Origin of the sequence: Cohnella sp. SGD-V74, from assembly GCF_003001675.1 — a bacterium.
Classification (GTDB): domain Bacteria; phylum Bacillota; class Bacilli; order Paenibacillales; family Paenibacillaceae; genus Cohnella.
In genome coordinates this window covers 1-115,343 of sequence record NZ_PVYW01000006.1, presented here as the reverse complement: position 1 = coordinate 115,343, position 115,343 = coordinate 1, and the positions used below count along the sequence as shown (strand labels likewise).

Annotated in this window: 98 protein-coding genes and 1 pseudogene (1 of these 99 running past the window's edge); 67 read left to right on the top strand and 32 right to left on the bottom strand. The window is 58.3% G+C overall.

Features of this window, described 5'->3' with window-relative positions:
- The 5 genes from B0G52_RS11410 to B0G52_RS11390 all read right to left on the bottom strand — a co-directional run.
- Positions 1-110, bottom strand: partial view of an AraC family transcriptional regulator gene (locus B0G52_RS11410; RefSeq protein WP_158223665.1) — the beginning only. The gene continues 769 nt to the left of window position 1, outside the view; the window shows 110 of its 879 coding nt (coding positions 1-110); it begins with the start codon at positions 108-110; its stop codon lies off the left edge, out of view.
- A gap of 111 nt (positions 111-221) precedes the next feature.
- Positions 222-1,595 carry an alpha-L-fucosidase gene (locus B0G52_RS11405; protein WP_094044262.1) on the bottom strand — a complete coding sequence of 458 codons (1,374 nt, stop codon included), beginning with the start codon at positions 1,593-1,595 and terminating at the stop codon, positions 222-224.
- 140 nt (positions 1,596-1,735) lie between these two features.
- Positions 1,736-2,467, bottom strand: coding sequence for a metal-dependent hydrolase (locus tag B0G52_RS11400; protein ID WP_198960631.1), 732 nt, complete (start codon positions 2,465-2,467; stop codon positions 1,736-1,738).
- A gap of 157 nt (positions 2,468-2,624) precedes the next feature.
- The gene (locus B0G52_RS11395; protein ID WP_094044258.1) at positions 2,625-2,981 is read right to left on the bottom strand and encodes a hypothetical protein; all 357 of its coding nucleotides are present in this window, start codon (positions 2,979-2,981) and stop codon (positions 2,625-2,627) included.
- A gap of 153 nt (positions 2,982-3,134) precedes the next feature.
- A complete protein-coding gene (locus B0G52_RS11390; RefSeq protein WP_094044256.1) occupies positions 3,135-3,755 on the bottom strand; it encodes a rhomboid family intramembrane serine protease in 621 nt (206 codons plus the stop codon).
- 269 nt (positions 3,756-4,024) lie between these two features.
- Here B0G52_RS11390 and cls point away from each other — a divergent pair, with 269 nt between their 5' ends.
- On the top strand, positions 4,025-5,473 hold the full coding sequence (gene cls / locus B0G52_RS11385) for a cardiolipin synthase (RefSeq protein WP_094044254.1): 1,449 nt from the start codon (positions 4,025-4,027) through the stop codon (positions 5,471-5,473).
- Between the two features lie 84 nt (positions 5,474-5,557).
- Here the strand turns inward: cls and B0G52_RS11380 are convergent, their stop codons facing one another.
- From B0G52_RS11380 to B0G52_RS11365, 4 genes are read right to left on the bottom strand one after another with little or no spacing between them, the layout of a single operon-like run.
- The gene (locus tag B0G52_RS11380) at positions 5,558-6,142 is read right to left on the bottom strand and encodes a Uma2 family endonuclease (RefSeq protein ID WP_094044252.1); all 585 of its coding nucleotides are present in this window, start codon (positions 6,140-6,142) and stop codon (positions 5,558-5,560) included.
- 48 nt (positions 6,143-6,190) lie between these two features.
- The gene (locus B0G52_RS11375) at positions 6,191-6,787 is read right to left on the bottom strand and encodes a Uma2 family endonuclease (protein WP_094044250.1); all 597 of its coding nucleotides are present in this window, start codon (positions 6,785-6,787) and stop codon (positions 6,191-6,193) included.
- Between the two features lie 54 nt (positions 6,788-6,841).
- Entirely contained in the window at positions 6,842-7,426 is a 585-nt protein-coding gene (locus B0G52_RS11370) for a Uma2 family endonuclease (protein ID WP_233162596.1), read from the bottom strand.
- A 48-nt stretch (positions 7,427-7,474) separates the two neighbouring features.
- On the bottom strand, positions 7,475-8,071 hold the full coding sequence (locus tag B0G52_RS11365) for a Uma2 family endonuclease (RefSeq protein ID WP_094044248.1): 597 nt from the start codon (positions 8,069-8,071) through the stop codon (positions 7,475-7,477).
- Between the two features lie 218 nt (positions 8,072-8,289).
- Between B0G52_RS11365 and B0G52_RS11360 the strand changes: the two genes are divergently transcribed.
- The 15 genes from B0G52_RS11360 to B0G52_RS11290 all read left to right on the top strand — a co-directional run bounded on the left by B0G52_RS11360 (position 8,290) and on the right by B0G52_RS11290 (position 27,222).
- A complete protein-coding gene (locus tag B0G52_RS11360; RefSeq protein WP_094044246.1) occupies positions 8,290-8,799 on the top strand; it encodes a GNAT family N-acetyltransferase in 510 nt (169 codons plus the stop codon).
- Between the two features lie 139 nt (positions 8,800-8,938).
- Positions 8,939-9,784 (top strand): class I fructose-bisphosphate aldolase, encoded by an 846-nt coding sequence (locus tag B0G52_RS11355; RefSeq protein ID WP_094044244.1) that lies wholly within the window; start codon positions 8,939-8,941, stop codon positions 9,782-9,784.
- Positions 9,784-10,950 carry a Gfo/Idh/MocA family protein gene (locus B0G52_RS11350; protein WP_094044242.1) on the top strand — a complete coding sequence of 389 codons (1,167 nt, stop codon included), beginning with the start codon at positions 9,784-9,786 and terminating at the stop codon, positions 10,948-10,950. The genes B0G52_RS11355 and B0G52_RS11350 overlap by 1 nt, the downstream gene beginning before the upstream one ends.
- Positions 10,947-12,173: a carbohydrate kinase family protein gene (locus B0G52_RS11345; protein ID WP_233162594.1), complete on the top strand. Its 1,227-nt coding sequence runs from the start codon at positions 10,947-10,949 to the stop codon at positions 12,171-12,173. Before B0G52_RS11350 ends, B0G52_RS11345 begins: the two co-directional genes overlap by 4 nt.
- 14 nt (positions 12,174-12,187) lie before the next feature.
- Positions 12,188-12,739 (top strand): D-lyxose/D-mannose family sugar isomerase, encoded by a 552-nt coding sequence (locus tag B0G52_RS11340; protein ID WP_094044238.1) that lies wholly within the window; start codon positions 12,188-12,190, stop codon positions 12,737-12,739.
- 21 nt (positions 12,740-12,760) lie between these two features.
- Positions 12,761-13,810 carry an aldose 1-epimerase family protein gene (locus tag B0G52_RS11335; protein ID WP_094044236.1) on the top strand — a complete coding sequence of 350 codons (1,050 nt, stop codon included), beginning with the start codon at positions 12,761-12,763 and terminating at the stop codon, positions 13,808-13,810.
- 54 nt (positions 13,811-13,864) lie between these two features.
- Complete coding sequence (locus B0G52_RS11330) at positions 13,865-14,632, top strand: DeoR/GlpR family DNA-binding transcription regulator (protein WP_094044234.1); 768 nt, start codon at positions 13,865-13,867, stop codon at positions 14,630-14,632.
- A 518-nt stretch (positions 14,633-15,150) separates the two neighbouring features.
- Positions 15,151-17,436, top strand: coding sequence for an AraC family transcriptional regulator (locus tag B0G52_RS11325; protein ID WP_094044232.1), 2,286 nt, complete (start codon positions 15,151-15,153; stop codon positions 17,434-17,436).
- Positions 17,437-17,792: 356 nt separating this feature from the next.
- A complete protein-coding gene (locus tag B0G52_RS11320) occupies positions 17,793-18,716 on the top strand; it encodes an ABC transporter permease (RefSeq protein WP_094044230.1) in 924 nt (307 codons plus the stop codon).
- Between the two features lie 19 nt (positions 18,717-18,735).
- Positions 18,736-19,644, top strand: a complete 909-nt coding sequence (locus B0G52_RS11315) for a carbohydrate ABC transporter permease (RefSeq protein WP_094044228.1) — start codon at positions 18,736-18,738, stop codon at positions 19,642-19,644.
- Between the two features lie 108 nt (positions 19,645-19,752).
- A complete protein-coding gene (locus B0G52_RS11310) occupies positions 19,753-21,429 on the top strand; it encodes an extracellular solute-binding protein (RefSeq protein WP_094044226.1) in 1,677 nt (558 codons plus the stop codon).
- A gap of 109 nt (positions 21,430-21,538) precedes the next feature.
- Complete coding sequence (locus B0G52_RS11305; protein WP_158223664.1) at positions 21,539-23,944, top strand: glycosyl hydrolase family 95 catalytic domain-containing protein; 2,406 nt, start codon at positions 21,539-21,541, stop codon at positions 23,942-23,944.
- Entirely contained in the window at positions 23,941-25,080 is a 1,140-nt protein-coding gene (locus B0G52_RS11300) for an SGNH/GDSL hydrolase family protein (RefSeq protein WP_094044222.1), read from the top strand. The genes B0G52_RS11305 and B0G52_RS11300 overlap by 4 nt, the downstream gene beginning before the upstream one ends.
- A gap of 280 nt (positions 25,081-25,360) precedes the next feature.
- The gene (locus B0G52_RS11295) at positions 25,361-26,356 is read left to right on the top strand and encodes a Gfo/Idh/MocA family protein (RefSeq protein ID WP_094044220.1); all 996 of its coding nucleotides are present in this window, start codon (positions 25,361-25,363) and stop codon (positions 26,354-26,356) included.
- Positions 26,353-27,222, top strand: a complete 870-nt coding sequence (locus B0G52_RS11290) for a sugar phosphate isomerase/epimerase family protein (RefSeq protein WP_094044218.1) — start codon at positions 26,353-26,355, stop codon at positions 27,220-27,222. Before B0G52_RS11295 ends, B0G52_RS11290 begins: the two co-directional genes overlap by 4 nt.
- A 230-nt stretch (positions 27,223-27,452) precedes the next feature.
- On the opposite strand, the gene B0G52_RS11285 is transcribed toward B0G52_RS11290, so the two are convergent.
- The 3 genes from B0G52_RS11285 to B0G52_RS11275 all read right to left on the bottom strand — a co-directional run bounded on the left by B0G52_RS11285 (position 27,453) and on the right by B0G52_RS11275 (position 29,798).
- Positions 27,453-28,454 carry a formylglycine-generating enzyme family protein gene (locus B0G52_RS11285; protein WP_094044539.1) on the bottom strand — a complete coding sequence of 334 codons (1,002 nt, stop codon included), beginning with the start codon at positions 28,452-28,454 and terminating at the stop codon, positions 27,453-27,455.
- Between the two features lie 171 nt (positions 28,455-28,625).
- Positions 28,626-29,165, bottom strand: a complete 540-nt coding sequence (locus tag B0G52_RS11280; protein ID WP_094044216.1) for a chromate transporter — start codon at positions 29,163-29,165, stop codon at positions 28,626-28,628.
- A gap of 24 nt (positions 29,166-29,189) precedes the next feature.
- Entirely contained in the window at positions 29,190-29,798 is a 609-nt protein-coding gene (locus B0G52_RS11275) for a chromate transporter (RefSeq protein ID WP_094044214.1), read from the bottom strand.
- Between the two features lie 234 nt (positions 29,799-30,032).
- Between B0G52_RS11275 and B0G52_RS11270 the strand changes: the two genes are divergently transcribed.
- Both B0G52_RS11270 and B0G52_RS11265 read left to right on the top strand, forming a co-directional pair.
- Positions 30,033-31,235, top strand: a complete 1,203-nt coding sequence (locus B0G52_RS11270; protein WP_094044212.1) for an ROK family transcriptional regulator — start codon at positions 30,033-30,035, stop codon at positions 31,233-31,235.
- A gap of 155 nt (positions 31,236-31,390) precedes the next feature.
- On the top strand, positions 31,391-32,359 hold the full coding sequence (locus B0G52_RS11265) for an alpha/beta fold hydrolase (protein WP_094044210.1): 969 nt from the start codon (positions 31,391-31,393) through the stop codon (positions 32,357-32,359).
- Between the two features lie 86 nt (positions 32,360-32,445).
- Here the strand turns inward: B0G52_RS11265 and bglX are convergent, their stop codons facing one another.
- Complete coding sequence (gene bglX, locus B0G52_RS11260) at positions 32,446-34,686, bottom strand: beta-glucosidase BglX (protein WP_198960630.1); 2,241 nt, start codon at positions 34,684-34,686, stop codon at positions 32,446-32,448.
- Between the two features lie 17 nt (positions 34,687-34,703).
- Entirely contained in the window at positions 34,704-36,056 is a 1,353-nt protein-coding gene (locus tag B0G52_RS11255) for a glycoside hydrolase family 30 protein (RefSeq protein WP_094044208.1), read from the bottom strand.
- 130 nt (positions 36,057-36,186) lie between these two features.
- Between B0G52_RS11255 and B0G52_RS11250 the strand changes: the two genes are divergently transcribed.
- The 12 genes from B0G52_RS11250 (at position 36,187) to B0G52_RS11195 (ending at position 49,212) form a co-directional block, all read left to right on the top strand.
- Positions 36,187-36,993, top strand: a complete 807-nt coding sequence (locus tag B0G52_RS11250; RefSeq protein WP_094044206.1) for an AraC family transcriptional regulator — start codon at positions 36,187-36,189, stop codon at positions 36,991-36,993.
- A 93-nt stretch (positions 36,994-37,086) separates the two neighbouring features.
- On the top strand, positions 37,087-38,901 hold the full coding sequence (locus tag B0G52_RS11245; protein ID WP_094044204.1) for a cache domain-containing sensor histidine kinase: 1,815 nt from the start codon (positions 37,087-37,089) through the stop codon (positions 38,899-38,901).
- Positions 38,873-39,643, top strand: coding sequence for a response regulator transcription factor (locus B0G52_RS11240; RefSeq protein WP_094044203.1), 771 nt, complete (start codon positions 38,873-38,875; stop codon positions 39,641-39,643). The genes B0G52_RS11245 and B0G52_RS11240 overlap by 29 nt, the downstream gene beginning before the upstream one ends.
- A 90-nt stretch (positions 39,644-39,733) precedes the next feature.
- Positions 39,734-41,071: an ABC transporter substrate-binding protein gene (locus tag B0G52_RS11235; protein WP_233162591.1), complete on the top strand. Its 1,338-nt coding sequence runs from the start codon at positions 39,734-39,736 to the stop codon at positions 41,069-41,071.
- A gap of 89 nt (positions 41,072-41,160) precedes the next feature.
- Entirely contained in the window at positions 41,161-42,045 is an 885-nt protein-coding gene (locus B0G52_RS11230; RefSeq protein ID WP_094044201.1) for a carbohydrate ABC transporter permease, read from the top strand.
- Between the two features lie 15 nt (positions 42,046-42,060).
- Positions 42,061-42,888 (top strand): carbohydrate ABC transporter permease, encoded by an 828-nt coding sequence (locus B0G52_RS11225; protein ID WP_198960629.1) that lies wholly within the window; start codon positions 42,061-42,063, stop codon positions 42,886-42,888.
- Positions 42,889-43,049: 161 nt separating this feature from the next.
- The gene (locus B0G52_RS11220; RefSeq protein WP_094044199.1) at positions 43,050-45,296 is read left to right on the top strand and encodes an FAD-dependent oxidoreductase; all 2,247 of its coding nucleotides are present in this window, start codon (positions 43,050-43,052) and stop codon (positions 45,294-45,296) included.
- A gap of 336 nt (positions 45,297-45,632) precedes the next feature.
- Positions 45,633-46,226 (top strand): Uma2 family endonuclease, encoded by a 594-nt coding sequence (locus tag B0G52_RS11215; RefSeq protein ID WP_094044197.1) that lies wholly within the window; start codon positions 45,633-45,635, stop codon positions 46,224-46,226.
- Positions 46,227-46,250: 24 nt separating this feature from the next.
- On the top strand, positions 46,251-46,847 hold the full coding sequence (locus B0G52_RS11210) for a Uma2 family endonuclease (protein WP_094044195.1): 597 nt from the start codon (positions 46,251-46,253) through the stop codon (positions 46,845-46,847).
- Positions 46,848-46,864: 17 nt separating this feature from the next.
- Complete coding sequence (locus tag B0G52_RS11205; protein ID WP_094044193.1) at positions 46,865-47,452, top strand: Uma2 family endonuclease; 588 nt, start codon at positions 46,865-46,867, stop codon at positions 47,450-47,452.
- An 83-nt stretch (positions 47,453-47,535) separates the two neighbouring features.
- Positions 47,536-48,336 (top strand): hypothetical protein, encoded by an 801-nt coding sequence (locus tag B0G52_RS11200; protein ID WP_094044191.1) that lies wholly within the window; start codon positions 47,536-47,538, stop codon positions 48,334-48,336.
- Positions 48,337-48,582: 246 nt separating this feature from the next.
- Entirely contained in the window at positions 48,583-49,212 is a 630-nt protein-coding gene (locus tag B0G52_RS11195) for an SGNH/GDSL hydrolase family protein (protein WP_094044189.1), read from the top strand.
- Here the strand turns inward: B0G52_RS11195 and B0G52_RS11190 are convergent.
- Positions 49,209-50,243 carry a LacI family DNA-binding transcriptional regulator gene (locus B0G52_RS11190; RefSeq protein WP_094044187.1) on the bottom strand — a complete coding sequence of 345 codons (1,035 nt, stop codon included), beginning with the start codon at positions 50,241-50,243 and terminating at the stop codon, positions 49,209-49,211. The genes B0G52_RS11195 and B0G52_RS11190 overlap by 4 nt on opposite strands.
- A gap of 140 nt (positions 50,244-50,383) precedes the next feature.
- Here B0G52_RS11190 and B0G52_RS11185 point away from each other — a divergent pair, with 140 nt between their 5' ends.
- From B0G52_RS11185 to B0G52_RS11175, 3 genes are all read left to right on the top strand, one after another.
- Positions 50,384-51,724, top strand: coding sequence for an FAD-dependent oxidoreductase (locus tag B0G52_RS11185; RefSeq protein ID WP_094044185.1), 1,341 nt, complete (start codon positions 50,384-50,386; stop codon positions 51,722-51,724).
- Positions 51,725-51,958: 234 nt separating this feature from the next.
- Positions 51,959-53,182 carry an MDR family MFS transporter gene (locus B0G52_RS11180; RefSeq protein ID WP_094044183.1) on the top strand — a complete coding sequence of 408 codons (1,224 nt, stop codon included), beginning with the start codon at positions 51,959-51,961 and terminating at the stop codon, positions 53,180-53,182.
- A 95-nt stretch (positions 53,183-53,277) separates the two neighbouring features.
- Complete coding sequence (locus tag B0G52_RS11175; RefSeq protein WP_094044181.1) at positions 53,278-53,934, top strand: hypothetical protein; 657 nt, start codon at positions 53,278-53,280, stop codon at positions 53,932-53,934.
- A 48-nt stretch (positions 53,935-53,982) separates the two neighbouring features.
- Here the strand turns inward: B0G52_RS11175 and B0G52_RS11170 are convergent, their stop codons facing one another.
- Positions 53,983-54,810: a sugar phosphate isomerase/epimerase family protein gene (locus B0G52_RS11170; RefSeq protein WP_094044179.1), complete on the bottom strand. Its 828-nt coding sequence runs from the start codon at positions 54,808-54,810 to the stop codon at positions 53,983-53,985.
- A gap of 168 nt (positions 54,811-54,978) precedes the next feature.
- On the opposite strand from B0G52_RS11170, the gene B0G52_RS11165 reads away from it, so the two are divergent.
- The 6 genes from B0G52_RS11165 to B0G52_RS11140 all read left to right on the top strand — a co-directional run bounded on the left by B0G52_RS11165 (position 54,979) and on the right by B0G52_RS11140 (position 61,899).
- Complete coding sequence (locus B0G52_RS11165) at positions 54,979-55,926, top strand: TRM11 family SAM-dependent methyltransferase (RefSeq protein WP_233162588.1); 948 nt, start codon at positions 54,979-54,981, stop codon at positions 55,924-55,926.
- 96 nt (positions 55,927-56,022) lie between these two features.
- A complete protein-coding gene (gene thrC, locus B0G52_RS11160; protein WP_094044178.1) occupies positions 56,023-57,426 on the top strand; it encodes a threonine synthase in 1,404 nt (467 codons plus the stop codon).
- Between the two features lie 30 nt (positions 57,427-57,456).
- On the top strand, positions 57,457-58,344 hold the full coding sequence (locus tag B0G52_RS11155; protein ID WP_094044176.1) for an ROK family protein: 888 nt from the start codon (positions 57,457-57,459) through the stop codon (positions 58,342-58,344).
- 274 nt (positions 58,345-58,618) lie between these two features.
- The gene (locus B0G52_RS11150) at positions 58,619-59,800 is read left to right on the top strand and encodes an asparaginase (RefSeq protein WP_094044174.1); all 1,182 of its coding nucleotides are present in this window, start codon (positions 58,619-58,621) and stop codon (positions 59,798-59,800) included.
- A 176-nt stretch (positions 59,801-59,976) separates the two neighbouring features.
- Positions 59,977-61,068 (top strand): cation diffusion facilitator family transporter, encoded by a 1,092-nt coding sequence (locus B0G52_RS11145; protein WP_094044172.1) that lies wholly within the window; start codon positions 59,977-59,979, stop codon positions 61,066-61,068.
- 354 nt (positions 61,069-61,422) lie between these two features.
- On the top strand, positions 61,423-61,899 hold the full coding sequence (locus tag B0G52_RS11140; RefSeq protein ID WP_094044170.1) for a C40 family peptidase: 477 nt from the start codon (positions 61,423-61,425) through the stop codon (positions 61,897-61,899).
- A gap of 190 nt (positions 61,900-62,089) precedes the next feature.
- Here the strand turns inward: B0G52_RS11140 and B0G52_RS11135 are convergent, their stop codons facing one another.
- The 4 genes from B0G52_RS11135 to B0G52_RS11120 all read right to left on the bottom strand — a co-directional run bounded on the left by B0G52_RS11135 (position 62,090) and on the right by B0G52_RS11120 (position 66,351).
- Positions 62,090-62,914, bottom strand: a complete 825-nt coding sequence (locus B0G52_RS11135; RefSeq protein WP_158223663.1) for a DUF4358 domain-containing protein — start codon at positions 62,912-62,914, stop codon at positions 62,090-62,092.
- A 148-nt stretch (positions 62,915-63,062) separates the two neighbouring features.
- On the bottom strand, positions 63,063-64,202 hold the full coding sequence (locus tag B0G52_RS11130; protein ID WP_094044165.1) for a DHHW family protein: 1,140 nt from the start codon (positions 64,200-64,202) through the stop codon (positions 63,063-63,065).
- A gap of 250 nt (positions 64,203-64,452) precedes the next feature.
- Positions 64,453-65,856, bottom strand: a complete 1,404-nt coding sequence (locus tag B0G52_RS11125; protein WP_094044163.1) for an MBOAT family O-acyltransferase — start codon at positions 65,854-65,856, stop codon at positions 64,453-64,455.
- 6 nt (positions 65,857-65,862) lie between these two features.
- The gene (locus tag B0G52_RS11120; RefSeq protein ID WP_094044161.1) at positions 65,863-66,351 is read right to left on the bottom strand and encodes a DUF4358 domain-containing protein; all 489 of its coding nucleotides are present in this window, start codon (positions 66,349-66,351) and stop codon (positions 65,863-65,865) included.
- 277 nt (positions 66,352-66,628) lie between these two features.
- On the opposite strand from B0G52_RS11120, the gene B0G52_RS11115 reads away from it, so the two are divergent.
- The 13 genes from B0G52_RS11115 to B0G52_RS11055 all read left to right on the top strand — a co-directional run bounded on the left by B0G52_RS11115 (position 66,629) and on the right by B0G52_RS11055 (position 78,950).
- On the top strand, positions 66,629-67,213 hold the full coding sequence (locus tag B0G52_RS11115) for a TerD family protein (RefSeq protein ID WP_094044160.1): 585 nt from the start codon (positions 66,629-66,631) through the stop codon (positions 67,211-67,213).
- Between the two features lie 33 nt (positions 67,214-67,246).
- Positions 67,247-67,822 (top strand): TerD family protein, encoded by a 576-nt coding sequence (locus tag B0G52_RS11110; protein ID WP_094044159.1) that lies wholly within the window; start codon positions 67,247-67,249, stop codon positions 67,820-67,822.
- Between the two features lie 80 nt (positions 67,823-67,902).
- Complete coding sequence (locus B0G52_RS11105) at positions 67,903-68,481, top strand: TerD family protein (RefSeq protein WP_094044157.1); 579 nt, start codon at positions 67,903-67,905, stop codon at positions 68,479-68,481.
- A 15-nt stretch (positions 68,482-68,496) separates the two neighbouring features.
- On the top strand, positions 68,497-69,078 hold the full coding sequence (locus B0G52_RS11100) for a TerD family protein (RefSeq protein WP_094044155.1): 582 nt from the start codon (positions 68,497-68,499) through the stop codon (positions 69,076-69,078).
- A 21-nt stretch (positions 69,079-69,099) separates the two neighbouring features.
- Entirely contained in the window at positions 69,100-70,401 is a 1,302-nt protein-coding gene (locus B0G52_RS11095; protein ID WP_094044153.1) for a TerD family protein, read from the top strand.
- Between the two features lie 46 nt (positions 70,402-70,447).
- Positions 70,448-71,245, top strand: a complete 798-nt coding sequence (locus B0G52_RS11090; protein WP_094044151.1) for a TerC family protein — start codon at positions 70,448-70,450, stop codon at positions 71,243-71,245.
- A 125-nt stretch (positions 71,246-71,370) separates the two neighbouring features.
- Entirely contained in the window at positions 71,371-72,579 is a 1,209-nt protein-coding gene (locus B0G52_RS11085) for an HpcH/HpaI aldolase/citrate lyase family protein (protein WP_094044149.1), read from the top strand.
- The gene (locus B0G52_RS11080; RefSeq protein WP_233162586.1) at positions 72,572-73,936 is read left to right on the top strand and encodes a phosphoribosyltransferase family protein; all 1,365 of its coding nucleotides are present in this window, start codon (positions 72,572-72,574) and stop codon (positions 73,934-73,936) included. Before B0G52_RS11085 ends, B0G52_RS11080 begins: the two co-directional genes overlap by 8 nt.
- Entirely contained in the window at positions 73,933-75,078 is a 1,146-nt protein-coding gene (locus B0G52_RS11075; protein WP_094044147.1) for a cysteine protease StiP family protein, read from the top strand. The genes B0G52_RS11080 and B0G52_RS11075 overlap by 4 nt, the downstream gene beginning before the upstream one ends.
- Positions 75,075-75,890: an HAD family hydrolase gene (locus B0G52_RS11070; RefSeq protein WP_094044145.1), complete on the top strand. Its 816-nt coding sequence runs from the start codon at positions 75,075-75,077 to the stop codon at positions 75,888-75,890. The genes B0G52_RS11075 and B0G52_RS11070 overlap by 4 nt, the downstream gene beginning before the upstream one ends.
- Complete coding sequence (locus tag B0G52_RS11065) at positions 75,887-76,909, top strand: ATP-grasp domain-containing protein (RefSeq protein WP_094044143.1); 1,023 nt, start codon at positions 75,887-75,889, stop codon at positions 76,907-76,909. Before B0G52_RS11070 ends, B0G52_RS11065 begins: the two co-directional genes overlap by 4 nt.
- 118 nt (positions 76,910-77,027) lie before the next feature.
- Positions 77,028-77,780 (top strand): hypothetical protein, encoded by a 753-nt coding sequence (locus B0G52_RS11060; RefSeq protein WP_094044141.1) that lies wholly within the window; start codon positions 77,028-77,030, stop codon positions 77,778-77,780.
- 72 nt (positions 77,781-77,852) lie between these two features.
- Positions 77,853-78,950 (top strand): toxic anion resistance protein, encoded by a 1,098-nt coding sequence (locus tag B0G52_RS11055; protein WP_094044139.1) that lies wholly within the window; start codon positions 77,853-77,855, stop codon positions 78,948-78,950.
- A gap of 218 nt (positions 78,951-79,168) precedes the next feature.
- Here the strand turns inward: B0G52_RS11055 and B0G52_RS11050 are convergent, their stop codons facing one another.
- The 4 genes from B0G52_RS11050 to B0G52_RS11035 all read right to left on the bottom strand — a co-directional run bounded on the left by B0G52_RS11050 (position 79,169) and on the right by B0G52_RS11035 (position 83,985).
- Positions 79,169-79,861, bottom strand: a complete 693-nt coding sequence (locus tag B0G52_RS11050; RefSeq protein WP_233162584.1) for a class I SAM-dependent methyltransferase — start codon at positions 79,859-79,861, stop codon at positions 79,169-79,171.
- A 449-nt stretch (positions 79,862-80,310) separates the two neighbouring features.
- On the bottom strand, positions 80,311-81,900 hold the full coding sequence (locus B0G52_RS11045; RefSeq protein ID WP_094044135.1) for an ABC transporter substrate-binding protein: 1,590 nt from the start codon (positions 81,898-81,900) through the stop codon (positions 80,311-80,313).
- A gap of 213 nt (positions 81,901-82,113) precedes the next feature.
- A complete protein-coding gene (locus tag B0G52_RS11040; RefSeq protein WP_094044133.1) occupies positions 82,114-83,049 on the bottom strand; it encodes a carbohydrate ABC transporter permease in 936 nt (311 codons plus the stop codon).
- A 15-nt stretch (positions 83,050-83,064) separates the two neighbouring features.
- Positions 83,065-83,985: an ABC transporter permease gene (locus B0G52_RS11035; RefSeq protein WP_094044131.1), complete on the bottom strand. Its 921-nt coding sequence runs from the start codon at positions 83,983-83,985 to the stop codon at positions 83,065-83,067.
- Positions 83,986-84,192: 207 nt separating this feature from the next.
- Here B0G52_RS11035 and B0G52_RS11030 point away from each other — a divergent pair, with 207 nt between their 5' ends.
- From B0G52_RS11030 to B0G52_RS11000, 7 genes are all read left to right on the top strand, one after another.
- On the top strand, positions 84,193-85,929 hold the full coding sequence (locus tag B0G52_RS11030) for a sensor histidine kinase (protein ID WP_094044129.1): 1,737 nt from the start codon (positions 84,193-84,195) through the stop codon (positions 85,927-85,929).
- A 110-nt stretch (positions 85,930-86,039) separates the two neighbouring features.
- The gene (locus tag B0G52_RS11025) at positions 86,040-87,599 is read left to right on the top strand and encodes a response regulator (protein WP_094044127.1); all 1,560 of its coding nucleotides are present in this window, start codon (positions 86,040-86,042) and stop codon (positions 87,597-87,599) included.
- Positions 87,600-87,641: 42 nt separating this feature from the next.
- Entirely contained in the window at positions 87,642-89,237 is a 1,596-nt protein-coding gene (locus B0G52_RS11020) for an ABC transporter substrate-binding protein (protein ID WP_233162582.1), read from the top strand.
- Between the two features lie 79 nt (positions 89,238-89,316).
- Positions 89,317-91,422, top strand: a complete 2,106-nt coding sequence (locus tag B0G52_RS11015) for a beta-galactosidase (protein WP_094044123.1) — start codon at positions 89,317-89,319, stop codon at positions 91,420-91,422.
- 471 nt (positions 91,423-91,893) lie between these two features.
- Positions 91,894-92,490 (top strand): hypothetical protein, encoded by a 597-nt coding sequence (locus B0G52_RS11010; RefSeq protein ID WP_094044121.1) that lies wholly within the window; start codon positions 91,894-91,896, stop codon positions 92,488-92,490.
- A gap of 18 nt (positions 92,491-92,508) precedes the next feature.
- Positions 92,509-93,186, top strand: a complete 678-nt coding sequence (locus B0G52_RS11005) for a TIGR00266 family protein (RefSeq protein WP_094044119.1) — start codon at positions 92,509-92,511, stop codon at positions 93,184-93,186.
- Positions 93,187-93,289: 103 nt separating this feature from the next.
- On the top strand, positions 93,290-93,832 hold the full coding sequence (locus B0G52_RS11000; protein ID WP_094044117.1) for an RNA polymerase sigma factor: 543 nt from the start codon (positions 93,290-93,292) through the stop codon (positions 93,830-93,832).
- 64 nt (positions 93,833-93,896) lie between these two features.
- On the opposite strand, the gene B0G52_RS10995 is transcribed toward B0G52_RS11000, so the two are convergent.
- Positions 93,897-95,510, bottom strand: coding sequence for a copper amine oxidase N-terminal domain-containing protein (locus B0G52_RS10995; protein WP_094044115.1), 1,614 nt, complete (start codon positions 95,508-95,510; stop codon positions 93,897-93,899).
- A 156-nt stretch (positions 95,511-95,666) separates the two neighbouring features.
- On the opposite strand from B0G52_RS10995, the gene B0G52_RS10990 reads away from it, so the two are divergent.
- From B0G52_RS10990 to B0G52_RS10970, 5 genes are read left to right on the top strand one after another with little or no spacing between them, the layout of a single operon-like run.
- The gene (locus tag B0G52_RS10990) at positions 95,667-97,475 is read left to right on the top strand and encodes an ATP-binding protein (protein ID WP_094044113.1); all 1,809 of its coding nucleotides are present in this window, start codon (positions 95,667-95,669) and stop codon (positions 97,473-97,475) included.
- Positions 97,465-98,913 (top strand): PP2C family protein-serine/threonine phosphatase, encoded by a 1,449-nt coding sequence (locus B0G52_RS10985; RefSeq protein ID WP_094044111.1) that lies wholly within the window; start codon positions 97,465-97,467, stop codon positions 98,911-98,913. The genes B0G52_RS10990 and B0G52_RS10985 overlap by 11 nt, the downstream gene beginning before the upstream one ends.
- Positions 98,910-100,580, top strand: coding sequence for a PP2C family protein-serine/threonine phosphatase (locus tag B0G52_RS10980; RefSeq protein ID WP_158223662.1), 1,671 nt, complete (start codon positions 98,910-98,912; stop codon positions 100,578-100,580). Before B0G52_RS10985 ends, B0G52_RS10980 begins: the two co-directional genes overlap by 4 nt.
- Positions 100,561-100,998: an ATP-binding protein gene (locus tag B0G52_RS10975; protein ID WP_158223661.1), complete on the top strand. Its 438-nt coding sequence runs from the start codon at positions 100,561-100,563 to the stop codon at positions 100,996-100,998. The genes B0G52_RS10980 and B0G52_RS10975 overlap by 20 nt, the downstream gene beginning before the upstream one ends.
- Positions 100,995-101,360, top strand: coding sequence for an STAS domain-containing protein (locus B0G52_RS10970; protein WP_158223660.1), 366 nt, complete (start codon positions 100,995-100,997; stop codon positions 101,358-101,360). The genes B0G52_RS10975 and B0G52_RS10970 overlap by 4 nt, the downstream gene beginning before the upstream one ends.
- Positions 101,361-101,379: 19 nt before the next feature.
- Here B0G52_RS10970 and chrA read toward each other — a convergent pair whose 3' ends face one another.
- Genes chrA through chrS form a run of 3 tightly spaced genes read right to left on the bottom strand, consistent with a single transcriptional unit; the run spans position 101,380 to position 102,965 of the window.
- Positions 101,380-101,925, bottom strand: coding sequence for a chromate efflux transporter ChrA (gene chrA, locus B0G52_RS10965; protein ID WP_094044104.1), 546 nt, complete (start codon positions 101,923-101,925; stop codon positions 101,380-101,382).
- Entirely contained in the window at positions 101,922-102,512 is a 591-nt protein-coding gene (gene chrB / locus B0G52_RS10960; RefSeq protein ID WP_094044102.1) for a chromate efflux transporter ChrB, read from the bottom strand. Before chrB ends, chrA begins: the two co-directional genes overlap by 4 nt.
- A 3-nt stretch (positions 102,513-102,515) precedes the next feature.
- Positions 102,516-102,965 carry a chromate efflux transcriptional regulator ChrS gene (gene chrS / locus B0G52_RS10955; RefSeq protein ID WP_094044100.1) on the bottom strand — a complete coding sequence of 150 codons (450 nt, stop codon included), beginning with the start codon at positions 102,963-102,965 and terminating at the stop codon, positions 102,516-102,518.
- Between the two features lie 143 nt (positions 102,966-103,108).
- On the opposite strand from chrS, the gene B0G52_RS10950 reads away from it, so the two are divergent.
- The 3 genes from B0G52_RS10950 (at position 103,109) to B0G52_RS10940 (ending at position 110,182) form a co-directional block, all read left to right on the top strand.
- Positions 103,109-103,333, top strand: coding sequence for a histidine kinase dimerization/phospho-acceptor domain-containing protein (locus tag B0G52_RS10950; RefSeq protein ID WP_158223659.1), 225 nt, complete (start codon positions 103,109-103,111; stop codon positions 103,331-103,333).
- A 455-nt stretch (positions 103,334-103,788) separates the two neighbouring features.
- Positions 103,789-109,806, top strand: coding sequence for a cadherin-like beta sandwich domain-containing protein (locus B0G52_RS10945; protein WP_094044097.1), 6,018 nt, complete (start codon positions 103,789-103,791; stop codon positions 109,804-109,806).
- Between the two features lie 163 nt (positions 109,807-109,969).
- Positions 109,970-110,182: a hypothetical protein gene (locus B0G52_RS10940; protein WP_094044095.1), complete on the top strand. Its 213-nt coding sequence runs from the start codon at positions 109,970-109,972 to the stop codon at positions 110,180-110,182.
- 139 nt (positions 110,183-110,321) lie between these two features.
- Here B0G52_RS10940 and B0G52_RS10935 read toward each other — a convergent pair whose 3' ends face one another.
- The 4 genes and pseudogenes from B0G52_RS10935 to B0G52_RS10920 form a co-directional block, all read right to left on the bottom strand.
- Entirely contained in the window at positions 110,322-113,648 is a 3,327-nt protein-coding gene (locus B0G52_RS10935) for a DEAD/DEAH box helicase (protein WP_094044093.1), read from the bottom strand.
- Between the two features lie 171 nt (positions 113,649-113,819).
- Positions 113,820-114,395: a YjgB family protein gene (locus B0G52_RS10930; RefSeq protein ID WP_094044092.1), complete on the bottom strand. Its 576-nt coding sequence runs from the start codon at positions 114,393-114,395 to the stop codon at positions 113,820-113,822.
- 264 nt (positions 114,396-114,659) lie between these two features.
- On the bottom strand, positions 114,660-114,980 hold the full coding sequence (locus tag B0G52_RS10925; protein WP_094044090.1) for an ArsR/SmtB family transcription factor: 321 nt from the start codon (positions 114,978-114,980) through the stop codon (positions 114,660-114,662).
- 104 nt (positions 114,981-115,084) lie between these two features.
- Positions 115,085-115,343: pseudogene (locus tag B0G52_RS10920) on the bottom strand (RNA-guided endonuclease InsQ/TnpB family protein); the annotation flags it as partial.

The window sequence follows — 115,343 nt, the reverse complement described above, 5'->3', positions numbered from 1 at the left end:
TCGTATACGTCGATGCTGCGTGCGAAATGCCGGGTCCCGGCCGGCCATACGGTGAATCCGGCCATGACGAATTGCGGCAGCGGAGGGATGGATAACTCCAAGCATTTCATGGGTGCAGCCTCGCTTTCCGACGAATAGGGCGCGGCACCCGTAAGCCGGGAGAGGCCGCGCCCTGTCATTTTACATCGCTTGCAGGCCCTCGTCCACTATCGGAGTGAGGCTCAACGAGACATTCCGTCCCGATACGGCGACGTTCCCCGGGTTCTCGCCCAGTCGGCGACGCGTCCCGGATCTCCTCCCCATAACCGTTCCCGGCCCCACTGGTTGGCGGTCGGCTTATGCTCGCACTCTATCCGGATGACCGGAAACAGCTTCGTCGGACGCTCAAGGGGCAAGCCCTTGATGACAAGCTCTTCCCCGCGTTGAACGAAGTCGAGCTCCTGGCCGGTCGTCAGCAGTGTCACTCGCTTGACCGGCGTAACCAGATCGGGCAGCCTCATTTCGGGACGGCCGTCCCAAAACCGGACGATCAAGTACAGATTGTTCCCTTTCGTCGTTTGTCTTCCTCTGGTCACGAATTCCGTCACGTTGCCGCCGTCCGAGCCGTAGATCGCTTCTCCGTGAACGTCGAGCCATTTCCCGATCGCCAGCGCCCGCTCCACGTACTCCGGGGGAAGTTGTCCGTCGGGCTGCGGGCCGACGTTCAGCAGAAGGTTCCCGCCTTTGTTGCCGCCTTTCTCGGCGCATTCGCACAGCATGTCGAGCAAATAATCCGCAGGCCGCCAACGTTCCCCGACGGAGTATCCCCATAATCTCCATGTCGTGACCTGGTTGGATTCCCAGAGGCGATTAGGGTCCGGGACGATGACATGCTCGGGCGTGCCGAAATCCCCCAATTCGTCCGATTCCCCGGCGCCCATTCCGCCGTCCGCGGATATTTTATTCGGGTTTGCATTGGCTCCGAGCCGGTTGTTGATCAGAATATGGGGCTGCAGCTGCCGCATTTTGGCTACGAGTTCCGAGCTGCCCAGCTCGTCCGCGTTCCGGGGCCAGGAGCCGTCGAAGAAGAAGTGGTCGATGCGGCCATAGCCGGTCAGCAGCTCGATCACTTGGTTGTGCATGTATTCTTTCATCGTTTTCCAGCCTTCGGGATCTTTGTCCGGTCCGTCAAAGAAGGCGGGAATCCGCCAATCCAGCCAGGAGTAGTAGAGGCCGACTCGCAAGCCCTCGGCTCTGAACGCGTCCGCGAATTCCTTCACGAAATCTCTGCCGGGCGCTTGCCGGACGCTCGTATAGTCGGTATACCGGGAATCCCAGAGGCAGTAGCCGTCATGGTGGCGCGTCGTCAAACAGGCGTATTTCATGCCCGCTTCTTTGGCCGTTCTTGCCCAGAGGCGCGCGTCGAAGCGCTCCGGGTTCCAGGCGCAGGCCGTTCGGGCGTATTCCTCGTGATCCATGTGTTCCCGGAACAGCACCTGTTCCCCTCTCCCGTAAGCCGAATAGGGGCCCCAGTGGATGAACATGCCGAACCGGGCTTCCGTAAACCATTTCCAATGATCGGGGACCGATCCTTTGCCGCTTGCCGAATCGCTCATCGCTAATCTTCTCCTTCTCCGATTGCGGGTCTAGAAGTAGATTAATGGCTAACGGGACGTTCGGTCACTGTCCGATTGCGACCTGTAATCGTATTATTCGGACTTTACGCCTCGCTTGCGACGATTCAGCTTCGTATCCGTTATTTGCCGTCCCGAGCGGTCAGCCGTTGCAGCGACGAAGCCGTAACTTCCAGCTTTTCTCCCGGAGCGAGCACGTAGCCGCGTTGCCCTTGGGCGTCCAGACACCGTGCGAAGGCTTCGGCGTCTTGGCGGATAGGCGGGAACGAGTTGTAGTGTACCGGAATGACGAGCTTGGCGCCAAACCATTCGGCCGCCTGCAGCGCATCGTCCGGTCCCATCGTGTAGTGGTCGCCGATCGGCAGGAAAGCGATATCGATCGGATGGCGGTCGCCGATCATCTTCATGTCCGAGAACAGCGCCGTATCTCCGGCATGGAGCAGCGTCAAGCCTTCGGTCTGCACGATGTAGCCGGCCGGCATGCCGCCGTAAATGATCTGATCGTCTTCCAGGAAGATGCCGGAGCTGTGGAACGCCTGAATCATCTTCGCCTTGGCGAAGCCCAGATCGACCGTTCCTCCGATGTTCATATCGATCGTCTTCAGCTTCTTGCGGGCGGACATGTACATGGCCAGCTCGAAGGTGGCGACAATGGTGGCGTCGCTTGCGCGAGCGATCGGCTCCGCGTCGAGAATATGATCCGTATGCGCGTGAGTGAGCAAGATGTAGTCGGCGCGGATGTCTTCCGCCTTCGTTACCGCCAGAGGATTGCCTCTCAGGAACGGGTCGAACAGCAGCGACTTGCCTTCCGTGACGATCTGGATGCAAGAGTGTCCATGGTAAATGATTTCCACTGTACATTCCTCCAATGCTCTCATTAATTAAGTTGAAACCGCTATTTCCAGTGTAACGCATTCGCGGCAGAAATGCTTGTCCGCGGCCGCGCGAACCAAGCAAAAACGCCTTCTGCGTCCTTGGGACGAAGAAAGCGTTTTGTCGGAGTTGTGAATGTTAGAGGTTGGACGTATAGCGGTTCAGCGCCGTCAGGTTCAGCTGGAGATCCTCCATGTACGTCTTAATGCTCGTCTGCAATTGCTTGAGAATGGTCCGCTGAAGCTCCTCGATGCGGTCTTCCGTGCAGAAGGCCGAGCAGCACAGCGTGCCGTTGGCGTATTGTTTTGTTTCGACAACCGTCGTATTGAGCTTTTCTTTGTAGATTCTTTTGACCGCGCCATTCTCCGGTTTAATCTCGTAGTACCGTTGAGTTTCCAGAAGCAGCTTCCATGGAGCGATCTTGAATTCGCATTTATCCTTGCGCAGCTCCCCCGTAACCTTGAAGAATCGTAACGCGTTATTGATACGGTTCATGATGCGTTTCCTCTCAATTCGTCGTAATCCGATCCGGCATCCCCCAGAAAGTACCAATGAACATTTTAGCATAATTTGCCTTGAGGTCAAACGCATTCGTGCAGGGAACGGCATTCGAATCGAGATCTGCTACCGAATCGTCACAACTTTGTTTCATCCGCGGCCGTATTTTTTGGTTTTGCTTGCGACGAACAATCCCATCAAGCCGAATCCGGCCAAAGCGCCGCCAAGATGGGCCCAAATGTTGATATTCGGTACGATAAGCGAGTAGATGATTCCGAATGCAATGGAAATAAAGATCGTTTTCCGGGTGGCCTCATCCAAGGCGAACTTGCGGAAGACGGCCAGAAACAAGTAAGCTCCGAACAAGCCGTAGATTGCCCCTGAAGCTCCGAGAGAGAAATGCAGCGAGCCGGCGTAAACGATCGCGCTCAGCAGATTGCCTGCGATGCCCGCCAGGACATAGTACACGAAGTATCGAAAATGTCCGAGCAGCCGTTCGAGCGGGGGCGCGAAAATAAGCGTCGAGAAGCAGTTGAACAGCAGGTGATCCCACCCGCCGTGCAGCGCGATGGAAGTGACGTACCTCCATGGCTCGCTTAAACCGTAAGGATCGTAATCCGGGTCCAAATAGAAGATGCCTCTGAGCGTCAGCTCTCTGTCGAGGATCAGATAATCGAGCACGAATACGATCAAATTAACCGCCAGAAAGATCGACGTAACCGGATAGGCGCGCAAGTATCCGCGAAACGTTTCGTTGCGTTGGAAGATCATGGTCATCCCGTTCCTTTGTTCGTTATGCTTATTACTATACCATCGGGAAGCTTGATCTCCAAAGCGACGCAGCTGAAATAGAGTTGTGTGTAAATCAGGAGTAAACTGTGTGTAAACTGTTGATAAAGTTGTGGATATGTGGATTAAGTTGTTGATAACCGGTGCGTAACTCAAAATCTTATAGAATCCACGCCAAGTCCCTGTTAATATCGAAACAGACTGCTTAGGCGGCGGAACGGACGAACGAACGGATGCCGGAGGTTATCGACATGAATGTTCTTTCCTTGTTACTAAGTTTGGTTCTTGTGCTGAATATGACGCTCGCATCGGTGATCATCTTCCGGGAGAGAAGGGATATCGGCTCGACTTGGGCGTGGCTGCTCGTGCTGTACTTCATCCCGCTGCTCGGTTTCGCGCTCTATTTGTTTTTCGCGCAAAACTACAGGAGGAGCCGGCTTTTCGAATGGAAGGAGATCGACCGCACCGGAACGGAGGAAGCGGCCAGAGAGCAGCTTGCCCTCATAAGCGCGGACGGACACGCGATGGGCAATCCGGCGGCGGGCGATTATCACGATCTGATCGCGATGCACCTTAAAGCGAATAAAGCCTTGTATACCGAAGACAACGAGGTGGAGCTGCTGCTGGACGGCAAGCAGAAGTTCGACCGGCTGTTCCGGGATATCGCGGAGGCCCAAGATCACATCCACGTTCAGTACTACATCATTCAGAAGGATGATTTGGGAACGAAGCTGATCCGGGCGCTGGCGGCAAAGGCGCGAAGCGGCGTGAGTGTCCGGCTGCTGTACGACGAGTTGGGTTCGCGAAGGCTGAACAGGCGCATCCTTCAGGAGCTTCGAGATGCGGGCGGAATCGCGGAGGCTTTCTTCCCGTCCAAGTTCCGTTTGATCAACGTTCGGCTCAACTACCGGAATCATCGCAAGCTCGTCATCATCGACGGCAAAGTCGGGTACGTGGGCGGTTTTAACGTAGGGGACGAATACTTGGGGTTGGATCCGAAATTCGGCTATTGGCGGGATACGCATCTGAGAGTTCGCGGCGGAGCGGTTCATGCCATGCAGACGCGATTTATCCTCGATTGGAATTATGCTTCCCGAGCGGACATTCATTATCGTCCCGAGCTGTTCCCCGAACCGGAAGCGGCATTCGGCGCAGCCGGGGTGCAGATCGTAGCCAGCGGGCCGGAATCGAAGCTGGAGTATATCAAGAACGGGTACGTGAAAATGATCTCCTCCGCCAAACGGTCCATCTTGATCCAGACTCCCTACTTCGTGCCGGACGCAGGCTACTTGGACGCGCTGCGAATCGCCGCCCTGTCGGGCGTGCAAGTGAGCATTATGATTCCGGACAAGCCGGATCATCCGTTCATCTACTGGGCTACTCTGTCCTATATCGGGGTGATGCTCAGAACGGGCGTATCCGTCTACTTGTACCGCAACGGATTTATTCATGCCAAGACGATCGTCGTGGACGAGGAGATCGCCTCCGTCGGCACGGCGAATATGGACGTGCGAAGCTTTAAGCTCAATTTCGAGGTGAACGCCTTCCTGTACGACCGGGAAGTTTCCGCCAAGCTGGCGGAGGCGTTCCGGGAGGACATCAAGGTGTCCGAGGCGTTGACGCTGGAGCGGTACGGACAGAGGTCGCGGCGGATTCGGATCAAGGAGTCGGTGTCCCGGCTGCTGTCTCCGATCCTGTAAGGGATCAACGATGATCGCTCTCGCATCGCCAGCCTAAACCGGGCAATCGAGAAGCCTTTGCTGCCAAGCCGAGGCTTCTTTCGGTTACTGCAGCACGTCCGCAAAAAGGCCGCTGACCGCGAAAGAGACGCAAGAAAGCTTGCTTGACACGACCTGCTCGTCATTTTCGTATAGCTGGATCAGCTCATATTTCCCACTTTCGTCCAAGTGAAACTGCTCCAATGTCCGCGCCTCGGGGTCGACGATCCAATATTCCGGGACGCCGTGTTTCTCGTACACCGCCCTCTTTTTCAACCTGTCCCGTTTTCGCGAGCTTGGGGAGAGGACCTCCACGGCCAGATCCGGCGGGCCTTCTACTCCCCGGGAAGTGACAATGTGCTTTCGGCTGCGATGGATCATGATCGCGTCGGGCTGCACGACGTTCGTATCGCTCAGGATGACGTCTAGGGGAGCGAAGTAGATCAGGTAATCCGATTTGCAGCTTTGACGCAGCACATCGATCAATTCCACTAATATGGATTGATGAGAGGTCGTAGGACTAGGAGACATCAGCTCCAGCACCCCGTCGATGACCTCGTAACGGTTCCCGTCGTCGGGCAATGCCGCATAAGTCTCGTAAGTTGCTGGCTGCTCCTTCACTTTGTCCGCGGCTTTTTTGCTTTTCTCCATTCGAAATCTTCCTTTCTTGGGAAACTTGGAGTTGGCGCTTCTAGTCGGCTATGTCAACTGATCCGGCGGAACGGGGAGGCTGCGTACGAGCTCGTCCATGCTAAAAGAAATGCAGGGAGCAGTACGGGAATGAATCGGTTCCTCACCGGAATAGACATCGATCAGCTCATAATGGTCTTCGCGTAATTCATACTGCTCCAAAGTAAAGTTGGATGGGTCGACGATCCAATACTCGCGCACCCCGTACTTGGCGTATACGTTGCGCTTCGTCAGCTTGTCCCGCTTAAGAGAGTGCTTGGACGTAATCTCGACGACGAGGTCGGGAGCGCCGTTAATACCTCTTTTGCTGATAATGTGTGTGCGGCTCAGATGGATCATGACGAGATCGGGCTGCCGAACCTCGGTGTCCGATAGAATTACGTCGAGCGGAGCGGCCAGAATGATAAACTCGTTTTGGCAGCTACCGTCAAGTATGACTTGCATCTTATGGCAGATGAATTGATGAATAAATAGAGGAGAAGGACTCATCAATTCCAGCACCCCGTCCGAAATCTCGTAACGGTTGCCGTCGTCTACCATATTCGCGTACATCTCGTAGGTCACGGGCGACTCCTTCACCAATTCCTCGTACGTTTTCTTCTTCATTTTCTTTGCCTCCGGTTCTTCTTCGCTTTCGGGAACTTCACCGCGACTTTCCCGCTATTGCAGCACATCCCCGAATAGCTGGCTGACCGCAAAGGAGACGCAGGGGAGTTTGCTTGACACGACCTGCTCGTCATTTTCGTATAGCTGGATCAGCTCATATTTCCCGTTCTCGTCCAAGTGAAACTGCTCCAATGTCCGCGCCTCGGGGTCGACGATCCAATATTCCGGGACGCCGTGTTTCTCGTACACCGCCCTCTTTTTCAACCTGTCCCGTTTCCGCGAGCTTGGGGAGAGAACCTCTACGGCCAGATCCGGCGGACCTTCTATTCCTCTGGAAGTGACAATATGCTTTCGGTTGCGATGGATCATAATCGCGTCGGGCTGCACGACATTCGTGTCGCTCAAGATAACATCCAGCGGCGCGACGTAGATCAAGTAATCCGATCTGCAGCTTTGTTTCAGTTCAAAGCAAAGATCCACTGCAATAGATTGATGAGAAGCCGTAGGACTAGGAGACATCAGTTCCAGCACCCCGTCGATCACCTCGTAACGATTGCCGTCATCGGGCATTTCCGCATAAATCTCGTAGGTTACCGGCTGTTCTTTCACTTTGTCGGCGGCTCTTTTGTCTTTCTCCACTCGAATCATTCCTTTCTTGTGAAAGTTGGAAGCCATGCTGCCAGCGTGCTAGTTCAACTGTTCTGGCGGAATGGGAAGACTGCGAATAAGCTCGTCCATGCTGAAAGAAACGCAAGGGGCAGTGCGAGAGCGAATCGGTTCCTCACCGGAATAGACATCGATCAGCTCATAATCGTCGTCTTGTAATTCATACTGCTCCAAGGTAAAGTTGGACGGATCGATAATCCAATACTCGCGCACGCCATACTTGGCGTAGACGTTGCGCTTTGTCAGCTTGTCTCGCTTGAGAGAATGTTTGGACGTAATCTCGGCGACGAGGTCGGGAGCGCCGTTAATGCCACGGTTGCTGATGATATGCGTTCGGCTTATGTGAACCATGACGAGATCGGGCTGTCGAAGCTCGGTATCAGAGAGGATCACGTCTACCGGGGCAACTGCAATAATAAACTCATTTCGGCAGCTTGCATTCAGCCTGAATAAGATTTCTCCGAGCAACAACTGATGAATAAATGCCGGAGAAGGACTCATCAGTTCCAGAACCCCGTCCGAAATCTCGTAGCGATTGCCGTCATCCTCCATATTCGCGTACATCTCGTAGGTAACGGGCGATTCCTTCACCAATTCCTCATACGTCTTCTTTTTCATTTTCCCCGCCTCCGGTACATAATCAAAAAGCACCCCGCAAAGAAACACGTGAACGTGTCCGACTTTGAGAGGTGCTTCCTCGACTTGATTTCCTTTATTATGCCGAATTCATCAGGGGTTGTCAATATTGGGCGTTGAGGTCGTCGGTTCTGGCGATTTGCGACAGAGCGGACGAGAGGGTAGGATGAAGAGAGAGTGAAGAGGAAGGATGAGACGCTATGAGGCTTTCTTTTCGGCAAGTAGAAACAAGGGAAGACGTAGAGGCTGCGGCCCGATTGGCCTCGGAAATTTGGAACGAGTATTTCGTCAGCATCATTTCGACCGGGCAGATCGACTACATGCTGGACAAGTTTCAATCCGCCCATGCCATGACGGACCAAATCGAGCGCCAAGGCTACGAGTACTACTTCATGCAGGCGGACGGAGAGAACGTCGGCTATATGGGGATCAAGCCGGAGGAGACGAAGCTGCTGCTGAGCAAATTCTACATTCTCAAGGCTTGTAGAGGTCAAGGATACGCCAGCGAAGCGATGAGCTTCTTGGAGGAACTGTGCAGGGAACGCAGGCTGGGCGCGATCTGGCTCACCGTGAATCGGCATAATGCGTCCACGATCGCGATTTACGAGAAAAAGGGCTTCCGGACCGTTCGCGAGCAAGCGGCGGATATCGGAGGGGGCTTTGTTATGGACGACTATGTTATGGAAAAGGAAATTTCTCTCGATCAATAAGAGGGGGCGGAACCGGGCGCGGATCGTAGATTCGCGTCTTTTGTTTTTCGCAAAACGATCAAATACTGCTCGACATTATTGTTTGTTTAAATTAATATAATGTTATAAACGAACATAAAACAACAAAGGAGCAAACATGATGTCCTCATTCAAACCGCGGCTTAACCGGATGTTCAGCGAGCAAGGCAAATGCTTCGACGTTGCGATCGACCATGGCTTTTTCAACGAGTATTCCTTTCTTGCCGGCATTGAAAATATGAAAAGCGCTATCGAAACGGTCGTTCAGGCTGGACCGGACTGTATTCAGCTCAGCACCGGGCAAGCGAGATTGCTGCAGGAGATCCCGGGCAAGAAGAAGCCCGGCCTCGTGCTGCGCACGGACGCCGCCAATATCTATGGAAACGTGCTGCCGCGCCATCTGTTCAGCGAGCTGATCGACCGTGCGATCGAGCAGGCGGTGCGATTGGATGCCGTAGCGGTATGCGTCAACCTGTTGCTGCTGCCGAACCAGCCGGAGCTGCATCATCAATGCGTGCGCAACGTCTCGCTGCTGAAGACGGAAAGCGATAAATACGGCATGCCGCTGATGGTCGAACCGCTGGTCATGCTGCCTAACGAAGAGAAGGGCGGTTATATGGTCGACGGCGACATTCGCAAAATCATGCCTCTCGTCCGGCAAGCGGTCGAGCTGGGAGCGGACGTGATCAAAGCCGATCCTTGCGACGACGTGACCGAGTATCACCGCGTCATCGAGGTCGCGTCCGGCATTCCGGTGCTCGTTCGCGGAGGAGGACGCGCAAGCGACGAGGAAATTGTGAGCCGGACGGTCGAGCTGATGAACCAGGGAGCGGCGGGTATCGTCTACGGCCGTAACGTCGTGCAGCATCCGACGCCGGGCGCGATGACTTCGGCTTTGATGAGCATCGTTCATGAGGGAGCGGGGGCCGAGCAGGCTTTGGCGATCCTGAGGGAGGCGCAGCGATAATGGCGAAAACGATCGTATCGTTCGGCGTCATCGGCTGCGGGCTGATGGGCAAGGAGTTCGCCAGCGCGGCCGCGCGCTGGTGCCATCTGACCGGCGTCGACTTCGAGCCGCGCATCGTGGCGGTGTGCGACGCGAATCCGGCGGCGACGCAGTGGTTCGAGGAAAATGTGCCGAGCGTGGAGCGCGCGTATACGGATTACAAGGAACTGCTCGCCGATCCGGCGGTGGAAGCGATCTACTGCGCGGTTCCGCATAATCTGCACGAGCGGATCTATATCGATATTATCCAAGCGGGCAAGCATTTGCTGGGAGAGAAGCCGTTCGGCATCGACCTGGAAGCGAACGAGGCGATTATGGCGGCCATCCGGGAAAACCCGCAAGTGGTCGTGCGCAGCTCGTCGGAATTTCCGTTCTTCCCGGGCGCGCAGCAGATCGTTCAGTGGGTGAACGAGGGCAAATTCGGACGGATCATCGAGGTCGAGGCCGGCTTCTGGCATTCCAGCGACCTTGATCCGACGAAGCCGATCAATTGGAAGCGGCGGATCGCGACGAACGGGGAGTATGGCTGTATGGGCGACCTCGGCCTTCACGTGCTGCATCTGCCGCTGCGCTTCGGCTGGAAGCCCGCAAGCGTGCGGGCGCTGCTCTCCAAGATCGTCGAAGAGCGTCCGGACGGCAAGGGGGGCATGGCGCCGTGCGAGACCTGGGACAACGCGATTCTCGCTTGCGACGTGAAGACGGCCGGCCAGCAGTTCCCGATGGTGCTGTCGACGAAACGGATCGCGCCGGGACATGCGAATACATGGTTTATCCGCATCCAGGGTACGGAGATGTCCGCGGAATTCACGACCAAAAATCCGAAGCAGGTGGCGTCCCTTCCCTACACGCCGGGAGGCCAGCAGGCTTGGCATGTCGTGGACGCGCCGTACAAGTCGGCTTACGGCACGATTACCGGCGGCATCTTCGAATTCGGGTTCTCCGATTCGATCCTGCAGATGTGGGCGGCGTTCTGCGACGAGATCGTTCATGGCAAGGATGGCATGCAGCAGTCGTTCACATGCGCATTGCCGGAGGAAGCGGCAGACAGCCATCGCCTGTTCACCGCGGCTCTGGAATCCGACAAGACGGGCGGAACCGCGGTCGTGGACTGGGGGAACGGGGCGTGAACAAAAGCGATTCCTCCGCATCCGCTGCCGAGGTCGTCGTTGCCGGACATATTTGCCTTGACGTCATTCCGGCGATGCATGGCGGCAAGCCGGGCCAAGCGATCGGGGAATTGCTCGTCCCGGGCAAGCTGGTCGACATCGGGGCCGCGCAGCTTTCGACGGGCGGCGCGGTGCCCAATACCGGTATCGCCCTGCATCGTCTCGGGTTCCCGGTAAAGCTGATGGGCAAGGTCGGAGACGACCTGTTCGGCGAGGCGATTCTGTCTATCCTTAAAGGATACGGGGAGGGGCTGACCGATGGAATGATCGTAGGGGCGGGCGAATCCAGCTCCTATACGATCGTCATCAATCCTCCGGGCGTCGATCGGATTTTCCTGCATTGCACGGGCGCCAACGATACGTTCTCTGCGGACGACGTACCCCAAGCCGCGTTGGCGGGAGCTAGGCTGTTTCACTTCGGTTACCCTCCGCTGATGCGGCGGATGTACGAGGACGGCGGCGCGGAGCTGGAGAGAACGCTGTCTGCGGCCAAGTCGTGCGGGCTGACCGTATCGCTCGATCTGGCCCGTCCGGACCCGGAGTCGCTTGCGGGCCAAGCCGACTGGCAAGCGATTCTGAAGCGTTCGCTGCCGCATGTCGACGTCTTCCTGCCCAGTTTCGAAGAAATTTTATATATGCTCAGACCGTCCCGGTACCGCGAGTTTTCCGAGCGCCACGGCACGACCGAGCTGCTTGCGTATGCGGACGGACCGCTGCTGTCCTCGCTTGCCGAAGAATTGCTCGGCATGGGGGCTGCGGTAGTCGCGTTAAAGCTGGGCGAGCACGGGCTGTACGTTCGAACGACAGGCAGTCCGGAACGCCTGCGCAAGATGGGGCTTTGCGCGCCCGCTGCCGGAAAGCTGGAATCTTGGCAAGGCAAGGAAATGCTTGCCCCGTGCTACCGGGTCGAAGTCGCCGGAACGACGGGGGCCGGGGACTGTACGATCGCCGGTTTCCTGGCCGGAATGCTCAAGGGGCTGTCGGCGGAGGAGACGCTGCTGGCGGCAGTAGGCACAGGCGCGTTTAACGTGGAACGGGCCGATGCGGTGAGCGGCATCCCAGGATGGGACGGCTTGCAGAGCCGAATCGCGGCCGGCTGGCCGCAGCGGGAAACGGAGCTGTCTTTGCCCGGCTGGTCGCGCGAATCCGCGGACGGAATCTGGTCCCCGGATGTCGGCAAATAAGAGGAGGCTGAACTATGTCCATACGGAGAAGCGAAGTGACGAGAGCCCAGAAGCGTGCGGCCGAGCTGCTGGCGAGCGCAGGCATCGTGCTGACCGACGCGGAGCGCGAGAACATCGAAGTCGCCGGTTTCGGGCTTGGCGACTTGGCGGCTCAGGGGCTTGAGCTGGTTACGTACGTGAACACGGATCGGTATTGCGCGAAGGATCTGGTTCTTTTCCCGAGACAGACTTGTCCCGAGCATATTCATCCCCCGGTCAACGGCGAACCGGGCAAGATGGAAACCTTCCGCTGCCGCTGGGGGCTTGTCTATTTATATGTGGAGGGAGAAGCGGCTGCCGTTCCTCAGGCTGTCGTTCCCGCGGGAAGCGAGTCGTATTACACCGTATTTCATGAAATCGCGCTTAGACCGGGTGAGCAATATACGATTCCGCCGAACACGAAGCATTGGTTTCAAGGCGGCCCCGAGGGTGCGATCGTCTCCGAATTTTCCAGTACGAGCCGGGACGAATTCGATATTTTCACCGATCCGAGAATTGAAAGAATGCCCCGAGTGATCGAGGACTGACGGGAGAAAGGGGGAACCGGCATGCGCTTGTACGGCAAGCATTGGACGAGAAGGGAAGTCGAGGCGCGCGTCGGAGGCGTCGGTCAGATTGGCGGAGTCAGGCGAATGACGTTGACGGAGGGCAAGGAAGCGGGGACGGAGCTGATCGAAGTGCGGACCGGCGCCGGCCTTGCGTTCGAGATCGTTCCCTCCAAAGGAATGGACATCTCTCTGGCGCAGCTGTGGGGAACGCCGATTTCCTGGCAATCCCCGAACGGCAACGTTCACCCGGCCTTCTATGAATCGGAAGGCATGGGCTGGCTGCGTACGGCTTCGGGCGGACTGCTGATGACTTGCGGACTGGCGCATGTCGGTTCTCCTTCCGCGGACGATTCCGGCAGCTACGGTCTGCACGGCAGAGTGCATCACACTCCGGCCCGCAGCGTCTGTATTCGCGAAGAGTGGGTCGGAGACGAGCTGGAATGGAGCGTAACCGGCGTCCTGGAGGAAACGGCGATCTTCGGAAGCAAGCTAAGATTGACGCGGGAACTGTCCGGCAGGCTTGGGGACAATCGCGTCGCGATCCGGGACAGAGTGGAGAACTTCGGCTTCCGGCCCGCGGAGCATATGATGCTCTACCACTTCAACTTCGGATTCCCCTTGCTGGACGAGCGGACGGAAATCCGGTTTCCCGAAGCCGACTGCGAAGTCCGCCCGGGCGGAGGCGGAGCGGCGCCGGAAAGCTGTGCTTCCTGGGAGGCGCCGGATCCGGCTGTCGAGGAAACGGTGTTCTATCATACCTTGAGGCAAGAGGCGGCCGATGGGGAAGGCATGGCCGAGACGAGAATCGTTCAACCGAAATTTCCGGCTGCCGGAGGAGCGAGGGCGACGGAGGTTGCTCTCCGCTGGTCGGCCGACACGCTTCCGCTGCTCGTCCAGTGGCGGATGCCCGGAGCGGGCGAGCACGTCCTTGGCCTGGAGCCGTCCAACTGCTTCGTCGAAGGACGCGAGGCGGAACGCCGCCGCGGAGGACCGCTCGTCCTGGCGCCCGGTCAATCGATCGAGTATCGATTGGAGTTGAACGTCGTGTGACGGAAAGCGATAATAGAGGCATAGCGAATGGGACGATCGGGAGGCCGCGGGGCAATGAAAGGGACTTACTACAGCTTAAACGCAAGGCAGCAGCAGATGCTCGACCAGATTTCGCGGGAAGGCGAGGTTCGGGTGTCGACGTTGAAGGAAACGTACGGCGTGACCGAGATGACGATTCGCCGCGATCTGGAGAAGCTCGAGGAGACGGGAGAAGTCAAGCGCACGTTCGGCGGGGTCATCTTCGTCGGCAGGGACGTCGCGCTGCAGGAGCGTGTCTCCTTGCTGACCGACGAGAAGGCCCGAATCGGCCGGCATGCCGCCGCGCTGATCAAGCCCGGGGAGTCGGTCTTTATCGACGGCGGGACGACGACCTCGCAGATCGCCCGCTATTTGCCGCACGGAATGAACGTTACGGTCGTCACGAACGCGCTTAACGTCGTAACCGAGTTGGCCGGCAAGCAGATCTCCGTCATGATGACGGGAGGCACCTACATCGAGGCGACGCATTCCCTTTCCGGACCGCTGGCGGTGCAGAGCCTGTCCGGGATGGCGTTCCATCGCGCCTTCCTCGGCACGACCGGCATTACCGCGGAACACGGCTTCAGCAATTCCAACATCTACGAGGCGGAGATCAAGCAGATCGCGATCCGGCAAGCGACGGAGACGACGATTGTCGCCGACCGCTCCAAGTTCGGAACGAAGATGCTGATCTCGTTCTCGCCCCTGTCAGGCGTGCAGCGAATCGTCACCGATCGGCAGCCCGACGAAGCGCTTGCGCTGGCTTGCCGGGAATCGGGCGTTCTGTTGGATGTCGCGGAGTAAGCTGAGCCAAGCAATTCGAAGACGTCCCAGTGCCGCTCGCGAGGCGGAAGGGACGTCTTCTTGACGATTCAGCAAGTATAAAAATCCGCTATCCTTATCTGAATCGTCTCCGACAAAACGCATTCATCGTCCAGAGGACGCCGAAGGCGTTTTTGCTTGCGTGAAACGCGACAATCCGGGCAGCCGAGCCCGACACGATAAGGAATTTCAGGCCTTCCGAGAGGAGAATCGTACGTCCGCGACCGCAATTGTACCTTTACGGACCCGGGCCGTTCGGCTAATATTTTCGATACGGAAAACGCTAACATCCGGTGCGGGGAGCGCTTTGCGAGTCCGACTGGAAGCAGATCACGTATACCGTTTGTCCGTCGGTTTGTGTATCATCTAGAGAGATAAATTCCGTCAATCAGGCAACGCCGGAGATCGAGCGGCTCAGGCGTTGCCTCGCCGTTTCCGCCGACGAATCGCCAATCGGCGTCGGTTCGTTGTGGCAGCGCTCTCATCGCGGGGGGGTCTTCATGATTCGTTATTCGAAAGTGTTCAGAAGGTTCTTGTTTTCGTATCTGTTGATATTAATTATTCCCAGTCTGGCCGGGTTCATGTCCTACCGCACGTCCATCTCCGTCACGGAGTCGATTTCCATAGAGAACAGCGTGACGCAGCTGCAGAAGAGCAAGGAGCTGCTTGAACGCAGAATCGCCGAGGTGGAGGGCTTCACCAGACAGATCGCCATCCAGGCCGATCTGAACGTGCTGATGACCGATCCTTTGTCGGAGGAGAAACAGAACGTATACGGCATCTGGAAAATGACCCGGGATTTGACGACGTACGGCCAGACGAACGATTTTTTGCGTCATTTTTTCATCTATCTCCGCAATTACGATGTCGTGCTGACGCCGGGATCGGCCTTTTTCCGACCCGAGCATTATTATGAGAGCTACAGCTACGAGGATATGTCCGTCTCCGAATGGGAAAGCGACGTATTGAACAAGACGCACTTCAGGGAGATGATGCCGCTTCGTCCGTTCGTCACCCCGGTTTCCCGGACGTCGGTCGTTACCTATATGCAGTCGCTGCCGCTGGACAGCTTCGGAGAATCCTCTCCGGCCGTCGTAGTCGTCATCATCGACGAGAAGGTGATCGCCGAGATGCTGTCGGGAATCACGAATCAGAACGGCAGCTGGGTTCATATCCTCGACGCGAACGGCAATACGATCAGCCGCCAAGGGAACAGCGATTCGATGGCGGAGGCGCTCGCCTCCGATCCGCGGTTCGACGGAAGCCGGACGAGCCAGTTTTACGAGGACGATCTGGTCGTGACGATCCGTTCGTCCACGAACGGATGGGTGTATCACGCCGGCATACCGAAGGAAGCGCTGATGGAGAACGCCAACAAGATCAAGCGCATTTCCTTGTCCGTCACCGGGGGAGCCGTGCTCGTCGGTCTGCTCGTGGGACTGGCGCTCGCCTACCGGAACAGCGCTCCGATTCATCGTCTGCTGACGGCGCTGGGCCAGGAGACGACCGCCGACAGCAACGTCTACGACTTCTTGCACGGCAACATCTCCGAGATGATTCTGAGCAACAAGCAGCTTGAATCGGAGCTGAAGCGGCAGCAGCCGATCGTCCGGGACGCGTTCTACAAGCGCCTGATCGCCGGAGAGTTCCAATCCCGCGAGGAGATTATCGCCGCGGCCGTTCAATCCAACGCCGGCCTGAGCGGCAACGCCGGCTTCGCCGCGATCGTGCAGATCAACGGCTACTCCGGTATGGACAACGTCGAGGTGCTGAACGAGCTGCAAGCCGCGCGCCTCGTGCTGAAGCAATCGCTGCAAGAGCTGGCCGGCACCGTCCCGACGACGGACCTGGGCGCCGACAAGCTGGTCGTGCTGTTCGTCAACGAGGAGACGGACAGCGGTTCCTACGTCCAGGAGCAGGTTGACGCGATGCTGAATCAATTGGCCGAATCGCTGTTCAAGGAATACAAGATTTCGGCGAAGGCGGCCGTCAGCGCCCGGTTCGGATCGGTGTCGGACATCAGCCACGCTTACGAGCAGGCGAAGCAGACGCTGGAGAACGCCGCCCCGTTCGGGGCGAAGCCCGTATACTGGTACGGCGAGACGGCGCTGAGCAGCGAGACGTACTATTATCCGCTCGACGTGGAGATGCGCCTGATCGGCACGATCCGGGCCGGCGAAGGCCGGGAAGCGCGGCGTCTGATCGACAGAATCGTCGAGCAGAACACCGAAGCCCGCGAGCTCTCGGCGGAGATGCGGCAGCAGCTCTCCCTGGAGATGAAGGGGACGCTGCTCAAGCTGCTGGACCAGAAGACGTTCGCCGAATCGGAAGCGATCGAGCCGGTGAGAAACCGCATCGTCGCGATTCAGCCGACGGAAGCCGTCGATCAGCTGCGCGACGAGTTCGTGGAAGTGATGGAGGCGCTGTGCGGCATGGTCGCCAGCAAGAAGAACGATCAGCACGTCCGCATCGTCGAGCAGCTCAAGCAACTGATCGAGCAGCATTACGGCCAATCGGAAATGAGCCTGTACAGTCTCGCCGAACAGGTCGGAAGACCGGAGAAATACATTTCTCAAGTGTTCAAAGAAGTGGTGGGGGACAATCTGTCCGATTACATCGAACGGGTGCGGATGGATCGCGCCGAGCGGCTGCTGAAGGAGCCCGGGCATACGATCGACGAAATCGCCGCGCTGGTCGGCTACAACAGCTCCCATTCGTTCCGCAGGGCGTTCAAGCGTGTAACCGGGGTGTCCCCGAGCGCGTATCGCAGCGCCCAGGACGATTGACGGAAATTTGTCCCCTCAGATCGAGTATCGTACTCGCATAGAGCCGTTTCGCCAGAGCCGAGGGCATCCGCCCGGGCTTTGCGGGACGGCTCTTTTCCGCATGTGCGGAGGAAGTGCGCCGGCCACCCGACCGTACCGTGAATACGCTTGCGAAAATCGGCCCAGGTACGGAAAAGTGGCCCCCTCAAATCGGGAGAACGGGACGCAAAACGACCGAATTGTACCTACACAACCGGCGCCGGAATGCACTATGATCAAGCCACGAAAGCGCTCGCAACATCAACGGCGTCACACAAGGAGGGATCGTTCTGCAATCGACCACGGTTTCGGAAGCAACGACATTAAAGCGCATTCATATGGAGCGGAGAGGATTCCGGGAACGAGCGCTCAAGAGCTTCAAAGCCCACTGGCAGCTGTACTTGCTCGTATTGCCGCCGCTGCTGTTCTTTTTGATTTTCAAGTATTACCCGATGGCGAACGCGGTGCTCGCCTTCAAAGACTTTAACGTCATCAAAGGAATCTGGGGCAGCCCCTGGGTCGGACTGAAGCATTTCAACGCGTTTTTCGAAAATCCGATTTTTTGGACGCTGCTCCAAAATACGCTGCTGCTCAGCTTGTTTTTACTGCTGGCGGGATTCCCGATTCCGATTCTGCTCGCGCTGATGCTGAACGAAGTGCGCAGCGCCCGGTTCAAGAAGTTCGTGCAGCTCGTTACGTTTGCGCCTTATTTCATTTCGACGGTCGTCATGGTTTCCATCATCATGCTGTTTCTGGCGCCGAGACTCGGCTTCGCGAACGTCGCGCTCCAATACTTCGGCTTTGACCCGATCAACTTCCTGGGCGAGCCGGGCATGTTCCGTACGATCTACGTCACCTCGGATATTTGGCAGACGGCCGGCTATGCCGCGGTCATCTACTTGGCGGCGCTGGCGGGCATCGATCCGACGCTGTACGAAGCGGCCAAAGTGGACGGAGCCTCGCGGCTGCAGAAGATCATTCACGTAGACTTGCCGGGCATTCTGCCGACGATTACGATCATTCTCATTCTGAACGTCGGCAACGTCATGTCTCTGGGCTTCGAGAAAATCTATTTGCTGCAAAATTCGCTGAACCTGCCGTCTTCGGAAGTTATCGCCACCTACGTCTACAGCATCGGACTGCTGAACGCGAATTACAGCTTCGCGACTGCGGTCGGGCTGTTCAACTCGGTGATCAACCTGGTTTTGCTGGTCACGGTCAACACTTTGGCCAAACGCCTGTCGAACACGAGCATCTGGTGAGAAAAGGAGAGAGATTCATATGGCCATTTCTACGGCGGCGCCCCGGCGCCGAATCCGGGAGTCGGCCGGCGACCGGCTGTTTATGTTCGCGATTTACGCGATTTTAAGCCTCGTGCTTATCGCCGTCTTGTACCCGCTTATCTATATTGTCAGCAGCTCGATCAGCAGTCCGTCCGCGGTTACGTCGGGCAAGGTGTGGCTGTGGCCGGTCGACGTGTCGTTCAGAGGGTTCGAGACGATCTTCAAAACCCCGCAAATCATGACGGGTTACGGCAACTCGCTGTTCTACATGTCCGCGGGAACGGTGATCAGCGTTACGCTGACGATTATGCTGGCCTATCCGCTGTCGCGCAAAACGTTTTTCGGGCGCAGCGCGATTCTGATGCTCGTCACGTTCACGATGCTGTTCAGCGGCGGGCTGATTCCGACCTACCTGGTCGTCAAGGAGATGGGGCTGATCGACTCTCGCTGGGCGCTGCTCATTCCGAACGCGATCTGGGTGTGGCAGGTCATCATCGCACGCTCGTTCTTCCAGTCGACGATCCCGGAAGAGCTCGTCGAAGCGAGCGAGATCGACGGCTGCAGCGACTGGCGGTTTCTGTGGAGCGTCGTGCTTCCGCTGTCCAAGCCGATCGTCGCCGTGCTCGTGCTGATGTACGCCGTCGGCCAGTGGAACGCGTATTTCGACGCGCTGATCTACTTGAAGTCCGACAAGCTGTATCCGCTGCAGCTCGTGCTTCGCAGCATCATCATCCAGAACAACAGCGCGGGGGTCATGGATCCAAGCATTCAAGTGCAGCGGGCGGAGATGGCGGAGCTGCTCAAATATTCCCTGATCGTTGTCGCGACGCTGCCGGTCTTGATTATTTATCCGTTCGTTCAGAGGTACTTCGTGCAAGGGATGCTCGTCGGTTCCGTCAAAGGCTGATTCGCGATTCGGAAATCCGTAAAGGCGGTGAGGACGATGTAGGCGGTGAAACGGAAGGTCCAGCTTGGTATACTAATAACTCGAACATGCAAAGGGGAGCTACATCGAATGAAAAAAGCGACTTGGAGTTTACTGTCCGTCCTGCTCGTTCTGAGCCTTGCGCTCGCGGCTTGCTCAAGCAACAATTCCGGCTCGAACGCGTCGCCTTCCCAAGGGGCATCCGCTTCCGGTTCGCCGGCGGAAAGCCCGTCCAAGCCGGTGGAAATCCGGGTGTTCGCCGTCCAGGAGCAGGGCATCGACCTGGCGACCAACAAATACACGCAGCACGTCGAGGAGAAGTTCAACATCAAGTTCAAATTCGAGACGATTCCTTCCGACGGAGCCAAGGAGAAGCGCCAAATCTCGCTGGCGAGCGGGGATTACCCGGATGCCTACATTTTGACCCACTATATCGACCAGTTCTCGCAATCCGATCTGCTGAAGTTCGGTCAGCAAGGCGTCATCGTGCCGCTGAACGACTTGATCGACCAGTACGCGCCTAACGTCAAGGCGGCGTTCGAGAGCAACGCCGATTTGAAGCTGCTCAACACCGCGCCGGACGGCAACATTTACGGCCTGGGGGCCTATACGCAATGCTTCCACTGCTCTTATCCGAACAAAATGTGGATCAACACCAAATGGCTCGAAGCGCTGAGTCTGCAAATGCCGACGACGCCGGAGGAATTCAAGAACGTGCTGAAGGCGTTCAAGACGCAGGACCCGAATCAAAACGGCAAAGCCGACGAAGTCGCCCTTAGCGGCTCCACGGAAGAGTTCGGCGTACGCGTGCTGCCGTTCCTGATGAACCCGTTCGTCTACAACGACGACCGCAACTATTTGAACTTCTCGAACGGCAAGGTCGAATCCGCCGCGGTCAAGCCGGAATGGAAGGAAGGGCTGGCTTACGTCAAGTCGCTGTACGACGAAGGGCTGATCGATCCGGGCGCGTTCACGCAGAACGCCGAAGCGTTCAAGAAGATCGGGGAGAACGCGGACGCGGAAATTCTCGGCGCGGGAGCGGGCATGCACCCGGCGATCTTCCTCAACCTGGACGGAGCGCGTGCGGCCGACTACAATCCGGTACCTCCGCTGCAAGGGCCGAACGCCTCGTTCGCAACGCACGACAACGGCGGCGTCTCGCCGGGCGCCAAGTTCGTCATCACGAACAAGGCGAGCGAAGAAGCGAAAATCGCGCTGATCAAGCTGGTCGACTACATGTACACGCCGGAAGGACAGACGAACGGCGCCAACGGCATGAAGGGCATCGATTGGGAAGATCCGGCGCCGGGCGACAAGGCGCTCGGGGAGAACGTGGAGCCTAAAGTCAAGCCGATTCCCGGCAAGCAAGGGGAGCCGCCGCGCAACGCGGGCTGGAGCGGCATGGGCCACTTCTATATGCCGAAAGACTATCGCGACAGTTGGGTTCAAGGCACGGACATCTACGATCCGGCCAACTACGAACGCCGCCTGTACGAGGCGACGCTGAAATACGAAGGCCGCGAGCCTCAGGAGCTGTTCCCGATCTGGTCGCTGTGGGTCGATCCGGCCACCTTGGACGAGTCGAGCATTCTGCAGACGAACATCCGCAACTACATCGAGCAGAACGCGCTGCAATTCGTGACCGGCAACAAGGATTTGGACAAGGATTGGGACAGCTACGTCAAAGGGCTTGAGAACCTGAAGCTGGGCCGTTATCTGGAGATTCTTCAATCGGCGTACGACGCGTCGGCGAAAGCGGGTTCCTAAGAAAATAAAGGGGCCGTTCCAATAAGCAGAGAGGTCGCGGATGACCGGTTATTGTTCAGGCGTCCGATCGTCTGCTTATCGGGGCGGCTTTTCGTATGGAGGACAAGGCATGAACGCATTGGAACGGGCGAGCGCTCACGCGCTTCGCAGAGATAAACCGGCGGCGACGTTCTTCGAAGGAGCGCTGCTGGGCAACGGAGGCATGGGCGCGGTCGTGACGACCCGCCCCGACGCCGTCGTCATTCACTTCGGCCATAACAACGTATGGGACATCCGTATCGCGGAAAACAATCGGGAGCGAATCGGAACGTTCGAGGACTTGTTCGCCCGGTTGAAAGAAATACCGTCCCATTACGAGTCGCTGAGCGACGAGCCGTGGTACAAGGAATATGTCGCCATGGCCGGCGAAAACTACGATTTTCCCTATCCGCGTCCGATGCCTTGCGGCTCGCTGCTGCTCGGGTTCGACCGCAGGACGACGGAGGTGCTCGGACATACGCTGCGGCTCGAGAACGGGCGCTGCGAAATCCGGTTCCTCATCGGCGGACGCGAAGCGACGCTCGACGTATTCGCGGACCAGCGCGCGGATCGGCTGTGGATCGCCTTGCGCGATACGGAATCGGGAGAGCCGGACATTTCTCCTTTTAACCGCATCCGTCTGCTTCCCGATCCGCATACGCCGAAGGAGCTTCCCGCTTGCGAGAGGCTCGTGGACGAAGCGGCCGGACAGATCTCGTTCAGGCAGCAACTGCCTTCGGACATTGAGGGAAGAGGCGGCTCCATCAAGGACAAAGCTTTTCGCTTGTCGGTTCGACTTCCGTCAGGCGCGAATTTCCGGGCAAGCGGAAGCGAGCTGGAGGCGGCGCTCGGGCGGGAGTCGGGCTTCGTCGCTTGCGTTCAGTTGGACGAAGGAGCCGATTCGGCGGTAGCCGGGACGGCGGAGACGATCGCTGCTCCTTCCCCGGACGCTTTCGAAGCGGCGTTCGAGGCCGCGCGGGAAGACTGGGCGAGCTTCTGGTCCCGGTCGGGTGTTGCGCTTGAAGATGAATTTCTGGAACGGGTCTGGTATCGCAACCTGTATTTCTTCCACTGCTCGGTCAAGCCGGAGGCGGCGTGCCCGGGGCTGTTCGCGAATTGGAGCTATGGCCGAATCGGTTCGGAATGGCACGGCGACTACCATATGAACTACAACACGCAGCAGCCGTTCTGGGTCGCGTTCTCCAGCAATCACGTCGACAAGCACCTCGCCTACGTCAGTATGGTCGACCATGTGCTGCCCGTCAGCCGCAGATGGGCCCGCGAGTATTACGGCTTACGCGGGGCTTATTTTCCCCATTCCGCCTATCCGGTGGAAATGACGATGATGCCGTATCCCGTGCCGCACTGGGGCTGGGAAATCTGCGAAACGCCGTGGACGGTCCAGAGCCTGTGGTGGCATTATCTGTACACGATGGACAAGGACTTTTTGGCCGCGCGCGCGTTCGGGCCGATTAAGGACGCCGTACTGTTCATGGTCGACTACATGAAGCGGCCCGATGCCCGGGGACCGGAGTGGGGGGACGACAATTATCATATTTATCCGACCGTCGTTCCCGAGCTGTACGAGCTGACTCCCGGCTTTCGCCGCAACCGCGACTGCATCGTCGATCTGACGCTGACGAAATTTCTGTTCCGCGCGTTCGAGGGAGCTTGCGAGGCGCTCGGGCTGGAGAAGGAAGAAGCGGAGCTTCTGGGCGAGGTTCGGGAGATTGCCGGCCGTTATCCCGAATACCCGACCGCCGAATCGGAGCGGGGGACCGTGTTCGTCTCCGTGCCGGGAGAGGACCCCGAAGTCGTGTACAACGTGCCCAACGGAATCGCGACCGTGTTTCCCGGGGAAGACCACGGCTTGCATTCGCCGCCGGAGCAGTACCGGATCGCCGTCAACTCCTATCTTAACCATCGCAACGAGGGCGGGAACGAGCTGGTGTTTCTGAATTTGGCCGGAGCCCGCCTGGGCCGGCTCGACCTGGAGCGGTTCAAGCGGCAGATCGAATACTGCATGCTGCCGAACGGAACGTGCACCGACATGCTGCTGGAAGCGGGCGGCCGGTATTCGGATACGACGCCGTTCGATTACATGGCGCCGATGGGCGTATGGTTCGAGAACTTCGCGCTGCCCGCGGTCGTCAACGAATGTCTGATGCAGAGCTACAACGGCATCGTTCGCCTGTTCCCGAACTGGCCGGTGGACAAGCGCGCGGAATTCCGCACGCTGCGTGCGGTCGGCGGCTTTCTCGTCAGCTCGGTATGGGAGGGCGGGCAGGTGAGGGAGATGGAGATCGTCAGCGAAGCGGGCTCGAAGCTGGAAGTGTACAATCCTTGGAACGGAGCCGCGGCATTGTGCATGCGGGATGGCTGCGCCCCGTTTGAACTGGAGGGCGACGTTCTGCGAACGGAAACGAAAGCGGGAGAGAAGCTTCGTCTCGTACCGGCAGCGAACGCGGAACCGGGAGAGGAGCGGACAGGGACATGACCGGCCCGCGGGAATTGCTTCTGCGAAGCGGGCTCCCGAATGTGCGAGACAAGGCGCGCCGAGGCGAGCCGATCGCCGCGGCCTTCCTCGGGGGTTCGATAACCGAGGGGGCCGGCGCTTCGGACGCCGAAGCGACGAGCTGGCGGGCTCGGACGGCCGAATACTTGGCGGAGCGATTCGGAGAAGGGACGAAGAGCGTTAACGCTGGCGTCGGAGGGACGACGTCGGCGTTCGGGGCGCATCGGCTGGCGCTCCATGCGTTCGGAGAAGATGAGATCGATCTGCTGTTCGTCGAGTTCGCGGTCAACGACTGGGATTACGGAGCGAATGTCCGGGAGGCGGCGCTTCGCGGCATGGAGGGCATCGTACGCCAATGCCGCCGTCTGATGCCGCGCGCGGACATCGTATTCGTCTACGCCGCCTCGGATCGGAATATCTCTGAGGAGCTGCCGCTCACGATCGCCGCTCACGAGGAGGTCGCATCTCGATACGGCATTCCGTCGGTCAATCTGGCCTTCCGGGTTCGCACGCTGGCGGAAGCGGGAGCGATCCGCTGGGAGGAGCTGGCGCCGGACCGGATTCATCCGAACGACCAAGGGTACGCGCTCTATGCGTCGACGGTGCGGGAATGCCTGAATTTCGCTCTGTCCGCCGGCGAAGAGGCCGACGATGCGGCCGAGGGCGAAGAACCGACCGGGCTGCTGCCAGAGCCTCTCGTCCACGGTCACTACGGGGAGGCGAAGCTGCTGGATATCGGCATCGCCGAATCGGCCGACGGGTTCGCCACCTCGGACCGGGAGCCGGGAGCGTTGATGAACTGGCGCTATCCGATCCGCCATCTTCATGCCGACCGGGAGGATGCATCCCTGACGTTCCGGACGATCGGCAGGGGGGCCGGAGTCGTGCTGCTGTGCGGCCCGGATACAGGCATCTTCGAATATTCGGTCAACGGTGGCGAATTCAGGGAAGCGAATCCGTTCGACGACTGGTGCACGGTCGCTTACCGCCCCGTCATTCTGCTGTTTCCGGCGGAGAGGGAGCGGGGGGAGCTGCGCGTCGAGCTGAGGAATACGGCGAACAAAGACGGGAGAAGCGCCGGAACCGGCTTGCGTGTGCTCGGATTTCTAAGCCATTAAGCCGGAACGGGGCGCGCTCGCCATTCGGGCCAACGTCTCGTCCGGGCGGGAGGTAGATGTTGAACGAGATGCGCCCGATCGATCGGAAGATCCGCGGAGGCGGAAGAGATCGCGGGAGTGGCCGGCGGGGTTCCGCTCGATCGTCTTTAGGAGACGGACTATCGCTTGTAGGTTCGGCGTGCAAACGTATACAGATGTCGCGTTTTTGGATACACATGGGCGGTGCGATCTGATACCCTGATCTTGTCTTATCCGAATCCAGATGGATGGAGGGCCAACCATGGACAGATTGCGTATCGGCATGATCGGCACGGGAGGAATCGCGGAATGGCACGGACGGCAGCTGTTGGAGCTGCCGGAGGCGGAGATTGTTGCGATCGCGGACACGAGCGAGCGGAGCAGGGACAGGTTTGTCGGAAAATTCGAGTTGCGCGAAGCGGCGCAGTTCGAGGATTATCGCGAGATGCTGGAGAAGATCGAACTGGACGCCGTCGTCATCTGCTCGCCGCATACGCTGCACTATGAGCAGGCGACGGATGCGCTGAACAAAGGATTGCACACGCTGATCGAGAAGCCGATGACCTGCAGCTCCGCCGAAGCGGAGCAATTGATCGAGACGGCGAAGCGGTCGGGGAAAATTTTGCAGGTGTCGTATCAGCGGCATTTTCAACCGGAGTTTCTATATATTAAAGAGGCGATCGCGCGGGGCGAGATCGGCAAGCTGACGTCGGTGACGGCTTCGCTGTACCAGGAGTGGAGGCAGGGAACCCCCGGCAGTTGGAGGCAGGACCCGGCGCTGTCGGGCGGCGGCTTCCTGATGGATTCGGGCAGCCATATTATCGACGTGATGCTGTGGACGACCGGGCTGACGCCGATCGAGGTCAAGACGCAGCTGCACAAGCAGGGCTCCCCGGTCGAGATCGACACGTTTACCTCGATTCGTTTCGCGGAAGGCGCGGTAGGCGGGCTGAATCTGGTCGGCTATGCGCCGTGCTGGCATGAGACGTACGCCTTCTGCGGCGACGAGGGCGGCATTTTCTACGACAACGGCCGCATTACGCTGCGCCGTCTGCGCCAGGAACCGATTGTTCCCGAGCTTCCCGAGCAGACGACGAACCAGGACAAGAGCTTCGTCGACGCGATCCTCGGAAGGCGAGAAGTGGCGGTTAGCGGCGAATTCGCCTACCGGGTCGTGAAGTTTTCGGAGATGGTGTACGAAGCGGCGGGTTATTCCCCAATCGAAGACGCGCGCGCGGAAGGAGGAGTTCGGGCATGAAGCTTCCTATCGGAATGAGAATCCCTCCCCGAATCGGGAAGGAGGGCATCGAAGCGGTTGCCGCTTGGGCGGCTGAAGCCGGACTCGACGCGCTTGACGTGCCTGAGCTGACGACGGACGTCAAGTCGGCATGCGACAAGGCCGGCCTCGCAATCGGTTCGGTGGACGCCCACGGTGTCGCGCAATTGCTGAGCCGGGACGAAGCGAGACGGGCGGACGCCATCGTGTCGGTGAAGAAACAGATGGACGGAATGGCGGCTCTCGGGGGCAAGGTCATGTTCATGTGTCTCGTGCCCGAGGACGCGACACTGCCTCGTGCCGACGGATTCGCGATCTGGCGGGAGACGTTCCCGGAGGTGGTCGCCCATGCCGAGCGTACGGGCGTCTACATCGCAATCGAGGGTTGGCCGGGACCGGCTCCGCATTATCCGACGCTCGGCTGTACGCCGGAGATGTGGCGGGCGATGTTCGAGGCGATTCCGTCGAAGCACTTCGGCTTGAATTACGATCCGTCCCATCTCGTTCGTCTGGGCATCGACTATTTGCGGGCACTGTCTGAATTCGGGGAACGGATCAACCACTGCCACGGCAAAGATACGGAAATTTTGCACGACGAGCTGTACGAATGCGGAACGCTCACCGCGACGTTCGGAGCGAAGTACGGCTTCTCGGAAGGCTCTTGGCGCTATACGATTCCCGGACACGGAGAAGTCGACTGGGGCAAGGTCGCCGTCCGTCTCGACCGGCTGGGCTACGAGGGCGCGATCGGCATCGAGCTGGAGGATCACCGCTACTGGGGAACGATCGAAGCCGAGCGCCAAGGAATCGTGAAGTCGGCGGAGCATCTGGCTCAATACTTTAGATAGATCAACGAAGGGGCTGTCCCATAAGTAAGGGCGTACAAGATTATCAATGAACAAAAGGATGGGCATCTATCTCCCGGAGACTGCCTCATACGATCCTGAAATCACCTCTTAACGGGTTTACCGTTCCCATTTCAGGATCGTATAGCAGCGGAGGGAGATAGGTGCCCATTACCCTGCATCCATCGATAATCGTTCGGTACGACTCTTTTACTTACGGGGCAACCCCTTCTCTATTCCGAATAAGCGACCCGGAAGCCGGAGTTGCCTGTGGAGCTGTCCGGCGTATTGGAGCTTCTGGCGGCGACGCGGTACCGGTTGCAGTAGGAGCGGTGGCACAAGTACGAGCCTCCGCGCATCGAACGTTTGCCGGTAGGCTGGTCGAACCGTGGATTGACGTTCGGAGTCGCCCGGTGGTAGGCCGGAGTGAACCAGTCCGCGCACCATTCCCACACATTGCCCGCCATGTTGTACAGCCCGTAACCGTTGGGCTTGTACGCATCGACGGGAGCCGTCCCCTCGTAGCCGTCGCTTGCGTTGTTTTTGACCGGGAATTTGCCCTGCCAGATGTTGCAGCGGTGTTCCCCGTCCGGCTTGAGCAGATCGCCCCACGGATACGTCTTCCGCTCGAGGCCGCCTCTGGCCGCATACTCCCACTCCGCTTCGGTCGGCAGGCGCTGGCCGGACCAGCTGCAGTAAGCTTCCGCATCGTGCCAGGATACGTGAACGACCGGGTGATCCATGCGGTCCCGAATGTCCGAGTCCTGTCCCTCCGGCTTCGCCCAATAGGCTCCGTTCACGATGTACCACCAGGGCGTCGCCTGCGGCACGCTGACGACCTCCCGCTTCGTTTCTTCCGATACGAACAGATGGAAGACGTACGACCAGCCGAATCGCTCGGCTTCCGTAACGTAACCGGTCTCTTCCACGAACCGTCCGAATTGCGCGTTCGTAACGGCATGCGGCGAGATATAGAAGGGATCGACGCGCACGAGGCGCTCCGGTCCCTCGCCGTCCGACGCGAATCCATCCCGGGAATCGGTTCCCATGACGAATTCGCCGCCGGACAGCTTCACCAGTCCTTCGATCGGACTGCTGGAGCATTGCTTCGCGGACGGCGGCGCGGAAGGGGATGGCTCGGAATGCGTCCCTGCTAGGCCATCGTTCCGGCTCGCCGCGCAGCAGGCTTTTACCACGGGGTGTTCCAAAGGTTTTGCTCCTCTCGTGCGATCCAGGGCGTGTATGCAAACCCGCTCAGGGGCATCTATCACCCCCTGCTGCGTCGCTTTTGCTTGACGTACCCCCGGTACGCCTTCACAAAAGTTCCTTGCATGGAACGAAAATTCGGGCCATATCTGCTGTCCTCGGAGGTTGCATACACGCCCTAGCGCGAATGCCGCCGCCGCTTATCCGTATACCGCGATACCGACGAGCCCGGACAGCAAGACGACGGAAAAGGGATGCTTGTGCAAATAGATCAGGGCGAACAAGGACCCGGAGAAAATCGCGATCTGGCTCCACGTCTGCCAGCCGAAGTCCATCGTGATGCCGGAATTTTGCGCGAATACGATCGCCGCATAGACGATCATACCCGCGACGGTCGGGCGAAGTCCGAAGAAGGACGACTTGACCAGTTGGTTGTCGCGATAGCGCATAATGAGCTTGCCCGCAGCCAAAATTAAAGCGAGCGAGGGGAGGATCATCGCCGTCGAAGCGACGACCGCTCCAATCGGACCGGCTTGATGGTAGCCGACGGCCACCGCGATATTGGTCGCGATCGGGCCCGGCGACATGCCGGCGACGGCGACGATGTCCGCGAGCTGGACCGCGTCCATCCACTGGTGACGGTTCAGCACTTCCTCCTGAATAAGCGGGATCATCGCATAGCCGCCCCCGAAGGACACAAGCCCGACCATAAAAAAAGTAAGAAACAGATCGATAAGCATAACCATTCCCCATTGTCGTCGAGTTTAGATCATGTAGTCGTAGACGGGTTCTTTTTCCTCCAGCTTCGTTTTTCTGCCGAGCAGAGCTCTGATCTTCACGACGGCGATGCCCGCCAGCGCGCCGAACACGATGACCCAGACGGGGTGGACGAAGCTTCCGCCGAAGAGCAGCAGGCAGACGGCAACCGCCGCGAGCGCGCCCGTGGCGAAATCGACGACGGCGGTTTTGCCGATCTTGATGGCGGCATAGACGATCATGGCGACGACGGTCGCGCGTATGGAAAGGAAGGCGGCTTCGATCTTCGGGTTGTCCTTCATCTGAACATACACCAAAGACAGGCCGATCATCAAGACGAACGTAGGGAGGAAAATGCCGAGCAGCGCCGACAGCGCCCCGCCGAGGCCGGCGATTCGATAGCCGATCAGCGTGGCCGAATTGACCGCGACCGCTCCCGGAACGGAACCGGACACCGCGACGATGTCGGCGACTTCTTCGCTTTGCAGCCACTTGCGTTTCTCCACGATTTCTTTTTCGATCACCGGGATGAGAGCATACCCCCCGCCGAACGTTAACGGTCCCATTCTCAGAAAGGTCGCAAACAGCGAGCCGATCAACTTCCAGTTGGCTTTCACATGCGTTTCCTCCTCTCTGTGATTTCTAGTATACCATCTTTATTTCATTTTGGAATTAAGTTTTATTTAAAATGGACTATTAGTTCTTTTGATGAGCGGTATAGATTTAACTTAATTTCATTTTGGATTTTTGTGCAAAGAGAGATCCGGTTATCTAGTAGTCCCGGAGCCGGAAATCGGCTATAATGTTTAGTAGATTTCCAATGTGGTTACTTGGATAAGTGAGGAATACCGATGAGTCTGCAACGAAACAACGGCATGCCGTCGTCAAAACGCCTGATCTACTCTTATATCGCGGAGCATGGCACGGTGTCCAAGGCGGAATTGCTGGATCGTTCTTCGATGACCAGCAGCACCTTGACCCGCATGTTGGAAGAGATGGTATCCGAGAAACTGATTCTGGCTTCGGGGTTCGGACCATCGAGCGGGGGCAGGCGGCCGATTCTGTACGAGACGAATCCGGAGTACGGCTATTTCTTCGGGCTGGAGATTTCCCGGTTCTCCTCGACGCTCGGCTTCTATGACGTGCGCATGAACCCGATGTCGCTCACGCGCTGGCGCATGGACGAAGCGATGACGCCCGAACGCGTCGTCGAGCATGCCGCCGCCAATATGAAAACCATTCTTAACGACCATAAAGTCGATCCCGGCAAAGTCGTCGGAATAGGCATAGGCGCTGTAGGTCCGCTCGACAGGGAACGTGGCGTCATCATGAAGCCGCGGTATTTCTCGTCGCCGGGCTGGGTGGACGTGCCGATCTGCCGAATGATCGAGGAGAAGACCGGATTCCCGGCAGAGCTGGAAAACGGCGCCAACGCGGCGCTCATGGGCGAGCAGCGGGCGATGCGAGGTTCCAAGCCGCAGCATATGCTGTACGTGCATGCCGGGGTCGGATTGCGTTCCGCGATGATGTCCTACGGCCAGATCATACACGGATCGCTGGATATGGAAGGCGCGATCGGCCAGATGATCATTCAGACGGACGGACCGAGGCTGAACGAGGACGGCAACTTCGGCGCGCTCGAAGCGTACGCGTCCGTGCAGGCGCTGGAGCGGTTGGCGCAGTCCCGGGCGAAAATCAGCGGCGGAGGATGGCCGGAGCGGCTGCAGGCGTCCCCGGAACGGATCCGCTACGAGCTTCTATTGCAGGAGCTTCGGCAGAACAATCCGCACGTCGAGGAGCTGTTCAGGCAGGCCGCTTCCTACTTGGGCATCGGGCTGGCCAACATGATCAACATGCTGCATCCGGAGACGATCGTGCTCGGGGGGACGCTGATCAACTCGTACGACCGATTTTACGAGACCGCGATAGGCATTGCGCGCAAGAACGTATACTATTATCCGGAATACGAGCCGGTGTTCACCAAGGGCGAGCTTCGGGAGGACGCCGTCGCGACCGGAGCCGCTCTGATGGTGTGGAAGAAGATGCCGATCTGATCGGTCCAATCGGGCTGCGGGCTGGCGTGAATTTGTAGTCCGATGGCCTGTTTTCGCTATTTTTTAAAGTTGAACTCCAGTGACGTTGTGGTAACATGTGGAGGAACGGAAGCGCTTCATCATCTTCATTTTCCTCCGAAAGGGATGTTCCAATCATGCCGTTAATCGACATGCCGCTTGAGCAGTTGAAGCAGTATCAGGGAGTCAATCCGCGTCCGGCCGATTTCGATGCGTACTGGGAGAGGGCGCTTGCGGAGATGCGGGCGGTGGACCCTCAGGTCGAGCTTGTGCCGAGCGCCTTCCAGACGCCGTCCGCCGAATGCTTCGATCTTTATTTCACCGGCGTCCGCGGCGCGCGCATCCATGCGAAATACGTTCGTCCGCGCAACATCGCCGAGCCGCATCCAGCGGTCGTGTTGTTCCACGGGTATACCGGCAACGCCGGGGACTGGTCGGACAAGCTGGCGTATGCTTCGCTCGGGTTTTCCGTGTTGGCGATGGACTGCCGCGGTCAAGGCGGCTCTTCGGAAGACGCCGGCGGGGTAAAAGGGACGACGCATCACGGGCATATTATTCGCGGGCTCGACGATCATGAGGATAACTTGCTGTTCCGGCATATTTTCCTCGACACGGCGCAGCTTGCGGGTATCGCAATCGGCTTGCCGGAAGTCGATCCCGAGCGCGTGTACGCGGCCGGCGGCTCGCAGGGCGGCGCGCTGACGATCGCTTGCGCGGCGCTGGAGCCGAGAGTGAAGAAGCTGGCTCCGGTATTCCCGTTTCTGTGCGATTACAAGCGGACCTGGGAGATGGACTTGGCGAAGGACGCGTATCAGGAGCTGCGGACTTTCTTCCGTCACTTCGATCCGCTGCACGAGCGCGAGGACGAGATTTTCACGAGGTTGGGTTATATCGACTTGCAGTATTTGGCGAATCGGATTCGCGGAGAGGTGCTCATGTTCGTCGGACTGATGGACACGATCTGCCCGCCGTCCACGCAATTCGCGGCCTACAACAAAATGACCGCGCCCAAGCGGCTCGTGATCTATCCGGACTTCGGCCACGAGCATCTGCCGGGTTCGACGGACAAGACGATTCAGTTTTTCCTGGCCGGTCGGCAAGCTTAAGCTTGCACGCCGACGGCAGCGCAAAGAAGGGCATGTCGCGTTCCCTCGCAGCTTCGAGCTGCTGGGGAGAACGACATGCCCTTGTGTTATTGCGCGGGAGCTTCGACCGTCAGACGGACGGATTCGCCTTCGGCCGAGCTCGGTCCGATCCAGACGGTGAAGTCGCCGGACTCGACGGTTGCGTTCATGTCGGCGTCAATGATCGCAAGCGACTCCTCGCCGAGAACAAACGTTACGACTTCCGACTCGCCTGCCTTCAGCCGGATCTTGCGGAAGCCGACCAGCTTCTTCAGCGGCTGCGTGACGCTGGCCGCTTCGTCCCGGACGTAGCATTGGACGACTTCTTCGCCTTCGCGGTCTCCGGTATTCGTCACCTGGGCAGACAGCTCGAACGCCTCTCCGAGCGCGACCCGCGGTTTCGCGCAGAGGATTTCCCCGTAACGGAACGAAGTGTAGCTCAGTCCGAAGCCGAACGGGTACAGCGGATCGGTAGAAGAGTCGAGATAATACGACGTATACACGCCGCCGGGAGGGCGTCCCGTTTTCTTGCGGTAATAATAGATCGGCACCTGCCCGACGTTCAGCGGGAACGTAGCGGTCAGCCGTCCTCCCGGATTATAGTCGCCGAACAGCACGTCGGCGATGCCGTGGCCGCTCTGCACGCCGAGATGCCAGGCTTGCACGATGGCGTCCGCGTACTCTTGAAGCCACGGGATCGCCAGCGGGCGTCCGGTCAGCAGCACGGCGACGATCGGCTTGCCGAGCTTGGAGACGGCTTCGACGAGCCGTCTCTGTCCGCCCGGCAAGTCGAGGTTCGTCCGGCAGCGGGCTTCGCCGCTCATCTCGAACGTCTCGCCCAGCGCCAGCACGACAACGTCCGCTTTACCCGCCGCCTCCAGCGCCTCGGCCAAGTCGCTCTCCCCGGAAGCCGAATCGCTGTCCACCTCGCAGCCCTTCGCATACGACACGACGGCTTCCTGATCCGCCGCCTGCCGGACGCCTTCCAGCACGGACACGACGTCGTCCGGCCTGCCGTCGAACGCCCAGCAGCCGAGCGGGTCCTTGCGGCTGTCCGCGAGCGGCCCGATGACGGCGATCGCCCGCGCGCTCTTGCTCAGCGGCAGGACGCCGCCTTCGTTGCGCAGCAGGACGATCGATTCGCGTGCCGCCTGCCTGGCGAGGGCGATATGCTCCGCAGGCAGGCGCTCATCCGTCGCATAGTCGCTCGGCGCGACGAACGGGCGCTCCAGCAGTCCAAGCTTCAGCTTGACGGCCAGTATTCGCAGCACCGCTTCATCCACGAGGCTCTCCGGTACCTTGCCTTCGCGCACGAGTCTCGGCAGGTGGCGAATGTAGATTCCCGACGCCATATCGACGTCGGTGCCGGCGCGAAGAGCGAGCAGACAGGCTTCTTCCTCGTCAGCCGCGACGCCGTGCGTGATCAGCTCCTGCAAAGCGTTGTAGTCGCTGGCAACCACGCCCTCGAAGCCCCATTCCTCGCGCAAAATCGTCGTCAGCAAATACCGGTTCGCGCAGGCCGGAACGCCGTTCACCTCGTTAAACGACGCCATGATCGTCAGCGCTCCGGCTTCGACCGCCTGCCGGAACGGAGGCAGGATGACTTCGCGCAGCACGCGGTCCGACAAGTCGACGGTGTTGTAGTCGCGTCCGGCTTCGGCCAGGCCGTATCCGGCGTAATGCTTCGGACAGCTTGCGACCGCCGTGTCCGCCCCGACGCCATCACCGCTACCATCGCCGCCATCGCCATCGTCGTTGCCTTTGCCGTCTCCGTCGATCTGCGAGCCGCGAACCCAAGCTTCCGCGTAGGCGGAAGCCAAATACGGGTCTTCGCCGATGCTCTCGGCGATTCTGCCCCAGCGGGGATCGCGGCTGACGTCGATCATCGGCGCGAACACCCAGGCGACGCCGTCGGCCAGCGCTTCCCGCGAAGCCGCCGCCGCGGTCGCTCCGGCGAGCGCCGGATTCCAGGCGGAAGCCTGAGCGAGCGGGATCGGGAACACTGTCCGGTAGCCGTGAATGACGTCGCGGCCGATCAGCAGCGGCACGCCTTCGCCGTCTTCGCCGAGGGCGAGCTTCTGCAGCCGGTTCGCTTCCTCGGCTCCGGCCAGGTTAAACACCGATCCGACGTGACCCTGCGCGATCTGCTCGGAGATGACGTCCCGCTGGGACAGGCCGGTATCGGGATTGATCGGGTTAAAGCCCCAGTCGTACTGGGTCATCTGGCCGGCTTTCTGTTCGAGGGACAGCCGGGCCAACAGTTGTTGCGCCTTCGTGCGAATGTCGGGCGTTATCCAAGCTTTCTTCACGATCGTACCGGCTCCTCTCAAGGGTTATCGAACAGCAGAGTCTGAATGGCGTGAGCCGGAATCGACGTCTCCGCCAGCTCGTCGTTATTGCGCAGCGTGAACGGAACGGCTTCGTCGGTCCGGTTCAGCACGACGACGGCGATCGTGCCGTCGGTATTGCGGAAGGCGGTCGTCTCCAGCTTGTCGGTATATTTCGTGCTGCCGATCCGTACGGCTCCCGGGCGGATGTATTTGCTGAAATGCCCGATGTAGTAGTAGGAGCTCTGGTACGTCAGCGAGTCGGACTGGGTGTCGGCGATGATCGGGGCGTCGCAATAGTTGCCCACATGGTTCGGGCCGCCCTGCTCGTCGAGCACGATGTTCCAGTCCGTCCAGGCGGACATCCAGTTGTTCAGATTGCCGATGATGTCGTGCGCGTAGCGTTCGCCGCTTTTCCAGGAGCCGATCTGCACGCCGCCTTCGTGGCAGCCTTCGGTGAAGACGAGCTGCTTGTCCGGAAACCGGTCGTGCACGGCGGACAGCGACTCGAAGTGATCGCCCGAATACCAGTGGAAGCCCGCGCCCCAGATGTATTTCGAAGCTTCCGGATCTTCGAAGGCGACTTTGGCCCGGTCGTAGAGGCGCTCCTTGTTATGATCCCAGATCATCAGCTTGACGCGGGACAGGCCGGCCGCTTCGAGCGTCGGTCCGAGATGGTTTTTGACGAAGTCCCGTTCCTCTTCGCCCGTATAGATGCACGAGTCCCAGCGCTGAACCGCTTTCGGCTCGTTCTGCACCGTCAGTCCCCATACCGGCAAGCCTTCCGCTTCGTAGGCCTCGATGAATTTCGCGTAATAGAGCGCCCAAGCGTCGCGGTATTCCGGCTTCAGCTTGCCTCCGTTGTTCATTTCCCCGGTCGTCTTCATCCATTTCGGCGGACTCCAGGGGGAGGCGTACAGCAGGAAGCCGTCTCCGGCCGTATTCGCGGCTTGCTTGATGTACGGGATCAGCGTTTCCTTGTCGCGGCTGATATCGAAGTTGGCCAGCGTCGGATCTTCCTCTTCGACGTAAGCGTAGTTGCCGAGGGAGAAGTCGCAGCTGTTGATGTGCGTGCGGCAGATCGTATAGCCGATGCCGTCTTTCGCGTCATAATAGGATCGGATGATTTCGTCGCGATTGCTCTCGCCAAGCTTGGCCGCGGTCACGGCGGAAGCTTCCGTAATGGCGCCGCCGAAGCCGACGATCTCCTGGTAAGTCAAGTCTTCGTAAATATTGATTAACGGCATTTCGACGCCATGCTCGTCCGGACGGAAGGTCAGCGAGGCTTTCTCCGTCAGCCGGTCTTCGGATTGCTGGTGGGTTTGAATGACTCTGATCTTTCTTTGGCTCATGATCATTAACCTCCATAAGTGTATTCGTACTTTATTATAGGAGGAAGAAGCTCGGCATTTGTAGAAACAATATGATTGTAAACCTATACGATATGGTCGTTCTAGACGATCCGAACCGAGGCGGGAGAACATGGCGATCAGCGCGATTAGCGTTCAGTTATGCGGTCATTCCAGACATCAGGAGCCTTTTAAGCAGGAATACCGGAATGGTCTTGATACCTATATCATCCGATTGCAGCTCGAAGGGACTTGCCAGGCGCTCGTCGACGGGAAGATGACCGATCTGATGCCCGGAGATTTGCTGTTGTTCCAGCCGGGAGATCTGTACGAGCTGAGAATCGGAACGTCCGACGGAAAAATGAAGCCCAGCGGAGACTACTTTATTATGTGCACGGGGGAAGGCATGGACGAGTGGTGGGCGGAAAAAAGGCGGCCAAAGCTGCGCAAAATCGCCGAGGACGAGCGCATCAAGGCGACGTGGCATCAGCTGTTTCTGGAAAAAAGGAGGTTGGACGGCGGACACCCCGACTTGATCTCCCTGATCGTCCGCACGCTTCTGCTGCTCCTGGACCGCGCGCTGGAGGAGGCTCCGACGGCGCAGTCCGCCGCGGCTTTTCACGCGATCCGGATGCGGAACTTCATCGAGGAGAACGCGCCGAGACCGCTGAGACTGGAGGAGATCGCCGGCCATGCCGGGCTGAGCGTATCGCGCGCCGTTCATCTGTTCAAGGAGCATTTCGGCATGTCCGCGATGCAGTACGTTCAGCAGCTTCGGCTGGCGCATGCGGTCGACCTGCTGGAGCACAGCGTTCTGTCGCTGGAGCAGATCGCCTACGAGACCGGACTGAGCAGCTATACCTACTTTCACCGGGTGTTCCGCGCGGCGTACGGAATTTCTCCCGGCGCCTATCGCAAACGGCAGTCCAAAGGCGGCTGAGACGACTCGGCGGTTGAAGAAGCTGGACCGGAGCTCCATTTTCCATTAACATAACGATCAATACGATCCGAGCGCTTACGGGAGGCACCGAAGATGACGCGATGGTTGCGAAGATTAACGCCGGGCACGTTCAAAAACCGGATACTGCTGGCCGTGCTCCTGTTCGTGCTGGCGCCGATCGCCCTGCTGGTCGCCTCCAACTTCAAGGACACGGAGCGGCTGCTGCAGGAGAACGCGTCGGCCAAAAACATGGAACAGCTCCAAGGCATTCAGACCGGCCTCGTCGATCTGATGAGCCTCGTCATGAAGACGGGGATGATGCTGGAGCAGGACACGTATTTGCGATCGGTGATGAAAAATCCGGAGCAGTTGGACAAGATTAACCGAAAAAAAGCGGTCGAGAACAAGTTCGCCGCAATCGAAAACAGCTTTTTCCTGACGGGGGCGACCGTGTACTATACGCTGGTTGATTTTCATGGAAACGTTTACACCTCGTTCCTGCCCAAAGACGCGCTGAACTACGAGGCAATCCGGTCCGAGCCCTGGGTCGAGGAGCTGCAGCGAAAAGGCGGGGACAGATACGTCTGGAATCCCGGCGATACGAACTATGTCATCCGCGAGTGGTCGACGAGCCGCCGGATGCTGAGCCTGTACCAGGTGCTGCGGGACGACAATCTGAAGACTTACGCCTACGGGCGCTTCAGCATCGATTACGAGGGATGGTTCGGCCGCGCGACCAAGGGCCGCCAGGAGGAAGGCGCCTATTTCCTGCTCGATTCCTCCGGCAAGACGATGGTGCGGTCGCTGAAGGACGAAGAGATCAACGGTGCGATTCTCTCGCGCATTTTGGCCTCCCCGGAAGAGCTGTCTTCCTCCTCCCTGACCGACGACAAGACGAAGACGCTCTATACGTACAGCAGAATCCAGGAGATCGACGGTTACCTGGTGAAGAAGGTGCCGCTATCCCAATTGTTCAGGGAAGTGGACAAGCAGAGGCAGCGCTTCTTCGCCGGCTTCGGCGCGATTCTGCTCTTGCTCGTGCTGCTGACCTACTTGATTTCGTCTACGATCACCGTTCCCTTGAAGCTGTTCCAGCGGAAAATGGAAGGCGTCGTCAAGTCCAACCTGAAGGTGAAGCTGCCGGAAAACGGAAGGGGAGAAATTTTGGCGCTGACCCGCAGCTTCAATTCGATGATCGACAACATCAACGAGCTGCTGGAGCGGCTTAAGCTGGAGGAGAGGCAGAAGCAGCTCGTGAAGTTCCAGGTGCTGCTGGCACAGATGAATCCCCATTTTCTGCTCAATACGCTGAACACGATCAAGAGCATCGCCTTGGACAAGGACGATGACGACATTTACGACATTTGCGTATCTTTGGGGAAAATATTGGAGACGACGCTGAACACGGAGGTCGATCTCATTCTGCTCAAGGACGAGATCGTGCTGATCGATTCATATATGAGCATCCAGCGGGCGCGGTTCGGCCATGGCATAACGGTGAGCTACGAGGTGGACGATGAGCTGCGCTATGCGCTTATCCCTAAGTTTTGCCTGCAGCCGCTCGTGGAAAATTCATTGCTGCACGGATTCGGACAGTCGCCGGAAAGCGGCCGCATTACGGTGAAGGCTTCGACCCGCCATTCGCAGCTGGTCCTGGAAGTTGTCGACGACGGGATCGGACTGGAGGCCGCGGCCAAGAAGAGAGCGGAACGCAAGCGCAAGAGCGTCGGCGTGCGCAACATTCGGGAAACGCTTGAGCTGATGTTCAAAAACCAGAGCGCGGGGTTGACGCTGGAGCCGCTGGAAAAAGGGACGCGGGCCGTCATGAACATGCCCCTGCTCCTGGCGAAACCGTACGAGAAGGAGGAGGAAATCGGCCATGTGGAGGACGTTGATCGTCGAGGATGAGCAGCCCGCGCGGGCCAGCATACGCAAGCTGTTCGCGAAAGCCGGTCTGCCGATGGAGATCGTCGGGGAGGCCGGCGACGGCAAGGAAGCGCTGGAGCTGATCCGCGAGCTGCGTCCGGACGTCGTGATGACCGACATCATCATGCCGGTCATGGACGGGGTGAAGCTGCTTAAGGCGGCCCGGGAGGAAGGCTTCGACTGCCGCTTCGTCATGCTGACCGCGATGAGCGAGTTCGAATACGCCAGGCAGGCGCTCGAGCACGGAGCCTCGGGGTACTTGCTTAAGCTGTCTCTGGACGTGCGGGAGCTGAAGCAGGCGATGGACAAAGTCGTGCGGGAGCTGGAGCAGCGCGAGAAGCTGCGCAAAGTCGACAAGTGGTTTCCGGGGACCGGTCAGACCGGGCCGACGGATCATCCCGAGCTGAACCGGATTATCGCCTACATCGAGGAACGCTACGCGGAGGAGATCACGCTGAAGGGGCTGGCGGAGTTCATTCGGATGGACGCCAGCTACGTCAGCGACCTGTTCAAGAAGAAGACCGGCTCGACGCTGACCCACTACGTCCAGAACCGGCGCATTCAAGCTGCGAAAATGCTGCTCGCGGAGACGGACCGCACGGTCAGCGAGATCGGCCGACAGGTCGGCTTCGAGAACGACAACTATTTTATCAAGATTTTCAAGCGCTGGTGCGGGACGACGCCGAGCGAATTCCGCAAGCAACATCCAAAATCCGTTCTATGAATGCCCAAAGCCCGTTCATCCCCCAACGCGCCGAGCGATGATAAAGTGAAAGACGTAGAGCAAGACAACCTGCATAAGGGGGAAATACGAATGAGGAAAAGCAAATGGTGGATGGCGTCGATGAGCGTCGTCTTGACGGCGGGGCTGCTGGCTGGCTGCGGAAGCAACGGGGACGCGAAGGAGGGCGGTGCTTCCTCGCCTTCCGGCAGCTCGGAAAGCTCGGGCAATTCGGGAAGCTCGGGAAGCAAGACGAAGCTGACGCTGTGGGGCGCCGTTCCGGCGGAAGCCGGACCGCAAGCGGTCATCGACGCGTGGAACTCGGAAAACCCGGACATCGAGGTGGAGTACCTGCGCTACGTCAACGACGACGGCGGCAACCTGAAGCTGGATACGGCGCTGATGACCGGACAGGACGCCGACTTGTTCATCAGCTACTCGCTGACGCGGCTGCAGAAGCGCGTGGACGCCGGAGTCGCTCTCGATCTGAGCGCGAAGGCGGACTACGACATCGACGCGCAGATGGGCCCCGACGCCGCGCTGTGGAAGATCGACGGCAAGTACTACGGCATGCCGACGAAGAAGAACATGTCGTTCATTTGGCTGAACAAGCAGATGCTGGACGATGCCGGTCTGCCGGTTCCTCCGCTGGACTGGACATGGGACGACCTCAAGGCGTACGCCGTCAAGCTGAAGAAGGACAACGTCTACGGCCTGCTCCAGCACGATTCCAGCTATACGGCGACGCTCGACGGCACGATCGCCGGCCTGGGTGACACGAACGCCGAAGGCAAGTCCAATTTCAACAACGAGCTGTGGAAAAGTCATCTTCAGACGCTGCACGACATGATGTTCGTCGATAAGTCGACGCCCGAATACGGCGAACAGCTGACGAGCAAAATGCCGGTCGACACGATGTTCCTGAAGGGCGAAGCGGCGATGCTGAGCGCAGGGGAGTTTATTTTCCGCAACGCCAACAACCTGGCCGAATTCCCGCACGACTTCCAGATCGCGTTCGCTACCGTGCCGCGCGTAACCGCCGATCAGAAGGACTTCAAATATCCGGGCGGACTCGGCGACGCGCTCTCGGTCAACGCCAAGTCGAAAAACCAGGACGCGGCATGGAAATTCGCCAAGTGGTACGCCGACGGAGGCATGCTGCCGATGGCGAGCGGAGGACGCCTGCCTTCCTCCAAGAGCGTATCCAGCGACGAGGCGATCAAGCTGCTGCTCCAAGGCGTGGAGAACATGTACGACGTCGACTCCTTGAACAAGGTCGTGTTCGGCAGCTTCGAATCGTTCCAGCTGAGCATCCCGCAGCAGGTGATCGACGCCCGCAAGGAAGAGTACGAGAAGTACTTCCTGAACAAGCAGGATCTCGATACGACGCTCGCCAACATGGCGAAGCGGCACGAGGAATTCATCAAGTAAATAGCTTGACCCGCGAAGAGAAGAAGGGACGACGGCTTCCTTCTTCTCTTCGTCGTATCTATAAAGCAATCTAGAAAGGCGGCGATTCCGTGAAACGGCATAGCTGGATGCGCAAGCAGCAATGGGCGGGGTACGCTTTCATTCTGCCGAACATGGTCGGCATTCTGCTCTTCTTCATCATCCCTGCGCTGTTCTCGTTCGGACTGATGTTCACCAACTACCAATTTGCCAACCCGAACGTCTCGTTCACGGGTCTCGACAACCTGAAGCGGATGTTCCAGGACGATCAGTTCTATCGGGCGATCAAGCATACCGGAATTTTTCTGCTCTCCGTCCCGGTCTCTCTCGTCCTTGCGTTCCTGGTCGCGCTGGTGCTGAATCGCAGCGTGTACTTGAAGGGGCTGCTGCGGGGGATGTTTTTCCTCCCGTACATCTCGAGCGGCGTCGCCGTCGCGTTCGTCTGGATGCTGCTGTTCCAGCCTTCGCACGGACCGATCAACGAGGCGCTCAGATGGATCGGCATCGCTTCGCCTCCCGGCTGGTTCGCCGATTCGGATACGGCGATGTATGCCATCGATATCGTTCAAGTGTGGTTCATGCTCGGCTACAACATGATTATCTACTTGGCCGCGCTTCAGGAGGTGTCGGCGGAGCAGATGGAAGCGGCGACGATCGACGGCGCGGGCAAGGGCACGATTACGTGGAAAATCGTCTGGCCGCTCGTCAGTCCGACGACGTTCCTGCTGCTCGTGACCGGGCTGATCATGACGATGAAGTCGTTCGCGATCATTCAAGCGATTACGCAGGGAGGCCCGAGCGGAAGCACGACGATTCTGTCGCTCTACGTCTACAAGACGGCGTTCAGCTATTACGAGATGGGCTACGCGTCGACGGTGTCCTGGTTTTTGTTCGCCGTCATCCTGGTCATCACGATCGTGCAATGGATCGGTCAGAAGCGCTGGGTCCACTATTAGAAAGGAGAATTGCGGATGAACCCAACGGCCGGCTTGTCGAAAAGCCGCTTGCTCGTCACCGTCCTGATGCTCGTCGCCGGCGCGTTCATGATCGTTCCTTTCTTGTGGATGATCAGCACGTCGTTCCAGAGCGCGAGCGAGGTGTTCTCCCGCTGGCTTCCCTCGAAGCTGGATTGGAGCAATCACAAGCGAATCTGGACGGGCAACTATAACTTTGTTCCCTATTATATGAATTCGCTGAAAGTATCGCTGATCAGTACGGCAGGCGCCGTGTTCCTGTCCGCCTTCGCGGCTTACGGGTTTGCCAGAGTCGAGTTCAAGGGCCGCAACACGCTGTTCCTTGTGTACCTGTCGATGATGATGATACCGCCGCAGGTCATATTCGTGCCGAAATTCATCATGTTCAACTGGATGAACATCTACAACACGCACTGGGCGCTCATTTTGCCGGGCATGTTCTCGATCTTCGGAGTGTTTATGCTTCGGCAGTTTTTCATGGGCGTGCCGCGGGAGATTACGGAGTCGGCGTTCCTGGACGGCGCAGGGCATTTCAAGATTTTCTTCCGGTTGATTCTGCCTTTGGCCAAGCCGGCGCTGGCCACGTTCGCGATCATCGATTTCTCGTGGCACTGGAACGATTACGAGAATGCGCTCGTGTTCCTGACGAGTCCGAAGCTGTACACGATTCCGCTTGGCCTGCAAAATTTCATTCTCGAAAACAACGTCGACTACAACGGGATGATGGCGGCTTCGTCCGCGGCGATCGTGCCGATGATCGCGATCTTCCTGCTCGGCCAGAAATATATTATCCAGGGCATTGCGAGCTCGGCCGTTAAGGGCTGACGGTACGGGAATTGGCGAAACGGAGAAACGGTGCGAGGTTGGAGAAACGGAACTGACGATACGTGGAAGGACGATAGGGGACTGACGATACGAGAACTGACGGTGCGGAATTAACAGTGCGAGGTTAGAGAAACGGGGTTTTACGAAACGGAGGCATTCGAATGAAACGCGAAACGGTGAAAACGGACATTACGGTCGTCGGCGGCGGGTTGGCCGGAATCAGCGCGGCCATAGCGGCGGCCAGGCAAGGCATGACGGTATCGCTCGTCCACAATCGCCCCGTGCTCGGGGGCAACTCCAGCTCGGAGGTGCGCGTCTGGGTATGCGGGGCGACCAGCCACGGCGTGAACCGGTACGCTCGCGAGACGGGCATTATGGGCGAGTTGTTCGTGGAAAACCAGTACCGGAATCCGGAGGGCAATCCGTACCTGTGGGATCTGACGCTGCTTGAGGCGGTACGGGCCGAGCCGAACGTGACGCTGTACATGAACACGGACGTGCGCGAGGTCGAAGCGGACGGAGATAGGGACAACCGCGTCATTCGCAGCGCGACCGGGTGGATGATGGGCTCGGAGCGGCTGATCCGCTTCGAAAGCGAGGCGTTCCTCGATTGCACGGGCGACGGCTTGGTCGGCTTCCTGGCGGGCGCGGCCTACCGGCTCGGACGGGAGGCGCGTCACGAATATGACGAAGATTGGGCGCCGAAGGTTGCGGACGACATTACGCTCGGCAGCACGCTGCTGTTCTATACGAAGGATACGGGCAAGCCGATTCGCTTCGTCCCCCCGTCGTTCGCCAAGGACATTACGACGACGTCGATTCCGATCAAGCGAGTCATTCGCAGCGGCGATTCGGGCTGCCATTACTGGTGGATCGAGTGGGGCGGCGAGCTGGACACGGTGCATGAGAACGAGCGCATTCGCGACGAGCTGTGGTCCGTCATCTATGGCATTTGGGATTATATCAAAAATTCCGGGAATTTCGACGCGGAGACGATGACGCTGGAGTGGGTCGGCTCGCTTCCGGGCAAGCGCGAGTACCGCCGGTTTATCGGCGATACGGTGCTGACGCAGAACGACGTGCTGGCGCAGCGTCCGTTCGACGACCGCGTCGCCTTCGGCGGCTGGTCGATCGACTTGCATCCGCCGCAAGGGATGTACGCTTCGGAGAGCGGTTCGAAGCATCTCCACCCGGACGGCATCTACCATATTCCGTTCGGCAGCCTGTATTCCAAGAACGTGAGCAACCTGCTGTTCGCCGGGAGAAATATTAGCGCGACCCACGTCGCCTTCGGCACGACCCGAGTAATGGCGACGTGCGCGGTCATGGGGGAAGCGGCAGGAGTTGGCGCGGCGCTGTCCGTGCGGAAGGGGATTACGCCGCGGGAGCTGAGGGAGCGGCATCTGGCCGAGCTTCAGCAGACGATGCTCAGGAGCGACAGCTCCATCATCGGGCTCAAGAACGAGGAAGCCGGCGATGCGGCGCTCGGAGGAAGGGCGAGAGCTTCGAGCGTCCTGAAGCGGATTCGGCTGGACCGGCCTTCGGAGGCGTACCCGCTGGGCATCGACGTCGGACTGCTGTTCCCGGTCGACGGACCGACGGGCCGGATCGAGCTGCTGCTGTCGGCCGCGGACGACACGGAGCTGACGGTCGAGCTGTGGGGGACGGGACGTCCGGAAAACTACGTGCCGGCCGCTCTGCTGGAGCGGGTAGTCGTGTCGGTTCGCGCCGGCGAGCGGCAATGGATCGATATCCCTTTCGCTCAGACGGGCTTGGATGAAGCCGCGAACGTCTTCGTCATCGTGCGGGCGAACGAGGTTGTCAGCCTGTTCAAGTCGGCTGTTCCGCTGACGGGCGTGCTGGCGTTCGAACGCAAGACGCTGCCGGACGTGTCCCCGGATCTCGAAGACCATCGGCCGGACCAACCGGTCGTCGAATGGAACATGCGGCGCCTTGTTCGTCAGCCGTTCTGCTTCTCTGTCGATACGGGAGCGTATTCGGCAGACAAGGCGATAGATGGCTACGCTCGTCCCTACGGCGGCCCGCACATGTGGGTGTCGGAGCGAATGGAGGCGGGCCGGGAAGAGTGGCTCGAAGTCGAGTTGTCGAAGCGGACGCGGGTGTCGGAGATTCACCTGACGTTTAACGACGACGTGAACGAGGACCTGATCAACTTGCACCACCATGAGACGCCTTTCCCCGTCATTCCGGAGCTGGTCAAAGATTACGAGCTGGAGGCGTGGGTCGACGGCCGCTGGCAGACGGTTGCCGTTGGCCGGGACAACCGCAAGCGCAAGCGGGTCCACCGCTTGGACGCAGCGGCCGAGACAGACCGCGTTCGCCTCGTCGTGCGCTCCACCAACGGCGGCGAGCGGGCGGAGCTGGCGGAGATTCGGGTGTACGGGTAGCGGAGGCTGCGTGCTGGAGGTCTGAGGGCCGCATGCGGAGGCCAAAAAAGTGCCTCGGCGGAACTGACGGTCGCGTGCCGAGGCCAAAAAAGTGCCTCGGCGGATTGAGGGCCGCGAGCTGGAGGCCTGAGGGCCGCGTGTGAAGGCCAAAAAGGTGCCTCGCGGTGCTAAGATCGGATATGTCGCCGAGGCACTCATGACCGAGCGTCAAGTTTGACAGATTCCTGCATTTTTAACATAATAAAAGGAACAGTAGTCGAGGAAGCACCTCACAAAGTCCAACACAATACGTGTGGCTTTGTTAGGTGCTTTTGTCGTAGCGAGGGAGGAAGCGGGATGAAGAAGAAGCGGGAAGACGAGCCGATTGTTCGCGAGGGGCCGGTTACGTACGACGACTATGCGTCGATGCCGGACGACGGCAATCGGTACGAGATCATCGACGGTGTGCTGGAAATGATGTCTCCGGGGCCGATGACGGTTCATCAGGGGGTGAGCGGAGAGCTATTTCTGTTTTTACAGAGCTGCCGCTCGGAGTATGTCATGTTTTTGGCTCCTTTTGATGTCATCCTAAGCAGAACTACCGTGCTTCAGCCGGACATCTTAATGATTCACCGCAGCCGGATCGAGATTGTGAAGCCGCACGGAGTCGAAGGTGCGCCCGATCTGGTCGTGGAGATTCTTTCCCCAAGCACGCGCAAACGGGACAAAGTCGTGAAGGCGGCGGCTTACGCCAAGCATCGAGTGCCGGAATACTGGCTTGTCGATCCCGAAGCGCGGACGTTGGAGCAATATCGGCTGGACGGCGAGCGTTACGAATTGGCGCAGACATACGAAGAAGAAGACCGGGTTTCCTCGGACAAGCTGCCGTGCGTCTCCTTTATGCTGGGAGAGATTTTTAACGAAGTTGATCGGTTGGGGTTGCCGACTTAAAGGATGGGAAGGAGTGCAATCGCGATGAAGAAGAAGCGGGAAGAAGAGCCAATCGTTCGCGAGCAGCCGGTGACGTACGACGACTATGCGGCGATGCCGGACGACGGCAATCGGTACGAGATCATCGACGGTGTGCTGGAAATGATGTCTCCTGGGCCGATGACGATCCATCAGGCGGTGAGCGGAGAACTGGAATTTCTGCTTATGCAGAGCTGTCGCTCGGAATATGTCATTTTTGATGCCCCTCTTGATGTCATCTTAAGCAGAACTACCGTGCTTCAGCCGGACATTATCATGATTCATCGCAGCCGATTGGAGATCGTCAAGCCGCACGGAATCGAAGGTGCGCCCGATCTGGTCGTGGAAATTCTTTCCCCAAGCACGCGCAAGCGGGACAAGGTCGTGAAGGCGGCTGTTTACGCCAAACACCAGGTACCTGAATACTGGCTAGTCGATCCCGAGGCGCGGACGTTGGAGCAATATCGGCTGGCCGGCGAGTATTACGAATTGGCGCAGACATACGAAGAGGACGATCGGGTTTCTTCGGACAAGCTGCCTTGCGTTTCTTTTGTGCTGGGAGAGATTTTTAACGAAGCTGATCGGCTGCGGTTGCCGACTTAATGGATTGGGGGAGCGAGATGAAGAAGAAACGGGACGAAGAGCCGATTGTTCGCGAGGGGCCGGTGACGTACGACGACTATGCGGCGATGCCGGACGACGGCAACCGGTATGAGATCATCGACGGTGTGCTGGAAATGATGTCTCCGGGGCCAATGGCGATTCATCAGGGGGTGAGCAGGGAACTATTTCTGGTTTTGCAAAGCTGTCGCTCGAAGTATGAAATCTATTACGCTCCGTTTGATGTCATTTTAAGCAGAACTACCGTGCTCCAACCGGACATTATAATGATTCATCATAGCCGACTCGACATCGTCAAGAAGCATGGAGTCGAGGGGGCGCCGGATCTGGTCATCGAGATTCTTTCCCCAAGCACGCGCAAGCGGGATAAGGTCGTGAAGGCGGCGGCTTACGCCAAGCACAAGGTGCCGGAATACTGGCTTGTCGATCCAGAAGCGCGGACGTTGGAACAATATTGGCTGGACGGCGAGCGGTACGATCTGAAGGAGTTGTATGAAGAGGGCGACCGGATTTCCTCCGATAAGCTCCCTTGCGTTTCTTTTAAGCTTAAAGACACTTTTGACAACATACGCGTGACAGGGATGTAAGCTGGATTACAGATGCAGCCAACGCCAGCGAAACGCCTGCTAATACAAACCGACAATTCGCACAAACGAGGGTATAGATCATCATGCAAAACGCAACGAAAATCAAAATCGGAATCGCCGGAATCGCGGGGCTGGGGCTGGCGGCCATCGTCATGGCTATCGTATTCGCGGCCGGGGGGATGGGAGGGGCTCGCGACAGCGACGAGCCCGATATGCCGCAACAATACGAGTACGGGACGGAGACGGCCTCCAACGGCATGGAGCTGCACTACTTGCGGACGAGGCCGTCCAACGTGGAGCTTCTGACCGTCCGCAACAACGTCTCGGCGGCTCCCTATTACGGAATCAACGGAGGCTTCTTCTACGAAGACGCCTTGCTTAGCGTAGCTGTTGTGAATGACGAGCCGGTACACGGAGAATCGGGGCATTACGGGTCCGGCGGCTCCAATGCGAAATATGCAAGAGGGACGCTGGTGTGGGACGGCGCTGTGGATCGGTTAAGCGTGCAGATCGTCCGCCAGGCCCAGGAGATCGAGGTAGCGGAGCGTACGAATTTCTGGGCGCAAGGGGGCATCAGCATGAGCTTGGGCCGGGACGAAGACTGGCGGCGACAGGCGGCCGAAGAGGCGGCGCCTCTGCTCGATCAAGCCAGCTTGCGGTCGGCGGCCGTCTACGATGCGGAGGGGAATCTGTATCTTGTCGTGAGCGCGACGAGAGGAACGCTGGCCGCTTTTCGCGAGGCGATCGTCGAGCGGATCGGTGTGGGGAATCTCGTTGACGGCATCTTTCTCGACGGGGACGGTTCGTCCCAGCTTCGCAGCCGGGAGAAGAAGCTCGCCGGGGATGGGAGGCTGGTTGTGCAAATGCTGAGGCTCATTCGCTGAGCCCGGTTCCATGACATGTTGCCGAGCGATGCTGTACGTCAGCCCCCCCGTTGGATATCTCCTTTATTCCTGCCTCCCTGTTCGTTAGTCGCCTTTCCTCGAAAACATCACACTTCCGCAAGATTAGATCATCGCCCAAGTCCGTCCGATAATTTAGGCTGGTGATGGAGCCCTCAAGCAATCGGAGGAGAAGCCGGACGGCTCGAGCTGACGCTCGTCCAAAAAACTTAATGAGGCGGGAACGGAATGGGAACCATCATTGAAAATCATGCGGTAGTGCTGTTTCAGGGCGACAGCCTTACGGACGGAGGGCGCAACCGGGAGCAGCCTGACGAATTGGGACGAGGCTATGCCCTTATGGCCGCGGCGCAGTTCTCCGCCAAGTACCCGGGAAGCGGCGTCCGATTCTTCAATCGGGGCAAGGGCGGGGACAAGGTCGCGGACTTGCAGCGGCGATGGCGGGAAGATTGCCTGGAGCTGCGGCCAACCTGGGTGTCGATCCTGATCGGAATCAACGACACTTGGCGGCGCTATACCGAGAACAACCCTACAAGCGCCGATGCTTACGAGAGCGGATACCGGGAGCTGCTGGAGCAGGCGCAAGGCGGAATGGGCGCCAAGCTGGTGCTGATCGAGCCGTTCTTGTTCCCGAACTATCCCGATCACGATCGCTGGAGAGAGGATCTGAATCCGAAGATCGACATCGTGCGGAGGCTTGCCCGCGAGTACGGCGCGGCTCTCGTGCCGGCGGACGGATTATTCGCCCAAGCCTGCGCGAAGGCGGAGGCTGCATATTGGTCTTATGACGGCGTTCACCTTCATCCCGCCGGTCATGCCTTACTGGCGAACGCCTGGCTGCGGGCGATAGAAGCCTAAAGACGGAGCATTGTGCTCCCCGGGATGAAATCGCCGCGAATGCGGATATGTTCGTAGGGCATATTGGGATTCGCCAGCCGCCACAGAAGGCGGTCGGCGGCCCGATAGCCGCTCTCCTTGATCGGCAGCATCGGTCTTGTCAGCGCGGGCAGCCGTTCCGTCTGTTCGTTCACGATGCCGACAAGAGAGCAGTCCTGCGGAATCCGCACCCCCGCATCCTTCAATGCATAGTACACCGGAGCGACCTGCTCGTCGATCGCGCATAGAACGGCGGTGGGGCGAGTGATCCGGAACCGCTCCATGAACTTGGCGATCCATGGGCCGAGTCGGCCCTGAAAAGGCTCCGCCGCATGCGCGTCCTCGTCTGCGCTCAGTCCTCCTTCCTTCATCGCCTCCTGAAAAGCTTGCCAACGCAAGCGGAATCCCCTCTGAGAAGTCGCGTCGCCAGCGTACAGGATGTTCCGGTGTCCGGCGCGCAGCAAGTGGCGTACAGATTGATGCACCGCTTCGTGCACATCCCAGATGACCGAATCCACTTTGGACTCCGGCGGCGGGAAGTTAAGCAGAATGCGCGGCATGGGCAATTGCAGCAGCCGTTCCTCCATCTCGTCGCTCGTCATTCGGGGAGCGATAAAGACCCCCTCCGCATACGGAAGCCCGGTCTTCTCGGCCCAGTCTTCGAAATCGCGAGGCTGCAGCCCGGGAGGGAGGAGCATCGGCTCGACTTGGTGGCCGAATTCCGTGAACCGGTCGTGCAGTCCGGCCAGAAGCAGGCGGTTGAAGTTGACGAATTGCTCGTTGTGCAGCAGAACGAACCGGCGCCGCACGATCGGGTAGGGAGGGATTCTTTCGTAGGCGAGCGCGTGTTTCTGATCCTTGGTCAAATAGCCGAGCGACTTGGCCAGCCGGCTGACCTCGCTCCGCGTTTCCTCCGACATGCCCGGCTTTCCCGTTAACGCCTTGGACACGGTTTGAATCGACAGGCCGAGCTGCTCCGCCAAATGAGCCAACGTCACTTTTTTCCGCCTCATGTTCGTCCTCCTCCATCTGCAAGGGCGGCGCGACTGCCGCAACCTCTCATTTTTAAACAAAAGTTAAACTAACTTTAAGCTTTTTTCTCCTTCATAATCAAGATGAAATTGTAGCGCTCAACCTGAAGGAGAGATGCGGCATGAAGACGATAGAGGCGGACGTAGTCGTGTGCGGAGGAGGCCCGGCGGGCGTGAACGCGGCGATCGCGGCGGGCAGAACCGGGGCGAGGACGGTTCTGATCGAAAGATACGGGTTCATCGGAGGGATGTCGACGGCGGCTCTCGTGTATCCTTGGATGACCTTCCATACGCTGCAGGGGAAGCAAGTGATCAAGGGCATCGCGCAGGAAATTATCGATCGCCTGATGGGGATGAACGGCTCGCCGGGCCATCTCCGGGATACGGTCGGGTTCACGAACACGATTACGCCGTATCATCCGGAGATGTACAAGGTGCTGGCCGTCGATATGCTGAAGGAAGCGGGCGTTAAGCTGCTTCTGCACAGCCTGATGGACGAGGCTCGCACGGAGAACGGCCGGATCGTATCCGTCCGGCTCGCGACCAAATCGGGGAAAATCGAAGTCAAGGGCGGCGTGTTCGTGGATACGACGGGGGACGCCGATCTGGCCCATCTGGCCGGAGCGCCGTGCCTTCAGGGGCGGGAGCGGGACGGGCTGACCCAGCCGATGACGATGAAATTCCGCATGCGGGGCGTCGATCTGGCCCGCGTGAAGCGGTATATGATCGAGCATCCCGACGAATTTTACGCCAAGACGCCGTTCGAGGAGCTGGACCGGCTGCCGCTGTCTGGGGTGATGGGCTTCTTCAAGCACTGGAAACAAGCCGACTTGCCGATCAACCGGGATCAGGTGCTGTTCTTTACGGGGCCGGCGGACGACGAGGTGCTCGTGAACACAACCCGAGTGCAAGGATTAAACGGCTTGAACGTGGAGGACTTGACGGAAGCCGAGGAGCTCGGACGCAAACAAGTGCTGATGGTAGCAAATTTCATGACCGCCAACCTGCCGGGCTTCGAGAAGGCGTCGATCTCAAACGTCGGCGCGCAGATCGGAATCCGGGAGACGAGGAGAATCGACGGTCATTACGCACTGCAGGCGGAGGATGTCGTGCAAGGACGCAGATTCCCGGACACGATCGCCCGCAGCGGCTACCCGATCGACATTCACGACCCTTCCGGCAAAGGGGTGACAGCCGCTTGGGTGCAAGGCGACGGCGCGTACGACATCCCTTATCGCTGCTTGCTGCCCAAAGGCATCGACAATCTGCTGGCCGGGGGCCGCTGCATCTCGACTTCCCACGAAGCGCTGGCGACGACGCGCCTCACGCCAAGCTGCATGGCGACCGGGCAAGCGGCCGGAACGGCGGCGGGCTTGGCCGTGAAGCTGGGTAAGCTGCCTTCCGAGCTGGACATTGGCCTTCTTCGGCAGGAGCTGGCCGCAAGCGGAGCCGTGGTGGAATAGCGCTTCCTGCGCCCGAAGACCGTCAAGGACGAATCAGGTCCTGGCGGTCTTCTTTGGCGTTTCTGAATGCGCGTGGGTCAGGGGAAGAAGGGTGAGGGCGTCGTTTTGCTTGTTATTGTACAAAAAATAGGGATGGAGATTGTTGCGAAAGTTCGGTACTATTACATTCTAAATAGAGTTATTTTATGAAACCAGGTTTCATCAGATGAAACAAATGATTGGGAGTGGCCGAACATGACAAACAAATGGACCAACAGCATCCTGGAATTCGGCCGAGCCTACCACCCTATCGTCCATTCCTTGCTGCTGGGCACGATTCTTGCCCGGTTGGCTTCCTCGATGAGCCTGCCTTTTCTGGCGATCTATTTGGCGAAGCATACGGACGTCGGCGCGGTTATGATCGGAGCCATTATCGGAGCGGGATCGCTGGCCGGGATGGCGGGCGGGTTTATCGGCGGCACATTGTCCGATTTGTTCGGAAGACGGTTGATTTTGCTTGGGGCGTTGGTTGGATGGGGAGTCGTGTTTCTCGGGTTCGCGATGTCCGACAGCGTGGCGCTGTTTTTCTTGCTCAGCTTGCTCAACGGCTTGTGCCGTTCGTTCTACGAACCGGTGTCCCAGGCGCTGATGGCCGATCTGACGGATAAGGAGAGACGGTTCAAAGTATTCTCGCTGCGTTATCTCGCCATTAATATCGGGGTTGCCGTAGGGCCGCTGCTTGGCGCTCTGTTCGCCGCTCTCGACAGTACGCTTCCTTTTTATATCACCGGTTGCATCTACTGGGCATATGCTTTGTCGTTATATCTGTTGTTGAACAAGTTCGGAATCCGCAAGATCGAGGGGGAAAATAAAGCGGTCAACACGTTCGCGTCGGTGTGGAACGTCGTGAGGCGCGATATCGTGCTTCGGTACTATTTGCTCGGAGGCGTCGTGACCGCAATCGGCTATTCGCAGATGACGGTTACGCTGTCCCAGTACGTCGGGGGCAAGTTCGCCGACGGGGTCGCCATGTTCGCGGTCATGATGAGCGTCAACGCAGTGACGGTCGTCGCCCTGCAGGTTCCATTCACGAAATGGGCCGACGGACTGAAGCCGCTGACGGTGCTCACGATCGGCGTCGTCTTCTATGCCCTCGGCAACGTCGGATTCGGATTGTCGAGCGGCTGGACAACGTTTATTCTCTCGATGATCGTATTCACTTTCGGAGAAATGCTGACCTTCCCCGCAGGCAACATGCTCACGGATCGGATCGCTCCAGACGGCATGAGAGGCGCGTACTACGGGGCGCAGTCGTTCTCCAGCCTCGGCCATTTTCTCGGCCCGTGGATCGGCGGAATGCTGCTGAGCGGCTATAACGGCACCGTGCTGTTCCTGACGATGGCGGTCGTCGCGGTCAGCGCGATCGTGTTCTACGCGAGGGGAGAGCGCAAGCTGGCGTCCATCCTGGCAGGGAAATGACGCGGCGATCTTCCGGCGTCGAGTGCAACCTTTTCGCCTTATTTTCCGTTTAATTGGAAAATAGACTTTCAACGGCGGAGGAGGTTGCAGAAGATATGAAGAAACTCATCGTGGTGCTGTTGGCGGCTCTCTTAAGCGGTTGCGGAGCTCGGGCGCCGGACGATAATCCGGCTGCCGCTGCGCCTGTTTCACCGTCTCCCGTTGCGTCGTCGATGCCGCTGGACATTCCGTCGCCTTCATCGACGGGGCTGCAAGCGATCCAAGACACACTGACCGGGCAATGGGAAGAATTGCGGGAGAAGCATGCGCTGGAGCTGCAATTCGTCTATTCGACCGAGGATGCCGTCCATATGGAAGTTCGTCCTTACGGGGAGTTCGAGAGAGCGCCGACGGAGGCGGACATCGAGGCGTTCAAGGCGAGTTTGTTCGAGTTGGCCGGCGAGCCGTTTCCGGTGGATATTACGGTGCGGGAATGCTGCGAGGGCGAGCCTGCCGTCGTCGGCAAAATCGAATCTGTCGACGGAAAACGGGTGCTGATCGTGAACGAAAACAAGAAAAACGGCAACATGGACGACCCGGAAGCGTTCTGGGTCGGCTTGACCGCCGATGGAAAATTGTTGTCCGGCGACGGACGGGAGGAGCTTGACGTCGACGACTCGCTCGTGGGCAAAGAGGCGAGAGCCTGGACGACAGGGCTGGTCAACCAATCCTACCCGGGTCAGACGAGCGCGGTCAAGATCGTCGTCGAATAAGGAAGAGCCCCCGCGCCGGAATCGTCCGGCGCAGGGGCTCTTATTCCTTTATACGTACGGAGCGACGATTCGCTTCACCCGCTCGAGCCCTTCCCACATATCTCCCGGGCCGTCGTAGATCAGGACGAACGCCCCATCGTAGCCCGTCCCCCGGACGGCTTCGAGGCATCGAATCAATTCGGCTTCGTCGGGTATGCCGTTCTCGTCGTAGGCGGGTTTGACATGCACGGACGAACTGCGCGGCGCGGTCATCGCGATCTCGCTGTACTTGGTCTCGCCCTTGTAGTTGCCGAAGTCGGTAATCATGCCGACGCCGTCGCCCGCCGAGTTCAGCAGCTTGACGCTGCTCTCGCCGGTGGAGGTCAACGCCTTGAAGTTTTCCGTAACGACTCGCACTCCGCGAGCGGACGCATACTCGGCCAGCTCCCGCAGCGCTTGGGCGGATCTGAGGATCGCTTGCTCATCGGTCGGCTGCGCTTCTCCCGCTACGATGCGAATCCGCTTCGCGCCGCATTGCGAGGCGACGTCGATCCATTCGCGGAACAGCTTGACGTCGGCGGCTTGCCGGATTTCATCCGTTGCCGACGGATCGCCGTAGTCAAGCAGCAGCGTATCGAAGGACACGCCGGCTTCGGCGAAGGCCTGAGGCAGCTGCGCAAGATAAGAAACTTCGACGGACGGGAAATGAAAGTGGCATACCTCCACGGCGGCGTAGCCTCTGCGCGCGGCTTCGCCGGGCAATTCCAGAAGCGAATGGACTTGCGGCTGAGGCTGTTCGTGCGTGCGGTGTTCGCCGTTCTCGGCGTCCCATGACGTCCAGCGAAGAGGGCCGAGCAGGCGATGCAAGCTCCAGGTGCTGACGGATAGATAGGACATGCGGACATTCCTCCATAACGGTTCGGCTTGGTTGCTGATCTTATCGTAGCCCTTTTCGCTGCGGCATTCCAATGGCGATTGTGGCGATGTTGTCTCGTATTTTGGCTTGGAGAGGAAATTCGTTCTACAATAGAAGATGACGATATTGGAAAAGGACGAGGATAGAAGTTGGCGGACTACCTGTATGCGATTGCTTCCACCGAAGAGGAGCGCGGCTTATGCTTGCTCGAGATGCGTTGTTTGTTGGGAGCGGATTGCCGGAATAATCTGATCGGGAGCCGGGAAGAGGTCGAGCCCGGTCGCAGCCCTTTCATTAAAAATCGAATTCGAGTCCTGTGCGAAAGCGACGAACTGGCGGAGTTGGCCGAATTGGCGGGGGCTCGCGTGGAACTGGACGGGCGGACGTTCAAAGTGTCGGCGATCGATAACGACGACCCGGAAGAGCAAGGGCGCTTCGATTACGCCCTTAAGCGCGAGCTGGAACGGGAGGTCGGATTTCGAATTCGCGGCCGGGCGGACATGCGCAGTCCGGAGCGGGAATTCGGCTTCGCCCGATTCGGCGGCCGTTGGGTGTTCGGAGAGCTGCGGCGCGGGAATACAGATTGGATGAAGCATCGCGATCAACCCCGTCAATATTCAACGGCGTTAAGCAACCGCGTCGCCCGCTCGGTCGTTAACATCGCAGTGCCGCGCACGGCAGGCGTGCGCGCGATCGATCCGTGCTGCGGCATCGGAACGGTGCTGCTGGAGGCGATGTCGCTGGGCGTCGACATCGTCGGAAGGGACGTCAATCCTCTGGCTGCTCTCGGCGCGCGGGAAAATTTGGCTTATTACGGCTACGGTTCTCCGTCTTCCGTAACGCTCGGCGATATGAGGGAGATCGAGGAACGGTTCGATGTCGCGATCATCGATATGCCTTACAATCTGTGTTCCGTTCTCTCCGACTCCGAGAAGGCGGAGATGATGCGCAGCGCCAGACGTTTCGCTTCCAGAGCCGTCGTCGTTACGATCGAGGAGATGGATTCGTTCGTCCGGGAAGCCGGGTTCGAGATACGAGACCGTTGTGCGGTGAATAAGGGCAACCGATTTTCCCGGCAAGTGCTCGTCTGTGAATAACCGCGAACAGCTTATTGAAATTATGGCCGCTTTCGTCCACAATGGATGAAGAATATTAGGCCAGGCCATCTTGGCGTCAAGGAGAGAAAACCGAATATGAAGTATATAAGCACGAGAGGGAAAGTCGCGCCGATCGGCTTTATCGATATGTTCCTGATGGGACTGGGCGAAGACGGGGGGCTGATCGTTCCCGAGACGATTCCGGCCATTGCGGAAGAACAGCTGCAAGCCTGGTCGGGCTTGTCCTTCCCGGAAGTGATGTTTAACGTCTTTTCCTTATATACGAACGGAGAAATTCCGGACGAGGATCTGCGCAAGCTGATCGAAGACAGCTACGCCGGATTCACGAGCCCCGACGTTCTGCCGCTGAAGAAGATCAACGACGAGCTGAGCGTCATGGAGCTGTTCCACGGTCCGACATTCGCGTTCAAGGACGTCGCCTTGCAGTTTATGGGCAATCTGTACGCTTACGTGGCGAAGAAGCGCGGCGAAGTGATCAACATTCTCGGCGCGACCTCGGGCGATACGGGAGCTTCGGCGATCAGCAGCGTTCGCGGCAAGGAAGGCATTCAGATCTGCATTCTGCACCCGAACGGCAAGGTCAGCCGGGTGCAGGAGCTGCAAATGACGACGGTGCAGGACGACAACGTGCTGAACCTGTCCGTGGAAGGCAATTTCGACGATTGCCAGCGCATTATCAAGGATCTGTTCGCCGACGTCTCGTTTAAGACCAAGTATCACCTTCGGGCGATCAACTCGATTAACTTCGTGCGCATTTTGGCGCAGGCGGTGTACTATTTCTACGCTTACTTGAAGCTGCCGGCAGAGGCTCGGGCGAACGGCGTCAACGTCAGTGTGCCGACGGGCAACTTCGGCAACATTTTCTCCGGCTATCTGGCCAAGAAAATGGGTGTTCCGATCAAACAGCTCTTGCTGGCGACGAACGAAAACAACATTCTGGAGCGGTTCATCCGCGAAGGCGTGTACAAGCCGGAAGGCTTCCGCAGCACGCACAGCCCGTCGATGGACATTCAGATCGCGAGCAATTTCGAGCGTTATCTGTACTGCTTCCTCGGCGAAGATTCCGCAGAGGTCACGGCACGGATGGATCGGTTCAAGGCGGAGGGCCAGCTTACCTTTACTGAGGAAGAAGTCGCGCGCATTCAGCGCGATCTGTCGGCCTACAGCGTGTCCAACGAGGAGTGTCTGGAGACGATCCGCAAGTATAAGGAAGAGCACGGCTATTTGCTGGACCCCCATTCGGCTTGCGGCGTGGCGGCATATGAGCGCGCGGGCAACAAGAGCGACGGCGTCTTCGTCTCGCTGGCGACGGCGCATCCGGCGAAGTTCGACGAGGCGATCAAGCTGATCGGTATCGAGCAGGAATTCCCGGAGCGGATCTCCGAGCTGTTCGACAAGCCGCAGCGGCAAGTCGACGTCGACAATTCGGAAGCTGCGGTCGCGGCGCTGTTGGTGGACTTTTATCGAGTGGACGGCTAGACCGACAACAACGAAACGGGGGAAAATGGATTGCTTATCGGAGCGGTAGAAGCGGGCGGGACGAAGTTCGTGTGCGGAATCGGCAATGAAAAAGGGGAAGTTCTCGATCGGATCAGCTTTCCGACGGAACAGCCGGAGAAGACGCTGGCGCAGGTAGAGGCGTATTTCCGGGACAAGCAGGTGGAGGCGATCGGCATCGGGTCGTTCGGACCGATCAATATCGACCGCGAAAGCGCTCAGTATGGCTATGTGACGACGACCCCGAAGCCGGGATGGTCGAACTATCCGGTGCTGCCGGAGCTGAAGAAGGTGCTCGATGTCCCGATCGGCTGGGATACGGACGTGAATGCGGCGGCGCTCGGCGAGGCGACTTGGGGCGCGGCCAAAGGGTTGGATAGCTGCTTGTACTACACGATCGGCACGGGCGTCGGCGTCGGTGTCTATGCCGAAGGCAACATGGTGCACGGGCTCGTGCACCCGGAAGGCGGCCACGTGCTGACGAGACGGCATCCAGACGATACGTACGAGGGCAAATGCCCGTATCACGGCGATTGTTTGGAAGGCATGGCCGCGGGGCCGGCTCTCGAAGCCAGGTGGAAGGTGAAAGGCAGCGAGCTGCCTGCGGATCACCCGGCGTGGGAGATGGAGGCGTTCTATATCGGGCAAGCGCTCGTGAGCGCAATTTTGCTGCTGTCCCCGAAGAAGATCATTCTCGGCGGCGGCGTCATGCACCAGTTGCAGCTGTTCCCGCTCATTCGCGAGCAGGTTCGCAGCGGACTGAAGGGTTACGTCGCTTCGCCGGCGCTGGAGCCGGACGGCATCGACGCGTATATCGTGCCTCCGGGTCTTGGCGACAACGCCGGCCTGTGCGGCTCGATCGCGCTCGGTCTTCGTGCGTTCGAAGAGTCGCGGAAGTAGAAAGTTTGGGGACGTTAGAGGTCAACCCGAGAGGGTTGGCCTCTATTTTTATGTTTAGAAGTGAATATTCGATGTTTTATGTCATTTATACGTAATATTAACTAACATTATTGAAAAAGAAAAACGACGATGTAGGGAGAAGGGAATAGAGAAATCGAGAGAAAATATGATGAATTCGCTTTAACACGGGGAATGAGGGTTTGTAATAAAATATAACATAAACTTATGATTTGATTATCAACAAAGAATTAATCTTACATAGGAGGTTACAAACATGTCTTCTTCATCCGTTTTTCGCAAAATCTCGGTCTCGCTTCTGGCTCTGGTGCTTCTCGTAACGGGGATGAATGCCGCTTTCGCCGCCGATGCGCCGGCTGCTTCCGCATCTTCCGAGGTTAAAATTCCTCCTGTCCCTTTCGCCTTCAAATCTTCTCCTCTTCCTAACGTCATGGTTATTGCTACGGGCGGTACGCTGGCCGGCAAAGCGGCCGACGAAACAAGCTTCCAGAATTACAGAGCAGGAACGTTCCTGATGGAAGATCTGGTGAAGCAGCTTCCGGACAAAAACAAAATCGCCGACGTCTCGGTCTACCAGTTCGGCAACAAAGGCTCCGGCGGCTACGCCATCGCCGATCTGTACGATCTGTCACTGGTCGTCGACCAGGCTCTGAAGCTTTACGACGGAGTTGTCGTAACGACGGGAACGGACACGATGGAGGAGATCGGGTACTTCCTTGATCTGACGGTACAGAGCGAGAAGCCGGTCGTCATCACGGGGGCGATGCGGCCTTGGGATGTCATCGGTACGGACGGTCCGGCCAACCTGTATAACGCGATCAAGCTGGCGGGCAGCGGGAAGACGACTTGGTTCGGAACCGTCCTGATGCTCAATGACATGATTCATGCGGTACGCGACGTCACGAAATCGAACGCCCACCGCATGGATACGTTCCAGACGCCGATCATGGGCGCGCTGGGATACATCGATGAAGAAATTCGCATCTACCGCGCTCCGGCGCGGGCGCTGAAAGCGGGAAAAGAAGACTGGAAGACGCCGTTCGACCTGAAGAAAATCGCCAAGAAGGATTTGCCGATCGTAGGCATCGCTTACAACGGGCAAGAGATGACCGGAGGCGCTATCCGCGGTCTGGTGGCCGACGGAGCCAAAGGCATCGTCACAGCCGGAACGGGCGCGGGCGGCATCTCGTCGCTGATGGGAGAAGCGCGTAAAGAAGCGATCGGCAAAGGCGTTATCTTCGTCACGACGACTCGCACGGGCTCTGGCACGATGTATGGCGGCGGCGAAGGAATTATCGCCGGCGACAGCCTGAACGCCCAGCACGCTCGCATTCTGCTTATTCTCGCGCTGGCGTTCTCCGACGATTTCGAGACCATCAAAGGATGGTTCGAAGGCGTAGGAACGCAGGACATCGACGGCTCCAAGCTGGCATCCTGACAAATATTCCGGTTTTCTGGAAGGGGTCTCGAATTCCGCTGCGAAGCGGTGTTCGGGGCTCTTTTCGCGTCTAAATAGATCGGGCTGTCGTCGGGAAGCCTATTGACAAATGTTTCTTTCTGCAACATTATAATATATGAGCAAGTATTCATATGTTGTGGAATGAGGGATGGAATATGTCCAACCGCACGCACGATCACAATCATGCTGGCCGCAATCATAATCATGACAACCACTCGCACGATCATGGCCACAATCAAAATCACGATCATAATCATTATGACCACGAACATGAACATAATCATGACAACCACCCGCACGATCATGGGCACGGCCATCATCACGATCACGGACATCATCACGGCATCGGAGGCCGCCATCACCACTTCGACGGCAACCGCGACGGGAACAAAAAGGGCTTAACAATCGCGCTTATCATCACCGCGGGCATCATGGTGTTGGAGTTTGTCGGCGGTCTCGTCACGAACAGCCTTGCGCTGCTCTCGGATTCCGGCCATATGCTGAGCGACGCCAGCGCTCTGGCGCTGAGCCTGGTCGCGTTCTGGTTCGCGGCCAGACCGGCATCTCCGAACAAGACGTACGGCTTCTATCGGTTCGAGATTTTGGCTGCGCTGTTCAACGGCGTAACTCTGTTCGTCATCGCCGGATTCATTATGTGGGAAGCCTATGAACGTTTCTCCGCGCCTCCGGAAGTGTCGAGCCTGTCCATGCTGCTGATTGCCTCCGTCGGACTCGTCGCCAACCTGCTCAGCGCGCTCGCGTTAATGCGCAAAGGAGACGTCAAAAACAACCTGAACCTTAGAAGCGCCTATCTGCACGTGCTCGGAGACGCTCTGGGTTCCGTCGGCGCCATCGTCGCCGGGATCGTCATGCTCGCCTTCGGCTGGTACGTCGCGGATCCGATCATCAGCGTGCTCGTCTCGCTGCTCATTCTGAGAAGCGCCTGGAGCGTCATCAAGCACACCGTCCACATTCTAATGGAGGGAACCCCGGCGACGATCGACCAAGGCGCGGTCAAGTCGGCGCTAACCGGTATCCCGGGCGTTCTCGACGTCCACGATCTGCACATCTGGACGATTACTTCGGGAATGGATTCGTTAAGCTGCCATCTGCTTGTCGAGGACGCCTCGGATCAGCAAAGCATTTTGCAGCAGGCTATTCAGACGATCGAGGAGAAATTCAAAATCCAGCACGCCACGATCCAGATCGAGACGTCGGAGATCCGGCATATGGAGCTGAAGGTGTAGCCGAAGCGAAGCCGTCGGAGCGGATTGTCGCCTGGGGAGAAGCAGAGAGAGACGGTGTGTTTGCTCGGGCAATCTGCCATTTGGGACAGCTTGCTGGGGAGGGCGAGATTCGGGGATCACCCGTCGGTATCGACGTGATTCGAAAGGGACTAAGCGGGGTATATAACCTGTTCGGAATGTAGTTGTAACAAAATTAACGTTTTCTAACCGTTTTTTAAGAAAAGCTTAAAATCCCCCGGATAACGGCTATTCTTTTCTCTTTGGAAAAATATCGGAAAAAACGGTTATGTTATAGTTAATCCCGACAACGACGGTTCGATGCAACCAGAGATGCCCGGGAGGATTTACTTAAACATGAAAAACAAACTTGCGATAAAATGGGTGCTTGCGTGCGGCTTGGCGGTAACGGGATTGTTCGGGACGGCGATCGGAACTTCTTCCCAAGCGAGCGCGGCTACGCCCGAGTCGTTAAACTTGCTGTCCTTCGGCAAAGACTATATCGGTACGCCATACAAATTCGGAGCCACGGCCGGCTCGACCGCCGCATTCGATTGCTCCTCTTACGTCCAGTACGTGTTCGAGCAAGCCGGAATTTCCCTGCCCCGGACTTCGTCCGCACAAGCTTCGGTAGGCGAGAAGGTCGATAAAGCGTATTTGAGCGTCGGCGATCTTCTGTTTTTCAAAACGGGAGGCAGCGGAATCAGTCACGTCGCCATCTACGCCGGAGAAGGCAAAATGCTCCACGCCAGCAGCAGCCAGGGAGTAACCGTCTCCAGCATGAATACGAGCTATTGGACGAAAGCCTACGTAACGGCTCGCCGCGTGCTCTAATCGTCAAAAATGAAAAACCATCCTTCGCGGGATGGTTTTTTTTGTGCGATTTGCATATACAAGCAAACGAAACGCTCGATGGAGAGACTTTTGCATGCGGACGAAGGGCATTGTTCTAAAGAATCGGTTATCAACCTCCGAATCGCGCTCAAACGGAGGGCGTTGTTCTAAAGAATCGGTTATCGTCTCCCTATTTGAGCGAGTCCTTAAACGCCTTCTCCAGGTCGTCGGCGCTCTCCGAAATGAGGAACAGCACGTAGTTGCCCTGCGTAACGATTTTGTAGTTTTTGGCGTTCTCGTATTGGTCCGGAAGGTAGCTTTCGAACATCTTCTGAACGTCTTCCGCGCGCTTCTCCATGCCTTTCTTCACGGCGGCGACGTCTTTCGCTTTCTTCACCTTGAAGACGGCGATTTCGTTCGTCTTGACGTTCATGAGAGGGGCTTTGACGGTGAAATCTTCGACGAGCTTCGGATCGATGCCGTAGGAGGTCTCCATTTGTTCCGCGCTCATGTCCATGAGCATCGGCTGTTCGACCTGCTCGAGCATGGCGCTGACGATATCTCCCGTGGTCGGTGCGGCCGGTTTCTCGCTCGGTTCTGGCTTCTCACTTGGCTCCGGTTTTTTGCTCGGTTCGGGCTTCTTGCTTGGCTCCGGGGATTTACTCGGATCAGGCTTCTTGCTCGGTTCGGAAGGCTTCTTGCTGGGAGCGGGCTGCTTGCTTTCTTCCGGTTTTTTGCTCGCCTCCGGCTGCGTGCTCGGCTCCGAGGACTCGCTCGGGCTTGCGTCCGTTTCGGCATTCGGGCTTTCGCCGACCTCCGCGCTTCCGCTTGCTTCCGGGCTCGTGTCAGCCTCGGGGCTCTCGCTTGCCTCTGCGCTTGGGCTTGCGCTCGCGGATGCCGAACTCGTGGCGCTAGGCGGTACGCTGTTGTTCTTATCGGAATTGCCGGAGCAAGCGGTCAGCAAGCTTCCGAGCAATGCGGTGACTAACAGAAATGACAATGCGCTTTTCTTCATGGGGTACAATCTCCTTGATGTTCGATTCTCGATGTTTGAATAACGTACGGTATTACTGACGGAACCTGGGCGGAAAATGTTGCGGGCAAGCGCTGCGAATTTACCGTTCACGTTGATCTGCTTTCTGCGCTTGCCCACCATTTGACCGTCACTTGCTGCCGAGCTTCAAAATTTCGCCGTTATCGACGAAAGTCGCTGTGTTGAACAGCATCAGAGCTTTATCGATCCCGTTCTCTTCCATATAATCGCCAATGCTGCCGTTGTAGAAGCGGATGTCGATGACGTGAATTTCGGATACATGTTTGGTCAAGAAAGGGACAAAGCTATGGGCGTAGGAATCCTTCACGACGAGCAGCTTGCCCAGATCGGCGTTCCCGGAATCGCTCTTAATGACGGACAATGCGTGGACTCCGCCGAGGAAATACGAGTACTTATCCTTTTTCGCCAGGAACTCTTGCGCGTACAAGCTCTCATAAGTCGTATCCGTGTCCGCGACGTACATCTCCGAGCCGACGGGCTGCTTCGGCCGGAATGCCTGAACGATGTCCGGATTCAAGCCGCCGAACTGTCCCCGCGTATGGAAGCTGCCCAGAAACGAATCGCTGACGTTCTCGACCTCGAACTCGTCCAACGCAGCGGCCGTCCAGCCCATCTTCGCGGCGTAGGCGGCATAGGCGTAGTACGCGCCGAGCGTCGTCCAGTGATGGTCCGTCCGGTAGTAGATCGGCTGGGAGGCGTGCGGACGCAGGAAGTCAAAGCCGTTCAAATAACCGACGCTGTCCCCGAGAACCGAGCCCACATGGGCGTTAACTTTCTCCTGCGGATAGTTGGGCGCTTTCCAGGGCAGGCGCTCCGGGTACATCCCGACCGAGGTCGGAGCGAGCAGGAAAGAGACGTCCGCTTCCGGGTGCTTCTCGGCAAAGCGTTTCACTGCTTCGGCGTAGGTATTGATCTTACTGTAATCGGGCTCCGCGAACTTCTCGAACAAGTACCCGTCCTTGCCCAGGTAGATGCTGTTGTTTTCCTGCTGCAGCCTTAATCGCTCCGCCGCCGACTTCACCCCGATCCAGTCCGCCCTGAGCGGAAAATGATCGGTGACGAAGCGTTCGGTCTCGTCCGCGAATTTTTTGGAAATCAGATTGTCCCAGGTGAGTCGAGGCATTTGCTGCAAATAGCGGTTTTCCAGCTCCGAGAACCGTTCGGTCGGCAGAGCCAGGAAAGCTGCGGACAGGAGGAACAGCGTGCCGGCGAACGACCCGACGAGCAGTCGGTCCGTGATCCGCTTCATAGTTCTTTAACCTCCTTGTAATTCATGTTCAAAAAGTCCGGTTTTCAGCACCAAGGCTGGTCGTTCGCCTTACGGCGAACTGCTCGCCCATGCATCCTGGAAGGTTGGATGAAGTCCGGGTGTGAGGAACGATAGTAAAGCGTAGTGGAAGCTACGTGAGCACCGGAAGAACCGGCTGAATTCAAGATTCGATGTCGAGTCTGCTTCCTGGGATGCTTCGTGATCAAAATCGGACTTTTTGAACTACCTATCAAAAACGAAAATACAAAAACGGGTTGAAGGTCGCATCCACCAAATAAGACACCGACAGCAGGAACAGCGCGCCGCACCAGACCAGACGCAGTGCATCACCGGTCCCGCCGAGGCCGTGCGCCGCCAGTCGCCGCAGCTTGCCGTAGGGCAGGGCGGCAACCGTCAGCACAGCCAGCAAAATAGCGTTCGTGTAAGCGAAGTACATCGTTTCGCCGTTCCATAGAGGCTGGCCGGCCAGACCGAACATTGCGGCCAAATATCGGCCGACTTCCGGCAGCTCTTCGAACGCGAACAATACCCAGCCGACGAGAATGAGCAGCGCGGCATACAGATGGCGAACCCACCGGGGCGAGCGTTCCAGCAGCGACAAGCCGATCCATTTCTCGAAAATGAGAATGACGCCGAAGTACAGCCCCCAGAGCAGGAAGTTCCAGCTCGCGCCGTGCCAGATACCGGTCAGCGTCCAGACGATCAGGATGTTGCGCAGCTGGTTGCTCAGTCCCTTGCGGTTGCCGCCGAGCGGAATGTAGACGTAGTCCCGGAACCAGGTGCTCAGCGAGATGTGCCAACGGCGCCAGAAATCGGTGATGCTCTGGGCGGCGTAAGGCTTGTTGAAGTTCTCGTTGAACCGAAAGCCGAACATCAGGCCGAGTCCGATCGCCATGTCCGAATAGCCGCTGAAGTCGAAATAAATTTGGAAGGCGAAGGCGATAATGCCCAGCCATGCCGTCATCACGGGCAGCGTGCCGGCGTCGGCGGCCGAGATCGTATGCCAGAGCAGCCCGATATTGTTCGCGAGCAGCACCTTCTTGGCCAGCCCGGTCACGAAGCGGCGTACGCCTTCGGCGAACATCGCGGCGTCCACCTTGCGGCTGCGGAGCTGCTCGGCTACCGACTTGTAGTGCACGATCGGCCCTGCGACCAATTGGGGGAACAGCGCCACGAAGGTGGCGAAGTCGATCCAGTTCCGCTGCGCCTTCGCCGTCCCCCGGTAGATGTCCACAATGTAGGACATCGACTGGAACGTATAGAACGAGATGCCGATTGGAAGCGCCAGTTCGGTAAGCGGAATATCCGTGCCGAGCCAACCGTTCAGGTTGCCGATTAAGAAGTCGGCGTACTTGAAGTAAGACAGCAGAGCCAGATTGACGGCGATCGACGCGGCCACGACCGCTTTTCGCTTCGCCGGCCCGAGCTTCGGACCGTCGAGAAGACGTCCGAAGCCGTAGTCCGTCAGCGTGGACACGAGCATGAGGACGATGTAGACCGGCTCGCCCCATGCGTAGAACACAAGGCTCGTCAGAAACAGCACCAGATTGCGGATTCTCCACGGGGAGCAGTAGTACAGCAGCAGGACGACCGGCAGAAACAGAAACAGGAAAAGGAGACTGCTGAATACCATCGCCGGTTACTTCTTCGCGAAGAAGCCGTCGAACGCGTTGACGAAATCGTCCGCGCTCTCCGAGATGACGAACAGCACGTAATTCCCTTTTACGACGAGCTTGTAATTTTTGGCGTTCTCATATTGGTCCTGAAGGTATGTCTCGAATTGCTTCTGAACGTCATCGGCGCGCTGCTTGACGGCCGCCTCCACGGCGGCGACGTCCTGGGCGTCCTTCACTTTCAGAATGGCGATCTCGTTCGTCTTCACGTTCATCATCGGAGTCCGGATCGTATAGTCTTCGAGCAGCGCCGGGTCCAGATGGTACAGCTGCTCCACCATCTCGCTTTCCAGTTCGACCAGCATCGGCTGTTCGATCTGCTGCAGCATCTCGTCCGCCATTTGCTTGGGCGGGGCCGAAGGTTCCGGCAGGGCGGGCTTATCGTTATTGGAGCAGGCGGCAAGAGCCAGCCCGATCAGTACGGTCATCAGCAACAGTGTTATTCTTTTAGTCATGGTGACTTCTCCTCGTCGTGTTGGTAGTTTTGCGAATTCGACACTGCCTCTGACGCAATCGGCGCGAAAAAGGTTACATCTGCGACTTATTTCCCAGATTTTACGGGAATTTAAGGTTCTGATTATCGAAACGCGTTATTATTTGGTTTATAATTGACTAGGTTGAAACCTTTTTGACGGTACATCGTAAATGTAGGTAGTCGAGGGATGAGAGATTCATAGAATCCGGTCCCGGCGCAATCAGCCGAATTGAGTTTGAAGGGAGACCTTGCTAGACATGACGATTTCGCTTGTGAAAGGACAGAAAGTCGATCTCACGAAGGGCAACGCCGGATTAAGCAAAATTACGGTAGGCCTCGGTTGGGACCCGGTCAAGAAGAAAGGGTTCTTCGGTTCAAAAACGGTGGACATCGATTGCGACGCTTCCGCGCTGCTGCTCGACGAGAACGGCAAGCTTCGCGACAAGCACCTCGTGTGCTTCTACAATCTGAAGAGCATCGACGGTTCGGTCGTTCATTCCGGCGACAACCGGACGGGCGAAGGCGACGGCGACGACGAGCAAATTACCGTCGATCTCGCGCGCGTTCCGTCCCACGTTCACAAAATTCTTTTCGTTGTGAACATCTATGACTGCGTCAACCGTAAGCAAGATTTCGGATTGGTCTCCTCGGCCTACATTCGCGTGCTGAACCAAGCCAACGAGCAGGAGCTTATCCGGTTTAATCTGACCGACAACTACGCGGGCAAGACGGCGTTGATCGTCGGCGAAATTTACCGCCACGGCGGTGAGTGGAAGTTTAACGCGGTCGGCGAAGGCTCTTTCGCCGCGCACGTCGACTTGTTGGCAAGAAATTATCAATAATAAATCCAAATCCAAGAAAAGAGGTCATCTCACATGTCTATCAGCTTATCCAAAGGTCAAAAAATCGATCTGACGAAAACAAACCCTGGTCTTACGAAAGTACTGGTCGGTCTCGGCTGGGACACGAACAAATACGACGGCGGCAAGGATTTCGACCTCGACGCTTCCGTATTCCTGCTGAACGGCGCCGGCAAAGCCGGATCCGAGAAAGACTTCATCTTCTATAACAACCTGAAGAGCACCAACGGCGCTGTCGAGCACACCGGCGACAACCTGACGGGCGAAGGCGACGGCGACGACGAGCAAGTCAAAGTCAACCTGTCGACCGTTCCTGCGGAAGTGGAAAAAATCTCTTTCTGCATCACGATCCACGAAGCGGCCGAGAGAGGCCAGAACTTCGGACAAGTCACGAACGCGTTCGTTCGCATTGTGAACGAAGATACGGGAGCGGAGCTGATCCGCTACGACCTGGGCGAAGATTTCTCGGTCGAGACTGCGGTTGTCGTAGGCGAGCTCTACCGTCACGGCGGGGAATGGAAATTCAACGCGGTCGGCAGCGGATACAAAGACGGCCTGGCCGGCTTGGTTAAAGATTTCGGATTGATGTAAGACCGTAGTACCCCGGTTTTGGGGACCGCTGTTCAATCGGATCGCGGTCCCTTTCCAATTAACGAGGAGGCATGGCGGAAATGGCGGTTAATTTGTCCAAGGGCCAGAAAGTCGACTTGACGAAAAACAATCCGGGATTGACCAAGGTCAAAATCGGACTTGGCTGGGATACGAACAAGTACGACGGAGGCAGCGCGTTCGATCTTGACGCTTCGGCATTCTGCCTGAACGGCTCCGGCAAGGTAAACTCGGACAGCGACTTTATTTTCTACAACAACAAGACCAACCCGAACGGCTCCATCCAATTGTCGGGAGACAATCAGACCGGCGAAGGAGACGGGGACGACGAATCGCTCGTCATCGATCTCGGGCAGGTGCCGGCGGACATCCAGAAGATTTCCTTCTGCATCACGATTCACGATGCCGCGGCGCGCAATCAGAACTTCGGTCAGGTGGCGAACTCCTTCGCCCGCGTCTTGAACGAGGCGACGAACGAAGAACTGATCCGTTACGATCTCGGAGAAGATTTCTCGATCGAGACCGCCGTCGTCGTGGCCGAGCTTTACCGGCACGGCAGCGAATGGAAGTTCAGCGCCGTCGGCAGCGGATACCGCGACGGGCTGGCCGGCTTGTGCCGGGACTTCGGAGTGCAAGTATAGGGAGGAGGATTCCAGATGACCATCAGCTTGTCCAAAGGACAAAGAATCGATCTGACGAAGACGAACCCGGGTCTGAAAAAGGCGATTATCGGCTTGGGCTGGGATACGAACAAGTACACGGGCGGAGACGACTTCGACCTGGACGCTTCGGCGTTCCTGCTTCACGCCAACGGCAAGGCGAACGGCATCGAGGATTTCGTCTTTTACAATAACTTGTCCGCTTACGGCGGAGCCGTTATCCACACCGGTGACAACCGCGACGGCCAGGGAGAAGGCGACGATGAGCAGATCAAGCTGGACTTCACCAAAATACCGGACCATGTCCATCGCATCGGCATTACCGTAACGATTCACGACGCCGAACGCCGCCATCAGAATTTCGGTCAGGTTTCGAACGCGTTCGTGCGGTTGGTCGACGAGCAGACGGGAAGCGAAATTCTTCGCTACGACTTGGGGGAAGACTTCTCCGTCGAGACGGCCGTCGTCGTGTGCGAGCTGTATCGCCACGGTGCGGACTGGAAATTCCAAGCGGTCGGATCGGGCTTCTCCGGAGGCTTGGCCGCACTCGCCAACAACTACGGCTTGGATGCCAAGTAGACAACGGAGGATTCGCAGCGCATGTCTCTGAAGATCATTAAAGGCCAGAAAGCAGACGTTACCAAGAACACTCCGATCTCGCGAGTCGTCGTCGGGATGGGCTGGGGAGCCAGCGCCGGCGTAGAATTGGATTTTTCGGTTTTCGTATTGCAGGCAAGCGGCAAGGTGCGTTCGGACCAGGATTTGATCTTCTATTCGAATCCCAACGGAGCCGGAGGCTCGATTCGAATTCTCGGGCAGGATAAGAAGAGCTACGGCGCCCAGACGGATCAAGAGCAGGTGAGCATCGACCTGAGAAGCGTCCCGCAGGAGCTGGAACGGATTCCGTTCACGCTGACGATTTACGAAGGGGATGCCCGCCGGCAAAATTTCTCTCTCGTCAAGGACGCTTACTTGCGGATCATCGACGAAGCGACGGGCAACGAGCTGCTCCGATATGAGCTTGGCAATCAATTTCCCGTCGAAACGGCGATCGTCGTGGGAGAATTATATAGATACAACGGCGAATGGAAGTTCAACGCGGTCGGATCGGGCTACTCGGGCGGCCTCGCCGCTCTATGCGGCAGCTTCGGCATCGTCGTTCGGGAAGAGCCGCCGGCAGCTCCGCCTCCGACGCCGAAACCCGAGGCGGCCAAGCCGCCGGTTGGACAAGCTTCTCCTTCTCCGTCCGTTCCGCCTGTTCCGCCAGCTCCGTCCTCTCCGCCTCCGGCGGCTCCGCCTGTCCGGCTGGACAAGATCGAGCTGAAGAAGAAGGGCGACGTCATTAACCTGGAGAAGAAAGCCGGAACGCTCGGCGAGATTCTTGTGAATCTGAACTGGAATCGCAAGAAGTCCGGCGGCGGTTTCTTCAAGGCAGCGGCCGGCATCGACCTGGACCTCGGCTGTCTCTTCGAGCTGAAAGACGGCACGAAGGGCGGCGTTCAAGCGCTGGGCAACGCCTTCGGAGATTTCCAACGGCCGCCTTACGTGGCGCTTGACGGAGACGATCGGACGGGCGCGCTCGAAGGCGGGGAGAACTTGCGGATCAACGGGGCGAAGGTCTCGGAGATCGAACGGATCGTCATCTTCGCCTTTATCTATTCGGGCGTGACGAACTGGTCGCAAGCGGACGGCGTCGTTACCGTCAAGTATCCCGGCGGACCGGATATCATCGTGCGGATGGACGAGTACAACAACAGCAAGGGCTTGTGCGCCATCGCCATGATTCGCAACGTGAATAACCAGACGTTCAGCGTCGAGAGGCTCGTGCAGTTTTTCGACGATCAGCAGAAGCTGGACGTCGCGTACAATTGGGGATTGCGCTGGACAAGAGGAAGCAAGTAAATCAATCGATTAGATTAACGGAGCTAGAACCGGCAGGAGGGCCATCATGGATTTTTTGCAAAGCTTTATTGACAACTTCGCGACCTTCTTCGATTGGCAGCATATCGGCGAAGTGCTGTCGATGCCATCGACTTGGGGAATTATCGGTACGCTGATCGTTCTCGAGGGCTTGTTGTCCGCGGACAACGCGCTCGTGCTCGCGGTTATGGTTCGCCATCTTCCCAAAGAGCAACAGAAGAAGGCGCTGTTCTACGGAATTGTCGGCGCGTACGTCTTCCGCTTCCTGGCGATCGGGATCGGGACGTATCTCGTCAAGATTACCTGGATTAAGGTTGCCGGGGGTCTATACTTGCTCTGGATTGCGTTAAGCAATTTGTTCGATCTCCAGTTCAAGCTGGCGCGCGTGGGCGGAGTGCCGCTCATTCCGTACATCGGCAAGAAACCGGACGAGGACGAGCATGAGATTGAAAACAAAGGAATGGGCTTCTGGCGTACGGTACTCGCCGTCGAGATGATGGATATCGCATTCAGCATCGACAGCGTTCTGGCCGCATTCGGAGTCAGCGAAGAAGTATGGGTACTGTTCCTGGGCGGTATTCTCGGCGTACTGATGATGCGTGGAGTTGCCCAAGTGTTCTTGAAACTGATCGAGAAGTTCCCGGAGTTGGAAAAAGCGGCGTTTATTCTGATTGTCGTCATCGGAACGAAGATGATCGCCGGAGCTTTCGGATTCCATGTGTCGCATGCCGTGTTCTTCTCCGTGCTGATTGCCATTTTCATCGGTACGATGGTCCTCAGTGCCATCAGGAGAAAAGCCGAAGCCAAATCTTCCGCCAAGTCCTAATCGAACCGATTGCAGTCGCATTCCCTTGGAAATATCCCTCATGTGAGCGTGGGGGATATTTTTTAAGGAGAGATTTGGAAGTATTTTGAAGGATTAGAGATTTAGAGGTTAGGAGGGTGAGGTCCTTGCGCTATTTCGACTATCTGACCCCGGAGCAGGAACAAGATTTATTTCTTCAACTCCCGTCGGAGTTCAGCAATCGCGACGACAAGGAAACTTTGGCTTATGCGGTGGGCGCCGCCTTGTATATGCCCGCGATTCGTCCCCGAATCGCGGATGACGTCGTAAGCGGGAAAATTAAGGGGTTAGTGTCCTTGGTCATCGACCTGGAGGACGCGGTAGCGGACAGCCAAGTCGACTTTGCCGAGAGAAATCTGTACGAGACGTTGGACAAGCTGCATCGCTTCGTGATCGAAGGCTTTATCGAGTCATCGGCTCTTCCGCTCATCTTCGTGCGGGTTCGCTCGGCGGAGCAAATGCGGCGGCTGTTGTCGCTGCTGGAGGAACGGCTGTACCTGGTGACGGGATTCGCTTTTCCGAAGTTCTCGCCCGTCATCGGCGAAGCTTACTTCCGGCTGTTGGAGGAGTACAACGGAAGCGTCGGGCCGGATGCGCCGACGCTGTACGGAATGCCGATTCTCGAGACGGCGGAAGTGATCTACCGGGAAAGCCGGTCGTCCGCGCTGCTCGACATTCAGACTCTGCTGAAGCGATACAGTCCGTACGTGCTTAACGTGAGAATCGGAGCGACCGACTTCTCCAGCATTTTCGGATTGCGGCGCAATCCCGACATGACGATCTACGACATCGGCGTCATCCGCGATTGCGTGACGGACATTATCAACGTGTTCGGGCGGCAGGAAGACGGCTTCGTCATTTCCGGACCGGTATGGGAATATTTCAGAAGCGACCGCGTGCTGAAGCCGCAGCTTCGGATGACGCCGTTCCAGGAAGCGATGGGCAAAGACGGGCTGAAGCTGCGCATGTCTTATCTGGACAGGTCCGTGGACGGCCTGATTCGCGAAGTGGCTTACGACAAGGAGAACGGCATCATCGGCAAGACGATCATTCATCCGACGCATCTTCAGCCGGTGCAGGCGATGTACGTCGTCACTCACGAGGAATACTGCGACGCGGCGAGCATCATCGCGAACAGCCAGGGCGATTACGGCGTCATGAAGAGCCAGTACGCCAACAAGATGAACGAGATCAAGCCGCATTTGAACTGGTCCAACCGGATTATGAATCGATCAAAGATTTTCGGGGTGCTGCATGAAAAACATAACTTCACCAGCCTGCTCGCCGACCTCGAGCCGGCGGGGGCGCTTGTATAGCATTATCGACGGATTGGAAGTCGAAGTCAGCGTGACGTCCAATCCGTACGGGCTCGAGCTTGACCAACTGTTCGGGATGGCGGCGCGCATTAACAAGAAGCGCGGGTTTCTGTTCGTCAGCAGGCTGCTCGGCAAGCATATCCCGGTCGTTCCTTCGGCGTCGCTGGGGGCGGGAGCGCTGCTGGGCTGCCTGTATGCGGAAGAGGCGTTGAAGCGCCCTTCTCCGCTGGAAGCGGATCGCTTGCGGGCCATGTTCGCGAGCAGAAGAGAGGCGGATGAAGGATACCGGGAGCTGATGGCGCGCAAAATCCGCATCGAAGAGCCGACGCTGTTCATCGGCTTCGCGGAGACGGCGACCGCGCTTGGACATAGTCTGTTCGACGCGTTCGAAGGCAATGTGACGTTCGTGCATACGACGCGCGAGGAGATCGGAGGGCTCGTCCCGCCGATCCGCTTCGAAGAAGAGCATTCGCACGCGGTCGCGCACAGGTGCTACGTTGAAGATTCGTCCGTCTTCCGCGAGGCGTCTCGCATCGTGCTCGTCGACGACGAGATTACGACGGGGAAAACCGCGCTCAACATTATCCGCGAGCTGCACGCGGCTTTCGGGCATCGCGACTTCGCGGTGGCCAGTCTGCTCGATTGGCGATCCGTCGCGGATCGAGAGCGCTTCGCGGAGCTGGAGCGCGAGCTGGGCATCCGGATTCGCTGCCTGGCATTGATCGAAGGGGAGATCGAGGTGAAGGGGAGTCCGCTTGAGGAAGGGGCGAAGGAAGCTCGCGATGCCTTCGAGCCGCTGCCGGATTTCCGTATACGCCGCCACGATCTCTCACCGTTATTCGAGCATGCCGGATCTTCTCCGGAAGACAGGGCGCGTTCGCCGCAGCTTGGCTCCTATCTGCTGCATACCGGCAGATTCGGCATGAGCGCGGCCGACGGGGAAGCGCTGGACCGCTCCGTCGCCCGAGCGGCGGAACAACTGGCCGCGCATAGAACGGGCAGCCGGGTGCTGTGTCTCGGAACGGGGGAATTCATGTACGTTCCGATGCGGATCGCCGAGCGAATGGGCGACGGCGTGTACAGCCAGTCGACGACGAGAAGCCCGATCCATCCGCTGCGCCGGGAGGGCTATGCGGTATCCTCCGCTTATCGTTACGATTCGGTAGACGGAGAGGAAGTCGCCAACTTTATTTACAATGTCGAGCCCGGACAGTATGACGAAGCGTTCGTCTTCGTCGAACGGGAGTACGATCCGAAGCGGGGCGCGTCGTTCGAGCGGGCTTTGTCCCGGCTTGGCGTACCCGTCGTTCACCTGGTTTCGTTCGGCACATCAGACGATCGGAGGGACGGGGAATGAAGCAGCTTCTGTCCGTACACGAAGGCCAGGTCGCTCAACCGTCCCCTATGGGCAGCTATAAGCCGGGGGACGTCGTATTTTTATTGAAGGATCTAAGCTCGGTCGAGCTGGAGCGCGGCACGGAAGATCGGGAAGAGGCGATCCAATCCGGAACGCATTATTCGGAGATGCTGCCGATCGAGTACCGGCCGTCGGACGACTATATCGGGCTGTATCGCGAGACGCTGCTCGCCACCGCGGGCAAGGTGGCGGAGGCGGTCGCCGTCGTATCGGAGCAGATTGCCGCCAAGCGCGGAGCGAACGTCGTGCTCGCGTCTCTGGCGCGGGCGGGCACGCCGATCGGCGTGCTGATCAAACGCTATTTGCACTCGTTCCACGGGCTCGACGTTCCTCACTACAGCATCTCGATCATCCGGGGCAAAGGAATCGACGAGAACGCTCTGAAATACATGCTGCGCCGTCATCCGGAGGGAAACATTCAGTTCGTCGACGGCTGGACCGGCAAAGGCGCCATCCGCAAAGTGCTGATCGAGGCGTGCGACAGCTTCTATGAACGCTACGGCGTTCGTCTAAGCGACGATCTGGCCGTTCTGGCCGATCCCGGCTGCTGCTCCGCGACGTTCGGCACTCGGGAAGATTTCCTCATTCCGAGCGCTTGCTTGAATTCGACGGTGTCGGGCCTCGTGAGCCGAACCGTTCTGCGCGACGATCTGATCGGGCCGGAGGATTTCCACGGAGCGAAATATTATCGCGAGCTGGCGGAAGACGATCTGTCCAACGAATACGTCGACACGATCGAAGCGCATTTCGAATCGGTCCGGGAAGCGGCCAAAGCGAAAGCCGAACGTCTGCTTGCGGAGACCGGCGACCCGGTCACTTGGCAGGGAGAGCGGGACATTCGCGGCATCCAGCGGGAATTCGGCATCGCCGACGTCAACCTGGTGAAGCCCGGAGTCGGGGAGACGACCCGCGTGCTGCTGCGCCGGGTGCCTTGGAAAATTCTCGTGGACGACGCGGGCAATCCGAATCTCGCTCCGATTTTGCTGCTGGCAGCGGATCGCGGCGTCCCGGTCGAGGAATATCCCGGCCTGACTTATTCGTGCTGCGGCATCATTAAGCCGCTCAAGGGGGACTCCGCTTGATATTCGCCTGCGATCTGGATCAGACGCTGATTTACTCTCGCCGTTCGATGGGGCCGATGGAAGAGAGCGAGCTCGTTCCCGTCGAGAAGTACGAGGGCGAGGATTTGAGCTTCATGACCCGTACCGCCTACGCGCGGCTTCGGGAGCTGAGCCGGGAGATCGACTTCGTGCCGACGACGACGAGAATTTACGAGCAATACGAGAGAATACACGGATTGACGGGCGATATTCGCATCCGCTACGCGATCGTCAGCAACGGAGGCCGAGTGCTGGTCGACGGCCGGACGGACGCGCAGTGGGACGGCGTGATCCGGCAAGCCGTTCGTTCCGGGGCGGCTTCGGGCGAAGAAGCGAAGGCTTTGTTCGACCGGCTGGCGGACGCGAGCTGGGTGCTGAAGGAGCGGTACTGCGACGAACTGTTCTATGCGGTTGTCGTGAACAGGGAAGAGATTCCGGACGGCTGGATGGAAGAGCTGGCGGGAGAACTGGCGCGGATGGGCTGGAATTGCTCGCTGCAGGGGCGCAAAGTGTACCTGGTGCCCGATCCGGTGAGCAAGGGCGCTGCCGTCCGTTACGTGAAGGAGCTGGCGGGCGCATCGTTCGTATTCGCGGCCGGCGACAGCCTGCTGGACGAAAGTATGCTGCGGGTCGCGGACGAAGCGATGGCCCCGGGGCACGGCGAGCTGTTTCGGAATTACGCGGGCAAGGACGAACGGGGCATCCGGTTTGCCGGCCGGTCCGGCATTCTGGCGTCGGAAGACATTTTGGAAGCCGCGGCCAATTGCCGCAAGGAAGCGGGGCATACGGGATGACGAACATTTATTTTAACCGCTGGTTCTCCTCGGTCTATCATTATATCGGCATGATCCGCGACAATCCGGACGGCCAGCGCTTTACCTTCTACGGGACTCATCCCGATCCGGGGCATCTTTCGCTGCAAGCCTGCGACCACGCAGAGCAGGAGCCGGTGCTGGACGGCGCCGAGTACGTCGATTACGCGCTCGATTTCTGCCGCCGCAACGACATCGGCGTCTTCATCCCGCGGCTCCATATGCTGGACATCGCCAAGGAGGCGCGCCGCTTCGACGAGATCGGCACGAAGGTGATGGTCTGCCGCGATATCGAGCTGCTCGAACGTCTGATGGAGAAGGATCTGTTCTACGAAAGCCTGGCCGGGACGGGCGTCGTGCCTCTGCCGGAATACTATGTCGCCGAGACAGCGGAGCAGTTCAAGGCGGCATACGAGGCGTTGGTCGCAAGCGGGCATCGCGTCTGCTTCAAGCCGACGAACTCGGAGGGCGGCATGGGCTTCCGGATCATCGAGGGAGAGCGGAGCGAACAGGATAAGCTGAACGATCTGTACGGCTGGGTGAGCGCGGCCGTTCCGTTCGAGGAGGCGTACAAGACGCTGTCGGCGGTGGAGCGGTTCCCGAGATTGATGGTGATGGAGCTGCTGCCCGACGAGGAGGTCAGCATCGACTGCCTGGCGGACGGCGACGGCAATCTGATCGCAGCCATACCTCGCCGCAAATCGTCGGGGCGAATCTACTTGCTGGAGGACAAGCCGGAGCTGCTGGAGATCGCGTCCCGGGTGGCGGAACGCTGCTGCATTCCGTTCGTCTACAACATCCAGGTTAAATACAACGAGGGCGTGCCGAAGCTGCTCGAGATCAATCCGCGCATGTCCGGCGGATTGTACATCACGTGTCTAAGCGGGGTTAACATGCCGTATTTGGCGGTAAAATCGATTCTCGGACAGCCCTTCGAACAGCCGGTTCCTCGCTTTGGCGTCAAAGCGAGCTATCTCGAGCTGCCCGTCCTCATGAAATAGAGGCGGGCCGTCGGCTTACGATAAAAAATTGACGAGCGCTGCCGAAAGCCATAAACTAAAGTCATGGTTAACCGTTTACGCCAGTCGGATTCGGTTGGATAGACAGGAGGTAGCGGACTTGCTTCGTTCGAAATGGGGACTAGCGTCCATCATCATCGGTTATTCGGCAGGCTATATTTCGACTTTTTTCGTTCATGACGCGATCGCGCTTGTTTTTCCGATTCTGGGAACGATGCTCGCTTCGGTTATACGCAACGCCGAGCGCAAAGTGGCCCAGCTGGCCGCCGAGCGGGACGCGGCGAACGCGGCGGCTGCCGCAGCGGCCGCGGGAGGCAACGCGCAGCAGGCCCAGCGGATACCGCCGGCCGTTCAGCCGTTCGGAGGAGCCAGCCGTCCGGGAGGGCAGCCGCCGGCGAATCCGGCAGTTGCGGCGCCGCAGCAGGCCGCTCCGGAGCCAAGAGCTTCGGATCTCGGGCCGGAGTGGGATTCCATTATGGAATACATCGGCACGATCGAAGACATGGTGCTGCTCGAAGGGGAGAAGAACAATCTCGACAACGAGATCGTGCAGCGCACGCTGTCTCTTCTTGTCCGGTTGAACCGCATCATTCCGCAATTGGTCGCTTTCAACAACGGAGACATCAACCACAAAATCAAGCGGCTCGTGCTTAAGGACCTGAACGGGGCGATCACGCCTTTCCTGCATTTGAGCGGAGAAGCGAAGCGGCAGAACCGCCGGCTTCTGCTCAACAGCATTCGGGACATCGACAACCAGATTACGACCTATACAAGCTTCATCGAGCAGAAGGACCTTATGGAATTGAGAAACAAGGCCGAGCTCATTCATCAGCGCTACGGCGCAGGCAACTAATAGAGCGAGTTCAGAGAGTCCGGTTTTCAGCGGCTTTTGAACAACCTCAACATTCGATGGGAGGACTTATGCATGAGTACGCCAGCCATTCTGCTTAAAGATTCGGACGCCGTAAGGGTCCAGCAAGAAGCGCAAGCTACGATTCAACGCATCTCGTCGGCGGATGCCGCCCAGCTCGATTCCCTGATGGACGAAGTCGGCCGCATGGGCCAGAAGACGATGGAGAAAGCCGGCGCCAACCTGACTTTGCTGGAGCGCCCGCTCAACGATCTGCTCAGCGGCAAGCGCTCGGAGATCGCCGGCAACATTATGAAGCTTCGCAACGAGGTCGACGACCTGAACCGGGCGAAGGATCTGTCTATTTTCCAACGCATTCTTCGCAAAACGCCGATGAAAAACTACATCATGAAATACCAGTCGGTGCGGACGAATGTTCAAGCGATCATCTCGGCGCTGCGCAACGGCAAGGACACGCTGGAAGAGAACGTCGTGCACATGCGCAACCTGAAGCAGATGTGCATTCAGGAAATGTACAACGTTCAGCAGCGCATCGAGCTGGGCAACCAGCTGAAGACGCTGTTCGAGCAGGAACTGGCCAAGCCTGAGAACGAGAGCCGCAAGCCGCAGCTGGAGAAGGGTCTGCGCAAAGTCGTGACGCGCATCCAGGCGCTCACGGAGATGATCATGCTGTACCAGCAGGCGATCGCCGGCTCGGACATCATTAACGACAACAACGACAAGCTGATCGATTCCGTCGACGCTACGATCGACAAGACGCAGCACCTGATCACGGTGTCCGCGATGATCGCGACCGCGCTCGAGGATCAGATGAAGGTCATCGACGCCGTGAACGCAACGAACGACATGCTCGGCAAGCAATTCGCGGAGAACGCGCGCATGCTCAACGAGACGACGCAGAAGACGACGCAGGCGATGACGAAATCGGCGATGTCGATGGAGCAGATCAATCAGGCGATGAACGATCTTACCTCGGCGATCAACCGGTGCGAGGAATCCAACCGGACGATTATCGCTTCCGCTACGGAGCAGACGAGCCGTCTGCAGGAGATCAACAAGCAGATGGGGCAACGGCTCGGCTTGCAGCCGGGCGCCGCTTCTTCGCCGCAGGCGGCGATCCAGCAGCCTTCCGTGACAAGCTTACTCGATTAAGGCCAAGAAGAGGGACTGTCCCTAAGTCAGGCAACATGCATTATCGAGATAGAAAAGGGGTATATATCTCCTGGAGAGCGAAGCGCCTGCTTCATACGGTCATGAAATTACCCTGTCACGGGTTAATCGATTCCTAATTTCATGACCGTATCTGCAGCGTAAGGAGATATATACCCCGTTCTTATTTATCGATAATGTTTTTGTTGCGTTCTTACGACTTAGGGACAGTCCCCTTTTCTCCCATACAAAACCACGAAATTGAAATACTTATAAACGCAATCCGCGTCAGAGAAGCCGACTTCCCTCATCCAATCGATTTGCGTCGCCAACTCCGTCATCTTATCGAGTTTCGTTCGTTCATAGGCGGACGCGATTTCCTCTCGGGTCAGATCGCTGGCCTCGACTTTTTTCTTCCAATCGTTCTTGTACAGGGACTCAATAAACGGAGTATGGCCCAGAACCTGATCGGCATTGACGAATACGCCGTTGTTCTTCAAGTTCGAATAAGCGTTGCGGTACAGCGCCCGCTTGTTCGCATCCGTGAGATGGTGAATTGAAAGAGCCGAAACAATGATGTCGTACTTGCCCGGAACAACATAATTAGTATAATCGTCCAGCACATAGGTGACGTTGGCGACCCCCTCAAGCCGCGACTTCGCGATGTCCAACATTTTCTCCGAAATATCGATTAACGTGATGTTAGCCTGCGGATACTTCCGCAGCATGAGCGACGAGAACAATCCCGTGCCTGCGCCCAAGTCCAATATTTCCGGGCAATCGGAGCCGGCTTCCGCTACAGACACCGAAACCCCATAGAAATCGTCGAAGCAGGGGATAAGCTTTTTTCTTTGGCGATCGTATTCGCGCGAAACTTCATCGAATTTGCTGCTCACATCATTGCGATTTTCCACTTGTCCGCCTCCCGAGTATCCAAGCTTCCTTATAATATCGATCATAGTCAACATAAGCTTATTATTGAAATATATAAAAACTATTGAACACATAGGACATTCCTATGAACAGAGCGGCGATGAGGAGCAATAATTTCAGGCAGCGTTTTTGCTTGTCTGCCATCATATTCCTTCATTCCCCCGGATAGACTGGGAGTAACGATAACTTTCGACTCATGGACACTTGCGAAGGGGATGTGAGCGGCATGCTGATGAACGGGCTGATCGGACTGGTTATCGTGTTTCTGATCGTGGCGGCGAGCAGCGAGAAGACGGAAGCGATCGTCGAAATAATGGAGGACCAGCGGATTTAGACGGAATGCGCGAGCATGTCGAATATACAAGAAAGGCCGGCAAACCCTCTCTTGTCCGAGGAGGTTTGCCGGCCTTGCCGCATGCATGGACCGTTATTACTGGGCCGCCAAGAAAGCGTCGATCTGCGATTGCAGCTCTTGCTGAACCTTCTCGAGACCTGCGGCCTTCAGCTGCTTGTTGAGCTCCGCGAGACCGGCGTCGACGTCTTTGACGACCCCGTACTCCAGCGGAATGGCATAACGCAGCATGACGTTGCCGAGGTTGGAGATTTCCGTCTTCACCTTGCTGTTGTCGAAGACGAACGTTTCCAGCGGATAGTGGTACACTTGCTCTTCCCATTTCTTCACGAGGTCGGAGGCTTCCTGCGGGAAGTCTACGTTGTCGCGATTAAGCGGGGAGTTGAAGCTCCAGTTGGAGAAGCCGGTGTAGTTCGGATTTTTGTCGGTTGCGATATATTTGTCTTCGCCCGACTTCTCGTAGTGGACGCCTTCGATGCCATACATGATCAGATCGTGCAGTTCCTTGTCGTTCTGCATCAGATCGATGAACATCAGAGCGCGTTCCGGGTATTTGGACGTGGCATGGACGGACGTGCCGTTCTGCGTCGAGATCGCCACCGATTTGGCCTTGTCCGGGTTAATATCGGCCAGCGCCACCTCGTACGGCGAATTTTCCTGGCGCATGAGCGCCATCAGCGCCCCCAAGGTGCCGTTGTTATGCGTGATCGAAGCCGTTTTGCCTTGCTTGAAGTCTTGCTGGTGGTCGTTTTTGCTGTTCAAGGCGTTCTTGGACCAGCCGTTGTTGCTGGCGAGATCTTTGTAATAGTTGGCCAGATCTTTGAATTCCTGAGTTTCGAAGACGTTGAACACTTGTCCCTTCGGATCGCTAAGCTTAAACGCGAACGGCATGTCGAGATCGAACATGTTCCATTCGTTCTCCTGCTTCAGCAGCACGCGGTCGAGGTTGTGGTATTTCCAGTCGCCGGTTTCCGGAGTGAACGGGATAACGCCTTTCTCGTTCTGGGCAATCGTCTTCAAGTAATTCGCGTAAGCTTCCGGGCTGTCGATGGCCGGCAGATTGTATTTCTTGCGCAGGTCTTCACGGTACAGAATGAGCTTCTCGACGGATTCTCCGCGGTTCTGCGGCACCATGTACAGCTTGCCGTTCACCTTCGCTTGATCCCAGCTGACCTTCGGCATCGCTTCCCACGTCTTCGGCATGTACTTGGAGAGCATGTCTTCCGTCAACTCCAGGAAACCGCCCTTGAGCGCCTGGTCGTTGTAGCCGGCCCAGTTCGCCGAATAGATCAGGTCGAAGTTTTCGTTGGCCGCCAGCTTGAGCGGATATTTCTGCGCCCAATCCGACCAGTCGAGGAATTCGCCTTCGATCGTGGCGTTGATTTGTTCCTTGAGCTTTTTGTTGATTTCGCCGAATACGCTGTCATAATCGACCGGCTTCGGGCCGACGAAGATCATCTTCAGCTTCACTTCCTCAGAAGTGTCGATGCCGCCGCTTGCTCCCGTTTCTCCGGACGATTCCGCCGAATTGGAAGCCGGCGCCGAGCTCTCGGCGGCCGGGGTGCTGCTGCTATTGCTATTGCTGTTTTTGTTTCCGCCGCATGCGCCGAGAACGGTAGCGATCAATAGTATAACGGCGAGAAGCAGGAAGCTCTTTTTGGTTGCCATTCGAGATTTCCCCCTAAGGTTTATTGGGGCGTGTCTGAAAACCCGCTCAGGGGCATCTTTCACCGCCTTTTCGCCCCCTGCTGCGTCACTTTTGCTTGACGTACCCCCGGTACGCCTTCACAAAAGTTCCTTGCATGGAACGAAAATTCGGCAACATCTGCTGCCCTCGAAGTATTCAGACACGCCCTGGTGATAAACCGGGTTTCCCCGGACTCATCCTTTGACGGCGCCGATCGTCAGACCTTGCACGAAGTACCTCTGAACGAACGGATAGGCGAGCAGAATCGGACCGGTCGCGACGACCGTCATCGCCATTTTCAGACTTTCGGATGGAATCGTCGTCGTGACGACGGCTCCGGCGCTCATCATCGCTTTGCGCATGCCGTCCATGTTGCCGAGCATCTTGTACAGATAGTACTGCAGCGGCATCAGGTTTTCGTTCGAGACGAAGAGCAGGGCGTTGTACCAATCGTTCCAATAAGCCAAGGCGAGAAATAATCCGATGGTGGCGAGCGCCGGCTTGGACAGCGGGATAATGAGCCGAGCGTAGATGAGAAAATCTCCTGCGCCGTCGATTTTGGCCGACTCTACGATCGCTTCGGGAATGCTGCTCATGAACGACTTCATTACGATGATGTAGAACACGTTGAGCAGCATCGGGATGACGAGCGCAAGCGGCGTATCCTTCATATGCAAGTAGTTGACGATGAGCAGGTACCAAGGGACAAGCCCCCCGCTGAACAGCGTCGTGAAAAAGAAGAAGAAGGAGAAATGGTTGCGCCATTTGAAATCTTTCCTGGACAAGGCGTAAGCCGTCATCGAGGTCAGGAACAGGCCGAGCAAGGTGCCCGCCGCCGTTACGCCGATCGTCACGATGTACGCCTTGAGCATCTGCGTCGGATACTTGAACAGAATGCCGTACGCCTCCAGGGAGAAATCCACCGGAAGAAACGGATACCCTTTCACGATGATCGTGCTTTCTTCCGTCAAGGACGAAGAGACGACGAGCAGGAAGGGCAGGACGCACAGCAGCGCCAGCAGCGTCAGAGACACGTAACCGATGACGGAGAACAGCAGCCGGTCTTTCTGCAGTCGTCCCCGCGAATGCAGCGGGGCGCGCGGATTCAGCCTCTCAGTAGATGTTTGCATTGTCGTAACCCCCGATCAGAATAAGGCGCGGTCTTTGTCGTATTTGCGAACCGCGTAGTTGACCGACATGATGGTCGCGAAGCCGAGCACCGACTGGAATACGCCGGCAGCGGCGGACATGCCGATATCGTTCGACGTAATGAGCGAGCGGAACACGAACGTATCGATGACGTCGGTCGAAGAGAACAAAATTCCGTTGTTGCCGACCATGTTGTAGAACATGCCGAAGTCTCCGCGGAAAATGTTGCCGACGGCCAGCAGCACGAGAATGATCAGCGTCGGATACAGGTTGGGCAGCGTGATTTTCATAATGCGTTGGAAAATGTTCGCTCCGTCGATCTCCGCCGCCTCGTACATCTCCGTATCGATGCCCGCGATCGCGGCCAAGTACATGACCGTTCCGTATCCGAGCGTCTTCCAGGCGGAGACGGCCACGAGGATGAACGGCCAGTAGGAAGGCGTGTTGTAAATGTCGACCGGTTCAAGTCCCAGCCCCCGCAGCAGCGCGTTGACGGTGCCGATGTCGTAGTTGAGCAGATTGTAGGCGATCGCGCCGACGACGACCCAGGAGATGAAGTACGGCAGAAACAGGATCGATTGCGTCAGTTTGCGGAACCACTTGCCTCCGATCTCGAACAGCAGAATCGCGGCGAAAATTTGCAAAAAGTTGTTCACCGCTATGAAGGCGATATTGTACAGCGCCGTATTCCTCGTAACCGTCCAGGCATCCCCGGATTCGAAGAAGAAGCGAAAGTTGGCCAGTCCGTTCCAGGCGCTGCCGAAAATTCCGCCCGCGTAATCGTAATGCTTGAACGCGATAACGATGCCGGCCATCGGGACGTACGCGAACAACAGGAAGAACGCGACGGCCGGCGCCAGCATCAGCAGAATCGTTCGGTAGCGTTTCACGTCGTATAGAAATTTGTGTAGTCGCATGTGCTGCTCCCCTTTCCTCGCTTTTAATTATGCAAGCGCAGGTCGAAGAATTTAATCATGTGAAACAACGAAAACTAGTACGAAATCTACAATTCGGAATTTGGCATGGAGAGAGTTGGGACGCCCGGGTCTCGGAAGGGGGATTCACATCCGGATTTGCTTGTCTTACAATGAAGGCGTTGCAAACCGAGGGGAAGGTCGGAAAATATGGCGCTAACGGCTTCGAAGTCGGCACATGCGGAAGGGCGCATCAAGAGGTACATCCCCTTCACCTACAAAACGATGATTCCGTACTTGATTCTCGTTCTGCTGACGGACATCGTCATCGGCTCCATCTCGTATAGAATGCTGATCGATTCGCGAACCGAGATGGCCGAGACGAATCTCCGCACGGCGATGGAGCAAGCGCGCGAAAACATGGAATACCAGATGGACGAAATCCAGCGGATGTCCGACACGCTCTTCGGCAGCCTGCCGTTTCAACGCGCTCTGCAGACGAGAGGGGACCCGCTGAATATTTATTTGACGATGCTGGACGAGATCGTGCCGCAGATCCAATCTCCGCTCCAGCTGTACGGCAACGACATTCGTCTGATTCTGTACGTGACGAACGAAGAGCTGAATTACGTGCTGGGAGACGACCTGTCCGAGCCGATCGACGGAGACGACTATTACATTCTTCCTTTTGCCGAGATCGAGCGCACCGAATGGTTCAAGTCGTACCGGGGGACGGGCAGGGACAACGACTGGCTGCAGATCGATACGGACGCGCAGCTGGAGAACATCTCGCACATTCGCAAGCTGGTGTCCTACAGCGATTATTCGACGGTGATCGGGTACGTGCGCATCACCGCGAAGCTGCCCGACCTGCTGGGGAGCTTCGACGCGTTTCCGGTGGAAGAGGGGATCGCGCTCCGTCTGCGCGACATCTCCGCGGATTCGGTTCTGTTCGAGCGGGGAACGGCCGACCGGAGCGACGCGGGTTATTTGAGCTTGCGGGAGGAAATCCCGGAATCTTCCCTCGCCATCGAATCGTTCGTCCCGTCCTCTTACTTGACGAAGGACGCCAGTCGGCTCCGCAAGGCGATCGTCGCCGTCTGTCTGCTGAGCTTCGTCGTGATGACCGGCATCGGTCTTGTCGTCGCAAGGCTGTCCGGACGCAAGATGAGACGGATCGTCTCGCTCGTCCACTCCTTCGAGGAGGGCAACTTCCAGAAGCGGATTCGCTTCTCGGGCAACGACGAATTCGTGCGCATCGCCGATTCCTTCAACGTGATGGCCGGCAACATCCAGGAGCTGATCAACAGCGTGTACGTGGAAGGCATGCAGAAGAAACAGGCCGAGCTGGAGGCGCTGCAAGCCCAGATCAACCCGCATTTTCTGTTCAACACGCTGTCGACGATCAGCAGTCTGGCCAATCTCGGAGAGACGCGGAAGGCGACCGAGATGATCCAGCGGCTGTCCCGCTTCTACCGGTTGACGCTGAACAAAGGCCAGGTGTTCATCGCGCTGGAGAAGGAGCTGGAGCAGGTCCAAACCTATCTGGACATTCAGCGGGTCAAGTATGCCGATGCGTTCACTGTGCACGTGGACGTAGAGCCCGATATTTTGGACGTGCAGGTTATCAAGCTCATTTTTCAGCCGTTCGTCGAAAATATTTTCAAGCATGCCTGGTTCGGCGACGCGATTACGATCCGGATTACCGGGCATCGGGTCGGCGACCGGATCGAGCTGAAGGTGATCGACGACGGCGTCGGCATGCCGCCCGCCCAGGTGAAGACCATCATGCAAGGGGCCAGCCACGGGGGCGGCTACGGCGTGCGCAACGTGGACGAGCGAATTAAGCTGAGATACGGGAAGGAATACGGGGTGCGGATCGGCTCCGTGCGCGGCGGCGGAACGACGGTGCTGATCGCGCTCCCCGCGTCCGGAGAACCGGAATAGTTGCAAAAGTATGCAGGATCATTGTTTCGCGATATGTTCGCGAATGAAGTCGTCGGGTATGCTAATTTGGAGAGTCTATACCTTCTTGCGGAGGAGGAGGCTGGAGCAGCATGAGCATTCGCATCTTGCTGGTGGACGACGAAGCGGTCGATCTGGAATGGATGCGGCGCAGAGTCGCCGGCAGTCCGTTCGATCTGCAGATCGTCGGCGCGGTGAACACCGGGTTTATGGCTTTGAAAGTGTTGGAGCAGGAGCAGGCGGACCTTATTTTGTCGGACATCCGCATGCCGATCCTGTCGGGCATCGACTTCGCCCGCAGGGCCAAGAAGCTGCAGCCCAACGTGAAAATCGTCTTCATCAGCGGTCACGAGGATTTCGGCTACGCCAAAGGGGCGATCGAGATCGCCGCTTCGGGTTATCTATTGAAGCCGGTCGAAGACCGGGAGCTCTACGATCTGCTCGGCTCGCTGTGCGGCAAGATCGAACAGGAACGGGAGCAGAGCCGCTCCATGCTGCAGGCGCTCTCTCTCGTTAACGAGGAGCTGCTGCTGCGCTGGCTGAACGGAGCCGAAGGCGGCCCGCTCGTCCAGAGTCTGCTTGCGCCGCTCTGCGAGACGGGCGTATCCGTGGCGACGATCGAGATCGACGATCTTGAACTGAACCTGCGGGAGAAGCCCGAGGAAGAGAAGCGGGAGCGGGTCGGGCAGGTGGCGGAATGCCTTCGGCGATTCGCCTCCGACCATCAGGCCGGCATGCTGCTGCCGGACCATCACGGCCGGTTCGTGCTGCTGACGGCGGCTCCCGAGGATCTCGGCGACAGCTTGCTGGAAGAGCTGGTTCGGGAAGTGCGGGAGAAACTGCCGTTCACCGTGACGGTCGGGGCGGGCGCGTTCGCGCAGAGCGAGGACGAGCTGCTTGAGTCCTATCGTCAGGCGAAGGCGGCGCTCAGCGCGAAATGGCTGCTCGGCAAAAACCGCCTCATCCGCGGCGTATCGGAGACATCGGCGCGGGACAAGCACGAGGTGAGCTTCGGAGAGACGGTCGACCGGCTGCTCGAAGCCATCCTGCAATACGATCTCGTCGCCGTCGACGACGGCCTGCTCGAATTGTTCGACGATTCGGCTCCGACCGGGAAGAGCGAGGCGTACGATCTGATTGTGCGAATTACTTCGCGGCTTCATGCCGGCCTCGCCGCGATGAACGAGGATTTGTACGAGCTGCTGAAATGGGAGTCGCATCAGCCGGTGCGGCTGTTCCAATTCGAGACGATTCACGACATCCTGTCGTGGATTCGGCGGCGGCTGTTCGAATTGTCCGAGCTGCTCTACTCCAAGAAGCGGAAGCAGAAGCGCAAGCTGATCGAGGAGATTATGCGCTACATTGAGGAACGGCTCGATCAGAAAGTAACGCTGAAGGAGACGGCCGCTTATTTCGACTTTACGCCGAACTATCTCGGCCACTTGTTCCTCGAAGAGACCGGCGTTCATTTCAGCCAATACTTGAACGAGCGGAAGATGCGCCGGGTGTGCGAGCTTCTCTCCGATCCGACGCTTAAAATCTACGAGATCGCCGACCGCTCCGGCTATAAGAACATTCTTTATTTCAACCGGCAATTCAAGCAAGCGACCGGCATGACGCCGGGCGAGTACAGGAAGAAGCACAAAATCTAGCGTCTGCGCTTAAGGAGGGGGAATATGGGAGGCATATCGCGCATGCGAAAGCTGGCCGTCATTCTCGCTTCGGCGCTTCTGCTGAGCGCCTGCGGCGGCGGAAGCGGAGGTGGAGGCGGAGGCCAGACGGACGGGAGCGCGGACGGTCGGAACAGCGCCCAAGAATCCGGCGGGGCTGTAGCGGCTCCCGGATCGGAGCAGGCGGTTCGCGATCCGAACGCCGCCGGGGCCGGGGAAGTTCGATTGAAGATGCTGCTCATCGGCGGCAAGCCGGTGGACTACGAAGAAGTGTTCGGACGGCTGAATTCGCTGCTCAAGGATAAGATCAACGCGACGGTCGAGGTTGAATTTCTCGACTGGTCGGATTGGTCGCAGAAGTACCCGCTGAAATTCGCGGCGAAGGAAAACTTCGATATCGCGTATACCGCCAACTGGGCGTTCTACTACGATCAAGCGATCAAGGGAGGCTTCCTGGAGCTGAACGAAGAGCTGCTCTCCCGGTACGCCCCGAGGACATGGGAGCTAATGCCGGATATCGCCTGGGAGCAAGCGAAAGTGGACGGCAAGCTGTACATGATTCCGAACAATAATCAGGAAATCACCGACAAGGCGATCATTATCCGCGACGACTTGCGCAAGAAATACGGTCTCGACCCGGTGAAAGATCCGCAGACGTTCGCGGCTTACTTGAAGACGATCGGAACCGGGGAGCGGGGAATCGGCGCATTCGGGGCCAAGCCGGCAGACGGCTGGAAGTGGCACGAGCTGGATCAAATCCTGCTGGAGCAGCAAAACGAGTGGAACCTGGTCGACTACAGCATTCCGTTCGCTTATCGGCTGGACGACCCGGAGGGACGGGTGTTCAACGTCTACGAGACGCCGGAATTCCGCGAGCTGCTCTCGTACTACAAAGATTTGGCGGACCATAACGGCTGGTCGAAAAACATCATCACGAACAAGACCGACGTGTGGCAGGACATGCTGGCCGGCAAAACCGCATCGTACGCGCACAACTTGGGAACGATGGCGATCAATCTCGTCGAGATGCGCCGCGACAGGCCGGAGTTCGAAGGCGCGATCGTCGACTTGACCCCCGGCAAGATGAAGATCGGAGCCATCTCTACCCAGAACGGACTGGCGGTCCATGCCGTCTCGAAGCAAGTGGAGCGTTCCTTGATGCTGATCGATCTGCTGCAGAACGACAAGGAGATCCACGATCTTGCCATGTACGGCATCGCCGGCAAGCATTACGAGCCGGCAGGCGAAGACAAGATGCGGAGCGGTCCGAGCGCGGCCAATTACACCGGCTTCTCCAATTGGGGATGGAACTCGCCCCTGAACCGGACGGATGCCGCTTACCCGGAAGAAGCGGCCGCCGTTCACGACAGATGGCTGGACGAAATGGTTCATTTTCCGCTGGAGACGTTCGTGTTCAACGACGCCGCCGTGAAGACCGAGGTGGCCAATGTCGGCAACGTCATGCTTCGTTACGCCATTCCGCTGGAATACGGTCTGATCCAGGATCTGGACAAGGGTCAGGCGGAGCTGCTCAGCCAGCTTAAGACCGCGGGCATCGAGAAGATCGCTCGGGAATTGCAGGCGCAGATCGATGCGTTCCTAAGCCGGTCGAACGAATAAAGCATGCCGAGAAGCAGCTAAGCAATGGGCAACCTTTCGAGTTGACGGTTATATAGCACAATCAGGGAGATGAACGAAGATGGCTTTAGACAACGGTATCGGAAAAGGGAGCGGCGTCGCGGGGAAGCTTCCTCCGATTAGCGCGAAGTTGCCGGTCATGATGCACGGCGCGGATTACAATCCGGATCAATGGCTTCACGATCCGAAGGTGCTTGAGGAAGATATACGCCTGATGAAGCTCGCGGGCTGCAACGTCATGTCGGTCGGCATCTTCGCCTGGGCGGCGCTGGAGCCGGAGGAAGGCCGCTTCGAATTCGGCTGGCTCGACCAAGTGCTGGACACGTTCGCGGCCAACGGCATTTACGCCTGGCTGGCGACGCCGAGCGGCGCAAGGCCGACATGGATGTCGCAGAAATATCCGGAAGTGCTGCGCGTCGGCGCGAACCGCGTTCGGAACCTGCACGGCCTGCGGCACAATCATTGCTACTCTTCGCCGGTCTACCGGGAGAAGACGGCTCTGATGAACGCGAAGCTGGCCGAACGGTACGCGCATCATCCGGCCGTCGTGGGCTGGCACATCTCCAACGAATTCGGCGGCGAATGCCATTGCGACTACTGTCAGGAGGAGTTCCGCGAGTGGGTGAAAGCCAGGTACGGCACGCTTGAAGCGCTGAATCTGGCATGGTGGACCGCCTTCTGGAGCCACACGTATACGGACTGGTCGCAGGTGGAATCGCCGGCGCCGCACGGCGAGACGATGGTGCACGGCCACAATCTGGATTGGCGTCGCTTCGTAACCGATCGTACGCTCGATTTCTACAAGCATGAGGTCAAGCCGCTCAAGGCGGCCAATCCGGAGCTGCCCTGCACGACGAATATGATGGACTTATTTTACGATCTTGACTATCGCGCGTTCGCGGACGAGCTTGACGTCATCTCCTGGGACGCTTATCCGACCTGGCACGAGGCCGAGTCGGACGCGGGCGTCGCTTCGTGGTTTTCCTTCAACCACGACTTGTTCCGCTCATTGAAGAAGAAGCCGTTCATGCTGATGGAGAGCACGCCGAGCCTGACGAACTGGCAGCCGGTGAGCAAGCTGAAGCGGCCCGGCATGCACCGTCTGTCCTCTCTGCAGGCGGTGGCGCACGGAGCCGATACGGTGCAGTACTTCCAGTGGCGCAAGAGCCGCGGGTCCAGCGAGAAGTTTCACGGCGCCGTCGTCGACCATGTCGGGCACGAGAACACGCGCGTATTCGGGGATGTCGCCGAGCTGGGCCGTACTTTGGCCGGACTGACGGATCTCGTGGGCACGCCGGTGCCGGCCGAAGCGGCGATCCTGTTCGACTGGGACAACCGCTGGGCGGTTAACGACGCGCAGGGCCCGCGCAATTGCGGCATCCACTATGAGAAGACGGTGACGCAGCATTACCGTGCGCTCTGGGAGCTGGGCGTGCCGACCGATATCATCGGCTCCGGAGACGACCTGAGCGGATACAAGCTGCTGCTCGTTCCGATGGCTTATCTGCTGCGCGAGGAGACCGGACGGAAGATCGAGCGTTTCGTGCGGGACGGCGGCATCGCGGCGGTTACTTATTGGAGCGGCGTCGTGAACGAGAACGACCTGTGTCATCTCGGCGGATTTCCCGGACCGCTGCGGCAGACGGTCGGCATCTGGGCCGAGGAGATCGAGGGGCTGTACGACAACGACCGCAATTCGGCCGTGATGGCGGCCGCCAACGCGCTCGGCATCGAGGGGACGTTCGAGGTGCGCGAGCTGTGCGAGCTCATCCACGCCGAGACGGCGGAGGTGCTGGCCGTGTACGGAGGCGACTTCTACGCGGGACGTCCGGCGCTGACCGTGAATCGTCTCGGGGACGGCGCGGCGTATTATTTGGCGGCGAGAATCGCGGATGACGCCTTCTATCAGGCGTTCTACGGCAAGCTTGCGCAGCAGGCCGGCGTCCGCCGGGCCATCGACGGCGAGCTGCCGCCGGGAGTAACCGCCCAGCTGCGCAGCGACGGCGTCACCGACTACGTCTTCCTGCTGAACTTCTCGGGCGGCGAGGCGACGGTCGAGCTTGATAAAGCCGACTACGAGGACGCGGAGACGGGCGAACGCGCATCCGGCCGGATTGAGCTTCCGGCGAACGGCGCTCGCATCTTGAGGCGGCAGACGGCTAATTAGCGGACTATGGTAAACTAGCGAACAAGGGCACAACCCGCGGGCACGGAACGATTGGAGCCTGCGGGTTGTGCTTTTTATTATGCTCGCGGAGAGCGATGTGCTAAGAAACCTGCTAACTCCCCTCGAAAAGCCGCTATTTCGTCCGAGATGTTCTAAGAAACCTGCTAACTCCCCTCGAAAAGCCGCTATTTCGTCCGAGATGTTCTAAGAAACCTGCTAACTCCCCTCGAAAAGCCGCTATTTCGTCCGAGATGTTCTAAGAAACCTGCTAATTCCCCTCGAGAAGCCGCTGTTCCGCGCGAGATGTTCCAAGAAACCTGCTAATTCCCCACGTAAAACCGCCGCCGCGGATTTTGGAGCGGAGACGCCGACGGGAGAGGCTTCGCGAAGGGCTGAGGGGCTAGTATTGCCTAACTATTCCGTTTATTATTAATAAGAGAGAGGACGAACAGGAGAGAGGAGTCGCGGCTCTTGGATTTTACCTTTGAAGTTTTGGATTCCTCCACGATCAACATTCGGTTTAATTACGGAGGAGCCTGGTTCGAGTTTAACCTGTTCTACGAGCAGGAGCAGTGGATTCTGCATCCTTACGACGCCACGCTGCTGGGGAATCCGGAGATGTGCCGCCTCGTGGTCGCGGATTTGCTCGGGAACAAGTTTTTTCAGGTCATGCTGGCCAAACAACGCATTCTGCTCTCCCAGCTTCGCACTTCCGTCGACGTGTCGGGCGACCGCTACGAGCGCATCCCTTCGGAACGGGAACGATCCGGACGGGACCCGGCAACGGAGCTCGGAACGGGGGATGAGATCGACCGCTGGGTCGGGCAGCATACGCTCGAAGAAATCGTCGCACAAGAACGGGAGCGGCTCGAGGACCGCCTTCGACTCTATCAGACGGTGCTGGAGAAAATGTTCTATCAGAATCTGGGGCCGGGAGACGAAGAGTTCGACAAAGTGCAGGAGATTACGCGCATCTATAAAGACGCGATCGGCAGGATGAGCGGGTTGACGAATAAGAACAACGATAACGGCTTCGGGGACGATTTCTCGCGCGGACGCCGATTTTAATCTATAGGAGGAATTGTCGTGAAATACGAACTGTTGTACCAGGGCGCCTTCGCCATGCTGAAAGTTCAACTGCAGGCCGGAGAAAGTCTGAAAGCCGAGTCGGGAGCGATGGTGTCCATGTCTCCGAACGTCGACGTCAAGGGAACGGCGGACGGGGGCATTATGGCGGGACTCGGCCGGATGCTCAGCGGGGAGACGTTCTTCTTCCAGGAGCTGTCGGCGAACCGCGGCGGCGGAGAAGTGCTGCTCGCGCCGTCTTCCATCGGAGACATTCAGGCCGTCGAATTGGACGGGTCTTACCGGCTTCTCGTCCAGAAGGACGGATTCCTCGCCGGAACGAGCGGCATCCAGGTCAATACGAAAATGCAAAACCTGAGCCGCGGCCTGCTGTCGGGCGAAGGTTTCTTCATTATCGAGATCAGCGGAAAAGGCACGGTGTTCCTGGCTTCGTACGGTTCGATCCACGCGGTTAATCTCGCACCGGGAGAAGAGCGCATTATCGACAACGGTCATCTCGTGGCCTGGCCGGATTACGTTCACTATTCGATCGAGAAAGCGTCCAAAGGCTGGTTCTCCAGCATCACGAGCGGCGAAGGTCTCGTCTGCCGCTTCCGAGGCGAAGGGATCGTGCTCATTCAGACCCGCAATCCGTCGGGCTTCGGCAACTGGATCAAGAAGTTTCTTCCGGGCAGATAGGGCTGAAAAAGGTTTTGCGAATTTTCTGTGAATATCGAACAGGCAAGCTCTATGGTGTTATAATAGAGAATACTGAGATTTACGGGGAAGAGGTGCAAAGCCTATGGATATGCAGCCCGCAGTCGGCCGGGGATTGCCGGTCGTCTCTTACGAGCAATTATTCGAGCATTATAAAGATAAAATATTCAGCTTCGCATGGAAAATATTGCGGAGCAAGACGGATACCGAGGAAGCCGTGCAGGAGACGTTCCTTAAGCTCTACGTGAACTTCGAACGCCTCGATCCGGCGGGGTCGGTCTCCTCGCTTATTTTCACGACGACGAAAAACATCTGCATCGACATGCTGCGCAAAAGGAAGACGAAGCTCACCCTCAACCATCCGATGATGAACCACGAGGGATGGGAGAATCAGGTCGCCGAAGCGAGCCGGCCCGAGGATGCGCTTATTCTGAAGGAGACTTCGGAGCATCTGCTCGCCGCCATCGACAAGCTGCCGAAGGCTTATCGGCTTATGGTGTATCAGCGGTACGTGCTGGACATGTCGATGGAAGAGATCGTGGAGATGAATCAGGTGAAAATGAACACGGTCAAGTCGCGCCTTAAGCGGGGCAGAGATCTGCTTCGCAAGCATCTGGACAAGGGTTGAACAAGCAAGCCGAGAACTCCGGCAGTCGCCGGGCTTCTCGGCTGTTTTGCATTCCGGAGGTCCGCTACTTCAAGCGAACTCCCGTCTCGTATACGCCAAGCGTCGACACGGTTATGCCTTTATCCGTTCTGGTGACGGTCCAGTCCCAGCCGCTCTTGTAGCCGGACAGCAGCAGCTTGCCCGTCGCTTTGTCGTAGCTCCACGTGCCGGTCTTGGCTCCGTTCCAACTGTAGGAGAACGTGCCGTCGGCATGGATGGTCAGCGTGCCGCCGTCCGCTCCGTCTCTGCCGGCCGGAACCCACATGCTCCAGCTGCCGACGAAGTAGGAAGCACCCGTGTCGGATGGCTGCTTCTCGCCTCCGGATGCTCCCGAGGACGACGGAGATCCGCCGCCGGACGAGCCCGATGAAGACGAAGAACCGGCAGCGCTCTGGCCTTCTATCGTAATCTTTTTCGTGGCGTTGTCGAAGGTAATCTTCTGCTTCAACTGCTCGCTGACGAAGCGGATCGGCACCATTGTCACTTTGTTGTGAATGAAGGCGGGAACGTCCATCATGACGCGTTTGCCGTTCACCGTCGCCTGGGAGTCGTCGAGGACGAGCACGATCGTGTCCTTGTCGCTTTTCAGCGTGATGCTGCGGGTTTGGCCGTTCCATTTGACGTCGAGGCCAAGCGCTTCTCCGACGAAGCGGAGCGGGAGGACCGTTCGTCCGTTATAGTTGAACGGAGCGACTTCCAGCTTGTGCGCCTTGTCATTGACGTAAGCGGTCGTGTTGCCGAGCTGGAGCACGATTCGCTTGGAGGTTGGAGCCGGATGGCCGGCAGGCGGGTTGTTCCCGGACGAGCCGCCCTGACCGAGCGGGACAAGCGTGACCATGATCGGGTCCGATACGGCCAGCGGTTTGCCGCTGCGATCGTACGACACCAGTTTGTACAAGTACGTACGGCCAATGAATACGTAATGATCGGTGTATTCATGCTCCGTGATGACGAAGTCGGTCACTTTCGCATAGGGAGCGCCGTTGTCCGAACGGTAAATATCCCAGCTGTATTCCCCGGGGGACGGAGTCCAGGGAATCGTGATCGCTCCTTCTCCCTCGAACACATAGATTTCGGCCGGATCAAGCAGATCGAGCGTGGGCGAGCCGATGTCCAGGCCCGCCGAACCGCTGCCCAAGCCGCCGCCGGCCGCCGGAGGCTCCGGCGCTTCGAAGACGTAGGAGAACTTGAGCTTCGTAATCGAGAATCCGTTGTCCGGGAAAATCTGGTCGATGCGGATTTTCGCGTAGGACGTGTCGTGCAGAACGACCAGGTAGACGGCGCCTTGTTCCAGCCGAAGCGAATTGGAGAAGCCGCTCGTCGAACGCGGGGTCGGATCGCTCAGCGCTTCTCCGGACAGCTTGCGGATCGACAGCGCTCCGATGTCCCCGTATTGGTTGATGACGATGTCCGCGCTGGCGCTCTTGCTCTCGTATTTCATCGAGGCCAAGTTAAGCCCGCCCCGGTCCAGGACGTCGCCCGTCCAGTTCAAGGTGTAAGGATGAATTTGATCGTAGACCGCGCTTTGCTCTTCGCCCCAGTAGATCGTATCCCCGGCGCGCGCCGTGCCCGAGCCTAATCCGGGCAGCAGCGAGATAAGCAGTAACGACGCGATCAGCAGGGCCAATGTTTTTTTCACGTGCAGCTTCACTCCTTAAGTTTGATAGAGACGACTATACTAGGCCCCGATAACAGAAAGCTAACATGCCGCGTTTGTAAGAAAAGTGTTATTTCTTTGTAAGCGGGTTGAGGTAATGTGGGTACTGAACGGCAGATCGGAGGAGGCTGGAAGCGAATGAATCCCCGCATCGACGCCCTGCTGGACGGCGGGCTGCATATGGAAGCGTTCATTCGCCTGGAGCGCATGGCGATGGAAGGCGAGCGGACGGAAGAGGCATGGCTGCGCCGTCTGCCGGCAGAGATGCTGGCCGCGTCCCCGCTGCTGATGCGCGAGATGGGCGACAGCCGGCTTCGAGCGGGGGATCTGCGGGAAGCCAAGCTGTGGCTGACGCGGGCGATCGCGGAATTCGGGGCGACGGACGACCCCGACGGCCTGCTTGCCGTGCTGTGCTCGCTCGCCCCGGTATTGCTGCGGCTCGGAGAGGTCGAGGAAGCGTCGACTTTGTTCGAGTTTCTGGAAAAGGAGGCCGAAAGCTTGCCCGTCGATCGGATAGCCGGAGCGCTTCCGCTTGCGCTTGCCTTCGGCCACGCCTGGAAGGGCGAACCGGAACGGGCTCAAGCCCGATACGCAGAGGCCATCGATCTGTTCGAACGGAAGCAGATGTACGAAGAGGCGACAGCGGCGCTGGCGGAGCTGCTGCAGCAATGCGAGGGCCGGCTGTCGGAGCGGCAATGGGAGGAGCTGGCGTGGAGACTGCGGCACTGGGCGTCGCGGGCTCCGGGGGTCGCTCTGGCCGCGGAGTGGATTCCCGGACTGCGCCTGCTGCAAAGCGGACAATGGGAAGAAGCTTACGCCTGCTTGCGTCCGATGGCCGATGCGTCTTGGGAGCGGGAGCCTTACCGCCATCGCGTCTATGTCCATCTGGCGCTGTTTCGGGCGGCGCTTCGAATCGATCCTCTTCTGGCGGAGAGCTTGCTGCCCGTTCTTGCGGAGCTGAAGCAAGCTTACGACGCGGATCTGGAGATGCGGCGCGATATGCTGCTGACCGTATCCGAAGGCTGCAGCCTGCTCGGGCGAACGGAAGAAGCGCGGGATGCGCTGAAGGAAGCGGGATACATCGAGCGGTACCTTAAGCTGAAGCCTGACGGGAAGTCGGACGCGGCGATTCCGGCCGTTCCGACGGATCGTTCTCCGCAGCCGCGCGAGGACCAATACGATTACGAACGGAGAGGCTGGCGGATCGTATGCTTCGGAGGGCTGTCGTTCGAGCGCGGCGAGCACGAGGTGAGGCATATTCGCTGGAAGCGCAAGAAAGCCCAGGAGCTGTGCGTGTTCCTGCTGCTGCAGCCGAAATACGCCTATCCGAAGGAGCAACTGGTGGAACAACTGGAGCTGGGGGAGGACCGGGATAAAGCGAACAAGCTTCTCTACGTCGTCATTCACCAGCTCAAGCAGACGCTGCTTGAGGAATTGGCCGTGAGGGACGGGGCGGGCATTCGGGAAGGAATGGTCGCGCTCCGCGAGGACGCGTTCGATCACGTCGACGTCGAACGGTATTTGACGCTGATCCGGGTCGCGGATCAGCTGTGGCTGAAGGATCGGGCGCTGTCCTACGAGATGTATCAGGAAGCGTTCGGCCTGTACGACGACTTGCTCCCCGAGCTTCCCTACTTCTCGTGGCTGGAGCGGATGAGAGAATTCCTGCTGGATAAGCAGGCGGCAATCCTTCGCAAGCTTCGTCTGTTGGCCGAAGAGCAGGGAGACGGCGAGCTCGAAGAGACGTATTGCCGGGAATGGATCAGGCTGCAGCCGGAGCGGGAGGAAGCTTACGCGCATCTGATCCGCCTGCTGCTGGCGTTGAAGAGAAACGGCGAGATCTCCGCCTTGTACGACCGGCTGAGCCGGATGTGCCGGGAAGAGCTGGGGACGGAGCCGTCGGAGGAGCTTCGCGCTCTTGTGAGGGGGAACGGCATTGTTTCGTGACCGCAGACTTCGGCTGGTCGGAATTTACGCGCTGCTTGCGATAATAACGGCCGTCGGCATGCACTATTCCGGCAGATACGTGCATCGCACCCCGGAGCCCGAGCTCGCGATGGCGCTATGGGGGACGATCGTCGGGCTGTCGCTCGTTGTCCTGACGGTCAGCTTGTATACCTATTGCCGATTGCTCATACCGCGCAAAGCCGAGCATTCCGTTCGCGGGGACGAGCGGGATCGGCTTCTGTGGGAACGGTTCACCCGCTTTCCGATGGAGCTGTTTCTCGTCTATGTCGGCTGCGGCATGCTGCTGTCCCAGCTGTATCATTTCGTCGCGCTCGGACTTCCGCCTTGGCCGATGGAGACGGCGCTCGGATACGGACAAAGCTCCTTCTCGAATCTGACGACGTTTATCGCGCTCGGAGTGCTTCATTACGGGGCGGCGCGATGGATGCTGCGACCGTCCATTCTCGATTTGCGCATACACGCGCAGGAGGCGTCGAAGTTCAGAAGCGCGGGAACGAACGTGATCGCCATTTTCGTCTGCGGGCTGGTGTATATGCTCGTCAGAACCTTCTGGTACGTTCTGAACGGTCGCGAGGAAGACTGGCATCTTCGGGTAGAGGTGATGCTGGCCGTCGGAGCTGCGGTATTCGCGGTGACGTTGTTGGCCGCCGTCGCCATGGCCCGCTATTGGTTCCGGGATCTGGAGGGGATGGCCGAGCGGCTCAGAGATCTGGCCGGGATGACCAGAGGCAAGCTGCTGAGTCTCGTTCCGATCGCCTCTCCTTACGAATCCGGCGAGCTGGCGGCCGCGTTCAACGCATTGCAGCAACGGATAGGCCGACAGTACGCGCGCCTGGAGCGCGATCTTGATCTCGCCGGCCGGACGCAGCGTCAGCTGCTGTCCGGATATGAGCGGCAGTGGAGGGGATGGACGGTGCAGGGCTCCCGAGCCGAATCCGACGAAATCGCGGGCGGCTTCTACGACGCCGTCTCCGCGGGAGACGGACGCCTGGCGCTGATCGCGGGCTCCGTCGTCGGCGACGCGCTGCCGTCGGCGCTGGCGATGTCCGCGCTGCGCATGCTCGTGCGCGCCAACGTTCAGGCGGCGGAGTCGGCGGAACGGCTGCTGACGGAGCTGGCTCCGGCGCTGACCGACATTGCGGAAGAGCAGCTGCTCATTCATCTGGCGATCGCGTTCGTGGAGCCGGAGCTTGGCGCGGCGGAGTATGCGTCCGCAGGCGAAGCGGCCGTTCTCGTCGAACGGGAGGGCGCGGGCGAGAGCCGGGAATTCCGTTCGGAGCCGATCGGAGGAGGTAAGCGGTATCGCTTCGACGTCGCCCGGTTTTCGATCGGAGCGGGGCCATGCCGCATCGTGCTGTCCGCGCCGGAAGGGGCGGAAATCTCGGCCGGCCGGGAGAGGGGGGAGCAAGTCGGGTGAACGACGTTTCGGCACGATTTTGGCTGCGTTTGCTGCTGGTTTATTTTGCGGTGCTGTCGAGCGGGGCCGTATTCATTTTTACGAATAACAGGGTCATCTACGGGCAATCCTTCCGCAAGCTGCTGGAGTTCAACGTTCCGTTCGTCCTGCTCGGCTGCTTCCTGCTGGCGGCGTCCTTGACCGCCGCCGCGTTGTGGCGGATCGGACCGGCCCTGCGGAAAGCGAGCGTAACGGCCGATGCCGATAAAGCGGCGCGGTTCGAAAGATTGGCCCGCTTTCCCGTCGAGCTGTGCTCGGGCATGCTGCTCGGGTCCACGCTGCTGATCGCGGCCTATCATGCCGCGGAAGCGGGAAGGCGCGGGGCGGACGTCGACGCGTTAAACGTTCTGGTAGAGAACGCGATATGGGAGTTCGGGCTGGCCTCCATGCTGGCGGCGCTGCTGCTTGCCGTCACGCGCAAGCTGCTGCGGCCGTTCGCGGAAGCACTGGAGATCCGATCGCTCCGCGGCTTCCGCGGCAGACGCTCCGCCGTGCGGTTCATTGCGCTGGCGACGGCGGCATGCTTCGTGTTCTCGTTCGCGCCTCTGCTGAAGCTGGTCGGACGCTCCGAGCCCGGAGCGGTTCTGGCCGGGAAGCTGCTGCCGCTCGGACTGACGTACGCGTTGTTCGCGGCGGGCGTCTTCACCGTCTATATTCTCGGCATCCGCAAGGAGCTGAGGCTGCTTCTGGACCGTCTGCGGGCGCTGGCCGAAGGCGGTCCAGAAGGAGGGGCGGTAGAGAACAAGATCACCGCGCCGCTGCTGGCTCCGGACGAGATCGGACAGGTGACGGACGCGATGAATGCGCTGCAGCGCCGGATGGAAGCCGAGTACGCGGATGTTAATCGGCAGCTTCAGATGGCCTACAAGGTGCAGAACAGACTGCTGCCCAAGCAATTTCCGGCGATCGAGGGGATGGAGCTCGCCGTCTTCTGCCGGATGTGCCAGGAGGTAGGCGGAGATTTCTACGATCTTATCCCGCTTGGCGGGCGGCGATACTGCATCGCTATCGGAGACGTGTCGGGCAAGGGGCTTCCGGCCGCGCTGCTGATGACGGCGATGATGACGGGGCTGCGCGCCGAGGCGGCAAGAGGAGGCACGGCGGGCGACATGCTGTCCAGGCTGAACGCGCACGTCTATCGGATGACGCAGGGCAAGCAGTACGCCACGCTCGGAGTGGCGGTCGTCGATCTGGGCGGGGAGTCCGTCGAGCTGGAATACGCCAGCGCCGGACATCTCGATCCGTACTTGATTCGCCAGGGGCAGGCGATGGCCTGGCAGTTCTCCTCGTATCCGCTGGGAATGTCCCCCGAAGAGCGGTATGAGGTCGTGCGCCACCGGATAGACGACGGAGATATTTTCGTGCTGTATACCGACGGAATCATCGAACAGGGCGGCAGTTCGGGAGAAATGCTCGGATTCGACGGCTGGGAGAGACGGCTGCGGTCGATTCGTCCCGAGAGCAGGCTGGAAGAAGCGTTGGCGGAGCTCCGGGGGATGGAAGAGGCCGACGACGGGGAAAACGCGGAAGACGATCGGACGCTGCTGCTGATTCGCTGGGGAGACGCCGTTGCGGAATGCGGCGCGGAAGATGAGGGGAGGAAGCGGGATGAACGAAGGGCGGGTTGAGCTGGAGTGGCGCATTCCGAGCCGGATCGGCTGCGAGAAGAGGGTGATGCGCAAGGTCGCTGCGGCCGTCGCCGGCCACTGCCCGGGAGAAGAGAGGTCGGAAGAGATGGCGACGGCGGTCGCGGAAGCCTGTCTTAACGCGATCGAACACGGCAACCGGCTCGTCTCCCGTCTTCCGGTCACCGTTCGGCTGACGGTCGATTCCGAGAAATACCGGATTCGGGTGTTCGATCAGGGAAGCGCCGTGCCGGAGGTTCGTCCGGATTCGCTTACGCTTGCGGAGAGATGGCAGGCGGAACGTCCGAGAGGGTGGGGACTGCGCATTATCGACAGTTTGGCGGACCGCTTCGCGTTCGCGAGCGTCGACGGGGGCGTATGCCTGGAGATGATTTTTTTCAAACGGGGGGTAGAGCCATGAGTCGGTCCTTTCAAGCGAACATGAGGACGGAAGGAGAGGCGGTCATTTACGATCTGGAGGGCGATCTGTCCCATCAATCCGAGGATGCGCTGTACGGCTTGCGGGATTGGGAGAGGACGCCGGAATCCGGACGGAGGTTCGTCGTGTTTAATCTGACCCGGGTCTCCTATATTAACAGCATTGGCATCGCGGTGCTTATCCGCATCGTACGCGCTTTGCGGCAGGGCGGCTGCCAGGCGTTCGCTTACGGAGCGACGCCGCATTACCAGAAGCTGTTCCGCATCGTGGGACTGTCCGAGCATATGCCGATCTACCCGAGCGAGGCGTCGATCCTGCAGCGGCTGAAGCTGCTCGATTCCTGAGCCGGAGGCGGAACCGCAGTCAAATGTGGGGGACGACCAGCCCGCCGTAGACGAACGCGCACAAGATGACGAGAGCGGGATGGATCTTGCGCTTCTCCATCGCCCACAGCGCTATGGCTGCGATCGGAATCGCCTGCCACCAGCCCAAAGCTTCGATCGACGTCCTGCCCATCTGCCACGTCAGCAGGATCATCATGACGGCGATGACGGGCTGCACGAGCAGCGTCATGCCCTTGACGACGGAGGAGTGGCGATATTTCGCCATCAGCCGGAGCAGCACGATCAGCAGGACGGCGGAAGGGACGACGGTCGCGACCAGAGCGACAAGCGCTCCTCCGATTCCCGCGACGTCGAAGCCGACGAAGGCGGCGATCTTGGTGGCGATCGGACCCGGCAGCGTGTTGCCGAGCGCGAGCAGGTTGGAGAATTTGGTATCGTTCGTCCACCGGTAATGCGTCACGATCTCTTGGTACATCAGCGGAATCGAAGCCGGGCCGCCTCCGTAGCCGAGCAGGTTGGACAGGAAAAAGCCGGCGAACAGGTCGATCAAGTTTTGCAGGTTCATGAAGCTTCTCCTCCGGCCTTATTCTTGAGTTTGCCGAGCAGTCGGTAATGAACGGCTCCGTAGGCCAGAAACAGAACGATGACGATGGCGGGATGGATCGGCACGACTTGCAGCAGCAGGAACGAGATCGCGCAGAAGACGACGACCATCCATCTGCCGAGTCCCTGATAGGCTTTCTTGGCGAATTCGTAGGCCATGACGCCGAGCATGACCGCGATCACGGGCATGACCGCGGCGATCATGCCTTGAACGACGGGAGAGTGGCTCAGAAAATTCACGAAAGAAAGCAGGGCGATCATCGCGACGCAGGAAGGCAGAATGTGGGCGAGAATCGCGACGATGGCGCCGAGTACGCCCTTCTCGCGGTAGCCGAGATAAGCGGCCATCTTGGTGGCGATCGGTCCCGGCAGCGCGTTGGCGATCGCCAGCGTCTCCCCGAACTCGTCGTCGTCCATCCACCGGTAGGCGGAGACGGCCTCATGCCGGATAAGCGGAATAACGGACGGACCGCCCCCGTAGCCGAGAACACCCGTCTTGCTCATCGCCCATGCGAGCTGGACGTATTTTTTCGCGGAATGTCCCTCCATCGTCTACAACCTCATTCCCATGCGACTCTTGTACCGGGTAATCAACACCTGGCAATCGACGCTGACGACGCCAGGCAGCTTATACAGTTTCTCGTTCAGAAATTGTTCCATCTCCGTATTGTTCGTGAATAACGCGTGCATATGCAGCTTGCTCGGGCCGGTCATATGGTACAGGCTCGTGACGACGGGTTCTTCGGCCAAAGCGTCCGCCACGCCCTGCAAGCTCCGCGGCTCGACCTCCACGTTAAAGAAGGCCGATACGTGAATGCCGATCTTCTCGGGATTGATGACGGCCGTAAACCTCTCGATGACTCCCTCCTCCATCAGTGCGTTGACCCGGGCCTGAATCGCTACGCGGGACAGCCCGATTTCCTTGGCCAGCTCGGTGTAGGAGATTCGCCCGTTGGCGTTCAGCGCCTTGATGATCTGCCGGTCGATATCGTCTACTGGCATGTTGATGCACAACCTTTCCTGTCTATCCTCGAATGTTGTCTTTCGGATGCTAATTACCTTTCTAAATGTAATTGTATGATCGATTTTATTTTCGATACGTAATAATATAACCCTGATTTATTTCTTTAACAACGATAATTTATGTGTGGGATTACATCTCGCACGATATCCGTGCGCCGCTGACGGTCGTGCAGGGCGGAATTCGGGCGATGATGCTGGGCATAGAGATCGAACCCGGCAGTAAGAACAAGCACCTGGAGACGATCTATGAGAAGGTTCTGGATATGAACAAGTTTATCGACGAACTCTTCCTGCTGAGCCGCTTCGAGCAGGCCGCGGCGATCGAGGAGACCGAACTGGCGGGGTAAGGGATTGGCTGGAAAAGGAGTTTCTCGCGCTGGCGCGCGATATCCGTCCGCCGGGAAGCCCTCCGTTTGAGTATTGTCGTTTTTTTTCTACCACTGCTCAATTGACATACAGCCTTCGCCAGAGCCCACTCTGGAGTGCCGATGTGCGATTTTTTAGAACAACGCCTCTCGTTTGAGCACTATGGGGAGACGTTACACGACTTTTTAGAACAATGTCCTCCGTTCGACCGCCAATCGGGTGACGTTACTCGATTTGTTAGAACAATGCCCCTCGTTTGAGCACCATTGAGGAGGAATTATACGACTTTTTAGAACAACTCGCTTTGCGAAGAACTTCAATGTTACGAATCGATGTACGCGAATGTCAGCCATAGTTTTTTTGCCGCGATTTACCTCCATTTTACTTGGGTTGTTTATTGTATCTACTACCAAGTTCATATGGAGGTTATATTGAAATGAGGTTTTCAATACGGGGAATATCCCGCGTTTTGCTCCTTCAGTTGATCGGAATTGTGCTATGGTCGTCCGTTCCTCTTCATCCGGCACAGGCGGCTTCGGCCTTCGCGGGCGGCGACGGCTCGGCGGGCAATCCGTATTTGATCGAGAATGCCGATCAATTCAATGAGATTCGCAACAATCTTACCGCCTCCTACAAGCTCATTCAGAATATCGATCTCTCTTCCTATGCTTCGGCGGAAGGGGGAAAAGGCTGGAAGCCGATCGGGGGCGTATTCGCCGGGCAACTGAACGGGGACGGCCACCGAATTACCGGCTTGTCCATTCGCCGCGGAAGTGAAGGCAAGGTTGGATTATTCGCATCCGTCAGCGGTCAAATCAACGATCTGAACATCGTTCAAGCCGATGTCGTCGGAGGAAGCCAGGTGGGCATTCTGTCCGGCTTTATGTATCCGGGTACGGTGGATAACGTGCATGTCTCCGGTGCGGTGGAGGGTCAATCCTATGTTGGAGGGATGATCGGCGAAAGCAATCACCCCCAGGTGCAGAGGTCCGGTGCGGCCGTTACCGTTAAAGGAAGCGGAAGTCATGTAGGAGGGTTAATTGGATCCATCGCGAATTCGACGAACGATTTCATCGTCATGAACAGTTACGCGGAAGGCGATGTCGAAGGAGAGCGTTACGTCGGCGGGCTTGTCGGATTTATACTGATGGGAACGTTGGAACGAAGCTATGCCTCGGGAACGGTCACCGGGGGCGATGAAGTGGGCGGGCTGATCGGAAGCGCTTATTACGGAAGCATTATCCGAGACAGTTATGCTCTTGGCGCGGTTAGCGGAAATTCGGCAATCGGCGGATTCGTGGGCAATATCTACGAATCGGAGTTCAGCGACAGCTACTCCGCAGGCGCCGTAGCGGGCAACTATAGCGTGGGCGGATTCGCCGGATACACATACAACTGGACCTTCAATCGGTTGTACTGGAATTCCGACGCCTATTGGTCGGCTCTCGGTTATAGCTCAGAGAACATAACCGGAATTTCGGGAGTCGACCTGTTCAAGGCCGCCAGCTTTGGAGGCTTGGATTTTGCCGGCAAGTGGGCGATTGCCGAGGGGAAGAGCTACCCCTATTTGCGAGGGAACGCTCCCTTGTGGCTGACCGGTCTGTCTGTAACGCCCGATACGGGTACGGCGGGGAACGTGTCGCCTTCATGGCATTCCCTCGTTCGTCAATACGATCTGAGCGTAACGGGCGACGTATCCTCGTTGACGGCTGTCCCGTCCGTCGCGAATGCAGATGCGGTCGTACAGGTGTCCGGAATGGACGGGCTGGCAGTCGGCGCCAACGCGGCGACGATATCGCTCCATGATCCCAATGGGGTAAGAAGCCCGCAAATTTATGCGATTCGTGTCCATAAGCTGACTTCGAACAATCTGTCCTCCGACGCCAGTCTGGCGGACTTGCGGATCGATGGAGTCTCGATTCCCGGATTCAGCGCGGGGACGCTCTCTTACACGGCTGACGTTTCGAATTCGACGACCGATGCGACGATAACGGCAACTCCGAATCATCCCGATGCGACTTATACGATAGCCGGGGGAGGCTCCCTGCAATTGGGGGACAACGCCGTCACGGTGACGGTGACCGCATCCGACGGGACGATCCGGACGTATTCGATAACGATTAATCGAAGTCGCTTCGCAGGCGGAAGCGGAACGGATGCTTCGCCTTATCTCATCGAGAATGCCGATCAGTTCAACGATATTCGCAACGATTATCAGAAAGTGTACCGCCTGGTCGCGGATATCGACCTTTCCGCCTATGCGTCCGCCAACGGCGGAGCGGGCTGGGAGCCGATTTATTTGGAAGGGAAGCTGGACGGCAACGGGCACGTCATCAAGGGCCTAACGATCGATCGGCCGTATGAGGACGTGGTCGGCTTGTTCCAATACATCTATATCGGCAGCGTGTCCAATCTGGACATCGTTGGGGCTTCCGTAGTGGGCAGAGACAGTGTCGGTATACTCGCCGGTCTGCATAATTCCAACTTGATATCGAAGGTGCGGACTTCGGGATCGGTCCAAGGGAGAAGCAATGTGGGAGGTCTTGTCGGCAGCCTGCATAGCGGCACGATCAGGGCCAGCAGTTCCACGGCAACGGTCGTCGGCAGCGGAGATGCCGTGGGCGGATTGGTCGGACAAGGCTATGCCGTCATCGAAACGAGTTACGCGGAAGGGAATGCGCAAGGCGCGAACAAGGTCGGCGGCTTGATCGGAGAAGATATCGGCGGAATGATCTCGAACAGCTTCGCGACCGGGAACGCCAAGGCGAATCAGGCCTCGGCCGGAGGCCTGATCGGAAGAAGCAGTCAGGGAAGCTACACCAATGTGTATGCAACGGGTCAAGTGCAAGGAGGCAGCGCGGCCGGAGGGCTGGTCGGCACCAGGACAAGCTCGACCTTCACGAGAGGGTACTGGAGCACGGCGACGACCGGGCAGAGCGCGGGCGCGGGTTCGGGGTCGGCTACCGGATTAACAGGGTATACGACCGCCCAGATGAAGTCCAGCGGAAGCTTCAGCGGCTGGGATTTCAGCGGTACGTGGAACATAGCGCCCGCAACGACGCCTTATCTTAGGGGCGCTCCGCTGCCGCTATGGCTGACGGACTTAACCGTTACGGGCAATACGGGCGGCGCCGTCAGCGCGCCTGTGCCGGACAATCTAACGCGTTCCGCTACGGTTGCGGTCGCGTCCGACGTGGAAGGCGTAACCGTATCGGGAACGGCAATCGATCCGTTAGCGGTCGTTGCCGTAAGCGGAGGCTCCAATCTGTCGGCCGGCAGCAATCCGATTGCGATAACCGTGACGGGAGCTAACGGCGATGCCGGTCGGGAATACACGCTCAACGTTGTCCGCTCCGATCCTTCCGGAGCCGGGCTAAGCGGAATAACGCTGTCGGCGGGGACGCTTAGTCCGGCATTCGCGGAAGGGACGGTCGGCTATACGGTCAGCGTTCCCTATGCGACATCGGGTTTGACCGTTACTCCTTATGCGGCCAATGCCGGGTCGACTGTGACGGTGAACGGCACGGGAGTTTCCAGCGGCCAGGCCAGCGGGAATATCGGACTTACCGCCGGAGCGGGCACGGTCATCACGATAGAGGTTACTTCGCAGGACGGTTCGAATACGAGAAGCTATACGTTGACGGTGAACCGGGCGGCAGGCAGCTCGAATGCCAATCTGAGCGCATTAACGACGACGGGCGGGACGCTCAGTCCGACATTTAATGCGGCAGTGACCTCTTATACTGCTGCGGGCGTCGCCAATACGACGACTGCGGTTACGGTGCGGTCGACGGCAGCCGATTCTACGGCGTCGCTGACGGTCCGGGTTAACGGCGGGACGGCAGTTGCCGTGACAAGCGGTCAGAACAGCTCCGCGCTTGCCCTTAATGTCGGAGTGAATACGATCGAGATTACAGTGACGGCGCAAGACGGTACGGAAAAGAAATATTCCATCTCCGTCACGAGGGCGGCAAGCACGGTTACTACTTTGAGCGGGCTCACGCTGTCTTCCGGAGCGCTTAGTCCGAGCTTTCTCAGCAGCCGAATTGCGTACACGTCAACGGCGGCCAGCAGCTATTCCAGCGTAACCGTCAGGCCGACCGCTACGCATTCGGGCGCGACGATTACGGTGGCCGTCAATGGAGGCGATCCGGTATCCGTCTCGAGCGGAACGGACAGCCCGGCCTTGAATTTGAATACCGGCGCCAATACGATTCAAATCGTCGTGCTGGCTCAAGACGGGAGCACGACGAGAACGTATACGATTACCGTGACCCGAAGCGCAAGCTCGGCGAGCGACTTGACGGCGTTCAGCTTTGACGAATTGACGCCTCCGGTGGCGGGGGTAATCAGCGGAACGAATATCTCGCTGACTGTGCCTTATGGAACGAACGTCGCGGAGCTGGTGGCGACGTTTACGAACTCGGCCGCGTCCACGGTAACCGTCGGAGGCGCAACCCAAACCAGCGGAGTGACGTCCAATGATTTCACGTCCGCCGTCTTATACCGGGTCACGGCGGAAGATGATTCTGCGAACAAAGTGTATACGGTGACGGTGAGCGTGGCGGCGAATACGTCGAAGGATTTGACATCGTTTGGCTTCGCCGGATTGACGCCTCCTGTGGCGGGGGTAATCAGTGGAACGAACATTTCGTTGACCGTGCCTTATGGAACGAACGTCGCGGAGCTGGTGGCGACGTTCGGCAGTACGGGGGCGTCAGTCGCGGTCGGGACGGATGTACAGGTGAGCAGAACGACGCCGAACGATTACACGTCTCCGGTAGTCTACACGGTGACGGCGCAGGATGGCAGTACGAAGGACTATACCGTGACGGTGAGCGTGGCGGCGAATACGTCGAAGGATTTGACATCGTTTGGCTTCGCCGGATTGACCCCTCCTGTGGCGGGGGTAATCAGCGGAACGAATATCTCGCTGACCGTACCGTACGGAACGAACGTGAGCGCCTTGGTGGCGACGTTCGGCAGTACGGGGGCGTCAGTCGCGGTCGGGACGGATGTACAGGTGAGCGGAACGACGTCGAACGATTACACGTCTCCGGTAGTCTACACGGTGACGGCGCAAGATGGCAGTACGAAGGACTATACGGTGAGGGTGACCGTGGCGGCGAATACGTCGAAGGATTTGACGTCGTTCGGCTTCGCCGGATTGACTCCTCCTGTGGCGGGCGTGATCAGCGGAACGAATATCTCGCTGACCGTACCGTACGGAACGAACGTAAGGTCCTTGGCAGCGACGTTCGGCAGTTCGGCGGGATCTTCGGTGAAGGTTGGGACAATCGCTCAAGTTAGCGGAACGACGTCGAACGATTTTACGTCTCCGGTAGTCTATACCGTGACTGCGCAGGACGGCAGTACGAAGGACTATACGGTGACGGTGACCGTGGCTGCGAACCCGTCATCCGGCGGCAACGGGGGAAGCAACAACGGAGGGAGCAGCAGCGGGGGGGATGACGGGGGGCAAGCGGATAATACGCCAATAGCCGACGATGAAATTGCCATCAAAGCAGGGCAGTCCGGAACCTTCAGCCGCGCAGAGGAAATAAGCCTCGTTATTCCAAGCGGATCAACGGTGCGGGATATGCTTCTGCAGGTGAAAAAGATAACCGACGTATCGGGGCTTCAGGCTAACGGCGAACAGTTAATCGGCCCTGTGTATGAGCTGATCAAAAAATCATCCAATAATTTCACGAAGAAACTGCTGCTCCGGCTCAATTTCGATCCTTCACTATTAAGCAGCAATCAGAGGCCGTCCGTTTTCTATTACGACGAGAACAGCAAAGCATGGGTAGAGCTCGGCGGTGTCGTCGAAGGCAGCAGCCTTGCGGTGGAGATCGATCGTTTTGCGAAATATGCTGTGATGCCTGTCCGCAAGGATTCGACTAATGAGACGACGTCTCCGCGGTTTAACGATATAGAGGGACATTGGGCTGCGTCGGCCATCGTGCAGGCAGCGACGGCAGGAATCGCCTCCGGTTATTCGGATGGCACGTTCCGTCCGAATGTTGCGATTACAAGAGCGGAGTTCGCGGTTATGCTGGTTAAGGCGCTCGGGATTCAGGGAGAGGGAGCGGAGTTGCGTTTCAGCGACCATCCGGCAATCGGCAACTGGGCGAAGGATGAAATTGCCTTGGCGGTGAAAGCGGGCATCATCAGCGGCTATTCCAATGGCACTTTCCGTCCCAATGCGCTCATCACGCGTGCCGAGATGGCGGTTATGCTGGCCAACGCACAGCATGCAAAACCGGAAAGCGGTGCATCGACGACCTTCGCGGACGATGCGGAAATTCCTGCATGGTCCAAGGGGGCGATCAGAACGATCGCCGAACAAGGAATCGTGCAAGGCAGAGGCGGCAACCGATACGCGCCTATGGCTACCGCCTCTCGGGCGGAAGCAATCGTTGTTCTCTTGAAGCTTGCCCGGATCGTCAACTAAAGGAACAAAGTGTAAATAGTAAGCCGCAGTCTACTCTTCGCGAATGGAAGAGCAGACTGCGGCTTATATCCGTTGCTGCTCGAACCGGACCGACGAGGAAGGGGATGGGCCGAGACGAATAAGCGCGTCCGGCGGTACTACCGCGGCGGGAGAGGAGGGGACCATGCGGATAAGCGCGCCCGGCGGTACTACCGCGGCGGAAGGGGATGGCCCGGGGCGAATAAGCGCGTCCGGCGGTACTACCGCGGCGGAAGAGGAGGGGGCGAGGCGAATAAGCGCGCCCGGCGGTACTACCGCGGCGGGAGAGGAGGGGCCGGGGCGAATAAGCGTGCCGGGCGGTACTATCGCGGGGGAAGAGGATGGCCCGGGCGAATAAGCGTGCCGGGCGGTACTATCGCGGGGGAAGAGGAGGGGCCGAGGCGAATAAGCGCGCCGGACGGTACTACCGCGGTGGAAGAGGAGGGGGCGAGGCGGATAAGCGCGCCTTGCGGTACTACCGCTCCTCCACATCCGCATCAAATCATCAGCAAATCTCGAATCTCTTCCTCGGTAATCGAAGACAGAGCTTCCAGTCCCGGTTCGATGACCTCGTCGATGAGATGTTTTTTTCGCTGCTGGATCGCGTACATCTTCTCTTCGACCGTGTCCTGGGCGATGAGCCGCACCACTTGAACGACGTTTTTCTGTCCCATGCGGTGAGCCCTGTCCGCTGCTTGCTGCTCGACCGCCGGGTTCCACCAGAGATCGTAGAGGATGACGGTGTCGGCGCCGGTCAAGTTCAGACCGGTTCCGCCGGCTTTCAGCGAGATGAGGAACAGCTCGCGCTCGCCGTCGTTGAACCTGCTGCACAGGTCCACGCGCTCGGCTGCCGGAGTCTGCCCGTCGAGATAGAAGAACGGAACGCCCTGATAGCCGAGCTCCCGGGAGATCATGCCCAGCATTTCCGTAAACTGCGAGAAGACGAGCATCCGCTTGCCTGCTGCGCGGCATTCCTCGATCAGCTCCAGGAGCTGGTCGAACTTGGCCGAACCGCCATCGTAACCTTCGACGAACAAGCCCGGATGGCAGCAAAGCTGGCGAAGCCGGGTCAGTCCGGCCAAAATCTTGATTCGGCTTCTGCCGAAGCCTTCCTCGTCGAGATGCTTCAGCGTCTCTTTGCGCAGCTTGGCGAGATAGCTCAAGTAGAGCTTTTTCTGCTCGGGCAGCAGTACGGAAGGTTGTACGGACTCGATCTTCTCCGGCAGCTCGGAGAGCACGTCGGTCTTCAGGCGGCGCAGCAGGAACGGCCGAATCCGCTTGGCGACGGCTTCCCGGGTAAGCTCCGAGAACGTTCGGCGGTCCTGGAACAGCTCGGGGAACACGACGTCGCAGATCGACCACAGCTCTTCCAGCGAATTCTCGATCGGCGTCCCCGTCAAAGCGAATTTATGGCGGGCTTGCAAGGCTTTAACCGATTGGGCCGTCTGGGTCGCGTAGTTTTTGACCGCTTGCGCCTCGTCCAGAATCAACGCGTGAAAATAAGCCTCCGCATACGCCTCGACGTCTCTGCGAAGCAGAGGGTATGAGGTGATCAGCACGTCTATTTGGGAGAGCTGCGCCAGAGTGCGGCTGCGTTCGACCTTGTCTCCGTCGGCGACGACCGCGCGAACTTCGGGAGCGAACTTGCGAAGCTCGTTCAGCCAGTTGTAGCTGAGCGAAGCGGGACAGACGATAACGGCGGGCTGCCCGTGGCTGCGGATTTCGGGGAGCGCCGATACGAGATAGGCGATGCTTTGGAGCGTTTTCCCAAGCCCCATGTCGTCCGCCAGAATACCGCCGAACCGGTAATGGGCCAGCGTTCTGAGCCATTGGTAACCGAATTTCTGATAGTCTCTCATAATAGAAGAGAGAGAGTCCGGCACCGGAAAATCAAGGCTGTCCGGATTGCGCATATTCTCCAGCATCCCGCGCAGCGACTTGCCCAGCTTCAAGGCGGGCTCCCGGTTTTCCGCGTCGATCAGGTGCAAGCCTCGAACAGCGGGAAGTCGGAATTCCGAGCCTATCAATGCGCCCTTGTCCACCTTCATGACGGAGATAAAACGGTTGATCGCTTCGTAATCGGGCGTCTCCAGCGGAAGCAGCGCTCCGCTAGGGAGCTTGCAGTATCGTCTCTTTTCGCTCAGCGACTGGATCAGATTGCGAATTTCCGTCTCCGGCACGCCGTCCAGCTCGAATTTGCACTCCAGCCAATCGGTCCGCTCGTCTACGTCGACGCGGATTCTCGGAGGGGCATGCCCGACATGAAGCCTGATTTTCACCGCGGTGGTGGCGTACACCTTCAGCAGCTTCTCGAGCTGGGGAATGACATGGTACAGAAAATCGTACTGCCCCTCCTCATCCTCCATCAAGTAGCCGCTTTCCGTTTTCATGAAATTCGCCTGCTCCATCAGCTCCAGAATGCGAGCTTCCTTGTCGCCCTCCCGCATCAGGATTCGTCCCGCTCTGCGGCTTCCTTCGGCGTTCTCCAGCGGATTAATGACGATGTCCCCGTAATAGAATTCAAGTCCGGCCAGCAGCCGGTCTCTCACTCGGTCAAGGTAGAGCTTCGCTTTTAACGGAGCTTGGACGACTTCCTCGGAGACGGCCTGGGACAGTCGGACGCTGCCGAGCCCCATCAAGCCGGGAACGACTCGCTCCATGAACGGAGCCATCTGTTCGGGCGAGATCCGGATCGTGCGGGCGTCCCGGGCATTGGCCAGCATTTTCTGGAGTTCGGCGAGACGTCTGCAGGGCTCGGGCTTCAGCTTAAGCAGCGCGCCTTCCGACAAGATGACGCCGTAAGATTCGAGCACGGTAAGCCGGTCGAGTCCTTGCACGTTCATTCGATATCCCGCCGAATTGTCCGTCCGGGCGCTGGAGTCGTCTCTCTCAAGATCGAACAGCAGCGGTACAGGCATGTCCGAAAAACGCAGTCCCTCGTAGGACATGCCGTCGTACTCCAAGCGTACGGACGGGGCCTGCGCCAACAAAGGAGCGAGTTCCTCCCATGGAGAAGGCGGAATCAACAGCGCGCGTTCCCCGCCTGCGGGATTCGCATGAGCGGCATATGCGCTCGAAGTGTCGCGGTACATTTTCTCATTGCGATGAATTTCAATAAGCTTGCGAATGATGGCGTCGTTCGTCTCGTGGAAGCAGTGCAGCTCGGGATCGTACGTAAAATGTCTGGAACACTCGCACCGCTCCCGCTGGCCGACGCGTTCGAGAAAGTCCCGCAGCTTCGGCACGACGTACAGGCGCTGCGATCCGATTTTCAGCTCGATGGAGAACATGTTTTTGCGGTATCCGTACGGGAACAGGCTGACGATGAACTCCACGTTCAGAGGCTCGCGCGAATCGAAGATCGTCGACGCGCGGCTGGAGCGGGCAGGCTTCGGGTCGAACAGACCGAGCATGACGTCCGTTAGCGCGGCTTCCGTCGGGACGGCAGGCGAAGCGGGGCTTCTATCCGGTAACCGGACGGGGGCCGCAGTACTGCTCTTGGCCGATTTGACGGCGCTGTGCTGTCCGGATTGCTGAAGCTCGTACAGGGTCAACAGGGCGGCGGCAATATGGCGGCAGCTCTGGCTGGCGGACAGGTTAAGACTCAGGCACTCGCAATCGGCGCGAACGTCCCCGTCATCTCCGGCACGAATATCGACGCGGAAAAGAGAGTGCGTGCCTTTGACCGTCGCCGCGCAGACGAGAAGGGCCGGGTCGTAGTCGACGATCGAGACTTTGCCCGCCCGGCAATCGACCTCCCCTCTCTCGTAAGAGTAGGAGCCGCATATCGTTTTGATCTTTTTTTTCGTCAGTTGGAAGCTCATGGAAGGGTCTCCTGATTCGGAACTTGTTGTCCCCATGATACCAGAAATTCACGAGGCCGACGAACGTCGGATCACGACCCGATTCCGGCAGGATAGACGGCTGTGTCCGAGGGAATGCCAAGAAGGAGCGGTCATGATGACCCGCCCCTCCTGGAATTGGATTGTTTCCGTTTATTTCGCGGTCAAGTTGATGTGATCCAGATGGGTATCGTCGTTGAAAATAAAGGATAATGCGTAATCCCCGCGATGGTAGACGACTTTTTTCTGGACGAGCTTGCCGTTTTTGATCGTTTTCGATGAGTTGGGGAGTCCCCATTGGCGCACCAGCATTTTCAGGGTGATTCCTCCGATATTCGTCTGCCGCTCTACGTTCGTGCCGAAATAGCGGATTTCGCGTATCTTATTTAGCTTATAGCTTATGGCGTAGCCCGGATGCCCCATCTCGGCATGGTAGACGTCGAAGTCGTCGGCATGTTTGCCGGGAAAATCGGGGGCGCCGATTTGCTTCCGGACATCCTGTCGCGAACCGGTTCCTATGGCAAGACCGGTCATGGCCCCGGGGAATTCGCCTTTAAGGGCCGGTTTGTAGAAGCTGTTCAAAGTTTGCAAGGCTTGAGCCTGATCGGTGCTGACGGCTGCGGCGGATGCGGGTTGAGGCGCGAACGGATGACCTGAAGCTCCAATAGAACCTGCTGCTATCGCTGCGCTCAGGAACACGACGCCTGCGGATTTCTTGAGATGCTTCATTTTGATGTCCTCCCTTGATGTCTGGATAAAAGCATGTATGTGTATATAAACGAGTCTCCAAAAAAGAAAGTTGCAAGTCGGCGGGGCTGGACAAGCCAGGTCCGCTTTCAGGCCGCGAGGAGCTTGGGCCGTTCATGCCGGACACATGCTGTTGTGATCGGTCAATGGCTGGATGTGACTAGTCGGCAGTTGACGGAGAAATACAAAAAAGTCCGCTGCTCCAGATGAGCTAACGGACCGAGACTAAGAAATTCGGAGAGGAGACTAGCTCCGTTCCGCCAGATTGGCAAGAGAGCGGAGCCGCTCTTTGCGCCCCGGCAGTTGGGACAGGAAGATCCGCAAATCCGGGAAATCGCTCAGATTCAACGTATAGTAGACCCACTGGCCGCGTTTTTCCTCGCTGATGAGTCCGGCCGTACGGAGCTTGCGGAGATGCTGGCTCGCGTTCGGTTGGCTCGTGCCCAGCAATTCTACGATGTCCGAGACGCAGAGGTCCTTTTCCTGCAGCAGACCCAAAATAGCCAACCTCGTACGATCTCCCAGCAACTTCAACAGCTCCGCCATTTCGCTCAATCGATCGCTCATTTTCTCCAACTCCCTCTGTCCGGCTGAACTCTAGGATGATCTGATGAATACTCCCGCCACTTACCTATGCTGTCGCTTCGGCTGAAGTGAGGGTTTCTGATGTCTCAACCTGACTTCTTCAGGATGCTTAACACCAGCGGAGTTGACACGTTGACGGACTGGTTACCGTCCAACCCCTCTATCCCATCCGTGTTCTTGGCAAATACGTTTGGGAATACTTTGCGCATAATGTTGGCTGCGCCGTTCACATCGGCGTGAATCAAGCCCTTTATGCTTGCATACAGCCCGCGATGAACCCGCTTGCCGGAGAACGTCCGCCTCCCCTCTTCGCCATAACGGGGCAAGGGATCGTGATCCAGAAAG

Bases quoted from the DNA above. Each gene is read 5' to 3' on its own strand.
- B0G52_RS11405 (WP_094044262.1), bottom strand. From the start codon at position 1,595: ATGAGCGATTCGGCAAGCGGCAAAGGATCGGTCCCCGATCATTGGAAA.
- B0G52_RS11395 (WP_094044258.1), bottom strand. From the start codon at position 2,981: ATGAACCGTATCAATAACGCGTTACGATTCTTCAAGGTTACGGGGGAG.
- B0G52_RS11390 (WP_094044256.1), bottom strand. From the start codon at position 3,755: ATGATCTTCCAACGCAACGAAACGTTTCGCGGATACTTGCGCGCCTAT.
- cls (WP_094044254.1), top strand. From the start codon at position 4,025: ATGAATGTTCTTTCCTTGTTACTAAGTTTGGTTCTTGTGCTGAATATG.
- B0G52_RS11380 (WP_094044252.1), bottom strand. From the start codon at position 6,142: ATGGAGAAAAGCAAAAAAGCCGCGGACAAAGTGAAGGAGCAGCCAGCA.
- B0G52_RS11375 (WP_094044250.1), bottom strand. From the start codon at position 6,787: ATGAAGAAGAAAACGTACGAGGAATTGGTGAAGGAGTCGCCCGTGACC.
- B0G52_RS11365 (WP_094044248.1), bottom strand. From the start codon at position 8,071: ATGAAAAAGAAGACGTATGAGGAATTGGTGAAGGAATCGCCCGTTACC.
- B0G52_RS11360 (WP_094044246.1), top strand. From the start codon at position 8,290: ATGAGGCTTTCTTTTCGGCAAGTAGAAACAAGGGAAGACGTAGAGGCT.
- B0G52_RS11355 (WP_094044244.1), top strand. From the start codon at position 8,939: ATGTCCTCATTCAAACCGCGGCTTAACCGGATGTTCAGCGAGCAAGGC.
- B0G52_RS11350 (WP_094044242.1), top strand. From the start codon at position 9,784: ATGGCGAAAACGATCGTATCGTTCGGCGTCATCGGCTGCGGGCTGATG.
- B0G52_RS11340 (WP_094044238.1), top strand. From the start codon at position 12,188: ATGTCCATACGGAGAAGCGAAGTGACGAGAGCCCAGAAGCGTGCGGCC.
- B0G52_RS11335 (WP_094044236.1), top strand. From the start codon at position 12,761: ATGCGCTTGTACGGCAAGCATTGGACGAGAAGGGAAGTCGAGGCGCGC.
- B0G52_RS11330 (WP_094044234.1), top strand. From the start codon at position 13,865: ATGAAAGGGACTTACTACAGCTTAAACGCAAGGCAGCAGCAGATGCTC.
- B0G52_RS11325 (WP_094044232.1), top strand. From the start codon at position 15,151: ATGATTCGTTATTCGAAAGTGTTCAGAAGGTTCTTGTTTTCGTATCTG.
- B0G52_RS11320 (WP_094044230.1), top strand. From the start codon at position 17,793: ATGGAGCGGAGAGGATTCCGGGAACGAGCGCTCAAGAGCTTCAAAGCC.
- B0G52_RS11315 (WP_094044228.1), top strand. From the start codon at position 18,736: ATGGCCATTTCTACGGCGGCGCCCCGGCGCCGAATCCGGGAGTCGGCC.
- B0G52_RS11310 (WP_094044226.1), top strand. From the start codon at position 19,753: ATGAAAAAAGCGACTTGGAGTTTACTGTCCGTCCTGCTCGTTCTGAGC.
- B0G52_RS11305 (WP_158223664.1), top strand. From the start codon at position 21,539: ATGAACGCATTGGAACGGGCGAGCGCTCACGCGCTTCGCAGAGATAAA.
- B0G52_RS11300 (WP_094044222.1), top strand. From the start codon at position 23,941: ATGACCGGCCCGCGGGAATTGCTTCTGCGAAGCGGGCTCCCGAATGTG.
- B0G52_RS11295 (WP_094044220.1), top strand. From the start codon at position 25,361: ATGGACAGATTGCGTATCGGCATGATCGGCACGGGAGGAATCGCGGAA.
- B0G52_RS11290 (WP_094044218.1), top strand. From the start codon at position 26,353: ATGAAGCTTCCTATCGGAATGAGAATCCCTCCCCGAATCGGGAAGGAG.
- B0G52_RS11280 (WP_094044216.1), bottom strand. From the start codon at position 29,165: ATGCTTATCGATCTGTTTCTTACTTTTTTTATGGTCGGGCTTGTGTCC.
- B0G52_RS11270 (WP_094044212.1), top strand. From the start codon at position 30,033: ATGAGTCTGCAACGAAACAACGGCATGCCGTCGTCAAAACGCCTGATC.
- B0G52_RS11265 (WP_094044210.1), top strand. From the start codon at position 31,391: ATGCCGTTAATCGACATGCCGCTTGAGCAGTTGAAGCAGTATCAGGGA.
- B0G52_RS11255 (WP_094044208.1), bottom strand. From the start codon at position 36,056: ATGAGCCAAAGAAAGATCAGAGTCATTCAAACCCACCAGCAATCCGAA.
- B0G52_RS11250 (WP_094044206.1), top strand. From the start codon at position 36,187: ATGGCGATCAGCGCGATTAGCGTTCAGTTATGCGGTCATTCCAGACAT.
- B0G52_RS11245 (WP_094044204.1), top strand. From the start codon at position 37,087: ATGACGCGATGGTTGCGAAGATTAACGCCGGGCACGTTCAAAAACCGG.
- B0G52_RS11240 (WP_094044203.1), top strand. From the start codon at position 38,873: ATGTGGAGGACGTTGATCGTCGAGGATGAGCAGCCCGCGCGGGCCAGC.
- B0G52_RS11235 (WP_233162591.1), top strand. From the start codon at position 39,734: ATGAGGAAAAGCAAATGGTGGATGGCGTCGATGAGCGTCGTCTTGACG.
- B0G52_RS11225 (WP_198960629.1), top strand. From the start codon at position 42,061: ATGAACCCAACGGCCGGCTTGTCGAAAAGCCGCTTGCTCGTCACCGTC.
- B0G52_RS11220 (WP_094044199.1), top strand. From the start codon at position 43,050: ATGAAACGCGAAACGGTGAAAACGGACATTACGGTCGTCGGCGGCGGG.
- B0G52_RS11215 (WP_094044197.1), top strand. From the start codon at position 45,633: ATGAAGAAGAAGCGGGAAGACGAGCCGATTGTTCGCGAGGGGCCGGTT.
- B0G52_RS11210 (WP_094044195.1), top strand. From the start codon at position 46,251: ATGAAGAAGAAGCGGGAAGAAGAGCCAATCGTTCGCGAGCAGCCGGTG.
- B0G52_RS11205 (WP_094044193.1), top strand. From the start codon at position 46,865: ATGAAGAAGAAACGGGACGAAGAGCCGATTGTTCGCGAGGGGCCGGTG.
- B0G52_RS11200 (WP_094044191.1), top strand. From the start codon at position 47,536: ATGCAAAACGCAACGAAAATCAAAATCGGAATCGCCGGAATCGCGGGG.
- B0G52_RS11195 (WP_094044189.1), top strand. From the start codon at position 48,583: ATGGGAACCATCATTGAAAATCATGCGGTAGTGCTGTTTCAGGGCGAC.
- B0G52_RS11190 (WP_094044187.1), bottom strand. From the start codon at position 50,243: ATGAGGCGGAAAAAAGTGACGTTGGCTCATTTGGCGGAGCAGCTCGGC.
- B0G52_RS11185 (WP_094044185.1), top strand. From the start codon at position 50,384: ATGAAGACGATAGAGGCGGACGTAGTCGTGTGCGGAGGAGGCCCGGCG.
- B0G52_RS11180 (WP_094044183.1), top strand. From the start codon at position 51,959: ATGACAAACAAATGGACCAACAGCATCCTGGAATTCGGCCGAGCCTAC.
- B0G52_RS11175 (WP_094044181.1), top strand. From the start codon at position 53,278: ATGAAGAAACTCATCGTGGTGCTGTTGGCGGCTCTCTTAAGCGGTTGC.
- B0G52_RS11170 (WP_094044179.1), bottom strand. From the start codon at position 54,810: ATGTCCTATCTATCCGTCAGCACCTGGAGCTTGCATCGCCTGCTCGGC.
- thrC (WP_094044178.1), top strand. From the start codon at position 56,023: ATGAAGTATATAAGCACGAGAGGGAAAGTCGCGCCGATCGGCTTTATC.
- B0G52_RS11150 (WP_094044174.1), top strand. From the start codon at position 58,619: ATGTCTTCTTCATCCGTTTTTCGCAAAATCTCGGTCTCGCTTCTGGCT.
- B0G52_RS11145 (WP_094044172.1), top strand. From the start codon at position 59,977: ATGTCCAACCGCACGCACGATCACAATCATGCTGGCCGCAATCATAAT.
- B0G52_RS11140 (WP_094044170.1), top strand. From the start codon at position 61,423: ATGAAAAACAAACTTGCGATAAAATGGGTGCTTGCGTGCGGCTTGGCG.
- B0G52_RS11135 (WP_158223663.1), bottom strand. From the start codon at position 62,914: ATGAAGAAAAGCGCATTGTCATTTCTGTTAGTCACCGCATTGCTCGGA.
- B0G52_RS11130 (WP_094044165.1), bottom strand. From the start codon at position 64,202: ATGAAGCGGATCACGGACCGACTGCTCGTCGGGTCGTTCGCCGGCACG.
- B0G52_RS11125 (WP_094044163.1), bottom strand. From the start codon at position 65,856: ATGGTATTCAGCAGTCTCCTTTTCCTGTTTCTGTTTCTGCCGGTCGTC.
- B0G52_RS11120 (WP_094044161.1), bottom strand. From the start codon at position 66,351: ATGACTAAAAGAATAACACTGTTGCTGATGACCGTACTGATCGGGCTG.
- B0G52_RS11115 (WP_094044160.1), top strand. From the start codon at position 66,629: ATGACGATTTCGCTTGTGAAAGGACAGAAAGTCGATCTCACGAAGGGC.
- B0G52_RS11110 (WP_094044159.1), top strand. From the start codon at position 67,247: ATGTCTATCAGCTTATCCAAAGGTCAAAAAATCGATCTGACGAAAACA.
- B0G52_RS11105 (WP_094044157.1), top strand. From the start codon at position 67,903: ATGGCGGTTAATTTGTCCAAGGGCCAGAAAGTCGACTTGACGAAAAAC.
- B0G52_RS11100 (WP_094044155.1), top strand. From the start codon at position 68,497: ATGACCATCAGCTTGTCCAAAGGACAAAGAATCGATCTGACGAAGACG.
- B0G52_RS11095 (WP_094044153.1), top strand. From the start codon at position 69,100: ATGTCTCTGAAGATCATTAAAGGCCAGAAAGCAGACGTTACCAAGAAC.
- B0G52_RS11090 (WP_094044151.1), top strand. From the start codon at position 70,448: ATGGATTTTTTGCAAAGCTTTATTGACAACTTCGCGACCTTCTTCGAT.
- B0G52_RS11075 (WP_094044147.1), top strand. From the start codon at position 73,933: ATGAAGCAGCTTCTGTCCGTACACGAAGGCCAGGTCGCTCAACCGTCC.
- B0G52_RS11065 (WP_094044143.1), top strand. From the start codon at position 75,887: ATGACGAACATTTATTTTAACCGCTGGTTCTCCTCGGTCTATCATTAT.
- B0G52_RS11055 (WP_094044139.1), top strand. From the start codon at position 77,853: ATGAGTACGCCAGCCATTCTGCTTAAAGATTCGGACGCCGTAAGGGTC.
- B0G52_RS11045 (WP_094044135.1), bottom strand. From the start codon at position 81,900: ATGGCAACCAAAAAGAGCTTCCTGCTTCTCGCCGTTATACTATTGATC.
- B0G52_RS11040 (WP_094044133.1), bottom strand. From the start codon at position 83,049: ATGCAAACATCTACTGAGAGGCTGAATCCGCGCGCCCCGCTGCATTCG.
- B0G52_RS11035 (WP_094044131.1), bottom strand. From the start codon at position 83,985: ATGCGACTACACAAATTTCTATACGACGTGAAACGCTACCGAACGATT.
- B0G52_RS11030 (WP_094044129.1), top strand. From the start codon at position 84,193: ATGGCGCTAACGGCTTCGAAGTCGGCACATGCGGAAGGGCGCATCAAG.
- B0G52_RS11025 (WP_094044127.1), top strand. From the start codon at position 86,040: ATGAGCATTCGCATCTTGCTGGTGGACGACGAAGCGGTCGATCTGGAA.
- B0G52_RS11020 (WP_233162582.1), top strand. From the start codon at position 87,642: ATGCGAAAGCTGGCCGTCATTCTCGCTTCGGCGCTTCTGCTGAGCGCC.
- B0G52_RS11015 (WP_094044123.1), top strand. From the start codon at position 89,317: ATGGCTTTAGACAACGGTATCGGAAAAGGGAGCGGCGTCGCGGGGAAG.
- B0G52_RS11000 (WP_094044117.1), top strand. From the start codon at position 93,290: ATGGATATGCAGCCCGCAGTCGGCCGGGGATTGCCGGTCGTCTCTTAC.
- B0G52_RS10990 (WP_094044113.1), top strand. From the start codon at position 95,667: ATGAATCCCCGCATCGACGCCCTGCTGGACGGCGGGCTGCATATGGAA.
- B0G52_RS10975 (WP_158223661.1), top strand. From the start codon at position 100,561: ATGAACGAAGGGCGGGTTGAGCTGGAGTGGCGCATTCCGAGCCGGATC.
- B0G52_RS10970 (WP_158223660.1), top strand. From the start codon at position 100,995: ATGAGTCGGTCCTTTCAAGCGAACATGAGGACGGAAGGAGAGGCGGTC.
- chrA (WP_094044104.1), bottom strand. From the start codon at position 101,925: ATGAACCTGCAAAACTTGATCGACCTGTTCGCCGGCTTTTTCCTGTCC.
- chrB (WP_094044102.1), bottom strand. From the start codon at position 102,512: ATGGAGGGACATTCCGCGAAAAAATACGTCCAGCTCGCATGGGCGATG.
- chrS (WP_094044100.1), bottom strand. From the start codon at position 102,965: ATGCCAGTAGACGATATCGACCGGCAGATCATCAAGGCGCTGAACGCC.
- B0G52_RS10945 (WP_094044097.1), top strand. From the start codon at position 103,789: ATGAGGTTTTCAATACGGGGAATATCCCGCGTTTTGCTCCTTCAGTTG.
- B0G52_RS10940 (WP_094044095.1), top strand. From the start codon at position 109,970: ATGCGGATAAGCGCGCCCGGCGGTACTACCGCGGCGGAAGGGGATGGC.
- B0G52_RS10935 (WP_094044093.1), bottom strand. From the start codon at position 113,648: ATGAGCTTCCAACTGACGAAAAAAAAGATCAAAACGATATGCGGCTCC.
- B0G52_RS10930 (WP_094044092.1), bottom strand. From the start codon at position 114,395: ATGAAGCATCTCAAGAAATCCGCAGGCGTCGTGTTCCTGAGCGCAGCG.
- B0G52_RS10925 (WP_094044090.1), bottom strand. From the start codon at position 114,980: ATGAGCGATCGATTGAGCGAAATGGCGGAGCTGTTGAAGTTGCTGGGA.